Source organism: Kocuria varians (genome assembly GCF_006539885.1).
Lineage (GTDB): Bacteria > Actinomycetota > Actinomycetes > Actinomycetales > Micrococcaceae > Kocuria > Kocuria varians.
On sequence record NZ_BJNW01000001.1, the window covers coordinates 169,145 to 252,000 of the forward strand.

Annotated in this window: 72 protein-coding genes, 4 tRNA genes, 1 pseudogene and 1 riboswitch; of the genes and pseudogenes, 23 read left to right on the forward strand and 54 right to left on the reverse strand. The window is 71.5% G+C overall.

From position 1 onward, the window contains the following. Positions 1 to 167 precede the first annotated feature (167 nt). The 19 genes and pseudogenes from KVA01_RS00830 to KVA01_RS00915 all read right to left on the reverse strand — a co-directional run bounded on the left by KVA01_RS00830 (position 168) and on the right by KVA01_RS00915 (position 24,965). A complete protein-coding gene (locus tag KVA01_RS00830) occupies positions 168 to 566 on the reverse strand; it encodes a carboxymuconolactone decarboxylase family protein (protein ID WP_068468018.1) in 399 nt (132 codons plus the stop codon). A gap of 149 nt (positions 567 to 715) precedes the next feature. Beyond that, positions 716 to 1,504, reverse strand: a complete 789-nt coding sequence (locus KVA01_RS00835; protein WP_141268536.1) for an alpha/beta fold hydrolase — start codon at positions 1,502 to 1,504, stop codon at positions 716 to 718. Continuing rightward, positions 1,501 to 2,940 carry a lyase family protein gene (locus tag KVA01_RS00840; protein ID WP_141268538.1) on the reverse strand — a complete coding sequence of 480 codons (1,440 nt, stop codon included), beginning with the start codon at positions 2,938 to 2,940 and terminating at the stop codon, positions 1,501 to 1,503. Before KVA01_RS00840 ends, KVA01_RS00835 begins: the two co-directional genes overlap by 4 nt. Then, positions 2,937 to 3,512 carry a protocatechuate 3,4-dioxygenase subunit alpha gene (gene pcaG, locus KVA01_RS00845; RefSeq protein WP_141268540.1) on the reverse strand — a complete coding sequence of 192 codons (576 nt, stop codon included), beginning with the start codon at positions 3,510 to 3,512 and terminating at the stop codon, positions 2,937 to 2,939. Before pcaG ends, KVA01_RS00840 begins: the two co-directional genes overlap by 4 nt. Further along, on the reverse strand, positions 3,505 to 4,317 hold the full coding sequence (pcaH, locus tag KVA01_RS00850) for a protocatechuate 3,4-dioxygenase subunit beta (protein WP_141268542.1): 813 nt from the start codon (positions 4,315 to 4,317) through the stop codon (positions 3,505 to 3,507). The genes pcaG and pcaH overlap by 8 nt, the downstream gene beginning before the upstream one ends. Positions 4,318 to 4,362: 45 nt before the next feature. Next, a pseudogene (locus tag KVA01_RS00855) lies at positions 4,363 to 5,555 on the reverse strand (4-hydroxybenzoate 3-monooxygenase). 135 nt (positions 5,556 to 5,690) lie between these two features. Next, positions 5,691 to 6,371: an IclR family transcriptional regulator gene (locus tag KVA01_RS00860; protein ID WP_371858561.1), complete on the reverse strand. Its 681-nt coding sequence runs from the start codon at positions 6,369 to 6,371 to the stop codon at positions 5,691 to 5,693. Beyond that, a complete protein-coding gene (locus KVA01_RS12790; RefSeq protein ID WP_233438718.1) occupies positions 6,314 to 6,469 on the reverse strand; it encodes a hypothetical protein in 156 nt (51 codons plus the stop codon). The genes KVA01_RS00860 and KVA01_RS12790 overlap by 58 nt, the downstream gene beginning before the upstream one ends. A gap of 182 nt (positions 6,470 to 6,651) precedes the next feature. Then, positions 6,652 to 10,542, reverse strand: a complete 3,891-nt coding sequence (locus KVA01_RS00865; protein WP_068468030.1) for a DNA-directed RNA polymerase subunit beta' — start codon at positions 10,540 to 10,542, stop codon at positions 6,652 to 6,654. 65 nt (positions 10,543 to 10,607) lie between these two features. Next, a complete protein-coding gene (gene rpoB / locus KVA01_RS00870) occupies positions 10,608 to 14,117 on the reverse strand; it encodes a DNA-directed RNA polymerase subunit beta (protein WP_141268546.1) in 3,510 nt (1,169 codons plus the stop codon). Between the two features lie 227 nt (positions 14,118 to 14,344). Further along, positions 14,345 to 15,088 carry an MBL fold metallo-hydrolase gene (locus KVA01_RS00875; protein WP_068468034.1) on the reverse strand — a complete coding sequence of 248 codons (744 nt, stop codon included), beginning with the start codon at positions 15,086 to 15,088 and terminating at the stop codon, positions 14,345 to 14,347. 157 nt (positions 15,089 to 15,245) lie between these two features. Continuing rightward, positions 15,246 to 16,391: a glycine cleavage system aminomethyltransferase GcvT gene (gene gcvT, locus KVA01_RS00880; protein ID WP_141268548.1), complete on the reverse strand. Its 1,146-nt coding sequence runs from the start codon at positions 16,389 to 16,391 to the stop codon at positions 15,246 to 15,248. Then, the gene (gene gcvP, locus KVA01_RS00885; RefSeq protein WP_141268550.1) at positions 16,391 to 19,285 is read right to left on the reverse strand and encodes an aminomethyl-transferring glycine dehydrogenase; all 2,895 of its coding nucleotides are present in this window, start codon (positions 19,283 to 19,285) and stop codon (positions 16,391 to 16,393) included. The genes gcvT and gcvP overlap by 1 nt, the downstream gene beginning before the upstream one ends. A gap of 163 nt (positions 19,286 to 19,448) precedes the next feature. Continuing rightward, positions 19,449 to 19,560, reverse strand: a riboswitch (glycine riboswitch). Between the two features lie 191 nt (positions 19,561 to 19,751). Next, a complete protein-coding gene (gene rplL, locus KVA01_RS00890; protein WP_068468040.1) occupies positions 19,752 to 20,138 on the reverse strand; it encodes a 50S ribosomal protein L7/L12 in 387 nt (128 codons plus the stop codon). 122 nt (positions 20,139 to 20,260) lie between these two features. Continuing rightward, positions 20,261 to 20,794, reverse strand: coding sequence for a 50S ribosomal protein L10 (rplJ, locus tag KVA01_RS00895; RefSeq protein WP_055085305.1), 534 nt, complete (start codon positions 20,792 to 20,794; stop codon positions 20,261 to 20,263). A gap of 266 nt (positions 20,795 to 21,060) precedes the next feature. Beyond that, the gene (fdhD, locus tag KVA01_RS00900; protein ID WP_068468042.1) at positions 21,061 to 21,903 is read right to left on the reverse strand and encodes a formate dehydrogenase accessory sulfurtransferase FdhD; all 843 of its coding nucleotides are present in this window, start codon (positions 21,901 to 21,903) and stop codon (positions 21,061 to 21,063) included. A gap of 1 nt (position 21,904) precedes the next feature. Then, the gene (locus tag KVA01_RS00905; RefSeq protein WP_141268552.1) at positions 21,905 to 22,957 is read right to left on the reverse strand and encodes a molybdenum cofactor biosynthesis protein MoaE; all 1,053 of its coding nucleotides are present in this window, start codon (positions 22,955 to 22,957) and stop codon (positions 21,905 to 21,907) included. Next, positions 22,954 to 23,457, reverse strand: a complete 504-nt coding sequence (moaC, locus tag KVA01_RS00910) for a cyclic pyranopterin monophosphate synthase MoaC (protein WP_068468145.1) — start codon at positions 23,455 to 23,457, stop codon at positions 22,954 to 22,956. Before moaC ends, KVA01_RS00905 begins: the two co-directional genes overlap by 4 nt. A gap of 38 nt (positions 23,458 to 23,495) precedes the next feature. Next, on the reverse strand, positions 23,496 to 24,965 hold the full coding sequence (locus KVA01_RS00915; RefSeq protein WP_141268554.1) for a molybdopterin molybdotransferase MoeA: 1,470 nt from the start codon (positions 24,963 to 24,965) through the stop codon (positions 23,496 to 23,498). Positions 24,966 to 25,031: 66 nt separating this feature from the next. Here KVA01_RS00915 and moaA point away from each other — a divergent pair, with 66 nt between their 5' ends. The 3 genes from moaA to KVA01_RS00930 all read left to right on the forward strand — a co-directional run bounded on the left by moaA (position 25,032) and on the right by KVA01_RS00930 (position 27,817). After that, the gene (gene moaA, locus KVA01_RS00920) at positions 25,032 to 26,108 is read left to right on the forward strand and encodes a GTP 3',8-cyclase MoaA (protein ID WP_068468046.1); all 1,077 of its coding nucleotides are present in this window, start codon (positions 25,032 to 25,034) and stop codon (positions 26,106 to 26,108) included. Between the two features lie 4 nt (positions 26,109 to 26,112). Beyond that, positions 26,113 to 26,376 (forward strand): MoaD/ThiS family protein, encoded by a 264-nt coding sequence (locus KVA01_RS00925; RefSeq protein WP_068468048.1) that lies wholly within the window; start codon positions 26,113 to 26,115, stop codon positions 26,374 to 26,376. Positions 26,377 to 26,566: 190 nt separating this feature from the next. Then, complete coding sequence (locus KVA01_RS00930) at positions 26,567 to 27,817, forward strand: molybdopterin-binding protein (RefSeq protein WP_082810255.1); 1,251 nt, start codon at positions 26,567 to 26,569, stop codon at positions 27,815 to 27,817. Between the two features lie 45 nt (positions 27,818 to 27,862). Here the strand turns inward: KVA01_RS00930 and KVA01_RS00935 are convergent, their stop codons facing one another. The 6 genes from KVA01_RS00935 to KVA01_RS00960 all read right to left on the reverse strand — a co-directional run bounded on the left by KVA01_RS00935 (position 27,863) and on the right by KVA01_RS00960 (position 31,929). After that, positions 27,863 to 29,020 carry a GNAT family N-acetyltransferase gene (locus KVA01_RS00935; protein WP_141268556.1) on the reverse strand — a complete coding sequence of 386 codons (1,158 nt, stop codon included), beginning with the start codon at positions 29,018 to 29,020 and terminating at the stop codon, positions 27,863 to 27,865. Between the two features lie 199 nt (positions 29,021 to 29,219). Then, positions 29,220 to 29,930, reverse strand: a complete 711-nt coding sequence (gene rplA / locus KVA01_RS00940; RefSeq protein ID WP_068468052.1) for a 50S ribosomal protein L1 — start codon at positions 29,928 to 29,930, stop codon at positions 29,220 to 29,222. Between the two features lie 86 nt (positions 29,931 to 30,016). Continuing rightward, positions 30,017 to 30,448 (reverse strand): 50S ribosomal protein L11, encoded by a 432-nt coding sequence (rplK, locus tag KVA01_RS00945; protein WP_068468054.1) that lies wholly within the window; start codon positions 30,446 to 30,448, stop codon positions 30,017 to 30,019. 134 nt (positions 30,449 to 30,582) lie between these two features. After that, a complete protein-coding gene (gene nusG, locus KVA01_RS00950; RefSeq protein ID WP_068468056.1) occupies positions 30,583 to 31,479 on the reverse strand; it encodes a transcription termination/antitermination protein NusG in 897 nt (298 codons plus the stop codon). Between the two features lie 46 nt (positions 31,480 to 31,525). Then, positions 31,526 to 31,792 carry a preprotein translocase subunit SecE gene (gene secE, locus KVA01_RS00955; protein WP_068468058.1) on the reverse strand — a complete coding sequence of 89 codons (267 nt, stop codon included), beginning with the start codon at positions 31,790 to 31,792 and terminating at the stop codon, positions 31,526 to 31,528. 64 nt (positions 31,793 to 31,856) lie between these two features. Further along, positions 31,857 to 31,929: transfer RNA gene (locus KVA01_RS00960), tRNA-Trp, on the reverse strand. Positions 31,930 to 32,171: 242 nt separating this feature from the next. Here KVA01_RS00960 and KVA01_RS00965 point away from each other — a divergent pair. Next, on the forward strand, positions 32,172 to 33,383 hold the full coding sequence (locus KVA01_RS00965; RefSeq protein ID WP_141268558.1) for a pyridoxal phosphate-dependent aminotransferase: 1,212 nt from the start codon (positions 32,172 to 32,174) through the stop codon (positions 33,381 to 33,383). Position 33,384: 1 nt separating this feature from the next. After that, complete coding sequence (locus tag KVA01_RS00970; protein ID WP_068468062.1) at positions 33,385 to 33,753, forward strand: hypothetical protein; 369 nt, start codon at positions 33,385 to 33,387, stop codon at positions 33,751 to 33,753. Between the two features lie 96 nt (positions 33,754 to 33,849). Here the strand turns inward: KVA01_RS00970 and KVA01_RS00975 are convergent, their stop codons facing one another. From KVA01_RS00975 to ppk2, 3 genes are all read right to left on the reverse strand, one after another. Next, the gene (locus KVA01_RS00975; RefSeq protein WP_141268560.1) at positions 33,850 to 35,289 is read right to left on the reverse strand and encodes a PepSY-associated TM helix domain-containing protein; all 1,440 of its coding nucleotides are present in this window, start codon (positions 35,287 to 35,289) and stop codon (positions 33,850 to 33,852) included. Between the two features lie 73 nt (positions 35,290 to 35,362). Beyond that, a complete protein-coding gene (locus KVA01_RS00980; protein ID WP_082810256.1) occupies positions 35,363 to 35,998 on the reverse strand; it encodes a hypothetical protein in 636 nt (211 codons plus the stop codon). Positions 35,999 to 36,044: 46 nt separating this feature from the next. Then, positions 36,045 to 36,956, reverse strand: a complete 912-nt coding sequence (gene ppk2 / locus KVA01_RS00985; RefSeq protein ID WP_174805689.1) for a polyphosphate kinase 2 — start codon at positions 36,954 to 36,956, stop codon at positions 36,045 to 36,047. Positions 36,957 to 37,253: 297 nt separating this feature from the next. Between ppk2 and KVA01_RS00990 the strand changes: the two genes are divergently transcribed. Continuing rightward, positions 37,254 to 38,285, forward strand: a complete 1,032-nt coding sequence (locus KVA01_RS00990; RefSeq protein WP_068468067.1) for a 6-phosphofructokinase — start codon at positions 37,254 to 37,256, stop codon at positions 38,283 to 38,285. 87 nt (positions 38,286 to 38,372) lie between these two features. Here the strand turns inward: KVA01_RS00990 and ygfZ are convergent, their stop codons facing one another. The 3 genes from ygfZ to KVA01_RS01005 form a co-directional block, all read right to left on the reverse strand. Next, positions 38,373 to 39,602: a CAF17-like 4Fe-4S cluster assembly/insertion protein YgfZ gene (gene ygfZ, locus KVA01_RS00995; protein ID WP_068468070.1), complete on the reverse strand. Its 1,230-nt coding sequence runs from the start codon at positions 39,600 to 39,602 to the stop codon at positions 38,373 to 38,375. Continuing rightward, complete coding sequence (locus KVA01_RS01000; RefSeq protein ID WP_141268562.1) at positions 39,599 to 40,216, reverse strand: nitrobindin family protein; 618 nt, start codon at positions 40,214 to 40,216, stop codon at positions 39,599 to 39,601. The genes ygfZ and KVA01_RS01000 overlap by 4 nt, the downstream gene beginning before the upstream one ends. A gap of 115 nt (positions 40,217 to 40,331) precedes the next feature. After that, positions 40,332 to 40,940: a hypothetical protein gene (locus KVA01_RS01005; protein ID WP_068468073.1), complete on the reverse strand. Its 609-nt coding sequence runs from the start codon at positions 40,938 to 40,940 to the stop codon at positions 40,332 to 40,334. A 151-nt stretch (positions 40,941 to 41,091) separates the two neighbouring features. Here KVA01_RS01005 and KVA01_RS01010 point away from each other — a divergent pair, with 151 nt between their 5' ends. The 7 genes from KVA01_RS01010 (at position 41,092) to asd (ending at position 46,917) form a co-directional block, all read left to right on the forward strand. Then, complete coding sequence (locus tag KVA01_RS01010; protein WP_068468076.1) at positions 41,092 to 41,781, forward strand: response regulator transcription factor; 690 nt, start codon at positions 41,092 to 41,094, stop codon at positions 41,779 to 41,781. 31 nt (positions 41,782 to 41,812) lie between these two features. After that, a complete protein-coding gene (mshD, locus tag KVA01_RS01015) occupies positions 41,813 to 42,724 on the forward strand; it encodes a mycothiol synthase (protein WP_141268564.1) in 912 nt (303 codons plus the stop codon). Between the two features lie 79 nt (positions 42,725 to 42,803). After that, entirely contained in the window at positions 42,804 to 43,754 is a 951-nt protein-coding gene (locus tag KVA01_RS01020; protein ID WP_068468080.1) for an NUDIX hydrolase, read from the forward strand. Between the two features lie 55 nt (positions 43,755 to 43,809). Next, complete coding sequence (locus KVA01_RS01025; protein ID WP_068468082.1) at positions 43,810 to 44,631, forward strand: thymidylate synthase; 822 nt, start codon at positions 43,810 to 43,812, stop codon at positions 44,629 to 44,631. After that, positions 44,628 to 45,233 carry a dihydrofolate reductase gene (locus tag KVA01_RS01030; protein ID WP_269449169.1) on the forward strand — a complete coding sequence of 202 codons (606 nt, stop codon included), beginning with the start codon at positions 44,628 to 44,630 and terminating at the stop codon, positions 45,231 to 45,233. The genes KVA01_RS01025 and KVA01_RS01030 overlap by 4 nt, the downstream gene beginning before the upstream one ends. A gap of 114 nt (positions 45,234 to 45,347) precedes the next feature. Beyond that, positions 45,348 to 45,665, forward strand: a complete 318-nt coding sequence (locus KVA01_RS01035) for a GNAT family N-acetyltransferase (RefSeq protein WP_068468084.1) — start codon at positions 45,348 to 45,350, stop codon at positions 45,663 to 45,665. 115 nt (positions 45,666 to 45,780) lie between these two features. Further along, positions 45,781 to 46,917: an aspartate-semialdehyde dehydrogenase gene (gene asd / locus KVA01_RS01040; protein WP_141268566.1), complete on the forward strand. Its 1,137-nt coding sequence runs from the start codon at positions 45,781 to 45,783 to the stop codon at positions 46,915 to 46,917. 135 nt (positions 46,918 to 47,052) lie between these two features. Here asd and KVA01_RS01045 read toward each other — a convergent pair whose 3' ends face one another. The 8 genes from KVA01_RS01045 to KVA01_RS01080 form a co-directional block, all read right to left on the reverse strand. Continuing rightward, the gene (locus KVA01_RS01045; RefSeq protein ID WP_068468088.1) at positions 47,053 to 47,457 is read right to left on the reverse strand and encodes a PGPGW domain-containing protein; all 405 of its coding nucleotides are present in this window, start codon (positions 47,455 to 47,457) and stop codon (positions 47,053 to 47,055) included. A 16-nt stretch (positions 47,458 to 47,473) separates the two neighbouring features. Next, positions 47,474 to 48,589 (reverse strand): UDP-N-acetylmuramate dehydrogenase, encoded by a 1,116-nt coding sequence (locus tag KVA01_RS01050; RefSeq protein WP_068468154.1) that lies wholly within the window; start codon positions 48,587 to 48,589, stop codon positions 47,474 to 47,476. 10 nt (positions 48,590 to 48,599) lie between these two features. Continuing rightward, positions 48,600 to 49,082, reverse strand: coding sequence for a MaoC/PaaZ C-terminal domain-containing protein (locus KVA01_RS01055; protein ID WP_068468090.1), 483 nt, complete (start codon positions 49,080 to 49,082; stop codon positions 48,600 to 48,602). After that, positions 49,079 to 49,528: an FAS1-like dehydratase domain-containing protein gene (locus KVA01_RS01060; protein ID WP_068468092.1), complete on the reverse strand. Its 450-nt coding sequence runs from the start codon at positions 49,526 to 49,528 to the stop codon at positions 49,079 to 49,081. Before KVA01_RS01060 ends, KVA01_RS01055 begins: the two co-directional genes overlap by 4 nt. Positions 49,529 to 49,648: 120 nt before the next feature. After that, positions 49,649 to 49,722: transfer RNA gene (locus tag KVA01_RS01065), tRNA-Met, on the reverse strand. A gap of 53 nt (positions 49,723 to 49,775) precedes the next feature. Next, a tRNA-Thr gene (locus tag KVA01_RS01070) sits at positions 49,776 to 49,847 on the reverse strand. A gap of 331 nt (positions 49,848 to 50,178) precedes the next feature. Further along, positions 50,179 to 52,326: a DEAD/DEAH box helicase gene (locus KVA01_RS01075; RefSeq protein ID WP_068468094.1), complete on the reverse strand. Its 2,148-nt coding sequence runs from the start codon at positions 52,324 to 52,326 to the stop codon at positions 50,179 to 50,181. Positions 52,327 to 52,485: 159 nt separating this feature from the next. Then, the gene (locus KVA01_RS01080; RefSeq protein WP_082810257.1) at positions 52,486 to 54,198 is read right to left on the reverse strand and encodes a DUF2079 domain-containing protein; all 1,713 of its coding nucleotides are present in this window, start codon (positions 54,196 to 54,198) and stop codon (positions 52,486 to 52,488) included. A 156-nt stretch (positions 54,199 to 54,354) separates the two neighbouring features. Between KVA01_RS01080 and KVA01_RS01085 the strand changes: the two genes are divergently transcribed. Together KVA01_RS01085 and KVA01_RS01090 are read left to right on the forward strand one after the other, a co-directional pair. After that, on the forward strand, positions 54,355 to 55,365 hold the full coding sequence (locus KVA01_RS01085) for a DNA-3-methyladenine glycosylase family protein (protein WP_068468096.1): 1,011 nt from the start codon (positions 54,355 to 54,357) through the stop codon (positions 55,363 to 55,365). A gap of 97 nt (positions 55,366 to 55,462) precedes the next feature. Beyond that, a complete protein-coding gene (locus tag KVA01_RS01090; protein ID WP_068468098.1) occupies positions 55,463 to 56,176 on the forward strand; it encodes a VIT1/CCC1 transporter family protein in 714 nt (237 codons plus the stop codon). Between the two features lie 215 nt (positions 56,177 to 56,391). On the opposite strand, the gene KVA01_RS01095 is transcribed toward KVA01_RS01090, so the two are convergent. Continuing rightward, the gene (locus tag KVA01_RS01095) at positions 56,392 to 56,790 is read right to left on the reverse strand and encodes a thioredoxin family protein (protein WP_141268568.1); all 399 of its coding nucleotides are present in this window, start codon (positions 56,788 to 56,790) and stop codon (positions 56,392 to 56,394) included. A gap of 253 nt (positions 56,791 to 57,043) precedes the next feature. Then, a tRNA-Tyr gene (locus KVA01_RS01100) sits at positions 57,044 to 57,125 on the reverse strand. Positions 57,126 to 57,363: 238 nt separating this feature from the next. Between KVA01_RS01100 and KVA01_RS01105 the strand changes: the two genes are divergently transcribed. Continuing rightward, positions 57,364 to 57,855 carry a YajQ family cyclic di-GMP-binding protein gene (locus KVA01_RS01105; protein ID WP_068468102.1) on the forward strand — a complete coding sequence of 164 codons (492 nt, stop codon included), beginning with the start codon at positions 57,364 to 57,366 and terminating at the stop codon, positions 57,853 to 57,855. Between the two features lie 67 nt (positions 57,856 to 57,922). On the opposite strand, the gene htpX is transcribed toward KVA01_RS01105, so the two are convergent. Together htpX and KVA01_RS01115 are read right to left on the reverse strand one after the other, a co-directional pair. Beyond that, the gene (gene htpX, locus KVA01_RS01110) at positions 57,923 to 58,831 is read right to left on the reverse strand and encodes a zinc metalloprotease HtpX (protein ID WP_068468104.1); all 909 of its coding nucleotides are present in this window, start codon (positions 58,829 to 58,831) and stop codon (positions 57,923 to 57,925) included. An 82-nt stretch (positions 58,832 to 58,913) separates the two neighbouring features. Continuing rightward, on the reverse strand, positions 58,914 to 60,542 hold the full coding sequence (locus KVA01_RS01115; RefSeq protein WP_068468106.1) for a sigma-70 family RNA polymerase sigma factor: 1,629 nt from the start codon (positions 60,540 to 60,542) through the stop codon (positions 58,914 to 58,916). Between the two features lie 497 nt (positions 60,543 to 61,039). Here KVA01_RS01115 and KVA01_RS01120 point away from each other — a divergent pair, with 497 nt between their 5' ends. Together KVA01_RS01120 and KVA01_RS01125 are read left to right on the forward strand one after the other, a co-directional pair. Further along, entirely contained in the window at positions 61,040 to 61,507 is a 468-nt protein-coding gene (locus tag KVA01_RS01120; RefSeq protein WP_068468108.1) for a Fur family transcriptional regulator, read from the forward strand. A gap of 61 nt (positions 61,508 to 61,568) precedes the next feature. Next, the gene (locus KVA01_RS01125) at positions 61,569 to 63,092 is read left to right on the forward strand and encodes a catalase (RefSeq protein ID WP_068468111.1); all 1,524 of its coding nucleotides are present in this window, start codon (positions 61,569 to 61,571) and stop codon (positions 63,090 to 63,092) included. A 66-nt stretch (positions 63,093 to 63,158) separates the two neighbouring features. Here the strand turns inward: KVA01_RS01125 and KVA01_RS01130 are convergent, their stop codons facing one another. After that, positions 63,159 to 64,547, reverse strand: a complete 1,389-nt coding sequence (locus tag KVA01_RS01130; protein WP_068468112.1) for an SseB family protein — start codon at positions 64,545 to 64,547, stop codon at positions 63,159 to 63,161. A 209-nt stretch (positions 64,548 to 64,756) separates the two neighbouring features. Between KVA01_RS01130 and KVA01_RS01135 the strand changes: the two genes are divergently transcribed. Both KVA01_RS01135 and rarD read left to right on the forward strand, forming a co-directional pair. After that, positions 64,757 to 66,310, forward strand: coding sequence for a DUF6882 domain-containing protein (locus KVA01_RS01135; protein WP_068468114.1), 1,554 nt, complete (start codon positions 64,757 to 64,759; stop codon positions 66,308 to 66,310). A gap of 133 nt (positions 66,311 to 66,443) precedes the next feature. Further along, positions 66,444 to 67,400, forward strand: coding sequence for an EamA family transporter RarD (rarD, locus tag KVA01_RS01140; RefSeq protein ID WP_141268570.1), 957 nt, complete (start codon positions 66,444 to 66,446; stop codon positions 67,398 to 67,400). Between the two features lie 258 nt (positions 67,401 to 67,658). On the opposite strand, the gene KVA01_RS01145 is transcribed toward rarD, so the two are convergent. The 4 genes from KVA01_RS01145 to KVA01_RS01160 form a co-directional block, all read right to left on the reverse strand. Further along, entirely contained in the window at positions 67,659 to 67,892 is a 234-nt protein-coding gene (locus KVA01_RS01145) for a methionine/alanine import family NSS transporter small subunit (protein ID WP_068468118.1), read from the reverse strand. Next, the gene (locus tag KVA01_RS01150) at positions 67,889 to 69,670 is read right to left on the reverse strand and encodes a sodium-dependent transporter (RefSeq protein WP_068468120.1); all 1,782 of its coding nucleotides are present in this window, start codon (positions 69,668 to 69,670) and stop codon (positions 67,889 to 67,891) included. Before KVA01_RS01150 ends, KVA01_RS01145 begins: the two co-directional genes overlap by 4 nt. A 95-nt stretch (positions 69,671 to 69,765) precedes the next feature. Next, the gene (locus KVA01_RS01155; protein WP_371858559.1) at positions 69,766 to 70,815 is read right to left on the reverse strand and encodes a polyprenyl synthetase family protein; all 1,050 of its coding nucleotides are present in this window, start codon (positions 70,813 to 70,815) and stop codon (positions 69,766 to 69,768) included. A 22-nt stretch (positions 70,816 to 70,837) separates the two neighbouring features. After that, positions 70,838 to 72,109: an NAD(P)/FAD-dependent oxidoreductase gene (locus KVA01_RS01160; RefSeq protein WP_068468123.1), complete on the reverse strand. Its 1,272-nt coding sequence runs from the start codon at positions 72,107 to 72,109 to the stop codon at positions 70,838 to 70,840. 365 nt (positions 72,110 to 72,474) lie between these two features. On the opposite strand from KVA01_RS01160, the gene KVA01_RS01165 reads away from it, so the two are divergent. The 3 genes from KVA01_RS01165 to KVA01_RS01175 all read left to right on the forward strand — a co-directional run bounded on the left by KVA01_RS01165 (position 72,475) and on the right by KVA01_RS01175 (position 75,030). After that, complete coding sequence (locus KVA01_RS01165) at positions 72,475 to 73,245, forward strand: ABC transporter substrate-binding protein (protein ID WP_068468125.1); 771 nt, start codon at positions 72,475 to 72,477, stop codon at positions 73,243 to 73,245. A 106-nt stretch (positions 73,246 to 73,351) separates the two neighbouring features. Further along, positions 73,352 to 74,146, forward strand: a complete 795-nt coding sequence (locus tag KVA01_RS01170) for an amino acid ABC transporter permease (protein ID WP_068468127.1) — start codon at positions 73,352 to 73,354, stop codon at positions 74,144 to 74,146. 89 nt (positions 74,147 to 74,235) lie between these two features. Further along, entirely contained in the window at positions 74,236 to 75,030 is a 795-nt protein-coding gene (locus KVA01_RS01175; protein ID WP_068468156.1) for an amino acid ABC transporter ATP-binding protein, read from the forward strand. A gap of 13 nt (positions 75,031 to 75,043) precedes the next feature. On the opposite strand, the gene KVA01_RS01180 is transcribed toward KVA01_RS01175, so the two are convergent. From KVA01_RS01180 to KVA01_RS01205, 6 genes are all read right to left on the reverse strand, one after another. Then, positions 75,044 to 75,781: an SDR family oxidoreductase gene (locus tag KVA01_RS01180; protein WP_068468129.1), complete on the reverse strand. Its 738-nt coding sequence runs from the start codon at positions 75,779 to 75,781 to the stop codon at positions 75,044 to 75,046. A gap of 28 nt (positions 75,782 to 75,809) precedes the next feature. After that, positions 75,810 to 77,621 carry a 2-succinyl-5-enolpyruvyl-6-hydroxy-3-cyclohexene-1-carboxylic-acid synthase gene (menD, locus tag KVA01_RS01185; RefSeq protein ID WP_141268572.1) on the reverse strand — a complete coding sequence of 604 codons (1,812 nt, stop codon included), beginning with the start codon at positions 77,619 to 77,621 and terminating at the stop codon, positions 75,810 to 75,812. 98 nt (positions 77,622 to 77,719) lie between these two features. Further along, on the reverse strand, positions 77,720 to 79,060 hold the full coding sequence (locus tag KVA01_RS01190) for a sulfate adenylyltransferase subunit 1 (protein WP_068468133.1): 1,341 nt from the start codon (positions 79,058 to 79,060) through the stop codon (positions 77,720 to 77,722). A 2-nt stretch (positions 79,061 to 79,062) separates the two neighbouring features. Further along, on the reverse strand, positions 79,063 to 79,968 hold the full coding sequence (gene cysD / locus KVA01_RS01195; protein WP_371858560.1) for a sulfate adenylyltransferase subunit CysD: 906 nt from the start codon (positions 79,966 to 79,968) through the stop codon (positions 79,063 to 79,065). After that, entirely contained in the window at positions 79,965 to 80,840 is an 876-nt protein-coding gene (locus tag KVA01_RS01200; RefSeq protein WP_231860572.1) for a phosphoadenylyl-sulfate reductase, read from the reverse strand. Before KVA01_RS01200 ends, cysD begins: the two co-directional genes overlap by 4 nt. Next, positions 80,837 to 82,549 carry a nitrite/sulfite reductase gene (locus KVA01_RS01205; protein ID WP_068468137.1) on the reverse strand — a complete coding sequence of 571 codons (1,713 nt, stop codon included), beginning with the start codon at positions 82,547 to 82,549 and terminating at the stop codon, positions 80,837 to 80,839. The genes KVA01_RS01200 and KVA01_RS01205 overlap by 4 nt, the downstream gene beginning before the upstream one ends. Between the last annotated feature and the right edge of the window lie 307 nt (positions 82,550 to 82,856).

An 82,856-nucleotide genomic window follows, 5' to 3' on the forward strand; every position in this document is an offset into this window, starting at 1 on the left:
GTTGCCTTTCGTCGTTTCTTGGGTGCGGGCTCAGTCCCGCGCGACCTGGTTCTCAAGCACGACGGCGAGAGACTCCGGCGTGGAGCCCGGCGGCTGGTCTCGTCGCAGGTGAGCTCCACGCCCTTCTTCGCGCCGGGTGGGACGGCCGGGTGAACACGTAACAGGGGTCACTCCGTCAGCTCGTCCAGCGCCTTCTGGGCGTGCTTGAAGGCGTTGTTCGCGGAGGGCACGGAGAGGTAGATCGCGGACTGCAGCACAACCTCCTTGATCTCCTCGACCGTGAGCCCGTTGCGCAGCGCCGCCTTGACGTGCATCTCGAACTCGTCCCAGTGGGAGCCGGCGATCAGCGCCGTGAGCACGCACGCGCTGCGCATCCGCCGGTCGAGCCCGGGGCGGGTCCAGACCTCGCCCCACGCGTAGCGCGAGATGAAGTCCTGGAAGTCCTCGGTGAACTCGGTCGTGCCGGCCTCCGCGCGGTCCACGTGGGCGTCCGTGAGGACTTCGCGCCGCACGGTCGTGCCGTCCTCGTGGGCCTGGCTCTCGGTGCGTTCGGGGTGGGGGTTCACGGGTCCTCTGCTCTCTGCGGTCTCTGTCGGCGGGTGCCGCGCCGCGGTTCTTCCGGCGGTGCCGCCGGGATGGTGCTGGACGGGTTCTCGGTGGAGGGAGCGGGCCGGGCCGACGCACGCAGCGGCTGCCCGGTGCCGAGCCGGGGCCCTCAGCCCGCCGCGGTGACCAGGTCGGTGACGACCCGCTCCAGCAGCTCTGGGGCCTCGACCGGGACCAGGTGGGCGGCGGCGTCGGCGATCTCGCAGCGGGCCCCGAGCCCGTCCGCGAGGCGGCGGGCGACGTCCGGACCCGTCATGGCGTCCTCGGTCCCCGCGACGACGGCGCACGGCACCTCGGTGGGCCGGGTCGCCGCGCGCAGGTCGTATCCGCCGAGCGCACGGCACGCCGCCGCGTAGCTGAAGCGGTCCGTGCCCTGCAGGTCGTGCAGCAGCGGGGTGGCCGGCTCGGAGTGCGCGCCCAGGAAGTCCCCGCCGAACCAGGCCTTGGCGCAGCCGATCACCTGCGTGGGCGTGCCCGCGCTCGCCACGAGCTCCGCTCGCTCGGCCCACCCTGCGGGGTCCGGGAACCAGTCGGTCGTGGCGACCAGGGTGGCCGAAGCCACGCGCTCGGAGCCTGCGGCGAGCTGCTCCTGGACCACCGCCCCGCCGATCGACGTGCCCACGGCGTGCCACGCACCGGCACCGAGGCGTCCCGTGACCGCCCGTTCCACGCCCTCGGCGAGTTCCGCCATCGTGAATTCGTTCGCCGGGGCGCTCACGCCGTGGCCGGGCAGGTCCCAGCCCACCACGTGGAAGCGCGCCGCGAGCCGCGGGGCGAGCAGCGCGTACAGGTGTGTCACGGACGTGCCCAGCGCGGGGCCCAGCACCACGAGCGGCGCGTCCTGCGCCACGTCGTCGGAACGGGTGAACTCCACGAGTCCCAGGTCGGGGACGGTCATGATCTCTTCCTCTCCTCGTGCCGGGCCGCGGCCCGGTCGCACAGGTGCGGTGCCGCACCCAGGTATCCGCGGGGGTCCAGCAGGGACCGGATCCACCCCGCGACGTCCGCGGGGTCGACGCCGCGGGGCAGCGCCTCGGGCCCGGCCGCCTCGACCCGCGCGGCGAGCGCGCGCGCCACGGCGTCGGGATCCTGCGGTGCGGCGCGCACGGCCTCCTGCACAGCCTCTTTGGCGCCGGGGCCCTCGCCGTGGGCCAGCACGGGTGCGAGCTGCGCGGTGAGGCGTTCGGCCATCACGCCGGTCCCGGCGTCCGCGAGGTTGCGGGCCATGCGGTCCTCCCGCACGGTGAGCCCCGCGGCGAGTTCTGCCGCGTGCGACGACGCCGCCGCGGCCAGCACCGCCAGCTCGCGCAGGGGCGGCCACTCGGCGTGCCACCCGCCGTCCGGGCGCTCGTCGTCCGCGGCGGCCGCGCCCGCGAGCACCTGCGCCGTCAGCCCGGGGGCGGCGAGACCCGTGCGCTTGAGCAGCACGCTCAGCACGGGGTTCTGCTTCTGCGGCATGGCCGAGGAGACCCCGCGGCCCTCCGCGGCGGGTTCGCGCAGCTCCCCGACCTCGGGCCGGGACATCGTGAGGACGTCGTTCGCCATGCGCGCCAGCGCCGCGGCGGTCTCCCCGAGGCTGCCCACGACCCGCAGCACGGGGACGCGGTTCGTGTGCCAGACCCCGTCCGGCAGGTCCAGGCCGAGCTCCTCGGCCCAGTGGCCGAGCAGCTCGTCCACGCGGGCCAGTGCCTCCCGCTCGGAGTCACCGGGTCGGGTGCACCGGGCCACGGTGGCCGCGAGGGTCCCCGCCGCACCGCCGAACGAGACGGGCAGGACCGCCCGCGCGGCGACGTCGTCCGCGGCGTCGTCCACGCCCGCGAGCCACGACGCCGCCTTGAGGCCGAAGGAGGTGGGCAGCGCGTGCTGCGTGAGGGTGCGCCCGACCATGACCGTGGCGCGGTGCTGCGAGACCAGTCGGGCGAGGGCGTCCCCCGTGCGGCCGAGCCCATCCAGCACCGCGGCGCGGACGTCCCGGAGCACCAGCGCCAGTGCGGTGTCCATGACGTCCTGGCTCGTGAGCGAGGCGTGCACGGCGCCCAGCGGCTGGCCGTACTCCCGCGTGACCGCGCGCCGGTAGGCGGCGAGCAGCGGGATCACGAGGTTGCCGCCCCCCTCCGAGGCCACGGCCAGCTCGGTGAGCGCCGCGTCGTCGAGGGGCACGCGGTCCACCGCGGCGTGCGCCGCGGCCGCCGCCCCGTCCGGGGCGAGCCCGGCGCGGGACTGCGCCGCGACCCACGCCGCCTCCACGCGCAGGGCGGCGCGGGCCACGGCGCGGTCGTCGGTGAGCGCCGCGGCACGGTGGCTCCCCGGCAGGAGCAGACCCGTCGCGATCACTCGAGACCCGGGTAGGAGAGGAACACGGTCTCGTCCTCGCCCTGCAGGCGCACGTCGAAGCGCAGCGAGCCGTCCTCGAGGCGCTCGGCGATCATCGAGGAGCGCTCCTGCTCGGACAGGGAGCTCAGCAGCGGGTCGTTCGCAAGCGCCTCGGTGTCCTCCGGGAGGTAGATCCGCGTGAAGAGCCGGTTGAGCAGCCCGCGGCCGAAGACCGTCATCAGGATGAACGGCGCCTTGCCCGGCTCCGTGGGCCCGGGGTTGACCGTGGTGAAGTCGTAGTGGCCCGCGTTGTCCACGGCCACGCGGCCGAAGCCGGTGAACGTGTAGCCGTCCCGCTTCAGCGAACCGGGCTCCTGCGAGACCTTCCCGTTCTCGTCCGCCTGCCAGATCTCCAGCATCGCGTCCGGGATCGTGGCGCCGTGACCGTCGTAGACCGTGCCGTGCAGCCGCACCGCGCCCGGGTGCGAGAGCGGCACCAGGAACTCCCCGCCCTCGTAGGGCAGCGCGTAGCCGTAGAAGGGTCCAATGGTCTGTCCCGGTGTGGACACCAGCCGCTGCGTGTTCTCACTCATCGCCCTCATCCTCCGTCCAGGTGCGGTTCGAGCCGCTCAGGACGATGTCCCAGCGGTAGCCGAGCAGCCATTCGCGCTCGGAGACGTCGTGGTCGTACGTGGCCACGAGCCGTTCGCGGGCCTTCGGGTCCACGATCGACTGGTAGATCGGGTCCAGCGCGAACAGCGGATCGCCCGGGAAGTACATCTGGGTGACCATCCGCTGCGTGGAGTCCGTCCCGAACAGGGAGAAGTGCACGTGCGCCGGGCGCCACGCGTTGAGGTGGTTCTTCCACGGGTACGGCCCGGGCTTGATGGTCACGAACGAGTACGAGCCGTCGTCACCGGTCAGGCACCGGCCCACCCCCGTGAAGTTCGGGTCGATGGGCGCCGGGTGCTGGTCCCGCTTGTGGATGTAGCGCCCGGCCGCGTTCGCCTGCCAGACCTCCACGAGCTGGTTGCGCACCGGGCGGCCGTCCCCGTCCAGGACCCGGCCGAAGATCCGGATGCGCTCGCCGATGGGCTCACCGCCGTCCTGGATGGTGAGGTCCGACTCCAGCGCGTGCACGTCCCGCTGCCCGAACGCCGGGGCGTAGAGCTCGATGGTCTCCGGGTCCGTGTGGCGAGGGTCCTTGGTGGGGTGGCGCAGGATCGAGCTGCGGTACGGGGCGTAGTCCCGGCGGGGCTGGTTCTCGACCGAGCCGGAGGCCTCGTAGTCCTCGCCTTTCCGCGCCATCTCGGCGTCGAGCTGGGACTGGGCGTCAGCGGCGTCGTCGGCGCCCTTGACGTACGGCGGGTCGAAGGTGTCGTCGTTCCCGGCGGTCATGGTCATCTCCTCGGGTGGTGAGTGGCAGGAGTGGGGCGTGGCCGGTCAGGCCCGGTCCTGCCACCCGGTGTAGGACTCGGCGAAGTAGGCCGCGCCGTGGACCGAGCCGGTGAGCGCCTGAACTCGCCGCGGCGGCGCTTCACGGCGAACGGGTTCTCGTCCGGGGCCACGTGCATCAGGTTCGTGACCCAGTACGAGAAGTTCTGGGCCTTCCAGATCCGCTCCAAGGCCTTGGCGGAGTAGCCCGCCAGGCCTGAGTCGTCCCCGTGGCGAAGAAGTCGACGATCGCCGGGGCGAGCACCCGCACGTCGCAGAACGCGAGGTTCAGGCCCTTGGCCCCGGTGGGCGGCACGGTGTGCCCGGCGTCCCCCACCAGGAACATGTTCCCGTGGCGCAGCGGCTCGCACACGTACGAGCGGAACGGCAGGACCGTCCTGTCGAAGATCCGCCCCCGCTGCAGGGTGAGCCCGTCCGGTCCCGTCCACGCGGCGCTGCAGCTCGTCCCAGATCCGCTCGTCGTCCCAGTCCGCGACGTCCGTGGCCGGGTCGCACTGGAAGTACATGCGCTGCACGGTGTCGCTGCGCTGGGAGATCAGCGCGAAGCCGTGGCGCGAGTGCGCGTAGATCAGCTCCGGGGCCGACGGCGGCGCTTCGCACAGGATCCCGAACCACGCGAAGGGGTACTCGGTGAAGTTGTCGGTGCGCACGTCCGCGGGGATCTGGCGCCGGCACACGCCCCTGGAACCGTCCGCACCCACGAGCAGGCGCGCGCGGATCTCGAGCTGCCGCCCGTCCGCGGTGGTGCACCGCACGCCCGGGTGCTCCGTGGTCAGGTCCTGCACCGCGGTGTCCGTGACCTCCCAGTGGACGACGCCGCCGTCCCGCTCGCGCGCGGCGGCCAGGTCCGTGAAGACCTCGTTCTGCGGGTACAGCCACACGGACTCGCCCACGAGTTCCTGGAAGTCGATGCGACGACTCTCGCCCTCGAAGCGCAGCACCGTGCCCTCGTGGCCGTGGCTCAGCACCCGGCCGTCCACACCGGACCCGGTGAGCATCGCCACGGTCCCTGCCTCGAGGATGCCGGCCCGGTGGGTGTTCGCGATCTCCTCGCGGGAGCGCTTCTCCACCACCACGGTGTCGATCCCGGCCCGCGACAGCAGGTGGGAGAGCATCAGCCCGGCGGGGCCGGCCCCCACGATCACCACACCGGTCTCCACGACCGTTCGCTCCTCGAGCATGTGTCCTCCTAGCGCACGTTTCCCCCAGTATGTGCGCAAGCCATGGCGCGCATCACATCTGTTCCGTTGAACGGAACGTGCGGGAATGCCAAGGTTGCCTTCCCATCGCCGACACAGAACAACCCGGCGCGGTTGTCAGAGGGCTCCGAGGGCCCGCGAGATGCCGTGGCCCGCAACCCGAAGCGTTTGCATGATGGCCGGAACGTCCGCGTCGCGCATCTCCTCCAGGGGCAGCACCGTCCCCAGTGCCACCGCCCGGTGCCCCGCGGGCGCCCTCAGGGGCACCGCCACTCCCCCGGTTCCGTGGTCGATCCGCTCGCGCTGGATCGCGTAGCCGCGCTGGGCGAAGACCGCGAGGTCCGCGGCAAAGCGCTCCGCGGTGACCGTCAGCGCGGCAGGGCCCCCGGCGGCGTCGGGCGTGGCCGCGGCACGGTGGTACTGCGCCACGGTCCTCGGCGGGCACTGGCTCAGCAGGGCGAGGCCCGTGGCGGAGCGGCGCAGGGGCAGGCGCCCGGCCACGTTCGAGCGCAGCGGCACGGTGGACCCGCTCGCGGCGATCCGTTCGGCGAACAGGACGTCGTGCCCTTCCACGACACCCACATGCACGTGCTGGCGCAGCACCGTGTGGACGTCCGACATGAACGGGATGGCCGCCGCGGCCAGGCTCTCCGCGGAGGAGGAGCGGGAGGCCAGCTCCCACAGCCGCGTGCCCACCCGGTAGCTACCGGCCGCGCCGGTCTCGAGCCAGCCAGCGCGCTTCACGTCCCCCAGGATCCGGTGGGCGGTGGACGGTGGGAGGCCGGTCGAGCGGCAGATCTCCCGGAGAACCCCAGCTCCGGCGAGTCCGGGCCGAAGGCGCTCAGGACACGGTCGAAGCGTTCGATCAGGGACTCCCCCGAGGACGAGTTCGCCACGCCGCACCCCCTTCGTCCCGCCGCACCCCGGGCTGGACCGCGCACGCCCCGGTCTAGGGGCCCCGGGTACGACGAAGCCCGGGTGGCCCCCTCGTGAGAAGGGTCCACCCGGGCTGGGTCAGCGCTTCATCCGCGGGTCACGCACACCATGCGCGCCGCGGACGCCCGGCGTCCGACTCGGCTCAGTTGCCGCCGAAGTCGTAGTCGTCCAGCGGGATCGCCTGGAACTCGGAACCCAGGCCACCGGAGTTCTCCTCCGCGTAGCTGAAGTCCGAGAACGCGGAGGGATCCGTGAACATCGAAGCCTTGGCCTCCTCGGTGGGCTCCACGTCCACGCTGTTGTACCGGTCCAGACCGGTGCCGGCGGGGATGAGCTTGCCGATGATCACGTTCTCCTTCAGACCCAGCAGCGGATCCGACTTGCCCTCCATGGCGGCCTGCGTGAGGACACGCGTGGTCTCCTGGAAGGACGCAGCGGAGAGCCACGAGTCGGTCGCGAGCGAGGCCTTGGTGATGCCCATGAGCTCGGGACGCCCGGCGGCGGGACGCTTGCCCTCGGCCACCGCACCGCGGTTGGCCTCGAGGAAGCGCACGTTGTCCACCAGCTCACCCGGCAGCAGCGCGGTGTCGCCGGACTCGATGATGGTCACGCGACGCAGCATCTGCCGGACGATGACCTCCACGTGCTTGTCGTGGATGCCCACACCCTGCGAGCGGTACACGCCCTGGACCTCGTCCACGAGGTGCTTCTGCGCCTCGCGGGGACCGCGGATGCGCAGCACCTCCTTGGGATCCACCGCACCGGTCACGAGCTGCTGGCCCACGGCCACGTGGTCGCCGTCGGCAACCAGCAGCTTGGCGCGGCGCAGCACCGGGTAGGCGAACTCCTCGTCGCCGTTGTCCGGGACCACCACGATCTTCAGGGACTTGTCCGTGTCCTCGATGCGGATCCGGCCGGCCACCTCGGAGATCGGGGCCACACCCTTGGGGGTGCGGGCCTCGAAGAGCTCCTGGATACGGGGCAGACCCTGCGTGATGTCACCGTCCGAGGACGCCACACCACCGGTGTGGAACGTACGCATGGTCAGCTGGGTACCCGGCTCGCCGATGGACTGTGCGGCGACGATGCCCACGGCCTCGCCGATGTCCACCAGCTGGTTGGTCGCCAGCGAGCGGCCGTAGCACGCCGCGCAGACGCCCACCGCGGACTCGCACGTGAGCACCGAGCGCACGCGCACCTGGTCCACACCCGCGTTGTAGAGGGTGTTGATCATGGCGTCCGACATGTCGGCACCGGCCTCCGCCAGCACCTCGCCGTTCTCGTCCGCCACGGCGCTGGCCAGCACGCGGCCGTGCACCGTGTTCTCGATGTCCTCGTGCAGGGTGCGCACACCGGTCTCGGTGACGTCCGCGAGCGGCAGGGTGAGACCGCGCACGGTCTGGCAGTCCGACTCGCGCACGATCACGTCCTGCGACACGTCCACCAGACGACGGGTCAGGTAGCCCGAGTTGGCGGTGCGCAGCGCGGTGTCCGCGAGGCCCTTGCGGGCACCGTGGGTCGCGATGAAGTACTCCAGCACCGACAGACCCTCACGGTAGGAGGACTTGATCGGGCGGGGCATGATCTCGCCCTTCGGGTTCGCCACGAGACCGCGGATGCCCGCGATCTGTCGGACCTGCATCCAGTTACCACGGGCGCCCGAGGACACCATGCGGTTGATGGTGTTCGTGGGCTCGAGGTTGTCGCGCATGGCCTGCGCGACCTCGTCCGTGGCCTTGGACCAGATGTCGATGAGCTCCGAACGGCGCTCGTCGTCGTCGATCAGGCCCTTGTCGTACTGGCCCTGAATGCGCGCGGCCTGCGCCTCGTAGCCCTCCATGATGGCGGGCTTCTCCGGCGGGGTCGCGATGTCCGAGATCGCCACCGTGACACCCGAACGGGACGCCCAGTGGAAGCCCGCGTTCTTCAGGTTGTCCAGCGTGCGCGCCACCCGGGTCATCGGGTAGCGCTCGGCGAGGTCGTTCACGAGCGCGGACAGGTGCTTCTTGTCCGCGACGTTCTCGTCGTACGGGTAGTCCTCGGGCAGCGTCTCGTTGAAGAGCACACGCCCCAGCGTGGTCTCGACGACGGCGGGCTGGCCCGGCTCCCAGCCCTCGGGAGCCTCCCAGCCGGCGTACGGCACGAAGTCGTCCAGCTCGATCTTGCACTTCGCGTTGAGGTGCAGCTCGCCGGAGTCGTTGGCCATGATCGCCTCGGCCACCGAGGAGTAGCTGTTGCCCTCCCCGGCCCAGCCCTCACGCACGGTGGTGAGGTGGTACAGGCCGATGATCATGTCCTGCGAGGGCAGGGCGATCGGCTTGCCGTCCGAGGGCTTGAGGATGTTGTTCGAGGACAGCATCAGCACGCGCGCCTCGGCCTGCGCCTCCGGGGAGAGCGGCAGGTGGACGGCCATCTGGTCACCGTCGAAGTCCGCGTTGAACGCACCGCACACGAGCGGGTGCAGCTGGATGGCCTTGCCCTCCACGAGCTGCGGCTCGAACGCCTGGATGCCCAGACGGTGCAGGGTGGGCGCACGGTTGAGCAGCACCGGGTGCTCGGTGATGACCTCTTCCAGCACGTCCCAGACCTGCGGCCGGTAGCGCTCGACCATGCGCTTGGCGGACTTGATGTTCTGCGCGTGGTTCAGGTCCACCAGGCGCTTCATCACGAACGGCTTGAACAGCTCCAGCGCCATCTGCTTGGGCAGACCGCACTGGTGCAGCTTCAGCTGCGGACCGACCACGATCACGGAACGACCGGAGTAGTCCACGCGCTTGCCGAGCAGGTTCTGGCGGAAGCGGCCCTGCTTGCCCTTGAGCATGTCGGACAGCGACTTCAGCGCACGGTTGCCGGGGCCCGTGACCGGGCGGCCGCGACGGCCGTTGTCGAACAGCGAGTCCACGGCCTCCTGCAGCATGCGCTTCTCGTTGTTCACGATGATCTCGGGGGCACCGAGGTCCAGCAGCCGCTTGAGGCGGTTGTTGCGGTTGATCACACGACGGTAGAGGTCGTTGAGGTCCGAGGTCGCGAAGCGGCCACCGTCCAGCTGCACCATGGGGCGCAGCTCCGGCGGGATCACCGGCACGGCGTCGAGCACCATGCCCAGCGGCGAGTTGTCGGTGGTCAGGAACGCGTTGACCACCTTCAGGCGCTTCAGCGCACGGGTCTTGCGCTGGCCCTTGCCCGTGGCAATGGTCTCGCGCAGCGACTCGGCCTCGGCCTCCAGGTCGAAGCTCTCGAGGCGCTTCTTGATGGACTCGGCGCCCATGGAGCCCTCGAAGTACATGCCGTAGCGGTCCACCATCTGGCGGTACAGGGCCTCGTCACCCTCGAGGTCGTTGACCTTGAGGTTCTTGAAGCGGTCCCAGACCTTCTCCAGGTAGTCGATCTCGCGGTCCGCGCGCTTGCGCACGTTCGCCATCTGACGGTCGGCGGAGTCGCGCAGCTTGCGCTTCTCGGCGGCCTTGCCTCCCTCCTCCTCGACGCGCGCGAGATCGTTCTCCAGGTCACGGGCGATCGCGTTGATGTCCGCGTCCCGGGTGTCCTCCAGCTGCTTCTTCTCGCGGTCGATCGCGGCCTGCAGGTTGGGCAGGTCGTCGTGACGCGCCTGCTCGTCCACGGACGTGATCATGTACGCGGCGAAGTAGATGACCTTCTCGAGGTCCTTCGGCGCGAGGTCCAGCAGGTAGCCCAAGCGCGAGGGGACGCCCTTGAAGTACCAGATGTGGGTCACGGGAGCGGCGAGCTCGATGTGGCCCATCCGCTCACGGCGCACCTTGGCGCGCGTGACCTCCACGCCGCAGCGCTCGCAGATGATGCCCTTGTAGCGCACGCGCTTGTACTTGCCGCAGTAGCACTCCCAGTCCCGGGTGGGACCGAAGATCTTCTCGCAGAACAAGCCGTCCTTCTCGGGCTTGAGCGTGCGGTAGTTGATGGTTTCCGGCTTCTTGACCTCGCCGTAGGACCAGCCGCGGATCTGATCCGCGGTGGCGAGGCCGATACGCATGAGGCCCAGTGAAGAATCGTTGGACATAAGGTCCTGTCCCTCTTTCTAAAAATCCTGAAGTGAATCGGGCTGAAGCTGTGGACGGAAGGGTCTCAGACCTCTTCGACCGAGCTGGGCTCGGAGTGGGAGAGGTCGATGCCGAGCTCGTCCGCGGCCCGGAAGCTGTCGTCCTCGGAGTCGCGCATCTCCACCGTGTTGCCGTCCGCGGAGAGGACCTCCACGTTCAGGCACAGCGACTGCATCTCCTTGATGAGGACCTTGAAGGATTCGGGCACACCCGGTTCCGGGATGTTCTCCCCCTTGACGATGGCCTCGTACACCTTCACGCGGCCGTGGACGTCGTCGGACTTCACGGTGAGCAGCTCCTGCAGGGTGTAGGCGGCGCCGTACGCCTCGAGCGCCCACACCTCCATCTCGCCGAAACGCTGACCGCCGAACTGCGCCTTACCGCCCAGCGGCTGCTGGGTGATCATGGAGTACGGACCCGTGGAGCGGGCGTGGATCTTGTCGTCCACCAGGTGGTGGAGCTTCAAGATGTACTGGTAGCCCACGGACACGGGGTCCGGGAACGGCTGACCGGAGCGGCCGTCGTACAGCTTGGCCTTGCCGGAGCGCCCGATCAGGCGCTGGCCGTCACGCGTGGGGTTGGTGTGGTCGAGCAGGTCGAAGATCTCGTCCTCGCGGGCGCCGTCGAACACCGGGGTGGCCACGTTGGTGGGACCCGTGCTCTTCGGGAAGTTGCTCAGTCCCTTGAGCCACTCGGGGTCGCCCTCGATGTTCCAGCCCTGCTTGGCGAGCCAGCCGGTGTGGACCTCGAGCACCTGGCCCAGGTTCATGCGACCGGGCACGCCCAGCGGGTTCAGGATGACGTCCACCGGGGTGCCGTCCTCCATGAACGGCATGTCCTCGATGGGCAGGATCTTGGAGATGACGCCCTTGTTGCCGTGGCGTCCGGCGAGCTTGTCGCCGTCCGTGATCTTGCGCTTCTGCGCCACGTAGACGCGCACCACCTGGTTGACGCCGGCGGGGAGGTCGTCGTCCTCGTCCTCGCGGTCGAAGACGCGCACGCCGATGACCGTGCCGGACTCGCCGTGGGGCACCTTCAGGGAGGTGTCGCGCACCTCGCGGGACTTCTCGCCGAAGATCGCGCGCAGCAGCCGCTCCTCCGGGGTCAGCTCGGTCTCGCCCTTGGGCGTCACCTTGCCCACCAGGATGTCGCCGGCCTGCACCTCGGCACCGATGTGGATGATGCCGCGCTCGTCCAGCGCCGAGAGCACCTCCTCCGACACGTTCGGGATGTCACGGGTGATCTCCTCGGCACCGAGCTTGGTGTCGCGGGCGTCGATCTCGTGCTCCTCGATGTGGATGGACGTCAGGACGTCCTCGGAGACCATGCGCTGGGAGAGGATGATGGCGTCCTCGTAGTTGAGGCCCTCCCAGGACATGTACGCGATCAGCAGGTTCTTGCCCAGGGCCAGCTCGCCGTGGTCGGTCGAGGGACCGTCCGCGATCACCGTGCGGGGCTCCACGCGCTGCCCCTCGGAGACGATCACGCGCTGGTTGTACGTGTTGCCCGGGTTCGAGCGCACGAACTTGTTGATCGGGTAGAGCTTGGTGGTGCCGTCGTCGTTGAGCACGGTCACGAGGTCCGCGGAGACCTCCTCGACCACGCCCGGCTTGGTCGCGAGCACGGAGTCGCCGGCGTCGAGCGCGGAGTAGCGCTCCATGCCGGTGCCCACGAGCGGCGCCTCGGAGGTCAGCAGCGGCACGGCCTGACGCTGCATGTTGGCACCCATGAGAGCGCGGTTGGCGTCGTCGTGCTCGAGGTACGGGATCAGGGCCGTGGCCACCGACACCATCTGGCGCGGGGAGACGTCCATGAACTCTATGTCCTCGGGGGCCACGAGCACGGCCTCGCCGGAGCCGTCGGAGGCACGCGAGAGCACGGCGTCCTCGGCGAAGTGGCCGTCCTCGGTCAGCGGCGCGTTGGCCTGCGCAATGGTCAGACCGCGCTCGTCGTCCGCGGTGAGGTAGACGACGTCGTCCGTGACGGTGCCGTCCACGACCTTGCGGTACGGGGTCTCGATGAACCCGAACGGGTTGATCCGCGCGTAGGTCGCGAGCGAGCCGATCAGACCGATGTTGGAGCCCTCGGGGGTCTCGATCGGGCACATGCGGCCGTAGTGCGAGGGGTGGACGTCACGGACCTCCATGCCCGCGCGGTCGCGCGAGAGGCCACCGGGGCCCAGCGCGGACAGGCGGCGCTTGTGGGTCAGACCCGCGAGCGGGTTGTTCTGGTCCATGAACTGCGAGAGCTGCGAGGTCCCGAAGAACTCCTTGATCGCGGCCACCACGGGGCGGATGTTGATCAGGGTCTGGGGGGTGATCGCCTCGACGTCCTGCGTGGTCATGCGCTCGCGCACCACGCGCTCCATGCGGGAGAGACCCGTGCGGATCTGGTTCTCGATCAGCTCGCCCACCGCGCGGATGCGACGGTTGCCGAAGTGGTCGATGTCGTCGACGTCCACGTGGATCTCGCGGGCCTCGCCGTCACGCGTTCCGGGCATGGTGGAGCGCCCGTCGTGCAGGGTCACGAGGTAGCGGATCATGGCGACGATGTCGTCGAGGGACAGCACGGAGGCGTCCGGGTCCGTGAAGGGCTTGTCGAGACCGAGCTTGCGGTTGAGCTTGTAGCGGCCCACCTTGGCGAGGTCGTAGCGCTTCGGGTTGAAGTACATGTTGTCGAGCAGCGACTGGGCGGCGTCGACCGTGGGCGGCTCCCCCGGACGCAGCTTGCGGTAGATGTCGAGCAGCGCCTCCTCGCGGGTCTCCGTGGCGTCCTTCTCGAGGGTCGCGCGGATGGAGTCGAACTCGCCGAACTCCTCGAGGATCTTGGCCTCGCTCCAGCCGAGCGCCTTGAGCAGCACGGTCACGGACTGCTTGCGCTTGCGGTCCAGACGAACGCCCACCTGGTCGCGCTTGTCGATCTCGAGCTCGAACCACGCACCGCGGGAGGGGATGATCTTCGCCGAGTAGATGTCCTTGTCGGAGGTGCGGTCCTGGCCCTTCTCGAAGTAGGCGCCGGGAGAACGGACCAGCTGGGAGACGACGACGCGTTCGGACCCGTTGATCACGAACGTGCCCTTGTCGGTCATGAGCGGGAAGTCGCCCATGAACACGGTCTGCTGCTTGATCTCGCCCGTGTTGTTGTTCATGAACTCGGCCTTGACGTACAGCGGCGCCGAGTAGGTGGCGTCACGGTCCTTGCACTCGTCCGTGGTGTACTTCGGGTCGTAGAACTCCGGCTCCGAGAACGAGAGGGACATGGTGCCCTGGAAGTCCTCGATCGGGGAGATCTCCTCGAAGATGTCCGAGAGCCCGGACGTGGTGGACACGCTGGTGTCACCGGTTTCCTGGGCCTCGACCACGCGGGCCTGCCAGCGCTCGTTGCCCACCAGGCGGTCGAAGCTGTCGGTCTGCAGCGCGAGCAGGTTGGGGACGTCCAGTGGTTCGTGGATCTTCGCGAAGGAGACCCGGCGAGGAATGTTGTCGCTCGTGGGGTGGTTGGCGGAGACGTTCGTATCGGTGCTCGAGGCGACCAAGATGTGATCCTTCCACAGACATGCAGTGAATACGCGAGGTTCCCGGGGAGAGAAAAAGGGGCCGGTGACGAGGACTGTCGACAACCGCCCCTGCGGCGCCCACCGCTATATGAAGGCACGCATGCATAAGGGACAACGCAAAGTACTAGCTTAGGGCACTCCCGGCGTGTTGTCCACACCCGTGCTGGACGAATGCCCGCCCGGGCCGTAAGATGCCCGGCCGCCGCTCAGGCGACGCCGTTGGCGCGGGCCTGGTACGCCGCGCGCTGCGCCCCAAGGCGCCAGGGGTCGCCGTGTCCGGGCAGCACGACCGTGGCCCGGGTGGCCGCGATCGCGTCCAGGGACGTGAGAGCCATCTGCGCATCTGCGGTGGCCGCGCCGGCCACGACCCGGGGCCCGGTGAGCCCGGTGTAGGGGTCGAGGGTCACCAGCGCGTCCCCGGAGAGCACGGCGTCCGCGTCGGGGACGTGCAGGGCGCAGTGCCCGTAGGTGTGGCCCGCGGTGAGGACGACCCGTGGACTGCCTGGAACGGGAACCGTCTGGCCCACGGCGAGGGACCGGGTGACGGTCACTCCCTTCACACCCGCTGCTCCCCCGGCGAGCATCGACACCAGCACCGGAATGGCCCGGGGGTGCCTCAGTGGGTACAGAGCCGTGGGGCTCTCGTGCGCGTAGCTGTAGGGGTGCGCCGCGAGGTGGCGCTCCCTCTGGTGGGCGAACACGGGGACGCCGAGCCGCTCCACGAGTCTGGCGGCGACACCCACGTGGTCGAAGTGTGCATGGGTGAGGACGAGGGCCCTGATCTGCTGCGGTGAGTGCCCGAGCTCGCGCACCGCGTGGCCGAGCTCGTTCCAGACGCGCGGCAGCCCCGCGTCCACGAGTGTCAGACCGCTGGAGTCCTCCAGCAGGTAGCAGTTGACGTGGTGGTTCTGGATCATGTGGATCCCTGGGGCGACGTCTCGTACGAACACGGCGTTCTCCTTCTCCCTGCGTCCGCGACGACGCACGGATGTTCTCCGCGGCCCGCAGGCCAGCCCCGGACGGGCCGGCACGTGACAGCGGGTCTACCGGAAGGCTACTCCCGGCAGACCCGCTCCTGGCACACCCCTGGGGGTCCGTTCCCTGCGCTCAGCCCCGCTTGTAGAACGGCAGCGGGGTCTGCTCCACGTCCACCGCCCGGCCGCGGACGTCCACGACGCCCACTGTTCCGGCCGCGATCTCCTCGAGCGCGTCGGTGGCAACCAGCGCCATGGCCACCGGCCTGCCGAGGGTAGGCGAAGGCAGTCCGCTGGTGACCTCGCCCACGGTGCGCTCCCCCACCACCACGGTGTAGCCGGCGCGCACGGGCTTGCGTCCTAGGCCCTGCAGCCCAATCAGGGTGCGCTGAGGTGTGGTCCCGAGCATGGCGGTGAGCGCATCCCCGCCCACCGTGACGGTGCCCGCCTCGCCCTTCTTCCGCAGAGCAACCTCCACGAGCTTGCCGAGCCCGGCCTCCACCGGGGAGATCTCCGTGGAGAGCTCGTGGCCGTAGAGGGGCATCCCCGCCTCGAGCCGCAGGGAGTCCCGCGCGGCGAGACCCGCGGGACCGATGGGGGCGTCCTCGGTGCCCAGCCGCTCCGCGGTGGCCAGCAGCGCGCTCCACAGCTGCGGGGCGTGCTCGTTGTCGCAGTAGAGCTCGAAGCCGTCCTCACCGGTGTACCCGGTACGGGCGGCGAGCGCAGGCACCCCCGCGCACTCGGCCGGGACGCACGCGTAGTACTTCAGCCCAGCGACGTCCTGTGCGGGGGTCAGCTCGGTGGCCTCGAGCACCTCCAGAGCGCGCGGGCCCTGGACCGCGATCAGGGAGGTCCCTGGACCGCGGTCAGTGACGACGACGTCGAAGCCCTCGGCGCGCTCCTGCAGAGCCCGCACCACGGTCTCCTGGTTCCCGGCGTTCGGCACCACGAGGTACCGCTCCTCCCCCAGCCGGTAGGTGATCAGGTCGTCCAGGATCCTGCCCTGCTCGTCCACGATCAGGGAGTACTTGGCCCGGCCGGTCCCGATGCCCGAGAGCACCCCCACGAGCGCGTGGTCCAGGAACTCCCCCGTCTGGGGACCGGTGACCTCCACCTCCCCCATGTGGGAGAGGTCGAAGATCCCGGCCCCGCGGCGCACGGCGTGGTGCTCGGCGGTGTCGCTCGCGTAGCGCACGGGCATCGACCAGCCGCCGAAGTCGGTGAACCTGGCCCCCAGCTCCTCGTGGGCCTCATGCAGTGCGGTGTGTCGCTCGCTCATCACTTCTCCTGTTCCGCTGCCTCGCTGTAGGCGGCGTCGAAGGCCTCGATGGGCGGGCACTCGCACACGAGGTTGCGGTCACCGGCGGCGTTGTCCACGCGGCCCACCGGAGGCCAGTACTTGACCCGGCGCAGGGACGGGACCGGGTAGGCGGCCTGCGAGCGCGGGTAGGCGCGCTCCCACTCGTCCGCCGTGAGCACCTGAGCGGTGTGCGGGGCGTGGCGGACTGCGGAGTCCTCGAGGGCGATCTCCCCGTCCGCGATCTGCTGCATCTCCGCGTGGATGGTGCGCATGGCCGTGATGAAACGATCCAGCTCCGCGAGGCCCTCCGACTCGGTGGGCTCCACCATGAGCGTGCCCGCCACCGGGAACGCCAGGGTGGGGGCGTGGAAGCCGAAGTCGACGAGCCGCTTGCAGACGTCCTCGGCGGTGACGCCCGAGGCCTTGGTCATGGGACGCAGGTCCAGGATGCACTCGTGGGCCACGAACCCGCCGTCCCCGGTGTAGAGGGTGGGGAAGACGTCCGAGAGCTGCCGTGAGATGTAGTTGGCGCCCAGCACGGCGGTGCGCGAGGACTCGGTGAGCCCCTGCGCCCCGGTCATGGCGATGTACATCCAGGTGATGGGCAGCACGCCCGCCGAACCGTGGGGTGCCTCGGCCACGGGGAAGCCTGCACCGCGCTCGTCCAGGTCCGCGTCCGCCGGGTTGCCGGGGAGATAGGGCACCAGGTGCTCGGCCACGGCCACGGGGCCCACTCCGGGTCCGCCGCCGCCGTGGGGGATGCAGAACGTCTTGTGCAGGTTCAGATGGGAGACGTCCCCGCCGAAGCGCCCGGGGCGCGCGAGGCCCATCAGCGCGTTCAGGTTGGCGCCGTCCACGTAGACCTGACCGCCGGCGTCGTGCACCGCCGCGCACACCTGCGTGATGTCCGTGTCGTACACGCCGTGGGTGGAGGGGTAGGTGACCATGATGCCCGCGAGCTCGTCCCCCACGGACTCGATCTTGGCCGCGAGGTCCTCCTGGTCGATCGTGCCGTCCGCCGCGGTGGCGACCACCACGACCTTCAGGTCCGCGAGCACCGCGGAGGCCGCGTTGGTGCCGTGCGCCGAGGACGGGATCAGGATGGTCTTGCGCTGCTCCTCACCGCGGTCCACCTGGTAGCGGCGGATCGCGAGCAGGCCCGCGAGCTCGCCCTGGGACCCGGCGTTGGGCTGGACGGAGACCGCGGCGTAGCCGGTGATCTCCGCGAGCCAGCCCTGCAGCTGCTCGATCAGCTCGCTCCAGCCGCGGGTCTGCTCCTCGGGCGCGAGGGGGTGGATGCTCGCGAACTCGGGCCACGAGATGGGCTCCATCTCCGCGGCCGCGTTGAGCTTCATGGTGCACGAGCCCAGCGGGATCATGGTGCGGTCCAGCGCGAGGTCCTTGTCCGAGAGCTCGCGCAGCCAGCGCATCAGTGAGGTCTCGGAGCGGTGCGTGTGGAACACCGGGTGGGTCATGTACTCGTCCGTGCGCAGCCACTTGGCCGGAAGGTCGTAGGTCGAGACGTCCTCGGTCGCGGCGGCATCGGCCGCGCCGCAGGCCTCGGAGACCGCAGTCAGGACGTCCTCGACGTCGCGCTCGGTGTGGGGCTCGCCGAAGCTCGCACCCACGGTGTCCTGGTCCACGCGGCGCAGGTTGATGCCGCGGTCCGCGGCGGCGGCGACCACGCCGTCCGCGCGCCCGGGTACCGAGAAGGTGACGGTGTCGAAGAAGCGGTCGTGGACGACGTCGATCCCCCGCGCCCGCAGCCCGGCGGCCAGGCTCGCGGCGAGGCCGTGCAGCCGCAGCGCGAGGGCGCGCAGGGCGTCCGGGCCGTGGTGCACTGCGTACGCGGCGGCCACGATGGCCAGCAGCGCCTGGGCGGTGCAGATGTTGGAGGTGGCCTTCTCGCGTCGGATGTGCTGCTCACGGGTCTGCAGCGCGAGCCGGTAGGCGGGAGCGCCCGCGGAGTCCGTGGAGACGCCCACGATGCGCCCGGGCATCGAGCGCTCGGTGCCCTTGCGGGAGGCCATGAACGCCGCGTGCGGACCGCCGAAGAACAGGGGCACCCCGAAGCGCTGGGCGGAGCCGACCGCGATGTCCGCGCCGACCTCCCCCGGGCTGCGCAGCAGCGTCAGGGCGAGCAGGTCCGTGCTCACGGTCACGAGCGCGCCGGCCTCGTGCGCGGCGGCCACGACGTCCGTGGGGTCCACGACGTCCCCGTCCGCCCCGATCTGCGCGACGACCACACCGAAGTACTCGCCGTCCGCCAGCGCACGGGCGATCTCCTGGGGATCACCCAGGTCCGCGGTGACCAGCTCGATCCCCGCGGCGCGCGTGCGCCCGGTGACCACGGCCAGGGTCTGCGGCAGGGAGCGGGAGTCCACCAGGACCCGGGTGCTCTTGGAACGGCGGTTCGCGCGGCGCATCATGAGCACAGCCTCGGCCACGGCGGAGGACTCGTCGAGCAGGGAGGCGTTCGCCACGTCCATGCCGGTGAGGTCGATGACCGCGTTCTGGAACGTGAGCAGCAGCTCCAGGCGACCCTGGGAGATCTCCGGCTGGTACGGGGTGTACGAGGTGTAGAAGCCGGGGTTCTCCAGGATGTTGCGGCGGATCGCGGCCGGAGTCACGGTCTCGTGGTAGCCCTGCCCGATCATCTGGCGCATCACCGTGTTGCGTGCGGCAATCCGGCGCAGTGACGCGAGCGCCTCCGGCTCGTCGAGCGGTTCCGGCAGGTCCAGGGTGTCCCGGAAGCGGATGCTCTCCGGCACGGCGCGGTCGATCAGCTGGTCGAGGCTCTCCGCACCCACGGCGCGGAGCATGGTGGCGAGGTCATCGGCGTCCGGGCCGATGTGGCGTGACAGGAAGGACATACGAGGGTCTCCTGGGCTGCTCGTGGGCACGCGGTGGCCCGGTGTGTCCTCCCCGCTCTGTTCCACAACCTGAGAGTTTTCGCCGGTGGACGCCGCGCTGCGCGTCCACCGACCTGCCCCGACGGCGTCCGCCACCACGGGGGCGGCGGACTCTCCAGAGTGGCCTGGTGCGGCGGTACGGGTGCCTGAGAGGTTCCCGGGGAGGGTTTGCTCCTTCGGCGACGACGCGCCCGCGGCCGAGGCCCCGAACCGTCGTGCTCTCCCGCCGCACTGTGACGGCCAGATGGTCAGGGCCAGTTTCGCACATCACACCGACGACCTGAACGTCCCTCCGTCACGTCGGTTGCGGGGCACGCGGCTGCGGGTACGACAGAACCCCGCACCGTACGGTGCGGGGTTCTGCGTGGTGCGCCGTGGCCATCCAGGGACGGTCACGCTGCGCGGGCGGCGCCGGTGGCGCCGGGATTCACTTGACCGTGACGGTGGCGCCGGCGCCCTCGAGGGACTCCTTGGCCTTGTCGGCGGCTTCCTTGGTCGCGCCTTCCAGCACAGCCTTGGGGGCGGAGTCCACGAGGTCCTTCGCCTCCTTCAGGCCGAGGGAGGTCAGGCCGCGAACTTCCTTGATGACCTGGATCTTCTTGTCACCGGCGGACTCGAGGATGACGTCGAACTCGGTCTTCTCCTCCTCGGCGGCACCGGCATCGCCGGCGGCGGGAGCGGCACCGGCCACGGCCACGGGGGCGGCAGCGGTGACGTCGAAGGTCTCCTCGAACGCCTTCACGAACTCGGAGAGCTCGATGAGGGACAGTTCCTTGAAGGCCTCGATCAGTTCTTCGGTGGTCAGCTTAGCCATGGTGTTGGCTCCTTACTTGTACGTGGTGCCGGCGCTGGTGGCCCCGGCGAGGTGTGCGTGGTGAGAAGAACACGGGTGCTTCCCGGGCGGGGTGCCCGGGACCCGATGGATCCCCGGAGGGATCAGGCGGCGTTCTCGCCCTGTTCGTCCAGCTTGGCGCGCAGCGCGTCCGCGGTGCGGACGGTCTTGGACAGCGGGGCCTGGAACAGCGCGGCAGCCTTGGACAGTGATGCCTTGGCGGCACCGGCGACCTTGGCGAGCAGGACCTCGCGGGACTCGAGGTCCGCGAGCTTCTCGATCTCGGTCTCGTCCATCGCGACGCCGTCCAGGTAACCGCCCTTGACGACCAGCTGGGGGTTGTCCTTGGCGAAGTCACGCAGGCTCTTGGCTGCCTCGACGGCGTCACCGGAGACGAACGCGATGGCCGAGGGGCCGATGAGCTGGCCCTCGAACGCGTCGATCCCGGATTCGCGCGCCGCGATGGCGGTGAGCGTGTTCTTCACCACGGCGTATTCGGCGTTCTCACCGAGAGAGCGACGCAGCGTCTTCAGCTGAGCCACGGTGAGCCCGCGGTACTCCGTCAGGACAGCAGCGTGCGAGTTGGAGAACAGCGTCTTCAACTCTGCAACCGCGGCAGCCTTTTCAGGATTCGCCATGGTGCTCCTTCCTTACATGTGGATGCCGGCTCCGCGCGCCCCGAGGGGTGGCACGACAAAAGCCCCGCGCAGATGCCCGGGGCTCGACCACGTCCGACCGTCCACGCGTGAGCATGGTGGGTCCGGATGAAGGATTCGTGCTGGTTCACCTGCGCTGGACGGTCCCCGTTCCCGGGAACCTCTTCGACCACGCGTACCGAGGCACGCATGATGACCGGCGGTCTTTGGTGATCCCACCGTACCCCAGGCCACGAGCGTGCGCCAAATCAGGCCTCGGGGGAACTGATCCGCCCCGGGTGCGTGTAGACGTTGCACGTGCCCCGCCGGTTGAAGCCGATGACGGTCACCCCTCGTTCCCGCCCGTGGGAGACCGCGAGCGCCGAGGGCGCGCTGACGGCCGAGAGCACGGGGATCCCTGCCATGGCGGCCTTGCCCACGAGTTCGAAGGAGGCCCGCGCGGAGACCTGCAGCAGGACGTCGTGCAGGGGCAGCAGCTCCCGCTGCAGCGCCCACCCGATCACCTTGTCCACGGCGTTGTGCCGCCCCACGTCCTCGCGAGCGACGAGCGCGTCACCGCCGGACGCAGGGAACAGTGCCGCCGCGTGGACGCCGCCCGTGGCGTCGAAGACCCGCTGGTGCCTGCGCAGCTCGTCCGGCAGCGACACCACGCGGGCGGCGCTCACCAGCGGATGCGGCAGGGCCACCGGGTAGGCCGAGGGCTTGAGGACGCTGTCCAGGGACGGTGTGCCGCAGACCCCGCACGAGGACGACGTGAACACCTGCCGCTGCGCGCCCCGCCGCGGCCCGGGGGCGTCAGGCGCCAGGCGCACGTCCACCACGTTGTACGTGCGGTGCCCGTCCTGGTCCACGCCGGAGCGGTAGTCCATCTTCACCACGTGCGAGATCCGCGTGATCACGGCCTCGCTGAGCAGCAGTCCCGCGACGAGCTCGAAGTCGTCCCCGGGCGTGCGCATGGTCACGGTGAACTGCTCGCCGTCCAGCCGGATCTCCAGGGGCTCCTCCCCCGCGAGCCGGTCCGGCCCCGCGGAGACCTCGCCGTGCGCGTCGAAGCTGCGGACCCGGGCGGGCACGATTCTGCGAGCGGCCATCTCAGGCGTCCAGTCCCACCCACGCGTGCCCGCCGTCCCGGAAGGCCTCGCGCTTCCAGATGGGCACCGCCTCCTTGATGCGGTCCACGACGTCCGCGCACGCGGCGAAGGCCTCGCGGCGGTGCGCGGCGGCCACGGCCACCTCCAGGGCACTGTCCCCCACCGCGAGCGCCCCGGTCCGGTGCGCCGCCCACACGCGCGTGCCCGGGTGATCGGCAGCGGCCCGGGCGACGACGTCGCACAGCACCTCGTGCGCCGAGGGGTGCGCCGTGTACTCCAGGCCCGTGACGCCCGTGCGGCCGCCGTCGTGGTCGCGGATCACGCCGCTGAAGCCCACCACGGCCCCGCACGAGGGATCGGCGACGGCTCGGCGCGCGGTCCCGGGGTCCAGCGGGTCCTCGGTGAGTTCCGCGTGCAGGACCAGCCCGGCAGGGGCGTCGTCACCCGGCTGAGCGGGAACCACCTCGTCCGCAGTGCGGGTGACCGAGCGGTCCTCCCCGTGGCCGTGGACGTCCTCCAGCTGCGCGCTGATGTGGTCCAGCAGGGGGTCCAGCACGGCCATGCCGTCCTTCACGCCACCGCGGGAGCCGGGGAGGTTCACCACGAACGTGCAGCCCACCTGGCCCGCCACTCCCCTGCTCATCACGGCGGTGGGGGTTTTCTCGAGCCCCTTGGCCCACAGGGCGTGCATCATCCCGGGGGCCTCCCGCTCGACCACCTGCGCGGTGGCCTCCGGGGTGACGTCGTCCGAGTTGAGACCGGTGCCGCCGGAGGTGATCACGAACCGCGGACCGTCCACCCCGTGGGACCCCGCGGTGAGCTCGCGCAGCAGCGAGAGCACCTGCGGTCCGTCCGGGACGGTCCGCACCGAGACCGTCATCCCCCGGCGCTCGAGCCACGAGCGCAGCAGCGGTCCGCAGCGGTCCTCGGCGGTGCCGTTCGCGGCGGAGGTCGAGACGATCACGACCACGGCGCGGCGGCCCTCCAGGTGGAAGTCGCTGTCCTCGTGCTGGTGCGGCGGGCGCTTCGCCCCCACGTGCTCGCGCTCGCTCACTGCCTGCTCCAATCCCCGCTCTTGCCGCCGGACTTGGCGAGCACACGGGTCTCCTCGATGGTGGCCGCCTTGTCCACGGCCTTGATCATGTCGTAGAGGGTCAGGGCCGCCACGCTCGCCGCGGTCAGCGCCTCCATCTCCACGCCGGTCACGCCGCGCGTGCGCACGGTCGCGCGGATCGTGACCCGGTCGCGCTCGGGAGCGAGATCCACGCTGACCTTGCTGATCGGCAGCGGGTGGCACAGCGGCACGAGGTCCGGGGTGCGCTTGGCGGCCATGATTCCGGCCACCCGCGCCACGGCAAGCGCGTCCCCCTTGGGCAGGTCGCCGGAGCTGAGGAGGTCGACGACGTCCGGGCGGGTCACGAGCACAGCCTGCGCCGTGGCCTCGCGGGACGTCACGGCCTTCTCGCTCACGTCCACCATGTGGGCCGTGCCGTCCTCACGGACGTGGGTCAGCCGGGGCTCCCGTGCGGGAATCGGGGTCTGTGTTTCGGACACCGCGGCCGTCCCGGGCCGCTCGTCGGGTCGGTGCTGGGTCACGCTGTCGCTCCTGGTGCGTCGTCGGTGGGGGCATTATGGGGTGGGGCGTCGAGGGCGGTGGTGCCGAGGGTCCGTGTCCCGTTCGTGGACGGGACGACGGCGACCGGGTCGCCGCTTGGAGCCCGGTCCGTGGCCGTGCCGGCCGTGGGCGGGCGCTGCGTCGGCGCACCGTCCGAACGGTGGAGCGGGGGCAGCACGCCGCCAACCACGGGCAGCACGGCCACGGTGGCCCCCGACGGCAGCCGCGGACCCCCGTGGGGGATCTGCACGAGCACGTCCGCGCGGGCGGCCGCCGTCAGGAGGTGCGACGATGCCCCGCCCACGAGCGCCACCTGCGGGACGCCGGCGTCGTCGTACCCGGTGATGCTGCCGCGGCGCAGCTGCGTCCGCGCCTCCAGCGGCACCACGGGTTCGTCCAGCACCGCCGTGCCCCAGCGCGGCGGTGCGCACGCACCCCACGCCGCGGCCAGCGCAGGGCGCACCAGCACTTCACACGACACCCATGTGCTCACGGGGTTGCCGGGGACGCACACCACCGGCACGCCGTGGAAGACCGCGGTGCCCTGGGGCCCGCCCGGCTGCATGGCCACGTGACCGAACCAGGAGTCGTCGGCGTGGGCCTCGAGACCCTGGCGCACGACTTCGAAGGCCCCGGCGCTGATGCCGCCACTGGTGATCACGAGGTCCGGCCGTTCGGCGTCGACGGCGGCGGCCAGGGCCGCGACGAAGGCAGCCGGGTCGTCGCGGACGGCCATGCGGATGACGTGCTCGGCACCCGCCTCGCGCAGCCAGGCCGCGAGCAGCGGTCCGTTGGCGTCGTAGAGCGCGCCGGGCCGCAGCTCTGTCCCGGCCGGGATGACCTCGTCGCCGCCGGTGACCACGAGCACGCGGGGTCCTCGGCGCACGCGCACCGTGGCGGTGTCCGTGAGCCCGAGCGCGGCGCAGGCCCCCAGGGCGGCGGCACCCAGGAGGGTTCCGGCGGGCAGGGCCACGGCACCGCGGGCGACGTCGCTGCCCACCGGGCGCACGAACGTCCCCTCCGGGGTGGTGCGGGCCAGCTCGGCGTCCACCGTGATGCTGGGCGTGTCGAAGCGCGACGGCGAGACGCGTTCCACGGCGAGCACGGCGTCCGCGCCGTCGGGGATCACGGCGCCGGTCATCACGGCGGTCGCGGTGCCCGGGGCATGGTGCGCGGGGACGGCACCCGCGGCGCGCGTGCCCCGGACGGGCAGGGTCACGGCCTCGCCGGTCTCCCGCGCCCTCGCGAGGTCCGCCACGCGCACCGCGAAGCCGTCCATCTGGGAGTTGGTGTGCGGGGGCAGGTCCAGGGGCGCCACGAGGTCCGCCGCGAGCACCCGACCCGCCGCACGCGCCAGGGGCAGCGCCACGGCGTCGTCCGCCGGGCCGCGCCGCCGGCAGAGCAGTACCGCCAGGGCGCGACGGTGCGATGCGATGCTGCGGGACATGACTCCAGGGTAGCCACCGTGCCGGGGGCGCCGGGGCGCGTCGGAGCCGAGACCTAGACTGGGGCCATGTCCGTCTTCCTCGGCAATCCCCAGGTCCTCCCCACGCGCGGGGTGCCTACGCAGGGGCCGCTCACGGACCGTTTCGGGCGCACCGCCACGGACCTGCGGATCTCCCTGACCGACAAGTGCAACCTGCGCTGCACCTACTGCATGCCCGCGGAGGGGATGCAGTGGCTCTCCCGCGACGCCCTGCTCACGGCCCCGGAGGTCGTGCGGCTCGCGCGGATCGCGGTGCGGGATTTCGGGGTGCGGGAGATCCGCCTCACCGGCGGCGAGCCGCTGATCCGCCCGGACCTCGAGGAGCTCGTGGGATCGCTGCACGAGCGGCTACCCGGGATCCCGGTGTCCATGACGACCAACGGCATCGGCCTCGAAGCACGCGCCCAGGGACTCGCGGACGCCGGGATGAGCCGCGTGAACGTCTCCCTGGACACCCTGTGCGCGGACACGTACCGCCGGCTCGCACGCCGCGGCAAGCTCGCGGAGGCACTGGCCGGCGTGGCCGGGGCCCAGCGCGCGGGGATGCGCCCGGTGAAGCTCAACGCCGTGCTCATGCGCGGCGTCAACGACCACGAGGCCCCCGAGCTGCTGCGCTGGGCGCTCGAGAACTCGTGCGACCTGCGGTTCATCGAGCAGATGCCCCTGGACGCGGACCACGGCTGGACCCGCACGAACATGGTCACCGCGGCGCAGATCCGTGAGGCGCTGTCCCAGGAGTTCGAGCTCTCCCCGGACACCGTTCCCCGCGCCGGGGCGCCGGCGGAGAAGTACCTCGTGCGGGCCCATAGGGGCGGTCCCGTGCTGGGCACGGTGGGAATCATCGCCTCGGTCACGGAGCCGTTCTGCGAGGACTGCACCCGCACCAGGATCACCGCGGAGGGCCACGTGCGCTCGTGCCTGTTCTCCCACCACGAGACCGACCTCATGCAGCTGCTGCGCGACGGCGCGTCCGACGACGCCGTGGCCCAGCGGTGGCGCGAGGCCATGTGGATCAAGCCCCGGGCCCACGGCATGGACCACACCGGGCTGGACTCCGGGGACTACGTCCAGCCGGACCGCAGCATGAGCGCGATCGGGGGCTGAGGGGATGCTCGTCCGCTACTTCGCCGCCGCAGCCGCCGCAGCCGGCGTGCCGGAGGAGGAGATCTCCACGCACACCGGCATCACCCGCGAGGACCTCCAGCAGCTGCTCGTGTCCCGCCACCCGGTGCCGCCCCCGGGGGAGCCCTCGCTCGCGCAGGTGCTCCCGCGCTGCTCGTGGCTCGTGGACGCCGTCGCCGCCCGTGACCCGCGGGCGCCCATCTCCCCCGCCGCGACCGTGGACGTGCTGCCGCCCTTCGCGGGAGGCTGAGCCGTGGTGCGCGCCCACGCGTCCCACCCGGCGGGTCCTGCCGTGCGGCACGTCCGGGGCGGGACAGCGACCACGGAGACAGCGCCTCACCGCAACGCCCGCCACCTCCGCAACGGGGCGGGGCGTCCCGGAACGGACGCCCCCGACCGCCACGACCTCCACGACCTCCACGACGAAGGGACACCGCACCATGAGCGCCGCGAACGATCCTGACTGGGCCCGGGCCCTGCAGACCCTGCGGCACGCGACGCGGGAGGACGCCTCCGGCCTGGCGCACGGCGCCGGTGCGGCGCTCGCGACGGCCCGCGGCGCGGCGTCGAGCACGGACGTGGCCCTGGAGGACGCCCCCGGCCGCGTGCTGGCGCGGGACGTCCGCGCCCTGTGCCCCGTGCCGCACTACGCGTCGAGCGCGATGGACGGCTACGCGGTGAACGGTCCCGGCCCGTGGCGCCTCGTGAACGCGGAGGACCCCGCGCGGGACACCCTGCCGAGCGCGGCGTCGGACCTGGCTCTGGCCCCCGGTACCGGCGTCGTCGTCGTGACCGGCGGCGTGATCCCCGAGGGCACCACCACCGTGGTCCGGGACGAGTACGCGCTGCGCCGCGGGGACGCCGTGGAGCTCGCGCCGGAGGCCCCGCGCTCGGAGCTCGCCGGGCGGCACGTCCGGCCCACCGGGACGGAGTGCGCGGCCGGGGAGATCCTGCTCGAGGCCGGCGCCGTTGTCTCCCCCGCCCATGCGGCCTTCGCGGCCGTCGCGGGCGTGGACGCCCTGCCGGTGCGCACCGCACCCCGGGTGGCGCTCGTGCTCACGGGCTCCGAGGTGGTCACCGAGGGCTTGCCCGGTCCCGGCCGCGTGCGGGACGCGTTCGGCATGTCCCTGCCGCACGTGGTCACCGGGATGGGCGCAGTGGTGGGCGAGATCCGCCGCGTCGCCGACGACGCCGCGACCCTCCGGGACGCCGTCCGCGCCGTGAGCGCCACGCACGACCTCGTGGTCACCACCGGCGGCACCGCACGCTCCCGCGCGGACCTCGTGAGGCCCCTGCTGGAACGGGACGCACGGCTGCTCGTGGACCAGCTGGACATGCAGCCCGGGCACCCGGCCGTCCTGGCCGCGGCCGACGACGCCGCCGTGCTCGCGCTGCCGGGAAACCCCCTGGGTGCGGTGGTCGCCCTGCTCGTGCTGGGCGGCGCCTTCGTCACCGGGTTCCTCGGGCGGCCGCCCGCCGCACCCCGCCGCGCCGTGGCGGGGGCGGAGATCTCCGGTGGACGCGCCGAACGTCTGGTTCCCGCACGCCTGGAGGACGGCGCCTGGTACCCGTGCCGCGCGGTGGGCTCCAACATGCTGCGGGGCCTCAGCGCGGCGGACGGTCTGCTGAGCGTCCCACGCGGCGGTCTGCACGCCGGGCAGCCGACGACGGCGCTCCCCCTGCCCTGGTAGCGCGCGGCGTCGTCGTCCCTGACACCCCGAGCCGGGAGGAACCGCTCAGACGACGCTGAAGTCCTGCTCCCAGATGGCCGACTGGCCGGCGTCCCGGAAACCCAGGCGCGCGTTGACCCAGTTCATGCGGTCGTTGCCGCTGTGGGTCCACGAGTAGACCGTGGTGACCTCCGGGGCCACCGCGGCGAGCTGCTCGAGGTTGGCGAGCTTCAGCCGCATGCCCAGCCGGTGCCCGCGGTGCTCGCGCACCACCAGGGTCTCGTCCTGCAGGGCCAGCGTGGGCCGGTGCTGGGCCAGGATCAGCTCGGTCATGCCCACGAGCTCCCCCGTGCGGAGGTCCTCGACCACGGCCATGAGGGAGCGGTCACCGTCCTCCTGGCGCAGCTGCTCGGTGCGGCGCACGCGCTGCCCGTCCCATGGGTCCGGATCCGCCACGAGCGGGCGCACGAACGAGTCCGTGGGGATCTTGGCGTGCAGCTGGGCGAGCGGCTCCAGCAGCTCCTCCGGAGCCTCGCCCACCCACGTGTGCATGCGGTAGTGGTCCGCGAACGGGGCCGCGGCCAGGGAGTCGTGCAGGCGCCGCAACCGCTCCGCCGAGAGCGGGACCTGCAGCAGCGCGAAGCTGCTCACGGTGCGCAGCTCGTAGCCGGCGTGCTGGGCGAAGCGCGTCTGGCGGTGGCTCGCGGGCAGCCGCCCTGAACCGTCCGCGGCCTCGAGCCACTGGACGGGCCCCGCGGTTCCCTCGGTGCTCCCGTCCGCACTGCCGTCGCCCGGCCCCTCGGGGTCGCGCGCCTCTGAGGCGGGGTGCTCGGTCACGAGCCGGATGAAACGGCGGGACTCGCCGTGCGCGAGCTGCTCGGCCGCGCCCAGCAGACCCCGGCCGATCCCCTCGGCCGTGTCCTCCGGGTCCACGTGCACCACGATCTGCGCCATGTCCGTGTCCGAGAGCAGCGGCATCCGCACCTCCGCCCGGCCCACCAGGCGCTCGTCCTGGGAGGCGCAGAGGATGTTGACCCGCTCGTAGGGGTCCTTGAGGTCCCGGAAGATGTCGTGGGCATCGTTGCTGAGCAGACCCGTCCCCCACACGTACTCCCGGCAGGACTGGACGAGGTCCGCCACCTCACCGAGGCTGCGGCGGGCGTCGTCGTCGAAGTCCTCGGGGATGCGCAACAGCTCGATGCGGATCGGTGACGGCTGTGTCACAGTGCTCTCCTTCACTGCCGTTCTCGGCCCGAACGGCACCGCGGCAACGGAACCCCACGGGCTCCGGCCTCCAGTACATCATGTCAGCCCGAGGGGGTGCCGGGCCCCGGACATGACAGTGGGGTCCGGCCTGCGACGGCACGGACCCCACTGCTCACGACCGGTGATGCGGGCCTGGGCCCGCACCGTCACCGGATGATCACGCCTGAGCGGTCACCTCGGTGGCGTTCGGGTCCACGGGCACGCCCGGGCCGAACGTGGTGGCCACGGTGGCCTTGGTGATGTAACGGCCCTTGGAGGCGGAGGGCTTCAGACGAAGCACCTCCTCCAGCGCGGCACCGTAGTTCTCGGCGAGCTTCTCCGTGGAAAAGGAGGCCTTGCCGATGATGAAGTGCAGGTTGGAGTGCTTGTCGACGCGGAAGTCGATCTTGCCGCCCTTGATGTCGTTGACGGCCTTCGCGACGTCCATGGTCACGGTGCCCGTCTTCGGGTTCGGCATGAGGTTGCGGGGACCCAGGATCTTGCCCAGGCGGCCCACCTTGCCCATCATGTCCGGGGTGGCCACGGCGGCGTCGAAGTCGGTCCAGCCGCCCTGCACCTTGGCGATGAGGTCGTCGGAGCCCACGAAGTCCGCACCGGCGGCCTCGGCCGCGGCGGCCTTGTCACCGGTCGCGAAGACGACCACGCGGGCCGTCTTGCCGGTGCCGTTGGGCAGGTTCACCGTGCCGCGGACCATCTGGTCCGCCTTGCGGGGATCCACGCCCAGGCGCATGGCCACCTCGACGGTGGGGTCGGACTTGCGGCCTTCGGCCAGTTCCTTGGCCAGGGCGACCGCCTCGAGGGGCGAGTAGAGCTTGCCCGCCTCGATCTTCTCGGCAGCTGCCCGGTATGCCTTGCTGCGCTGTGCCATCTGCTTCTTCTCCTTGTGCAGTTGTGGTCTGCGGACCGCGCTCGGCCCTGCCACGTGTGTCGTCTTGCGGGTGAGTCCGGAAGGACTCAGTTGACCTCGATGCCCATGGAACGGGCGGTGCCGGCGATGATCTTCGCGGCGGCGTCGATGTCGTTGGCGTTGAGGTCTTCCTTCTTGGTCTCGGCGATCTCACGGACCTGGTCCATGGTGATCTTGCCGACCTTGTTCGTGTGGGGAACACCCGAGCCCTTGGGCACGCCGGCGGCCTTCTTGATCAGCTGCGCGGCGGGCGGGGTCTTGGTGACGAAGGAGAACGAGCGGTCCTCGTAGACGGTGATCTCCACCGGCACGATGTTGCCGCGCTGGGATTCCGTGGCCGCGTTGTAGGCCTTGCAGAACTCCATGATGTTGACGCCGTGCTGACCGAGCGCGGGACCCACGGGAGGAGCCGGGTTGGCGGCACCTGCCTGGATCTGCAGCTTGATCAGGCCTGCGACCTTCTTCTTCTTGGGAGCCATGAGATGGTCCTTCTTCCAGCTGTGCGTACCGCCGCACAGGAGCGCACGACGGCGGGTGGCCGCCGTGGCGCGGCGACCGGACGGAAACGCACCGGACCAAAGCTCATCCGGGGGCCTCCGAAGTGTGTGGGCGACTAGATCTTGGTGACCTGGTCGAAGCCGAGGGTCACGGGGGTCTCGCGCTCGAAGATGGAGACCAGCACCACGAGCTGCTGGGATTCCACCTTGATCTCCGAGATCGTGGCGGGCAGCGTCTCGAACGGGCCCTCCTTCACGATCACGGACTCGCCGACCTCGAAGTCCACGGTGATCTGCTGCGCGGCAGCACCCTGCCCGCCGCCCGCGGAGCCGGCGGACTCGCCGAGGCCCTTGGCCTTCTCCGGGGTCTCGAACGTGGGGGCCAGCATGTCGAAGACCTCGTCCAGGCGCAGCGGCGCCGGGTTGTAGGCGTCCTGGCCCACGAAGCCGGTGACGCCCGGAGTGTGGCGGACCGCACCCCAGGAGGCGTCCGTGAGGTTCATGCGCACGAGCACGTAGCCGGGGATCCGCACGCGGCGCACGGTCTTGCGCTGCGAGTTCTTGATCTCCACGACCTCTTCCATGGGCACCTCGATCTGGAAGATGTCCTCTTCCATGTTGAGGGACTGGATGCGGGTCTCGAGGTTGGTCTTCACGCGGTTCTCGTAGCCGGCGTAGGTGTGGATGACGAACCAGTCGCCCTCCTGGCGGCGCAGCTTGGCCTTGAACTCGGCCACGGGGTCCACGTCCTCCTCGACGCCCTCCTCGGTGACCTCGACCTCCACCGCGGGCACCGCCGTGGCGTCCTCGCCGCCCTCGGCGACCGCGAGATCCGCCTCCTGGACGGAGTGCTCGTCGGTGACGCCCTGATCCCCGGAGGCGGGCTCCCCGACCTCGACGGTCTCGGCAGTCTCCGCCACGCTCTCCGCCGACTCGTCCTGCGCGGCCTGGTCCGACAGGGTGTCGGCCTGGGCGGGCTGAGTGTCGTCGTTCTCGAGCTCGTGATCGGTCACGGGGGATTCCTGCTTTCTGTGGACGGCTGTGAAGGGCTGGTTGGAGCTACTGGGCCTGGGTGCCGTTGCCGAAGAGCCAGACGGCCACCTGGCCGAAGCCCAGGTCCAGCAGGGAGATCAGCACCATCATGAACGCCACGAACACCAGCACGACCAGGACGTAGTTGACCAGTTCACGCCGGGTGGGCGTGACGACCTTCTTGAGCTCCCCGACGACCTGGCGGAAGAACAGCCAGATCCGGCCGAAGAATCCGAGCTTGCGGTCCGACTCCGTGGGCTGGCCAGGGGTCTGTCCTGTGACGGTGTGCGACATCGGCTCTCCCCTGCGTGAAGCAACTTCTCGGCGGTGGTCTTCGTGCCGTGTTGAGGTCGTGAAGCAGGGCAGACAGGACTCGAACCTGCAACCTGCGGTTTTGGAGACCGCTGCGCTACCAATTGCGCCACTGCCCTTCACTGCCCGCACCGCGGCCGGGCCGCGGATCTCGAGCACGGTGCCTGAGCCTATCACCGGGGACCGCTCCCCCTGCGACTCTCGCCGCGCAGGAACGACCGCTCGGGTGGCGGCACCACCAAGACAGCGTACGCGTACGCCACGATCCGTGCAAAGCGTGTGGTGGGCGACCTACAGTGGAAGCAGCGTCCGGGCCCCGGACGGCGCTCCGGCATCCAGCGAACCAGGAGAGTTCATCACCATGTCACCATCGCAGCAGCGGATCTCACGCCGCATCGGGGCGATCGCGGAGTCCGCGACCCTCGCCGTGGACGCCAAGGCCAAGGCGCTGAAGGCCCAGGGACGTCCCGTGATCGGCTTCGGGGCCGGCGAGCCGGACTTCCCGACCCCGGACTACATCGTGGCCGCGGCGGCCGAGGCCCTCGAGAACCCCGCGAACTTCCGCTACTCCCCCGCCGCCGGTCAGCCGAAGCTGCGCGCGGCGATCGCGCGCGCCACTGCACGGGACAGCGGCTGGGAGGTCGCGGACTCGCAGGTGCTGGTGACCAACGGCGGCAAGCAGGCCGTGTACCAGGCGTTCCAGACCGTCGTCGACGACGGCGACGACGTCCTGCTCCCGGCTCCCTACTGGACCACCTACCCCGAGGCCATCCGGCTCGCCGGCGGCAACCCCGTGGAGGTCTTCGCCGGCGCGGAGGACGACTACAAGGTCACCCCCGAGAAGCTCGAGGCGGCGTGGACGCCGCGCACCAGGGCCCTGCTGTTCTGCTCGCCGTCCAACCCCACCGGTGCCGTGTACACCGCGGAGGAGACCCGGGCCATCGGCGAGTGGGCCGCCGCCAAGGGGATCTTCGTCATCAGCGACGAGATCTACCAGCACCTCACCTACGACGGCGTGGAGTTCGTCTCCATGGCCCAGGCGGTGCCCGAGCTGCACGAGAACCTGATCCTGGTCAACGGCGTGGCCAAGACCTACGCCATGACCGGCTGGCGCGTGGGCTGGCTCGTGGGCCCGCAGGACGTGGTGAAGGCCGCGACCAACCTGCAGTCCCACCTGTCCTCCAACGTGAACAACGTGGCGCAGGCCGCCGCACTGGCCGCCCTGGAGGGCCCGCTGGACCAGGTGGACGCCATGCGGGAGGCCTTCGACCGGCGCCGCCGCACCATCGTGGAGGGGCTCAACGCCATCGACGGCGTGAACTGCCCCGTGCCCACCGGCGCGTTCTACGCGTACCCGGACGTCACCGGGCTGCTCGGACGCGAGTTCGACGGCGTCCGGCCCGAGACCTCCGCCGAGCTCGCGGAGCTGATCCTCGAGAAGGCGGAAGTGGCCGTGGTTCCCGGGGAGGCCTTCGGGCCCTCGGGCTACCTCCGACTCTCCTACGCCCTGGGCGACGACGACCTCGCCGAGGGCCTCGCCCGACTGCAGAAGTTCCTGGGAGGAAAGAACTGACATGAGCATCACCAACACCCTGAAGGACCTCGACGCCCAGCTGCCCTCGCCCGTGGCCGTGCCCAGCGCCGCTCTCGTGAGCGCCGGGCTGGTCGGCGGCTACGGCGTGGCGCGGCTGACCAAGGTCCGCGCTCTGGGCGGCGTGGCACTGCTCGCGTGCGGCGTGGCCGCGGGCCGGACCTGGCTCGCCTCCGCCGGACCCGCGACCACCGCGGGACTCTCGACCCTGTACGTCGCGGGTTTCGGACTCTCGCACCCGCTGGCCAAGAAGATGGGCCCCTGGCCGTCCGTGCTCGCCGTGACCGCGGTCAACGCCGCGGCCTCGTGGGCGCTCGTGGACCGGCACAACTTCGGCGCCGACGCCGCATAGCCCGCCGCTGCGCGGAAGGTCGCCCTCCGCTCGCGGCACGCACAACGGCCGGTCCCCTCGAGCGAGGGGACCGGCCGTTGTGCGTGGACGGCTGCCTCAGGAGTGAGGGGTGATGCCGCGGCGTCGTGCCCGGATCCCCAGCAGCAGGTCCACCACGAGGAAGCCCAGCAGCGAGACCCCGAGCACCGGCATGAACAGCCCGACCGCGACGGTCCCGAGCACCAGGAGCGGCCACACCCACACCGGCACTGCGCGCAGGGCACCGCGTGGCGGGAGCGGACCGAAGTGCACCCCCGTGGCGCGCGTGGGCCGGCGGCGCCACCACATGGCGTAGCCGCTCACCACGAGGACCACGATCGCCGCGGCGAGGACCAGCAGCACGAGCTGGTTGGCGAGCCCGAAGAGCAGGCCCATGTGCGCGGCGATGGCCCACGAGGACAGCCGGGCGGGCAGCGACCAGTCGGAGAAGCGTAGCTGGTCCGTCACCGTGAGGTGCTGCGGGTCCACCGCCACGCTGTCGAGCTGGACGGGCCACCTCCGCTCGTTCTCCGCCACGGTCCAGGCACTGCCCGGGGCGGCGGCGGGCTTGATCTCGATGGTGCCCGCGTCCAGGCCCGCGTCCCTGGCCGTGGCGAGCACGGCGTCGTAGGAGCCCGGGCCGGACACGGCCATGTGGTGGCCGTGGTGGTGCTCCGCGTGCTCGTCGGCGGACATGGAGCCCGAGCCTGCGCCGAGGTCCGTGGAGACCTTCGGCGTGGTCCAGTTCAGCGCGGTGCGCAGCTCGGAGACGTTCTGCCCCGCATAGGCGGACCACGTGAGCCCGGACGCGGAGAGGAAGAGGAACCCCACGGCGAGCCACACCCCGGTGGCGGTGTGCCACGAGCGGGTGCGCCGGTACGGGTTGGCCTCCCCCGGCCGCGGCACCAGGGCGACCCGGGCGCGCCGACCGTGGGCGACGCGGCGTCGGTGCAGGACCACGAGCACCACGCCGATCAGGGCGAGGACCCAGAGCCAGGACGCGGCGAGCTCGCTGTAGAGCCGCCCGGGCTCCCCCAGCAGCAGGTCGCGGTGCAGCCGGTCCACGGTCGTGCGCAGCGGCAGCGCACCGCTCGCCCCGTAGACGGTCATGTCCCCCGTCACGCGGCCCGTGCCGGGGTCCACGAAGACGGCGCGGGACTCCCCCGGGCCCAGGGCGGGGTCCGCGAACATCACGCGCGTGGTCCCGCCCTCCGGGGCCGGGCGCACGGTCACGGGGGCCTCGGACGTGCCGACGACGCCGCGGGCCACCTCGACCTGCCGGTCCAGGCTCAGGGGCTGGGCGGACACGGTGTCCGTCAGGGCCTGCGCGTGCACCACCCGCTCGAGCTGCGGGGTGAAGACGTACAGGGCGCCGGTGACCGCGGCGACCACCAGGAAGGGCCCCACGAACAGGGCGACGTAGAAGTGCAGCCGGCGCAGCAGCGGCAGCAGCCAGGGGGACGGGCGCGCACCCGTGCGGGCGCGCTCGGACGACGATGCGTCCAGTGCTGTGGGCATGGTGAAGTACCTCTCGATCAGATGACAGACCGACGGCGCCCCGGATGGGCCGGGGTGGTCGGGAAGGAACCGCTCAGATCGAGAGGAGGGGCGGTCCGCGTCGTGAGATGACGCGCACGGGTGACCACGTGCGCGGCGGCAGCAGGTATGCCAGGGGCACCGGGCGCGGGGCGCGGCACGGCACCAGGGCCGCGCGCAGCAGGAGAACGGCGGTGAAGAGCAGCCGCGAGGTGGCCTCCGCGAGGCGCCACCAGCCGTCCTCCGCGTGCCGCAGCAGCACGAAGGTCACCGCGGCCGCAACGAGGTGCGCCCAGAGCATGGCCCCCTGCGGCATGGCGGCGTGGCCTGCCACGGCATCCCCGGGCGCCGCCACGGCCTGGACCAGCTCCGCGTGGCCGTGGTGCGCGTGAGCCGGGTCCGCGGCGTCGTACCCGCCACCGGCAGCAGCGGCGCCGCCCGAGAAGACCAGGTGGAACGGCAGCTGGCTCGCCAGCACGGCGCAGCCCGTGCGCAGCGCACCCATGCGCCGTCCGGCGAGCGCCACGCACACCACGCCCGCGAGCGCGAACGCGACGGCGAGCAGCAGGGGGCTGGGCGGGTCCGGGTGCACCGAGTAGTGGGAGGTCGCCGCGCACAGGATGCAGACGGCAGCGGCCGCCCAGCCCCGGAAGAACCGGGCCGGGCGGCTCACGGGCGCGCTCAGGTGCATGCGGGAGACCTCGGGTGGATGCGGGTGCAGGTCCCGGAGGGCGGGCTCAGTCGTCCACGGCGTCGCGGCCGCGGCGCACGATCAGGGGGTCCGGCGGGTAGACCACCGAGGTGTCCTTGTCCTCGTAGTCGAACTGGTTGAGGAAGAAGCGCATGGCGTTCAGGCGCGCCCGCTTCTTGTCGTTGGACTTGATGGTGATCCACGGGGCGTGCTCCGTGTCCGTGCGGCGGAAGGTCTCCTCCTTGGCCACGGTGTAGTCCTCCCAGCGGTCCAGGGAGGCCAGGTCCATGGGCGAGAGCTTCCAGCGCCGCACGGGGTCGATCTGGCGGATCGCGAAGCGCGTGCGCTGCTCGTGCTGCGTCACCGAGAACCAGAACTTGGTCAGGTGGATCCCGGCATCCACGAGCATCTTCTCGAACAGGGGCGCCTGCAGCATGAAGTTCTCGTACTGCTCGTCCGTGCAGAAGCCCATGACGCGCTCCACGTTGCCGCGGTTGTACCAGGAGCGGTCGAAGAGCACGATCTCCCCGTTGGTGGGCAGGTGCTGGATGTAGCGCTGGAAGTACCACTGGCCCTGCTCGCGGTCCGAGGGCTTGTTCAGGGCGACCACGCGCGCGGCACGGGGGTTCAGGTGCTCCGTGAAGCGCTTGATGGTGCCGCCCTTGCCCGCGGCGTCACGGCCCTCGAAGACGATCACGTGCTTGAGGTCGTTGTCCTGGCCCCAGTACTGGAACTTCAGCAGCTCGATCTGCAGCTGGTACTTCTCGAGCTCGTAGTCCTCGCGGGACATCCGCTCGTCGTAGGGGTAGCCCTCGCGCCACGTCTCGACGGCGCTTCCCCCCGGGTCGATGAGGTCCGGGTCCGGGGACTGCCCGTCCCGCACGGTGTATCCCTGGTCCACGAGCTTGTCGATGAACTCGCGCAGGTTCTCCCGCGCCGGTTCCTGCTGGGCGACCATGGCGTCCTCCTCGTGACCTGGGGTGGCGGACACGTCGTCCACCGTTCTCGGTCTCGATCCTAGTTGCCCGCGCGCGCGGAAGCCGGACCGTGTGACAGCCGCGAGTCTCCCCCGCCCCGGTCCGGTGCACGGGTGTGCTGTCCCGGGCCGCCCGGTGCAGCTCGGTGCGGCCCGGTGGAGAAATGCCACCGGAAACACCCTCCGAACACCCCCCGGCAACCGCCCCGGGGACCCCGGCGTCACTAGGATGGGAAGGGCCAGGTACCACCCGCAAAGACACAGGAGCACTGAGTAGACATGCGAATCGGGCTTATGACCAGCGGCGGGGACTGCCCCGGACTCAACGCGGTGATCCGCGGCGCGGTGCTGCACGGCATCAAGTCCTTCGGCCACGAGTTCGTCGGCTTCCGTGACGGCTGGCGCGGTGTGGTGGAGGGCGACATCATGGAGCTGCCCCGCCAGAGCGTGCGCGGTCTCGCGCGCCAGGGCGGCACGATCCTGGGCACCTCCCGCACCAACCCCTTCGACGGGCCCAACGGCGGCCCCGAGAACATCGCGAAGGTGCTCGAGAAGCACCACATCGACGCCGTGGTCGCCATCGGCGGCGAGGGCACCCTGGCCGGGGCCAAGCGGCTCGCGGACGCCGGTCTGCCCGTCGTGGGCGTGCCGAAAACCATCGACAACGACCTCCAGGCCACGGACTACACGTTCGGCTTCGACACCGCCGTGTCCATCGCCACGGACGCCATGGACCGGCTGCGCACCACCGGCGAGTCCCACCACCGCTGCATGGTCGCGGAGGTCATGGGCCGCCACGTGGGCTGGATCGCGCTGCACTCCGGCATGGCCGCCGGCGCCCACGCGATCCTGATCCCCGAGTTCCGGGTCCATATGGACCAGGTGACCGAGTGGGTCAACGAGGTGCACGACCGCGGCCGCTCGCCCCTGGTGGTCGTGGCCGAGGGCTTCATCCCGGACGACCGCAAGGCGGCCATCGCGGGCAAGGGCACCGAGGCCTCCGGACGCCCCCGCCTGGGCGGCATCGGCGAGTTCGTGACCCAGGAGATCGAGCACCTCACGGGCATCGAGACCCGCAACACGATCCTCGGCCACATCCAGCGCGGCGGCGCCCCCACGGGCTTCGACCGTGTGCTGGCCACGCGCCTCGGCATCGGGGCCGTCAACATGGCGAACGACCGGCAGTGGGGCAAGATGTGCGCCCTGCGCGGCACGGACCTGGTGCGCGTGGACTTCTCGGAGGCCCTGGACGGCCTCAAGGCCGTCCCGCAGGACCGCTACGACGAGGCCAAGGTCCTCTTCGGCCGCTGACACCCGGCCACGGCCCGCGCGCGGACCGGTTCTCCCGCGGGAGGGCCGGTCCGCGGTGCATTCCGGGGACGACGCCGCGGCGCTGGGTCAGAGGCGCATTCCGCCGCCGCGCGGACCCCGCATGAGGCCCTGCGCGCGGCCCACCACGGAGCCGGCGTCCGGCGGGACGACCACCGTCTGGGAGGCCGCCCACTCCTCGCGGGCGAGCTCTGCCGCGGCGGAGTCGTCGGGGGCGGTGGCCCCGCCGGTCTCCTCACCGGCGCGGACGACGTCGCGCACGGTGAGCACGGCGGAAGGGTCCACGGAGCGCTTGAGCACGGCCAGGGCCACCGGCCCGGCCTCGTGGTGCAGCTGGGCGGCGGTCACGCGGCCCACGACCTTGCCCCCGAGCTCCACGGTGGCGCCGGCCTCGGGCAGCGTGTGCTGGGAGCCGTCCAGGTCCAGCAGCGTGAGCCGGCGCGGCGGGTGCCCTAGGTTGTGCACGCGCGCCACGGTCTCCTGGCCCTTGTAGCAGCCCTTGGACAGGTGCACGGCCGTGCGCATCCAGTCAAGCTCGTGCGGGATGGTCTTCTCGTCCGTCTCCATGCCCCACCGGGGGCGCCAGGCCTCGATCCGCAGGGCCTCCGCGGCCCAGGACCCGGCCAGGGAGATGCCGCGCTCCCCCAGCGCGGAGACCGCGGTCTCCAGCGCGTCCACGGGGACCAGGTGCTCGTACCAGGAGCGCTCCCGGCCGGGGTGCTCCTCCGGCGCGCCGTAGGCGTGACCGCCCGCGGAGACCTCGGGCCAGGGATCGTGCCACACGAGCACGGGGCGGTTCTCGTCACCGGCCGCGGCGCTCAGAGCGTCGGTGAGGATGGGGCCCAGGTCACGCGTGGCGGCGAGCACGGCCCACTGTGCACTGACGTCGCGGACCTCCACGCGCAGGGCGAAGCGCATCGAGTCCAGCCAGCCCGCCAGACCGGGGGCCTCCTCGGCCTCCGCGATCAGCCACGTGGTCTCGCCGTCGTCGAGCACGTGCGGCGCGTACTCCACGCGCCCCTGCACGCTCAGGAAGAGGGTCTCGCTGCTCTGTCCGGGACTCAGTCCCGTGAGCACCTGCGAGGAGAGGGTGGTCAACCAGCTCAGGCGGTCCGGACCGCTCACGGTCACGACGCCGCGCTGGGACTCGTCCACGACCGCCCGGCCGCGCGCCAGGGCACGCTGCTCGTGGACGGGATCGCCGTAGTGGGCCGCCACGCCCGCGTCCGGTCCGTGCCCCGCCACGGCACCGTGGTGCCGCAGGAGCACGGAGGAGTAGAGGGGCGCCGCGTCCGTCATTGCTGGGATTCGGCGGGGTCGATCTTGGTGAGCTCGGCCGAGGCGTGGGTGGCCAGCTCGTGGCCCTCCGCGGCCATGTCCCAGGCCCACATCAGGTGGTTGTTGACCAGGCCGTAGAGGCGGGTGCCGGAGACATATTCCTTGGCACCCTGCGCGCGGATCACGGCGTCCGTGGTCAGCTCCACGCGCGGGCCCTTGATCTGCCCCAGGTACAGCTCGGCGACGCCGCCGGGCTGCGTGATGGAGACGGAGATGTCGAAGCCGCCGTCCGCGTTGCGCAGCTTCTCGACGTCCTCCGCGGAGGCGACCACGGGGACGGGATCCGGGGGAAGCATCCCGGGGCCGATGTCACCGTCCTCGCGGGGACGTGCGAGTTCCCATAAGCCCTGCTCGTAGGTGGCCTCGCGCTGCGGCTCGCCCTCGTCGTCGAGGAGCGTGGTCCACGCGCGGTAGACCAGGAACGGCAGGCCCGTCTGCTCGAACGTGACCCGCTGGCGGAAGGCGCGCTGCTCGGCGTCGCCGTAGCCCATGAAGCCGTTGCCCTCCCACGTGCCCAGAAGCCACGCGAAGGGGACGAGCTCGGGTGTCAGGTCCGAGGGGATCTCGATGGGCACGGCTTACATCTGCCCCTTGAAGAGGCTGAACACGACCTTGAGGGAGATGCCGAGGATGGCCAGTCCCGCGAGACCGAGGAGGACGAGGTAGAAGATTTCGAGTCCAAGCATGGCCTCACGCTACCACGGAGGCGAGCACCTGACCGGTGAAAACGGCGACCATCCCGAGCAGCGCCACGGGGGTCACGCCGAGCGTGATCATGCCCCGCCGCGGCAGGTTCGGCGGCGCTGCGGAGATCACCCGGGCACCGGCCACCACGAGGATCGCCGTGAGGGGTGCGCCCACCCCGGCCACGGTGAGCCACCCGCTGAGGTCCTGCTCATGGGCCACCCCGGAGAACGCGATCCACCCGGAGGCGGCCACGGCGGCGAGCACCCCCGTGACGGAGGCCAGGGCGGACTCCAGCCGGTACGTGGCGCCCTCCCCGCGCACGAGCTCCGCGGCGCACGCGGCCATGAAGGAGACCCCGATGATGGCGGGCAGCCACACGAGCCGCTGGGACGGGTAGAGCTGCACGAGCACGCACGCCAGGGTGCCCGCCACGGCGATCAGCACGTTGTGACGACGTCTCGCCCGGATCCCCGCCGCGGCGGGCCAGCCGACGCCGATCATCACGGCCATCCCCACGGAGACCACCAGCGGGGCCCACGAGCCGACGAGCGCCGCGGTCAGGGCGAGGACGAGTGCCACCAGCGCGGCGACGATGATGCGCGCGTACGTCATGTGCGGTGTCCTTCGGAAGCCGGTGGCAGGGATCGTTGCTGTCCTCAGCGTAACGGTCCCGGCCGGGGACGCTGACCCCCGGTCCTATACTGGAGCGGTCATCGGCCGAGCCCATCCGGGCGGCTCCTCCCCCGTCCGAGCGGATCCCACCGTGTCCCACATCGCGCTTCTGATCACCTCCGCCGGTGCCGTGGAGACCGCTCTTCCGGCGCTGGAGCTGCTCTCCCACCGCGTGGACGTGCACCCCATCGAGGCCACCGGCGGCCTCACGGGAGCCCGCCGCCCGGACGTCGTCGTGCTGGACGGGACCCAGAACCTCGTGGCCGCGCGCAACGCGGCCCTCGCGCTGTCCGCGCTCGACCGCCCGCTGCCCGTGCTGCTCGCGGTGACCGAGGGCGGGATGGCTGCCGTGGCGGCGTCGTGGTGCGTGGACGACGTCGTGCTCAGCACCGCCGGTCCCGCCGAGGTGGAGGCGCGGCTGCGGCTCGCGAGCGCGGCCCAGGGCGCGGGCGCCCCGGCCCAGGACGAGAGCGTGATCCGCGCCGGCTCCGTGGTGATCGACGAGGACACCTACACCGTGAAGGTCGGCGGGCGCGCCCTGAACCTCACGTTCAAGGAGTTCGAGCTGCTGAAGTTCCTCGCCCAGCACATGGGCCGGGTGTTCACGCGCCAGCAGCTGCTCTCGGAGGTCTGGGGCTACGACTATTACGGGGGAACGCGCACCGTGGACGTCCACATCCGTCGGCTGCGAGCCAAACTGGGCTCCGACCACGAGCATCTGATCACCACGGTGCGTAACGTGGGATACAGCTTCGCCGGGGGCCGGGACCAGACCCCCTGACCGCGCGAACCCACCACAACGAGGAGGCACCATGGCCGTCACAGTGACCCCGTACGAGAACGTCCCCGATCCGGAGGCGCTCGTCGCCCTCGCCCAGCGCGCCGAGCAGGCGGACGGAGAGCCGCCGTTCTCCGACCAGACGGTCGTGGACATCCGCTCCGGGCGCGCCGGCGTCACGGCCGTGACCGCCACGGACGGCGAATCGCTGGTGGGCGCCGCCGTCGTCGTGCCGCAGCCGGACGCCGCGTCCACCTTCACCGTGGAGCTCGTGGTGGACCCCGAGCACCGCAACCGGGGTGTCGCCACCGCAATCGGCGGGCAGCTGCGCGCCATGGTGGACGGCACCGTGGAGGCGTGGGCGCACGGCAACACGCCCGCCGCGCAGCGCCTCGCGGAGCTCTACAGCCTCACGCCGGTGCGCGACCTCTACCGCTACAAGCGCTCCGTGAAGGGCGCGCAGGACGTCCCGTTGGACGTCTCCCTGCCGGACGGCGTGACGATCCGCGCGTTCGAGGTGGGCCGGGACGAGCAGGCGTGGCTGCGGATCAACTCGCAGGCCTTCGCGCAGCACCCGGAGCAGGGGCGGCTGAGCCTCTCGGACCTGCAGGAGCGCGAGAACGCCCCGTGGTTCGACCCCGCCGGCTTCCTGCTGGCCGTGTCCTCCGAGGACCCCGACACCGTGCTCGGCTTCCACTGGACCAAGGTGCACCCGGCCGTCGGGGAGACCCCCGAGATGGGCGAGGTCTACGCCGTGGGTGTGGCACCGGAGCAGCAGGGCTCGGGCCTGGGTCGCGCGCTGACCGCGGCGGGCATCAACCACCTGGCCGAGCAGGGCCTGGGCGAGGTCATGCTCTACGTGGACGCGGAGAACACCGCGGCCGTGGCGCTCTACGAGTCCCTGGGCTTCGAGCGCTGGCACACGGACGTCATGTACCGCAGCTGAGCGCGGCTAGCATCATTACCGGACTCCCCGCCCTCCTCACCCGGGCGGGGCACGCGCCTCGGACGACGGAGAACGGATCATGGCAAAGAACTCCACCCCGGGCAGGTACGGCATCCTCGCGGCGGGCTGCCTCTGCTGGCGGGTCGTGGACGACGAGCTGCAGGTGCTCGTCATCCACCGTCCGCGCTACGACGACTGGTCCTGGCCCAAGGGCAAGCAGGACGACGGCGAGACCCTCCCGGAGACGGCGGTGCGCGAGCTGCGCGAGGAGACGGGGCTGCGGATCACGCTGGGCGTGCACCTCGCGGACACCGTCTACAAGGTGCGCGGCCACGACAAGCTCGTGCGCTACTGGGCCGCGGAGGTCTCCCCGCTCGTGAAGCCCGCCCCGGAGGACGACGAGGTGGACCGCATGGAGTGGGTCACCCCGAGCAGGGCCCGGAAGATGCTGACCAACAAGGACGACGTCGCCCCGCTGGAGGAGCTCGTGCGCCGGCACTCGCGCGGGGAGCTGGCCACGCGGCCGGTGATCGTGATCCGCCACGCCAAGGCCAAGCCGCGCTCCTCGTGGCAGCGCGCGGAGGGCGACCGTCCGCTCGCCGCCACGGGCAAGCGCCAGGCCCTTGCCGTGACCCGGCTGCTCGCCGCGTGGCAGCCCCGGCGCGTGGTGACCTCCCCGTGGCTGCGCTGCATGTCCACCGTGGTGCCCTACGCCAAGAAGTACAACGTGAAGGTCAAGGAGCGCCCGCAGCTCACCGAGGACACGCACAAGCGCCACCCCAAGCGCGCCGCGAACGTCACCGAGCAGCTCTTCGAGACGGAGCGGCCCGTGGTGCTGTGCACCCACCGCCCGGTGCTGCCCACCGTCCTGAAGGTGCTCGCCCGGCACATGCCCCCGGAGCTCGCGGAGAACCTCCCGGCCACGGACCCATACCTGAGCCCCGGCCAGATGATCGTGCTCCACATGCCTCGCACCGGCCAGCGCTCCCAAGCCGTGGCCTTCGAGCTCATCTCGCCGTTCGACGACTGAGCGCGGGCCGCGGCACCGAGCGCTGCACCGAGAACGGCGTCGAGAGAGGAAACCCATGGCCACCATCCCCACCCCCTACGAGGACCTCCTGCGGGACGTGCTCGAGCACGGCACCGCCAAGACGGACCGCACCGGCACGGGAACCCTGTCCGTGTTCGGCCGCCAGATCCGCTACGAGCTGGGCGAGTCCTTCCCCCTGCTGACCACCAAGCGCGTGCACTTCAAGTCCGTGGCACTGGAGCTGCTGTGGTTCCTCTCCGGCTCCTCCAACGTGCGCTGGCTGCAGGAGCGCGGCGTGAGCATCTGGGACGAGTGGGCGGACGAGGACGGCGAGCTGGGCCCCGTCTACGGCGTGCAGTGGCGCAGCTGGCCGGCCGGGCACGGCGAGACCATCGACCAGATCGAGCGTGTGGTGGAGTCCATCCGCACGAACCCGGACTCCCGCCGTCACCTGGTGACCGCGTGGAACCCCGCGGAGGTGGACCGCATGGCCCTGCCGCCGTGCCACGCCCTGTTCCAGTTCTACGTGCAGCCGCGCGAGGACGGCCCGGACGCCCTGAGCTGCCAGCTCTACCAGCGCTCCGCTGACCTCTTCCTGGGGGTGCCGTTCAACATCGCGTCCTACGCCCTGCTCACCGTGATGGTCGCGCAGCAGTGCGACCTGGTGCCCGGTGAGTTCGTGTGGACCGGCGGCGACTGCCACATCTACACCAACCACATGGAGCAGGTGGCCACGCAGCTCTCCCGCGAGCCGTACCCGTACCCGAGGCTCCGCCTGACCCGGCGGCCGAAGTCGATCTTCGACTACGAGTACGAGGACTTCGAGGTGCTCGACTACAAGCACCACCCCGGCATCAAGGCCCCGGTGGCGGTGTGAGCGCCCGCGGCACCTCCGCCCCCGTGGTCGGCGGGATCTGGGCGCAGTCCCCGGACGGGGTGATCGGCGTGGACGGTGGCATCCCGTGGCACCTGCCCGAGGACCTGAAGTTCTTCGCCCGCACCACGATCGGCCACCCCGTGGTCATGGGTCGGCGCACGTGGGAGTCGTTCCCCGAGCGCTTCCGCCCGCTGCCCGGACGGGCGAACATCGTGATCACCTCCCGCCCGGAGAGCATCCCCGCGGACGGCGAGCGGGTGTGGGCCGTGGACTCCTACGACGCCGCCCTCCGCCTCGCCGTGAAGCTCGCCGCGCATCCCGGGCACGTGACCGGGGCAGACAACGACGGCGGCTCCGTCGTCCCCGCGCCCACGGAACCCGTCCGGGAGGTCTGGGTGATCGGCGGGCCCGGCGTGTGGCGCGAGGCCGCCGAGCACGCCGAGCTGCCGCTGACGCGCGTGCTCGTGACCACCGTGGACCTGGACGTCGCCGGGGATACCCGGGCCCCGGCCCTCGACGGCACGTGGACCCGCCACGAGGTCCGGGACTGGGAGCGCTCTGCGAAGGGCACGCGCTTCAGGATCGACGAGTACGTGCGCTGACGCCCGAGACCTCCCGCGCACGCCGTGACGGCCCGTGCGCGGGGGCGCCCCGTGGGCTAGCGTGATCCACCACACACGTGCGGCCACGCACCCGAGGATCCGGAGGTCCCCACCGTGACGAGCGAGAACACCCCGCAGCTCCACGAGAGCTCCACCCTGCGCGTGGTCCCCAACCACGACGCCTCCCGCTACGAACTCTGGGACGGGGACCAGTACATCGGCTTCCTGGGCGTGGAACGGCTTCCGGACGGCACCGTGGACCTGCAGCACACGATCATCTCCGAGAAGTTCGCGCGCCGCGGCTACGCGCGCACGCTCGTGACCCGCGTGCTGGACGAGTACCGCGAGCAGGGCGTCAAGGTCCACCCCACGTGCAGCTACATCCGGAACTACATGGACCGCTTCCCCGCCTACCGGGACCTGCTGGCGTAGCCCTCCGCCCCCGGGGCGCGCGGCTGAGACACCTTCGCGACCCCCGCGGCGGCGAAGGGGGCGTCTCCTCCCCGGCGCACGCGGCTGAGACGGCCCCCGCCGGTAGACTCGGGGCATGACTTCACAACCCACGGCTGTAGGTTTCATCGGGTGGCGCGGCATGGTGGGCTCGGTGCTCATGGACCGGCTGCGCGCGGAGGGCGACTTCGCGGGGCTGGACCCCGTCTTCTTCTCCACGTCCAACGTCGGCGGTGCCGCACCCGAGATCGAGGGCGCCGGGGACACCGGCACGCTGCAAGACGCGTACGACCTCGACGCCCTATCCCGGCTGCCCGTGATCGTGACCACCCAGGGTGGCGACTACACCAAGGCCGTGCACGGAGACCTGCGCGCCCGCGGCTGGGACGGCCTGTGGATCGACGCCGCCTCCACGCTGCGCATGAACGACAACGCCGTCATCGTGCTCGACCCCGTCAACCGGGACGTCATCGACTCCGCCCTGGAACGCGGCGTCAAGGACTTCGTGGGCGGCAACTGCACGGTCTCGTGCATGCTCATGGGCCTGGGCGGGCTGTTCCGCAACGACCTCGTGGAGTGGGCCACGTCCATGACCTACCAGGCGGCCTCCGGCGGCGGTGCGCGCCACATGCGCGAGGTGCTCACCCAGTTCGGGGACCTGTACGGCGCGGTCGCGGACGAGCTCGCGGACCCGGCGTCGGCGATCCTGGAGATCGACCGCGCGGTGCTCGCGAAGCAGCGCAGCGGTGAGCTGGACACCACCCAGTTCGGGGTGCCGCTCTCCGGATCGCTCATCCCCTGGATCGACGCGGACCTGGGCAACGGGCAGTCCCGCGAGGAGTGGAAGGCGCAGGCCGAGACCAACAAGATCCTGGGCCGCGGTGGGGACAGCCCCGTGCCCGTGGACGGACTGTGCGTGCGGATCGCCGCCATGCGCTCCCACTCCCAGGCCCTCACCCTCAAGCTGCGGGACGAGATTCCCGTGGCGGAGATCGAGCGGATCCTCGACGCGGACAACGAGTGGGCCACCGTGGTGCCCAACACCAAGGAGGACTCCGTGCGGGAGCTGACGCCCGTGGCCGCCTCCGGTTCCCTGCAGATCCCCGTGGGCCGCATCCGGCCCATGAGCATGGGCCCGCAGTACATCTCCGCGTTCACCGTGGGAGACCAGCTGCTGTGGGGTGCCGCGGAGCCGGTGCGGCGCATGCTGAAGATTGCCACCGGCACGTTGTGACCGCGGACGTGGCCTGAGGAGGCGGGCCGCAGGCGTCGTCGTCCGGCTCTGAGCCACGGGCCGCTCGGCAGCACCGCAGGCCCTGCCTCACGGCCCGTCGGGAGCGCACGACGCCGCCCGGTACCGGCCGGGCGGCTAGGAGACCTCGGGGGCCTCGGCACGCAGGTGCCGGGGCCCCTGCGTCTGCCGGCACGGGCGCTCACTGGCCCTGCGGTAGCGGCGCTCGGCCACGAGGTTCGACCACCAGCGCCACACGCGCAGCGCGAGCCGTTTGAGGCGCTGGGTGAGCCGGTGCGCCCACTCGAACTCGGTGCTCCAGATCCCGAGCCCCAGGAAGATGGACAGCCAGCCCGGGCCGGGGGTCACGAGCATCACGATCCCGGCGAGGACGAAGAATCCCCCGAGCACGATCACCGTGCCCTTGTGCAGGATCCGCAGCACGGGGTGTCGCTCGGACAGCGCCCGCAGCCGCAGCACGGCCTGGTGCACCCTGCCACCCTGCTCGCCGCGCTCGATCTCCTCGTGCAGCTCGGAGCTCATGCGTGTCCCGCGCGGCTCACAGGGACAGTCCCACGAGCACGGGTTCCGGCACGAGCACGACCCCGGAGACCTCGGCCACGCCGCGCTGCACGGTGCGGGCCACCGCGGCGACGTCCTCGCCGGAGGCCCCGCCCCTGTTGGTCATGGCGAGCGTGTGCTTCGTGGACAGGGACGCCCGGCCCCCGGCCACGGACTCACCGTCCAGGTCCAGGAGCTCGTTGCGCGTACCGGGCAGGCCGAAGCCCTTGCCGAACCCGGCGTGGTCGATCAGCCAGGCGGCGGAGAACTTCACGGCACCCGGCAGCTCGTGGCCCCGCGCGTCGAGCACCGGGTAGCGCGGGGCGTCCGCGGGGATGCGGTCGGTCAGCTCCTCGTGGGAGACCACGGGGTTCGTGAAGAACGAGCCAGTGCTGCAGGTGTCCCGGTCCGCGGGGTCCAGGACCATGCCCTTGCTCGCACGCAGCCGCAGCACGGTCTCCCGCACGAGCGCGGCGGGGGCGGTCTCTCCCACCTCCACGCCGAGCGCGGTGGCGAGCTGTGCGTAGCGCACCGGCAGGGACTCCTCCTGCCGCAGCAGCCGGAAGGTCACCGCCAGCACGACGTGGCGTGGGGAGCCCGCGGTCATGCTTCGCTTCAGGGCGGAGTCCCGGTAGGAGAATGCGAGCTCCCCCGCGGTGAAGGTGCACTCGCGCCGCTCGGTGCGGTCCCACGTGCGCACGCTCTCGATCGTCTGGGAGACCTCGGCCCCGTAGGCGCCCACGTTCTGCACGGGCGTGGCCCCGGCGGTGCCCGGGATCCCCGCGAGGGTCTCCAGCCCGGCCAGCCCCCGCGCCACGGTCTCGCGCACGGCGTCGTCCCACGGATGGCCCGCGGCCACCTCCACGAGCACCGCGCCGTCCTCGGCCTCCGCGACGACGACGCCGCGCGAGGCCACGTGCACGACCGTTCCCTCGTAGGGTGCGTCCGAGGCGAGGATGTTGGAACCGCCACCCACGAGCAGCACGTGCTCGCCGGCGTCGTCCGCGGCGGTGACCGCGGCCAGCAGCTCCTCCTCAGTCTCGGCCCGCACGACCTTCGCGGCGGGGCCCCCCACGGCGGTGGTCGTGAGCTCGGACAGGCGCAGGGCATTCATGAGCGCCACTCTAGCCGCGGAACCTCACGACCGCCTGGGCCTTGACGAGCACCTTGAGGGCCTTCGCCTCGGCGGGATCCGTGTCCGGCTCGGAGAGGTCCGGGGCGGTGACGGTCAGGTCCACGCGCGCGGTGCGTGCCTCGGGGTCCACGGCACCCACCACGCCGCTCACGGAGAGCGTGGTGCTGGGCGTGGCGGCGGTGTCGAAGGTGTTCGGAACCACCACGGGCTTCGTGAAGCGGGTCTGGTAGTCCACGACCGCTCCCGGATCGCCGACCCACTCGGTGACGAGCCCCACGGCCGCCCCCATGGTGAACATGCCGTGCGCGATTACGTTGGGCAGGCCCACCGACCGCGCGAACGGCTCGTTCCAGTGGATCGGGTTCATGTCCCCGGACGCCCCCGCGTAGGCCACGAGGTCCGCACGGGAGACCTCCACGGTGCGCTCCCCCACGGGCTGGCCCTTCTCGACGGTCTCGAACTCCACGGTCACTGCTCCTCACCTCGCACCAGCAGCGACGACACGGTGGTCGCCACCTTCTCGCCGTCCACCGTGGTGATCTCCACGCGAGAGGTCACCATGGCGCCGCCGCCCAGGGGACGCACCGCGTCCACCGTGACGGCCGCGGTCAGCTCGTCCCCCGCCACGATCGGGCGGTGGTGCGTGAACCGCTGGTCCGCGTGCACCACGCGGGAGAAGTCGATGCCGGCCTCGGGGTCGTTGACCAGGGCGGCGTCCGCGCGCTGGGAGACCACGATGGCGAACGTGGGCGGCGCCACGAGGTCCGCGTACCCGGCGGTCCGGGCGGCGTCGACGCGGTGGTGTGCGGGATCCGTGGCCTTCACGGCGGCGGCGAACTCGCGGATCTTCTCGCGGCCCACCTGGTACGGGGCGATGGACGGGTAGGTCCTGCCCACCACGTCTGCGGATACGGACATGCTCTCCTCGATTCCTCACGGGGCGTTCGCAGGTCAGCCTATCGGGTGGGCGCCCGCCGGGAGGGCGGGTCCGGGCAACGGAAAAGGCGCCGCTCCCCGAGGGGAACGGCGCCTGAACGGTAGCGGTGGACGGGCTCGATCCGTCGACCTCACGATTATGAGTCGTGCGCTCTAACCAGCTGAGCTACACCGCCACATCAATGATGAAACCCACGATTCACGAGGAATCGCAGGTGGTCATCATGAGAGCCCCGACCGGGAATCGATCCCGGGACCTCCATCTTACCAAGATGGCGCTCTACCACTGAGCTATCGGGGCAACGCGGGATACTCTAACAGCATCCCGCCGCCTCGCACAAAACAGGCGGGCGGGGCCGTGGCCGAGGGCCGCCGCGGACGACCGGGAGCGGCGTCGTCGACGGCGCGTGCCCGGTTGCACCGAGGCCACCGCCGCCCGATCGGGCCGCCCCCCCCACGCGGCGCGGCTGATGCTGCCCAGTGGAGTGAATGCAGCCCAGGGCCCCGGAATCTGCAACAACGGAGCAAACGCAGCAGGTTTCGGGACGCACGTGCCGTCACCCCAGCCCCGGAGACGCGAGCGGCCCCTCGCCCCGCGCTCGGGGTGAGGGGCCGCTCAGGCGTGGGCCGGATCAGCGGCCGGAGTAGCCGCCGTTGTTCTTGCCGTAGCTCTTCTTGCGCGGACGGTCCTGGTAGGAGGAGCCGCCGCCGCGGGGACGTCCGCCGCGGTCGTCGCGGTAGCCGCCACGATCGCCACGGTCATCGCGGTAGCCACCACGGTCACCGCGGTCGGAGCGCGGCCGGTCGTTGCGCGGGCCGCGGTCGTCGCGGAAACGGTTGCCGCCGCGCGAGCCGCCGGGGCCGCGGTCCTCCTGGATGCGGATGGGGGTGCCGTTGATCTGGGTGCGGGAGAGCTTGTCCAGCGTGCCGGCGGGCAGGTTCTCGGGCAGGCCCACCAGGGTGAAGGTCGGGCGGATGTCGATCGCACCGATCTGCGAGCCGTTCAGCCCGCCCTCGTGCGTGAGGGCGCCCACCACGGAACCGGGCTGCACGCGGTCGCGGTGACCCACGGCCAGCTTGTAGGTTCGCATGCCGGACTCCTCGCCCGGGGCGCGCCGGTTGCGGGGCCCACCGGTCTCCTTGCGGTCGCGGTCGCGCTTGCGCTGCGGCAGCTCGGGAAGGTCCTCCACGAGGAACGGACGCCCGTTCTGCGCGATCACGGCGAGCGCCGCGGCGATCTCCACGGCGTCGACGTCGTGCTCGGACTCGTAGCGCTCCACAAGGTCGCGGAACAGGGTGAGGTCCTCCGACTCGATGGTCTCCTCGATCTGCTGCGCGAAGTTGTCCTTGCGGGTCTGGTTGACCTCGTCCGTGGACGGCACGCGCATCTGCTCGACGGGCTGGCGGGTTGCTTTCTCGATGGCGCGCAGCAGGTACTTCTCGCGCGGCGTCATGAACAGGATCGCCTCGCCCTTGCGACCGGCGCGGCCCGTGCGGCCGATGCGGTGCACGTAGGACTCGGTGTCGTGGGGAATGTCGTAGTTGACCACCAGGGAGATGCGCTCCACGTCCAGGCCGCGGGCGGCGACGTCCGTGGCCACGAGGATGTCGATCTTGCCGTCGCGCAGGGAGTCGACGGTGCGCTCACGCAGGTTCTGGGGGATGTCGCCGTTGATCGCGGCCGCGGTGTAGCCGCGGGCCTTGAGCTTGTCCGCGATCTCCTCGGTGGCGGCCTTGGTGCGCACGAAGACGATCACGCCGTCGTAGTCCTCGACCTCCAGCACGCGGGTCATGGCGTCCAGCTTGTGGGGGCCCATGACCTGCATGTACCGCTGGCGGGTGTTGGTTCCCGTGGTGGTCTTGGCCTTGACCGTGATCTCCTGCGGGTCGCGCAGGTACTGCTGGGCGATCCGGCGGATGGCCTTGGGCATGGTCGCGGAGAACAGCGCGACCTGCTTCTCGGTGGGGGTCTGCGCGAGGATCTTCTCGACGTCCTCGGAGAAGCCCATGCGCAGCATCTCGTCCGCCTCGTCGAGCACCACGTAGGCGATGTCGTCGAGCTTCAGAGAGCCCTTGCTGAGGTGGTCGATCACACGGCCGGGCGTGCCCACGACCACCTGAGCGCCGCGCTTGAGGCCGGCGAGCTGGGGACCGTAGGAGGAACCGCCGTAGACGGGCAGCACGGTGAAGTCGTCCAGGTGGGTTGCGTAGGAGCCGAAGGCCTCCGCCACCTGCAGCGCGAGCTCGCGGGTGGGGGCCAGCACGAGCACGCGGGTGCTGCGCTGCGGGCCGTGCAGGTCCGAGAGCTCCGCGAGCTTGGACAGCGCCGGCACCGCGAACGCGGCGGTCTTGCCGGTTCCGGTCTGGGCGAGGCCGACGACGTCGCGGCCGCTGAGCAGCGCGGGGATCGTCGCCGCCTGGATGGGCGAGGGGTACTCGTAGCCGACCTCGTCCAGGGCGGCCAGCACACGCCCGTCCACGCCGAGCTCGGCGAAGGTGGGCAGGTTCGGCTCGTCCGAGGAGCCCGAGGACTTCTCGGCGGACGCGCCAGTGGTGGCCTCCGGCTCGGAGCGCGTCTTGCGCTGCACGGGGGCCTCGGCCTTCTCAGCGGCCGGGGCCGGAGTGGTCTCGTCCGCGACGGCGGCGGGCTCGGCAGCCGGCGCGTCCTGCGCGGCGGCGGGAGCGGCGTCGACGTCGACGACCGTGGTCTCGCCGGGCTCGCTCGCGGGAGCCACGGTGTGGGTGGTCGTGCTGGCTTCGGGGATGTTGTCAGTGGGCATGGAAGAACCTCGCTTCGGTGGAATGGAATGACTGGCACCGGTGCGAGCGGAACGTTCCGCTGAATGTCCAGGACCGACGTGCCGGTGACGGCGAAACGGTGACGTATGGACAGAGAACCGGGATGATTAGCCTCCATCCTAGCGCACCGCGACCCCGGTTCAGGGCGTTTTCCGGGCCACCGCGATGTTCGCCTCGTCACTGACCACCGTGTAGTCGTGCCCGTAGACCTCGCGCGCGTAGTCGGCGACATCCGTGGGAGGGGCACCGCCCCACGTGGCCCCGGCGCGGTCCACGACCACGTACTCCGGGGCGGGATCCTCCCCGTTGCCGATCCATTGCACGTCCGTCCGGCTCACGAGCGCGTTCATGAGGGTGAGGTCCGTGGCCACGCTCGCCCCGCGGGGGATCCGCTCCACCGCGGCGGTCTTGGCCTGGGCGCGCGGATCCGGCTGCCACGCCTGCGCGGTGGCCAGCTGCGCGAGCGGCTGCTGGGTGCCGAGCACCAGCGCGATGACGAGTGCCGCCCACGGCGCACCGGCCGCGAGCCTGCCCAGCACCGGGGCGTCCCAGCCGGAGGCGCGGCCGCCGGGCCGGCCCGCCACGGCGCGGCGTCGTGCCCGGGCGGCGTCCCCGCGCAGCCGCACGAGCGCGTCCACCAGGGCCACGAAGACCACCGGCATCAGCACGGCGCTGTAGTGCCAGCCGGGGCCCCAGTAGCCGTCGTTGGGCGAGAGCATGCGCCAGGCGAGCGTGGGCAGCGCCACGAGCGCGATCGGTGAGCGCACCGCCACCACGGCACCGGCCAGCAGCAGGAGCAGCCACGTGACCAGCTTCGCGGCGGGCACCACGAGCAGGACCACCGCCGCGGCGGGGTCCCGCACGAACCCGCCGAGGTCCAGCTTGTCCGCGTAGGCGAACTCTCCCGCCGGGTTCAGCGCCGGCAGCACCACACCCACCGCGAGCGCGGTGACCAGCAGCCCCCACAGCACGAGACCCGCACCGCACCACAGCTCGCGGGTGCGGCGCAGGGTGCGCAGGTCGCTGCGCCACTGCGCGCGGTCGAGGACGACGACGCCGCCCGCTCCCCCGGCGGGGGCGGGGGTTGCGTCGCGGGCTGCGGCGGTACAGCGGAGCGCCGGGCGCCGGTACGAGGCCACGAACCCGGCCAGGCGGCGTCGTGCCACAGGCCACCAGCGCCGCACGAACGGCAGCGCCGCGCGGCCGAGCATCAGCACCCCGATCATCGCGACCGTGACGCCCAGGTCCTCCTTGACCAGCGCGACCGGTGCGGCCCACACCGTGGCGGCCGTGACCCGCCGCTCCCGCCACGCGGTCAGGGACAGCGCGAGCAGGGGCACCGCCAGCGCGATCTCGTGGAACTGCACCGATACGGCGTTCTGCAGCCCGAAGCTTAACGCGTATGCAAGCCCCACGGCCAGCGCCGCACCCGGTCGCAGCGCCCGCACGGCGCACCCGGTCACCACGGCGGCCGAGATGCCGAACAGCACGTCCTGCGCGAGCATCAGCGTCAGGGCGGACGGGAAGAGCGTGTACAGGGGTGTCAGCAGGATCAGCAGCGGGTGGAAGTGGTCTCCCAGCAGGTTGAAGCCGTGCCCCTTGAGGTCCACCACGGGACCGTGGCCGGAGGCGTAGGAGCAGAGCAGCTGGGTGAAGATCGCGTCGTCCCACGAGGGCACCTCCCAGCGGATCCACTGGCTCCACGAGAACGAGCAGTACAGGGCGGTGGCGAGCAGACCCACGAGGAGGGGCAGGAGCCGGGCGGCCCGCCGTGCGCGGAGGTCATCCGGGCCGGTGCTGCCGTGGGGCTCGGGCGCGGCTACCGGGTGGGGGGTCGTGTGCTGCGGTGCCACCGGTTCTCCGTCCGGGATCGATGCGGGCCGTCAGGTGGTGGGGGCGACGCCGGGGGGACGTCGAGGAGCACGGTCCTTGCGGGCCGGCGCTCCAGGAGTCAAGGTACCGCGCGCGGCCCCGTTGTGCGTGTCGGTGCGCGGTGCGACTCTGAACGCATGACCAGCCAGGTGATGCCCCGGGCGACCCCGGGGATGCGCACGCCGCCCGGGGGCTCCCCCGTGCGGCTGCGCTGGACGCCACCCTTTCCCGTGCACCTGGGGCAGACCCTGCGCGTGCTCGCGCGGGGCGCGGAGGATCCCACCGTCCGCGTGCTCTCCCCGGACCGTGTGTGGATCGCCACCCGGTGGGAGGGACTGCCCGTGAGCGCGTGCTTCTCCCGAGAGGCCGTGGCGGAGGGCGTGAACCCGCTGGAGCGCGACGTCATGGTGGAGGCCTGGGGCCCCGGCGCACCGGGCTGGCTGCCCACCGCACCCCGGTGGGTCGGCGCCGCGGACGACTGGAAACCTTTCGAGACCTCGGACGGCTACCACCTGCTCCCCGCTTCTCTCACCCGGGCACGGCACCAGCACCCCGGGCTCCGGCTTCCCGCCACGGGCACGGTGCTGGACCGCGCCGTCGTCTCCGTCCTGGAGCAGCGGGTCACGGCCCTCGAGGCGGTGCGCGCCCACCGGGCACTGCTGCGCTGGGCCGGCGAGGATGCCCCGGGCCCCGCGCCCAGTGGCATGCGCGTCCCACCCACCGCCGAGCAGTGGCGGCGCGTCCCCTCCTGGCAGTGGCACCGCGCCGGGGTGGACCCGGCCCGCTCCGCCACCGTGATGCGCGTGGTGCACCGGGCCTCCGCGCTGCAGCGCCTCGCCCGCCAGGAGGACCCCGCACAGGTCCGGCGGGCCCTGCAGTCCATCGGCGGGATCGGGCCCTGGACGGCCGCGGAGATCACGCAGTGCACCCACGCGGACCCGGACGGCGTCAGCGTGTACGACTACCACCTGGCGGACTACGTGTGCTGGTTCTTCGACGGCGCCCCCGGCTCGGACGCCCGCATGCTCGAGCTGCTGGAGCCGTGGCGTGGCCACCGCCAGCGCGTCGTGCGGCTCATCAAGGCCAGCGGGCACCGCAAGCCCGCGTTCGGACCACGGCTGAGCCCGGCGGACCACAGGCACCACTGACCGACCAGCACGGCCATCTGTGTCGAGGGGCGAGCCCGCGCTCAGGTGTGCCTCCCCTGGCTGGCAGCGCCCCCGGATATGCCGCAGACTACGGTGCATGTCCCAGCACACGATTCCCGAACCCCACGCCGACACCTCCGGCGACAAACTCAACAAGCTGCGCGCCAGCGTGCTCGGCGCGAACGACGGCATCGTGTCCGTGGCCGCCACCGTGGTGGGCGTGGCCGGTGCCACCGCCTCCACCGGGCCCATCCTCGTGGCCGGTACCGCCGCCGTGATCGGTGGCGCCCTCTCCATGGCCCTCGGCGAGTACGTCTCCGTCTCGAGCCAGAAGGACTCGGAGGAGGCGCTGATCGAGAAGGAGAAGTGGGAGCTGCGGGAGATGCCCGAGGCCGAGCTGCAGGAGCTCGAGGACCTCTACCGTGAACGCGGGCTCAGCCAGGCCACCGCGCACCAGGTGGCCCTCGAGCTCACCGCGAAGGACCCCCTCAAGGCGCATCTGGATGCCGAGCTCGGCATCAACGCGGAGGACATCGCGAACCCCTGGGCCGCCGCGATCTCCTCGGCTCTCGCGTTCTTCGTGGGATCCCTGCTGCCGGTCCTCGCGATCCTGCTGCCGCCGCCGGAGTGGCGGATTCCCGTGACGTTCGCGGCCGTGCTCATCGCGCTGGCCCTGACCGGCACGCTCGGCGCCCGGCTCGGTGGCACGCCCCATGTGGGGCGGGCTGCGCTGCGCGTGGTCGTGGGTGGCGCGATCGCCCTGGCGGTCACGTTCGCGATCGGCTCGCTGCTGGGGGTCTCCGCGGCCTGAGCCGCCCGGGTATCGGGCGCGTGCCTGGCGGTGGCACGGAGCACCGGTGCAGGGGGCAGACCGTTCCACGAAGAACTCCCGCGGACGGCAGCGGCACCGCAGACCCCACCGGCACACGACAGCACGAGGGCGGTTCCCCCTCAGGGGAACCGCCCTCGTGCTGTCGTGCCGGGTCCCAGGACCGCAGTGGCGCTGCCGCCCGGCCCGGGACCGGATCAGTTCTGGGGTGCCTGCTCGCCGTCGGCGCCGCCCTCGGCGGCCTGCTTGGCGACCTCGGCACGGACCTCGTCCATGTCCAGGTTCTTCACGGCTCCGATGACCTCCTCCAGCGCGGACGCGGGAAGCGCACCGGGCTGCGAGAAGACAAGGATGCCCTCGCGGAACGCCATGAGGGTGGGGATCGAGGAGATCTGCGCGGCGGCGGCGAGACCCTGCTCGGCCTCGGTGTCCACCTTGCCGAACACGATGTCCGGGTTGGTCTCGGAGGCCGCCTCGTAGGTGGGCGCGAACTGCTTGCACGGTCCGCACCAGTCGGCCCACCAGTCCAGCAACACGATGTCGTTGTCGGAAATGGTCTGGCCCAGGGTGTCCTGGGTGATGTCAACAGTAGCCATGCGTCCCACCCTAGGGGCCCGCCCGGGAACCGTTCCAGGCCGTTCACTGCTGGCTCAAGGACCCCGCACGCGGTCACCGACAGCATCTCGGCCCAGAGCATGGCGGCGAGGGACGCGCGCACGGAGCGTGCGGGGGAAGGGCCGCCCCGTGGGAGTCCCCACACGGGTGGACACGCAGAAAGGGCCTCCCCGGACCGTGTGGTCCTGGAAGGCCCCTTCGTGGTGCCCCGGTGCAATGAGCACCGGATGTCCGTGGCAGGTGAGGGATTCGAACCCCCGTAGGCGTAGCCAGCTGATTTACAGTCAGCCCCCTTTGGCCGCTCGGGTAACCTGCCGGAACGTCCAACGCGCAGAGAACTTCTTCGCGACGAAGCACCTCAACAATACACAACGGGACCCGGCCGCCCAAAACCCGCAGGTCACGGCAGGGAACCGGGCGCCGCGGCGCCGTCGGTTTCGGGCTCCGGCCCCGGTCCTCGTCCGCGCGGGCGTGACGCCCGGCCGCACCGGCGCGTGCGGCGTCGACTACCCTCGTGTCGACACGGACTCACGCAAGCGCACAAGGAGAAGCACATGGCATCGGAATCGTCGTTCGACGTGGTCAGCAAGGTCGACAAGCAGGAGGTCTCCAACGCCCTGAACCAGGCCCAGAAGGAGGTGTCCCAACGCTACGACTTCCGCGGCGTGGGCGCTGACATCGACTTCTCCGGGGAGAAGATCCTCATCAAGGCCAACTCGCAGGAGCGCGCCGAGGCCGTGCTGGACGTCTTCCAGTCGAAGCTCGTCAAGCGCGGCATCTCGCTGAAGTCGCTGGACTCCGGTGAGCCGTACGCCTCCGGCAAGGAGTACCGGATCGAGTCCTCCATCAAGGAGGGCATCGCGCAGGACCAGGCGAAGAAGATCACCAAGCTGATCCGCGACGAGGGCCCCAAGGGCGTGAAGGCCACCATCCAGGGTGACGAGCTGCGCGTCTCCTCCAAGTCCCGCGACGACCTGCAGGAGATCATCTCCCTGCTCAAGGGCTCGGACCTGGAGGTCGACCTCCAGTTCGTCAACTACCGCTGAGTCCGCGGGAGCCGGGGACGACGCCGCCCGCGCGCCGCGGCATCGTCCCCGGACCTCGCCGCGCGCCTCAGCCGCGGCGGTAGAAGTCCCCCGTGCGCGCCATGTTCTCCAGCCGGGCCACGCGGTCGTCGGTGCTGGGGTGCGTGCGGAACAGCCCGGAGACCGCGCCGCCGCGGAACGGGTTGGCGATCATCAGGTGCGAGGTGTTGACGAGCCTCTGGTCCTCGGGGTTCATGGGGCGCTGGTTCGCCCCGCCCTCGATCTTGCGCAGCGCGGACGCCAGCGCGAGCGGGTCGCCGGTGAGCGTGGAGCCGTCCTCGTCCGCGTCGTACTCGCGGGTGCGGGAGATGGCCAGCTGGATTACGGACGCGGCCACGGGCGCCAGGAACGCCATGAGCAGCCCCACGAGCAGGTTGCCCCCGCCGCCCCCGCGCTCGTCGTTGCCGCGGCCACCGAAGAACGCCGCGAACTGCAGCATCTGCGCGGCTGAGGTGATCAGCCCGGCCACGGCCGCCGCGACCGAAGACGTGAGGATGTCCCGGTTGTAGACGTGCATCAGCTCGTGGCCCAGGACGGCGCGCAGCTCCCGCTCGTCCAGCAGCTGCAGGATCCCCTCGGTGCAGCACACCGCGGCGTGCTCGGGGTTGCGCCCGGTGGCGAACGCGTTGGGGCTCATGGTGGGCGCGATGTAGAGCCGCGGCATGGGCTGACCCGCCGCCTGCGAGAGCTCGTGCACGATCCGGTACATGGCCGGGGCCTGCTGCGGGGTCACCGCGACCGCCCGCATGGACGCCAGGGCGAGCTTGTCCGAGTTCCAGTAGCTGTAGGCGGTGCCCGCGAGTCCGACCACCCCGAAGAGCAGGATGAAGAACGAGCTGCGCGTGGCGTTGGCGATCACCCACCCGATCCCCAGCAGCACGACCCACATCCCGCCGAGCAGCAGGGCGGTCTTGAGTCCGTTGTAGTGGCGGTGCATTGCGTGTTCTCCTCCGCGGCTCACGCCGGTGTATTTCTGGTCCTCGCGCCTCGGGTCGGCGCCTTCATGGCCCCGGGGTCGCTCACAGGCAGATCGTGACCCCGCCGATCCCGATCGACGCGCTGCAGGGGCTGGGGGTGACGTGTCCTCCGGGATCAACCGGGGTGGGAACGCTGGTGGGCTCCTGGGTGACGGTGGGCCGTGAGGTGGGAACGGGCGGCGTCGTCGGCTCCGGGGTGGGATCCACCGCCGGTGGCACGGGGTCGCCGGTCTGCACGGGATCCACCGCCGGGTCCGTGGCCGGGCCGGGGACCGGGGGAAGCAGCGGCACCCGGGTGTCCTGCTGACCTGTCCCCTCCTCCACCGGGCCGACGGTGATCGGCAGGGAGGGCACCGCGCTGGGCTGCGCCGGACGGACGTCCTGCTCCCGCTGCCCCTGCGGCAGGGCGGTGAAAGCGGGCCCGTCCGCGAGTGCCGCTCCACTGGCGGATGCGCGCGGACCCGCGAGGGCCGACGTCGCGCCCGCCGACCCGTGCGCCGGAGTCCCGGTGGGCTCCACGGCGGAGGACACCGAGGTGTCCTCCGAGGTGTTGGTCGCCACCACCACACCCGCGGCGGCGACCGCGGCCACGAGGACGGCCGCGGCGGCGATGGCGAACCCGGTGCCCGACGTCGTCGCGGCCACCGCACCGCCCGAGGCGGCGGTAGCGCCCGTGCCCGAGGCGCCGGAGCCTGCCACACCGGCGGCGGTCGCATCGGCCGAGGCTGCTCCGGCCGACGTCGCGCCCGCCGAGCCTGCGCCCACCGAACCCGCGCCGACGGACGACTCCGCCGCGACCACCGCGGCCCCGCCGGTCCCCACGAGCGGGGTACCCGCGAGCGCGGTGGCCAGGTGCGTGCCCTCACCGCCCCACAGGGGAAGGCCCGCGAGCACGGGGAGCACCCAGCCGCGCAGACCGAGACCGAGGTCCTGCAGCTGCAGGTACTCGGCGGTGCAGCGGCGACACTCGTCCAGGTGGCCCTGGACCACCTTGGTGCGCGACGGCGTGAGCGAGCCACGCGCGAACGCGCCCAGCTGGGAGGAGAACTCGCTGCAGTTCGCGAGCGCCTGCGCGGAGACGTGCTCCTGCATGTAGGCGGCACGCAACCCCTCGCGGGCCCGCTTGCCCAGTGCCGAGACCGCGTTGGGCTGGGCGCCGACGACGCTCGCGACCTGGCGCGGCCTGCGCCCCTCGACCTCGAGGTACCAGAGGATCTCCTGCCAGCGCTCGGGCAGGGAGGCGAAAGCGCGTGCCACCACGGCGGAGTCCACCTGGCGCACCACGGTGTCGTCGAAGAGCTCCACGCGGTCCAGGACGCCGTAGGGCTGGGGGTCCTCGGGACGGGTGCGGCTGAGCTCGTTGGCGCGGTCCGCGGCGAGCCGGGACACGGCGGTGACCAGGTAGGCGCGCAGGAACTCGCGCGGACCCCTGCCCTCCTGGAGCAGACCGAGCACGCGTATGAAGGCCTCGGAGACGAGGTCCTGGGCGTCCGACTCGTTGCGGGAGTGCATGCGGGCAACGGCCAGTGCCGCGCCGCGGTGGCGCTCGTAGAGCTCCGCGAACGCGCTGGAGTCGCCCTGGCGGACGGCGGTGAGCAGCGTCTCGTCACTGGCCGGGAGATCGTCGGGGCCCGTGGGACGTCCGCTGCGGGGGGCTGCGCTGTGTGTCATGACGCCCTCTGGCAGGAGAAGTGGATCGTGGTGTCCCCATTGTGTCAGCCCCGGCCCGGAAGTGTCAGCGCGTCGCGGGACGCCCCCCCGGCACCCGCGGGGAGACGGTCGGGGGTGGGACCGGCGCCCCTCCGCCGGTCCCACCCCCGTCTCCTAGTACCGCTCTCTCCCCCCTTGCCGGGCAGCCCACCCGGCCGAGAGACGCTCTCGCCCACCGTGTGCCACGCGATGTGTCCCCGTACGTGATGTGGCACCGGTTCGTCGGCCCCAGAGCGATCGGGCCGTCCGGGATCCCGTGCAGCCCGCGCGGGATCCACCATGTAGACAGGCGGGGAGGGAAATCGTGACGCGGAATCCGAAAACTTTTTTCCGGGCCCCCGTCACGGCCCAGCGACACGCGGCAGCACCCCGCGAAAACCCCGGAACCACGCGACGTCCGGGGATTTTGGTCACACTAACTATTGTGAATGGCTCAGAATAAGACTAGGGTTGGACCCATGGAGACCACTGCTGCGGCCGTCGCGCGCCCCTCACGGGATGCGTGGACCTCGCACCTGCGCTCGCACGGGCGCAGGGTCACCAAGCAGCGTCTCGCGGTGCTCGACGCCGTGGACGCCGTCCCCCACGCAACCGCCGAGGACACGGTGCGGCAGGTCCGTTCGGTCCTGCCCAACATCTCGGTCCAGTCGGTCTACGTGGTCCTCGCGGACCTCACGAGCATCGGCATGGTGTCGAAGCTCGAACCGCCCGGGTCCCCGGCGCGGTACGAGATCCGCACGGGGGACAACCACCACCACGTGTACTGCATCTCCTGCGGAAGCATCCAGGACGTGCCGTGCGCGGTGGGACACGCACCGTGTCTCACGCCCTCGGAGGACCACGGCTTCCAGCTGCTGTCCGCCGAGGTGGTGTTCCGGGGCATCTGCCCGCGCTGCCAGAACGGAGGCGCGGCGGCTGTCCCCTAGGCCCAGCAGCAGTACCCGTCCAACACTATCGTCGGCTCCCATCCATCACCCAGGAGGAACCATGTCTGACACCACTCCCCACGAGCACGGACTGCGCAAGACCGGCTCGTTCACCACGAACCAGGAGGGCCTGCCCCTCCCCACCAACGCGGACGCACACTCGCTGAGCGTCGGCGCGGACGGCCCGATCGTCCTGCACGACTCCTACGTGGTCGAGAAGCTCGCCGCGTTCGACCGCGAGCGCGTCCCCGAGCGCGTGGTGCACGCCAAGGGCGCCGGCGCCTTCGGTGAGCTCGAGATCACCGAGGACGTCTCGCAGTACACCAAGGCCGCCGTGTTCCAGCCGGGCACCAAGACCCCCATGCTGGCCCGCTTCTCCACCGTGGCCGGCGAGCAGGGCTCCCCGGACACCTGGCGCGACCCCCGCGGGTTCGCCCTGAAGTTCTACACGACCGAGGGCAACCTGGACATCGTGGGCAACAACACCCCGGTCTTCTTCGTGCGCGACGGCATCAAGTTCCCGGACTTCATCCACTCGCAGAAGCGTCTGCCGGGCTCCGGCATGCGTGACAACACCATGCAGTGGGACTTCTGGACGCAGTCGCCCGAGTCCGCCCACCAGGTCACCTACCTCATGGGCCCCCGCGGCATCCCGAAGACCTACCGCCACATGAACGGCTACGGCTCGCACACCTACCAGTGGAGCAACGAGTCCGGCGAGCGCTTCTGGGTCAAGTACCACTTCATCTCCGACCAGGGCGTCGAGGGCCTGACCGGCCCCGAGGCCGAGGAGATCGCCGGCAAGGACGCCGATGCGCACCGCCGCGACCTCTTCGACTCGATCGAGAAGGGCGACTTCCCCTCCTGGACCGTCTACGTGCAGGTCATGCCGTACGAGGACGCCAAGACGTACCGGTTCAACCCGTTCGACGTCACCAAGATCATCTCCCAGAAGGACTACCCCCGCATCAAGGTGGGCAAGTTCACGCTGAACCAGAACCCGCTGAACTACTTCGCCCAGATCGAGCAGGCGGCGTTCTCCCCGAGCAACACCGTGCCGGGTGTGGAGATCTCCCCGGACAAGATGCTCATGACCCGCGTGTTCTCCTACCCGGACACGCACCGTCACCGCATCGGGGCGAACTTCGCGGATCTCCCCGTGAACTTCCCCTACCGTTCCGAGCAGAACTCGTACTCGCAGGACGGCCCCATGCGGTACTCGTTCAAGCACCCGAACCAGCCGGTCTACGCGCCCAACACCCAGGGCGGCCCCGTCGCCGGTGCCGGTGCGGCCAAGGCCGACGAGCTGCGCTGGGAGTCGGACGGGGACCTGCTGCGCACCGCCGCGACCCTGCACTCCGAGGACGACGACTTCGGCCAGGCCGGCACCCTCTACCGCGAGGTCTTCAACGACGAGGAGAAGGCTGAGACGGTCGAGAACATCGCCGGGCACGTGGGCGACGTGACGGATCCGACGATCAAGGAGGCCGCCTTCCAGTACTGGGAGAAGGTCGACGCCGATCTCGGTCGCCGCGTCCGCGAGGCCGAGGCCCGCAACGCCGGTTCGGACGCCTACGGCATCTGAGCCACGGTGAGCCGAGAAGGCCCCCGCACCCCCGTCGAGGGGTGCGGGGGCCTTCTTCGTGGGCCCCTACTGCTGCGGGGCGTCGTCCTGCGAGGAGCCCTGCTCGGCCGCGAGGTCCTTCTCGTGCTGCGTGACGAGCTCGAGCATCTCGCGCAGCTGCGTGGTGGGCAGGGTGGTGACCGGGGCGATCGCGTTGATGCAGATGGCCTCGGCGTCCGAGTCCAGGACGAAGTCGAGGATCCGGCGTGTGGGGGCGGAGCGCACCGTGAGACCCGGGTCCAGGGCCGCGACCTCCGCCGCGGACGTGAACACGAGCAGGGTGTCCGGAGCGGCACCCTCCTCGGAGGGCTTGACCATGACCGGCACCGCGTTGTCCCCCTCTTCGCGCGTGCCGAGCAGCAGGTGGCCACCGGGGTTGAACAGGGCGCCGAGCACCCCGGACATGTTGTCGTCGAGCAGCGCCTGCTTTAGGGCCTCGTTGTGCGGCGAGCGGGAGACCCACTCAATCTGCTGGCGCGGCATCCGCAGCGCGTGCTCGGAGGCCGGGTCCACCACGATCTCGCCGTACTGCGAATCCTTGGCGACCATCTCCAGGGTCGCGCTCGCGCGCTGGCGCAGCAGCACCGGCTGGGTGAGGTCAGGGTTCTTGTTGCTGCGCTCGAACATCTCCCGCGCCTGGTCCGCGGTGGTGTAGACGGCCAGGGCGCGCGTGCCGTCCGGCTGGTTCACGGTCTGCACGCGGATGTGCGACTCCGGACCCACGGGCTGGCCGTCCTCGCCGGGCACCAGGTCCGAGCCGGAGACGTCCAGCAGCACGGTCCCGGCCAGTGCCTCGCGCAGGGCGGCCGCCATGGCGCGCTCCCCGGGATCCTGGAGGTAGGCCTCGGCGGCAGCGCGCAGCCGGGGATGCACGTCTCCGTCCGAGGCGTCCTGCGAGTCCTCGGCGAACGGCAGCGCCACACCGGCTTCCTCCGCGAGCGCCACGGCCCACTGCGGGGTCCGCCGCCGGGTGCGGGGGAACGCCTCCAGCTGGGCCAGGACGTCCTGGGCCGTGTACGGGCCCTCCTGGGCGTAGACGTGCGGCTGGTCGTGGAAGTGGTAGGACGCCGTGGTGCCGAAGCTGGGCTCGGGCCAGCCCGTGGCGGTGATCGTCACGGACGCCGAGAACCAGCTGCCGCGCCCGGGCACGTAGCAGCTGCGCTGCAGCTCGGCCAGGGTCTCGAGCACGGCGCTGTCCTGCTTGATGGGCCCCGCCGCGCCGGGCGTGGCGACGCCGCCGCGGTCCTCTACCACCCGCAGGTGGACGCGTCCGCCCTGCGGCTTGAACTCCACGAGCATGGCGTCCCACCCCGGCTCGCTGCGCAGGACGGACATCACCCACTCCCCCACACGGGTGACGAGTTCGCGTTCCCCGCGCACGGCGGAGGTGGTGTCGGGCTGCGGCTCAGAGGTCATTCGTGTCAGTCCCTTCGACCCGCTCGTGCCGGGTCAGGTCGTCCGAGGGTGCGGGAAGTCCCCGGGAGGTCCCGGGCCGCGCGCCGTTCCAGCCTAACCAACGGGCCCCGGCGCCGTCGGCAGCGCAGTGCCGCAGAGCTTGCCCCGAACCGGCGCTGACCCGCCACGACGGCGCTGTGCGAGTCCGCCCCAGTTGTTAGCCTGGGACCATGACAAAAACTTTGCAGGAGCTGATCGACGCATCGATCTTCATCTCCACCGAGTACCAGGCAGTGCTGGCCGAGCTGTCCCAGGGTGCGGAATGGGACGTGGACTTCTCCGCGCCGTCGTTCACCCTGCAAACCACGCCGCCCGTGACCCTCACCCCCTACCTGCTGGGCACCGAGTCCGCCTCCCGCGGCTCCTTCGTGTGGTCGTGGCGCGAGCTCGGGCACTTCAACCCGCGCGTGGTCTCCGCCGCCGTGCAGGCCGAGCAGGCCGGTAAACGTCAGGACGTTGCCGAGCTCGTCACGGACGAGCTGCCGCTGCAGGAGGGCCTCGCCCGCCGCCTGACGCTGGCCGCGAAGGCCGTCACCGGTCTCTACGCCCACTACCCCGCGCGCGCCGGCGGCAACATCACCGCGTGGCTGCTGCTGGACGGCCCGCAGTTCGAGCTGCCCCGCCTCACCGAGCAGCGCATGATGCAGGTCATCGGCGAGTCCCTCACCACGGACACCGCCGTGGACCACAACCTGGCCGTGGCCAGCTACGCCGCGCTGCGCGGCGCACACGTGGAGTGGGACACGGACGCCACCTGCGTGGTCACCGTGCACGACGGCGCCCAGCGCTTCTGGTTCGACGACCACCAGATCACCGGTGTGGAGCCCGCCGAACCCAGCGTGGGCGAGGACGAGCTGCGCGAGCTCGAGCGCCAGGCCCGCACCCGCCGCGAGGCCCTGCTCGAGGACCGCCGGGCCGCCGAGGTCCGCGCCGAGCAGCTGGGCCACGAGCAGCGCGAGGCCGCCGCCGAGCGCAAGCGCCGTGAGCGCGAGGAGGCTGCCGCCGCCGCGGCGTCGGCACCCGTTGCGGAGACCGTGTCGGAGGACGCCGAGCCGCTGCCCAGCGAGCTGAGCCCCGAGGAGATCGAGGCGCCGGAGCCCGAGCAGCCCGCGGACGACGTCGCCGTGCCCGCCAGCACCCTGCGCGAGACGGACCAGCCCTTCGACCAGGAGCCCACCCACGAGCCCGCCGCGCCGGGCCGCGTGGAGACCCGGGTGCTGCCCGGTCCGCAGAGCGACTCCCTCACGGCCGGTCCCGCCGCGTCCCCGAACCCGGACACGACCGCCATGTCCCGCATCCCGGACCCGGAGTTCGCCGCCGGCCAGCCCAGCACCCAGGACGCCGACCGCGTGGACACCGCCGCCCGGGACACCGTGCCCGCCCGCGGCGAGGAGCGCGTGGAGCGCGAAACCGTGGTCGAGGAAGAAGTGGTGGTCCGCGAGGACACCACCCGCACCCCCGAGCGCGAGCGCCCCGTGGCCGCGGACCGTGCCCGCGCCCAGGACCGCTTCGGCCGTGACGAGCGCGTGGCCCGCGAGGAGCGCCTCCCCTACGAGGCTCACGAGGAGGTCGTGGAGCGCGAGACCGTGGCCGGTCCGGGCGCCCCGGAGGACGACCTCTCCGCCCCCGCCGTCGTGGACGGCGAAGAGGTGGAGACCAACGAGCAGGCCGAGCGCAAGGGCAAGAAGAAGCGCGGCTTCCTCAGCCGGTTCTTCGACCTCTGATCCCCGGCCGGTCACCGGCACCAGCGGAGCACCCGTCCCTCGCGGCAGGTGCTCCGTCGTCTCCCATGCCGGTCGCTCGCCGTGGGCCGTCACGCGCGGGAGGCGGCCCGGCGGACGACGGTAGGATCGATCGGTGACTTCCACCGCGAACCCCGGCCCGGACCCCGACCAGCACCGTCGGGTCCGGGCCGGAGTCGGTTTCGGCTTCGGCGCGTACGCGATCTGGGGGCTGCTGCCCCTGTACTTCGTGCTGCTCGCGCCCGCCGGACCCTACGAGATCGTGGCCCTGCGGGTGCTGTTCTCCCTCGTGTTCTGCCTGCTGATCCTCGCGATCACGCGCGGGCTGCGGCAGTTGCTCCGCGTCTTCCGGGACGGTCACACCCTGGCGGCGCTGTCCGTGGCCGGTGTGCTGATCGCCGCCAACTGGCTGCTGTACACCGTGGCCACCACCACCGGGCACACGCTCGAGGCGTCCCTGGGGTACTTCATCAACCCGCTCGTGGCCATCCTGCTGGGGGTGGTCGTGCTGCACGAGAAGCTGCGGGCGCTGCAGTGGGCCGCCCTGGGAGTGGGGGTCCTCGCCGTGCTGGTGATGGCCGTGTTCTACGGTTCCGTGCCGTGGCTGTCCCTGGGGCTCGCGTTCTCGTTCGGCTTCTACGGCCTCGTGAAGTCGCGGATCGGCTCCCGCTACCCAGCGCTGGTCACCCTGACCGCGGAGACCGCCACGATCACCCCGCTGGCCCTCGTGGCCATGGCCCTGCTCGGTGTCCGCGGGGAGGTCACGCTGACCTCCGAGGGCCCCGGACACTTCCTGCTGCTGCTCGCCGCCGGCGTCATCACGGCGGTGCCGCTGCTGCTCTTCGGCGCGGCGGCCTCGCGGCTGCCCCTGAGCACCCTGGGGATGATCCAGTACGTCGCGCCCATCGGACAGTTCGTCCTGGCCGTGGCCCTGTTCCACGAGGCCATGCCCCCGGAGCGCTGGGTGGGCTTCGGCCTCGTGTGGATCGCGGTGGTGCTGCTCGTGCTCGACGCCGTCCGCGCACCCCGGGTGCCGCGCCTCCCGAAGCGCCCGCGCGCCACCCGCGCCTGACCCGGCGCCGTCGAACGCCCCTCCCCCGCCACGGGCACACCGCCGGGCTGCGGATGACGACGCTGAGGTGCAGAAGTGCCACGGATGCGTGCCGCCGTGAGGGCACTTCTACACCCCGGAGTGCGCCACCCGAGGGCAGAGCAGAAACGAGCCCGCCCCCGGACCGCGTGGTTCGGGGGCGGGCTGCGCTGTCTGCGCCGGGGATGCCCCGACGCCGTGCGGCGGGCGCGGATCACCGGGACCCGCGTCCGACGACGGTCAGCCTCGGGGCTCGGGGGCGACGCCGTCCGCGGGCTCCGGGACGACGGCGCCGCGCGGCGTCGTCGTCGCCTCCGAGGGCTCGCGGTGCGGCTGGGTGTCCTGGGTCTGCTCGGGATCGTCCAGCTCGTCCACCAGCTCTGGGGAGCGCTTGATGTTGATCAGGGCGAGGAGCAGGCCGCCCCACACCAGGACAATGGCGACGATCATCATGACGATGGCGGCACCGCTCATGAGAGGTCCCCTTCCGACTGGCGGGACGCCGTGCCCGCGGTTGAGGTGGTGCCGACGCTCTCGCCGGAACCCGTGACGGAGGTCCCCGCGTGCGACCACGGGGCGGTGCGCTGCACCACGGTGCCGCGGTCGATGGCGCGCAGGGAGAAGTCCTGGTCCAGGGCCGCGGTGCGCACCTCGGTACCCGTGTAGTGGGTCAGACGGTCCTGCTCCGCGATGGCCCTGCGGTCCAGGTACGCGTCCTGGATGGCCGGTGCCGGGCTGGTGAAGGCCTCGGCGGTGCGTCGGCTCCAGGGCAGGCGCGAGAGCAGGTACGCGATCACGATGATCCCGGCCGCCATGCCCCAGCCGAACGTGTTCACGAACCACTGCGGCATGTCGTTGTAGCCCTCGGACACGGTCTTGGTGAGCTGGTCGATCAGGATGTAGCCCAGGATGATCGGGGTGATGCCACCGGCCATGATCATCCAGGTGCGGCCCAGCTTGAACGAGGACACCGAGTTGATGTGGTCGCGCAGCGTGGGCAGCGCGGTGAACCCGGCCGTCAGCAGCATCACGGAGACGAGGGCCGCCGCGACGATGCCGAAGTTGTTCACGAACGCGTCCACCACGTCCAGCAGGTTCAGGCCCGTGGTCGTGGGGAAGAACAGCAGGGAGATCGCGGCCAGCGGCAGCACCACGGTGGCAACCGCCGCGGGGCGGGACAGGCCCAGCTTGTCGCGCACGCCGGCCACGATGACCTCCACGATGGAGATCAGGGACGTGAAGCCCGCGAAGGCCAGCGCACCGAAGAACAGCACACCGATCAGGGTGCCGAACGGCGCCTGGGAGATGATCGCCGGGAACGCGATGAACGCGAGCCCGATCCCGGAGGTCGCGACGTCCGAGACGGACGTGCCGGACGCGTTCGCCATGAAGCCCAGTGCGGCGAACACCCCGATGCCCGCGAGGATCTCGAAGGACGAGTTGGCGAAGCCCACCACGAGCGCGGAACCGCTGAGGTCAGAACGAGGCTTGAGGTAGGACGCGTAGGTGACCATGATGCCGAAGCCCACGGACAGCGAGAAGAAGATCTGGCCGTACGCGGCCACCCACACGGAGGAGTCCCCGAGGGCCTCCCACGACGGCGTGAACAGCGCGTTCAGACCCGCGCCCGCACCGGGCAGGGTCAGGGCCATGCCCACCATGATCAGGAACATCACCACGAGCAGCGGGATCAGTACCACGTTGAGCTTGCCGATGCCGTTCTGCACGCCCAGCATCAGCACCACGAGCAGCACGAGCCACGCGATGGCGGTGGCGATGAACACGGGCCAGATGAAGTCGAAGCCGATGGTCACCTGGTCCGAGACGTGCATGTAGTCCTTCATGAAGAAGGTCGCGGGATCGGAGCCCCACGCCTTGCTGAAGGAGAAGACGGTGTACTGCATGGCCCAGCCGATGATCAGCGCGTAGTAGATGGCGATGACCACGCAGATCATCAGCTGCCACCACCCGATGGTCTCGAGCTTGGGGTGCAGCCGGCGGAAGGACAGCGGTGCGGAGCCGCGGTAGCGGTGCCCGATCGCGTAGTCGAGCATGAGCAGCGGGATGCCCGCGGTCAGCAGCGCGACCAGGTAGGGGATGATGAAGGCGCCGCCGCCGTTGTCGAACGCGACGTACGGGAAGCGCCAGATGTTGCCGAGACCGACGGCGGAGCCGATCGCGGCGAAGATGAACATGGTGCGCCCGGAAAATGCTTCCTTGGCGGCGCCACCACGCGTCTTGTCTGTGGACATGGATGAACCTCACACGGAACGGGACGTCCCCCGCGCGTGGTGCGGCGACCTCGCCGGCGGGAGTGACTGGTGAACGGGTCAAGCCTACTAAGAGCTCAGCCCCTGCGGTGGACCACCGCGTGCGCGAAGTCGATCAGCGCGGCCTTGGCGACGGAGTCCTGCAGGGGCTCCAGCGCCGCAATGGCTTCGTCGGCCCACCGGTTGGCGATCTGCCAGGCCTCGGCGGCGGCGGGTTGGGCGGAGACGGCCGCCACGGCGGTGGCCAGGGCGTCGTCGTCCGTGAGGTCACCGTCGATCAGACGGAGCACTTCCTGTGCGGACGCCGCGGCGGCGGGGTCCGTGCCGGCGGCGTCGCGGCGCAGCAGCAGGACGGGCAGGGTGTCCACGCCCTCGCGCAGGTCCGTGCCGCGGGTCTTGCCGGAGACGTCCGGGTGGCCGGTGAGGTCGATGATGTCGTCCGCGAGCTGGAACGCGAGGCCCACCTTCTCGCCGTAGACGACCATGAGGTCGACGACGTCACGGGGCGCGCCGCCGAGCAGCGCACCGTACTGCCCGCTCGCGGCGATCAGGGAGCCGGTCTTGCCGGAGAGCACGCGGAGGTAGTGGTCCACGGGGTCCTCGCCGTCGGCGGGGCCGGTGGTCTCCTGCAGCTGCCCGATCACGAGCCGCTCGAACGTGGTGGCCTGGATCATCAGGGGTTCCTGGCCGAGTGCGGAGACCATGGCGGAGGCCCGGGCGAAGATCATGTCCCCGGTGAGGATGGCCACGGTGTTGCCCCACACGGTGTGCGCGGTCTCCACACCGCGGCGCATGGGGGCGGAGTCCATGACGTCGTCGTGGTAGAGGGAGGCCAGGTGCGTGAGCTCCACGACCACGGCGGCCTCGATGACCTCGTCCGTGACGTGGCCTGCGACCTCCGCCGCGAGCAGTGTGAGCAGGGGGCGGACCCGTTTGCCACCGGCGTCCAGCAGGTGGCGGGCGGTGATGTTCGCGAGCTGGTCGGTGGCCTGGACGGCCTCAGCGAGACGCTGCTCCACGCGCTCGAGCGAACGCAGCATGAGAGGACCCAGGTGCGGGTCCTGGGCGATGAGCTCGAAGCCTGCGGGCAGGCGCAAGGAGCCGTCGGTGCTGCTGGGATCGGTCACGGTCCACCACTCTAGCGACAATTCAGCTCGCGGGGGTCAGCGCATCCAGCACGGTAATGGCGCGATCCGTCACAGTCCTGGCCGGGCGGTCGGAGAGCTCCGTCATGAGCTGCACCGCGAAGCGCATCAGGGCGGGCACGCGCATGCCCGAGCGCACGGCCGCGGAGAGGATCGCGGGGTGGCCGATGAGTTCGGCGAGCGCCCTGCCCTGGGTGAAGTGGGCGCCCCACTCGTCGCGCACGAGCCGCGGGTAGCGGGCCAGCGCGTTCTCCCTCTGCTGGGGTCCGTTGGCCCCGGCGGCGTCCACGATGCACGAGGCCGCAAACAGCGCGGACTCCATGGCGTTGGAGATGCCCTCGCCGTTGAACGGGGAGACGAGCCCGGCGGAGTCGCCGAGCAGCATCAGCCCCGGAACGTAGTGGGGGGTGCGGTTTCCGGCCATGGGCAGTGCCGCCGAGCCGATCCGGCCCACCTGGTGCTCGGGGTCGAAGGTCCACTCGGCGGGCATGGACGCGGCCCAGTCCCGCAGCACCGCGCGGTAGTCCAGCGTGCCGAAGGCGGGTGAGGTGTCCAGGATGCCGAGGCCCACGTTCGCGGTGCCGTCCCCCACGCCGAAGACCCACCCGTAGCCGGGCAGCAGCGAGCCGTGCGGGTCCGTGCCGTCCGCGAGCTCCAGCCAGCCCTCCATCCAGTCCAGCTCCGAGCGCGGCGAGCGGTAGTAGGTGCGCACGGCCACGCCCATGGGCCGGTCCTGGCGCCGGTGCAGTCCGGCGGCCACGGCGGTGCGCGTGGAGTTGCCGTCCGCGGCGAGCACCACGTCCGCCGTGTGCTCCTCGATCTGCTGGGTGCGCCGCCCGGTCTGCGGGTCCACCACGGCGGCGCGCAGCCCCACGATCCGCCCGGTGTCGTCCCGCAGGACGTCCTGCACGGAACGGTTCTCCACGATCTGCGCCCCGGCGGTGCGCGCGTGGCGGGCGAGGTCCTCGTCGAAGCCGGAGCGCGTGCGCACCAGCCCGTAGGACGGGAAGTCGGTGAGCTCCGGCCACGGGAACTCCACGGTGCGACCACCGGCCACGAGCCGCAGCCCGCGGTTCTCGCGGTAGCCCTGCTCCGGCCCATGCGGCAGGCCCATGAGCTGCATCTGACGGACCGCGCGCGGCGTGAGACCGTCCCCGCACACCTTCTCGCGCGGGTAGGAGGTCTTCTCGAGCACCGTCACGGGAATCCCCTGGCTCGCGAGCCAGTACGCCGCCGTGGCACCCGCGGGGCCACCCCCGCTGATCAGAACCTTCACTGCGCCGCAGACCTCCGCCTACTCGGGTCGGGCACCGTTCCGGCACCCCGCGCCCCGCGGTTCTCCCGCCGGACGTTCGTGCGCCATTGTGTCACTGCCCGACGACGCCGCGGCGCACCCGCCGCGCGCGGCCGGCCCCGCGGCGGCGTCGTGGACGTGGAACCGGGCGGCGGTCCTGTCAGGCGGCCGACGGGCGCTCGCCGCCTTCTCTCCCGGCCCATCGCGCCCGGGCGAGGGACCGCGCGGACCGGCGCCGCGGCGTCGTCGTCCCACGGGCCCGGACCGCGGCTCGCGACCGCCCGGGGCCCACATAGTAAAATCGCCACCAGCTCCGCCCGGAGCGCACCCTTCACCGAGGAGAAACCATGTCCCACCTGCGCCGACTCGTTCCCGCGCTCGCCGTCCTCTCCGCCGCGGCCCTGGCGCTGACCGGTTGCGAATCGACCTCGGGCGGTGACGCGCAGGCCAGCGGCGGCTCCGGAACGTTCACCGTGTGCGCGAACTCCCCCTACCCGCCGTTCGAGTTCGAGAAGGACGGCAAAGTCGTGGGCTTCGACATGTCCCTGGGGGACGAGATCGCCAAGGACCTGGGCAAGGAGAAGCAGTTCGTGCAGGCGAACTTCGAGACCCTCGAGTCCGGTGCCGCCCTGGACACCGGCCAGTGCGACGCCGCCATCTCCGGGATCTCCATCACGGACGCGCGCAAGAAGTCCGTGGACTTCTCCAAGCCGTACTTCAACGACCAGATCGCGCTGCTGACCAAGAAGGACTCCGGGATCAAGGGCTTCGACAGCGTGGGCGACAAGACCGTGGGCGTGCAGCAGGCCACCTCCGGCGAGGACTACGCCAAGGACAAGAAGCTGAACACGCAGCAGTTCGAGGACGTGGAGCTGATGTTCCAGTCCCTGGAGTCCGGCGGCGTGCAGGCCGTGTCCGGCAACATCTCCACGCTGTCCAAGCGCGCCGAGTCCAACCCGGACCTGGAGGTCGTGCAGACCGTGGACACCAACGAGAACCTGGGCGTGGCCGTGAAGAAGGGCAACAAGGAGCTGCTCGACTCCGTCAACAAGACCCTGGACCGCATCACCAGCGACGGCACCATGGACAAGATGAAGAAGGAGTGGATGGGCCTCTAGGCCCTCCCCCCTCCGCGGCAGCACGACACACGGTGCCGGGCGGTGACCCACCGCCCGGCACCCACATGTGGGCCACCGGCGCCCACCCACAGACAGGGAGAAACCCATGGCCATGACCACCCGGCAGCGCGCCAGGCTGTCGCGGGGCATCCAGTACGCCGTCCTCGCGGTCGTGCTCGTCGCGCTCGTGCTCCTCGCGGACTGGGACATCCTCTTCCAGCGGGTCCTCAACCCGCAGGTGGCGATGGACCAGTTCCCCGGGATCATCACGGTGGCCCTGAAGAACACCCTGATCTACACGGTCCTGGGCTTCGTGGTGGGCCTCACCCTGGGCGTGGTGCTCGCGCTCATGAAGCTCTCCTCCGTGGCGCCCTACCGCTGGCTCGCCACGCTCTACATCGAGTTCTTCCGCGGCGTCCCCGCCCTGCTCGTCTTCCTGGCCCTGGGCTACGGCATCCCGCTGGCCTTCGGGTTCCGCTTCAACCACTACGTGACCGTGATGATCGCCCTCGGCGTGGTGGCCGCGGCGTACATCGCGGAGTCGCTGCGCGCCGGGCTGCAGGCCGTGCCCCCGGGCCAGTACGAGGCCGCCCGGTCCCTGGGCATGTCCCACACGCGCGCCATGGTCACCATCGTGATCCCGCAGGCGCTGCGGATCGTGCTGCCGCCCCTGACCAACGAGGTCATCCTGCTCACCAAGGACTCCTCCCTGGTCTACCTGCTGGGCATGGGCGTGCAGCAGTACGATCTCACCAAGTTCGGCCGCGAGGGCATCTCCAGCGCCGGCGCCGGGCTGACCCCGCTCATGGTCGCGGGCGTCTGCTACCTCATCATCACCGTGCCGCTGGGAATCCTCTCCCGCCACTTCGAGAACAAGACCGACCGGGTCAAGAAGTCCTAGGAGCTCCCGTGTCCACTTCCGCAGCATCCCCCACGCCGTCCACCGGCGAATCCCACCACTCCGACGCACACGGGGCCTCCGAGAGCGCCGTGCACGTCCAGGACCTGCACAAGTGCTACGGCGACCTCGAGGTCCTGCGCGGCATCGACCTGGATGTGGCCCCCGGCGAGGTCGTGTGCCTCATCGGGCCGTCCGGGTCCGGCAAGTCCACCCTGCTGCGCTGCCTCAACCTGCTGGAGACGCCCCAGCGCGGCACCATCTCCGTGGGCGGCTACACGGTGACCGACCCGGAGCTGGACGTGGACGCCATGCGCCGCCGCGTGGGCATGGTCTTCCAGCAGTTCAACCTCTTCCCGCACCTGAGCGTGCTGGAGAACTGCACGGTCGCCCAGGTCAAGGTGCTCAAGCGCCCCGCGGCGGAGGCGAAGCGGGTCGCGCTCGCCAACCTCGAGCGCGTGGGGCTCAACGAAAAGGCCTCCCAGCGCCCCGCCCAGCTCTCCGGCGGTCAGCAGCAGCGCGTGGCGATCGCCCGTGCCCTGTCCATGGACCCGGAGCTGATGCTCTTCGACGAGCCCACCTCCGCGCTGGACCCGGAGACCGTGGGGGACGTCCTCGCGATCATGCGCGGGCTCGCCGCGGACGGCATGACGATGCTCGTGGTGACCCACGAGATGTCCTTCGCGCGCGACGTCGCCGACCGCGTGGTCTTCATGGACGGCGGCGTGGTCGTGGAGCAGGGCCCCGCGCGCGACGTGATCGGCGCACCGCAGCACCACCGCACCCGCGCGTTCCTCTCGCGCGTGCTGGACCCCACCGCCGTGGCTGCGCCCGAGCAGGCCGACGACGCCGACGCGGCGCCCCCGGCGGGCGACCTCACGGACTGAGCGGACGGGCCCCTCAGACCATCCCGGAGGGCCGCACGGTGACGACCTCGACCTCCGCGTCCCGCGTGGCGTCGACGGCCAGCCGGACCGCCGCGGCGATCTGCTCGGGCCGGATCCACTCCTCCGCGCGGTACTCGCGGCCCATGTAGTCGTGCAGCTCGCGCTGCATGTCCGTGGCCACGCGGCCCGGGTGCACGGACGTGACCCGCACGCCGTTGCCGCGCTCCTCCTCGCGCAGGGCGTCCGTCAGCGCCCGTAGCGCGAACTTGGAGCCCGAGTACAGCGCGCCGGACGGGTTCGCGGTGAACCCGGAACCCGAGTTCACGGCCACCACGTCACCGCCCGCGGCGCGCAGCTGCGGCAGGACGAGGCGGGTCAGCTGGGCCACGGAGATCACGTTGACGTCGAAGATCTTCTCCCACATCTCCCGTGGTGCGTCCGCGACCGGGGACTGCGGGGCGATGCCCGCCGAGTGGACGAGCACGTTCAGCTCCGGGAACTCCTCGCGCAGGGGTGCCCACGCGGCGGCCACCTGCTCGTCCGAGCTGACGTCCGCCACGAACGGCCGGGTGCCGGGCCCGACGCCCGCCAGTTCGGCGCGGACCCGCTCGACGTCCTCGGCGGAGCGCCCGCCGATGAAGACGACGTGGTCCTTCGCGAGGTCCTGGGCAACGGCCCGACCGATGCCGCGGGTGGCACCGGTGACGAGTGCGGTGCGGACGGCTGCTTCCTGGGTGCTCTGATCGCTCATGCGGCCATGCTATCGAGCGGGCCGGACCTCACTGCCCCGCCAAGAATTCCTCCACGGCCCGCGCCCCGACCTCGTGCGCGGCGAGGTTGAACTCCCGCAGGGTCTCCCGCTCCAGCGGCACCTCCACCACGCGGCGGCCCACCACGGGTGCGGCGAGCGCCGCGGTCAGTTCGATCGCGCTGTCCGCCCGGCCGTACTCGAGACCGTAGGCCGCGCACAGCTCCGCGATGGACGCCTCGTGCGGGGTGCCGAAGAACCGTTCGACGGCGGCCGCGTACCGCTGGTCCTGGCCCACCGCCCCGTGCTCGAGCGTCTGGAAGATGCCGCCACCGGCGTCGTTGACGACCACGACGTGCACGTCCGGGACCTGCTCGCCCGTGCCGAGCAGCAGTCCCCCGGCGTCGTGCAGGAAGGTGAGGTCGCCCATGACGGCGCGCACGGGCCGCCCGGTGCCGAGCGCCACGCCGTGCGCGGTGGCGATCGTGCCGTCGATCCCGGCCACGCCGCGGTTCGCGACCACGGGCAGGGGGTCCTGCGCGCGGGCCACGAGGTCCAGGTCCCGCACGATGTTGGACGAGCCCACCACGAGCGCGGAGCCGTCCTGGCAGCTCGCGTCCCACACGGCGCGGGCCACGTGCAGCCGCGTGAGGCCGGAGTGGGCGTCCGCGTGGCGCAGCACCGCGGCGTCCGCCACCGCACCGGACTCCTGCCACGTGGGCAGCCACTCGGCATCGGGCGTGCCGACGACGGCCAGCGCCTCTGCGAAGCTCCGCACCTCGGTCTCGCTGCCCCGGCCCGGGTCGAGCCACGGCACCGGATCGGGCCGCACCGCGACCACGCGCACGTCCGGGCGGCGCAGCAGCGCCGAGACCCGGCGGCTCAGCGTGGGGCGACCCACCAGGATCACGGCGTCCACGCGAGCGCCCAACGACGACGCCAGCAGGCTCTCGTAGGACGCGATCGCCACCTCGCCGGTGCGGGCGTTGGAGGACGGCTCGGCGAGCAGCGGCAGGCCGTGCTCGTGGGCGAAGCGCGCGGTGACGGCCCCGGCGCCGTCGCCGGCGAGCACCACGGGGTGGGCGGTGCCGGGCCGAGGGGAGACGGGGCGGGCCTCGGGAGGACGGTGTGCCGCGGCGTCTTCTGGCAGCAGCGGCTCGTCGGCCACCGACCACGGGTGCGCCCGGGGCCACACGAGCTGACCGGATGCGGCGTCCTCCGCGTCCCGCACGAGGGCGTCGGCCCACGAGCGCAGGTGGCGGTGGTCGTCGTCGGAGGCGGGGTAGAGGGGGTCGCGCAGGGCGACGTTCACGTGCACCGGGCCGGAGGGGGTCTCATCGGTGCCGTGCAGGGCATCCAGCACGGGGGTGAGGAAGGACTCGATCTCCTCGCGCTGCGCGTCCTCCCCCAGGCCGGGGTCCGCGACGGGCAGCAGGTCCACGGCGGAGCGCACGAAGTTGGCGAAGATCCCCGGCTGGCGGGTGGTCTGGTTGGCCCCGGTGCCGCGCAGCTCCGGGGGCCGGTCCGCACTGAGCACCACCACGGGGGCGCCCGTGTGGGAGGCCTCCATCACGGCGGGCACGAGCTCGCCCACGGCCGTGCCGCTCGTGGTGACCACGGCCGTCGGGGCCCCGGTGGAGCGGGCGATGCCGAGGGCGGTGAAGGCGGCGTCGCGCTCGTCGATCCGCACGTGCACGCTCAGCGCACCGCTCGCGTGCGCGGCGGCCGCGGCGTAGGCGAGCGGCGCGGAGCGCGAACCGGGTGCCACCACCAGGTGCCGCATCCCGCGCCGCACCAGGGCGCGCAGGACCGTGGTGGCCGAGAGAAGGCTGGGGGAGGTCATCCCTGAGAGCGTACCCACTCGCGGCGACACGGTGCGCACCACCGGGTGCCGTTCGACCCCCGGGGGGACGCGCGCGGTGCGCTCCCCCGGGCGCGGTCTCAGATGGCCCACTCCCCCGCGTCCGCGCGCAGGTTGCCGAGCACGCCGGGGGTGGCCACGCTGTCGTCCTGGATCATCCCGGCGGCCTGGGTGCGCCCGGACTGGGGGTCGATCAGCAGGAACGAGCCGAGCGCGTGCGAACGCGTGTACGCGGCGGTGAACAACGGCTCCGCGACGCGCACCGTCACGCGGCCGATGTCGTTGAGCTCGAACGCGTCCACCGACTCCGCGGCGAGGCTCTCCAGGTTCAGCCGCCCGTCCAGGGAGCCGACGATCCCGCGGACCACCCGCGTGGTGTGCTTGAGCAGCACGCGCTGGCCCTCGCGCAGGGGCTTCTCGTCGTCGAGCCAGCAGACCACGGCCTCCACGGTCTTGCTGCCCGACGGCGCCCCGGCGGGTGCCGCGATCAGGTCCCCGCGCGTGATGTCGATCTGGTCCGCGAGACTCACCGTCACGGACTGGCCGGCGACGGCGCGCTCGGCCGGTTCCCCGGCGACGTCGATTCGCTCCACCGTGGTGCGCCGGCCCGCCGGCTGCACGAGGATCTCGTCGCCCACCGCGAGGCTGCCGGAGGCCACTTGGCCCGCGTAGCCGCGGTAGTCCACGAACTCGGGCGAGACCGCCGCGGACTGCGGCCGGATGACGGTCTGCACGGGCAGGGCGAAGCGCTCGTCCCGGGTGAGCTGGGAGGAGTCCGGAAGGCTCTCCAGCCAGCCCAGCAGGGACGGCCCGCCGTACCAGGGGGTGTGCTCGGACGGCTCCACCACGTTGTCCCCGCGCAGCGCGGAGACGGGGATGGTGCGCAGGTCCAGCACGCCCAGCTCGTCCGCGAGGGCGTGCAGGTCCCGGTCCAGGTCCTCGAAGGCCTGGCGGGCGTCCGGCACGAGGTCGATCTTGTTGACCGCCACGATCAGGTGCGGGACACCCAGCAGCGCGGCCACGGCCAGGTGGCGCCGGGTCTGCTCCACGATCCCGTGCACCACGTCCACGAGCACGATCAGCGCGTCCGCGGTGGAGGCGCCGGTGACCGTGTTGCGCGTGTACTGCACGTGGCCCGGGCAGTCCGCGAGGATGAAGCTGCGCGCGGGGGTCGCGAAGTAGCGGTAGGCCACGTCGATCGTGATGCCCTGCTCGCGCTCGGCCCGCAGACCGTCCGTGAGCAGCGCGAGGTCCGCGGAGTCCAGGCCGCGGGACTGGCTGACCCGCTCGATGGCCTCCAGCTGGTCCACCAGGATGTTCTTGGTGTCGTGCAGCAGCCGCCCCACCAGGGTGGACTTGCCGTCGTCCACGCTGCCGGCCGTGGCGATCCGCAGCAGGCTTGCCGTGTTCTCGGTGCTCATCTCTAGAAGTAGCCCTCTCGTTTGCGGTCCTCCATGGCGGCCTCGGACACGCGGTCGTCCGCGCGGGTGGCGCCGCGCTCGGTGAGCGTGCTGGTCATGACCTCGGCCAGGACCTCCTGCGCGGTGGCCGCCGGGGACTCCACGGCCCCCGTGCAGCTCATGTCCCCCACGGTGCGGTAGCGCACGGTGCGCCGCTCCACGCTCTCGCCCTCGCGCGGGCTCACGTGCTCGCCCACGGCCAACCACATGCCGTCGCGGCTGATGACCTCCCGCTCGTGCGCGTAGTACAGGGCGGGCAGGTCGATGCCCTTCTCCGTGATGTAGGACCAGATGTCCAGCTCGGTCCAGTTGGACAGCGGGAACACCCGCACGTGCTCGCCGGGGCGGTGGCGCGTGTTGTACAGGCTCCACAGCTCAGGTCGCTGGTTGCGCGGGTCCCACTGGCCGAACTCGTCCCGCAGGCTGATGATGCGCTCCTTGGCGCGGGCCTTCTCCTCGTCGCGCCGGGCGCCGCCGTAGACGACGTCGTGGCGGCCCTCGGTGATCGCGTCCAGCAGGGGCACGGTCTGCAGCTGGTTGCGGGTGCCGTCCGGGCGCTCGGCCAGGCGGCCGTCGTCGATGTAGTCCTGGACGGAGGCCACCTCCAGGCGAATGTGGAGGTCCCTCACCGTGCGGTCCCGGAACTCCAGGACCTCCGGGAAGTTGTGCCCGGTGTCCACGTGCAGCACGGGGAACGGGATGGGGGCCGGCCAGAAGGCCTTGGCGGCCAGGTGCAGCATGACCACCGAGTCCTTGCCGCCGGAGAACAGCAGCACGGGGCGCTCGCCCTCGGACGCCGTCTCGCGGAAGATGTGGATGGACTCGGCCTCCAGGCGCTGCAGCTGGGTCAGTGCTGTGGGGGTGCTCATAGATGGATTCCGCATTCTGTCTTGCCCACGCCCGACCAGCGGCCGGCGCGGGGATCTTCTCCGGGGGCGACCTTGCGCGTGCACGGGGCGCACCCGATGGACGGGTAGCCCTGGCTCAGCAGCGGGTTCACCACCACGAGGTTCTGTTCGGCGTACTCGACCACGTGGTCGAAGCTCCAGTCCACGATGGCGTTGATCTTCACCATCTGGTGGTGCTCGTCCCACTCCACGGGCGCGGCGTTGGCCCGGTGCGGCGTCTCCTCGCGGCGCAACCCGGTGACCCAGGCCTCGTAGCCGGCCAGGGCGTTGTCGAGCGGTGCGACCTTGCGGATCCCGCAGCACAGCCCGGGGTCGCGGTCGTGCAGCTTGGCGCCGTACTTCTCGTCCTGCTCGGTCACGGTGAGCTCCGGCAGCAGGGTGCGCACGTTCACGGGCCAGTCGCTCGCGAACTGGTCGCGGGTCTCCAGCGTCTCCGGAAAGTGGTAGCCGGTCTCCAGGAACAGGACGTCCACGCCCTTCAGGTGCGTGCTCACGAGCGCGGGCACCACGGTGTCCGAGGCCATCGAGCACGCCACGGCCAGCTTTTTGCCGAAGGTCTCGGCGGCCCACGCGAGCACCTCGTCCGGGTCCGCGTCCCGCAGCCCGAAGCGCTGCTGCGCTTCCTCCACGAGGGCCTTCAGCTCCTCGGTGGAGCGCTCGCGGCCCGGGGCGGCGACGTCGCCCACGGAGCCTGCGGGCGGCGTCGTACCCGTGGCCCCGGCGGTGGGCGCGGACGACGACGCCGCGCGCGCCACCTCCGCGCGCCCGTCCGGCGCCGTAATGGCGTCCCCGGCGGGACGGCCGGGGGTGATCGTCACATCGGTGGTGCTCATCGCAGCGAATCCTCCTCTGCACTCAGGGCCCACTCGGCGAAGCTCTGGTCGCTCTCGCGCTCGGCCAGGAAGGTGCGGGTGACACGCTCCACGTAGTCGGACAGATCGTCCGAGGTGACCTTCAGGCCGCGCACGGTGCGGCCCAGACCGCCCTCCTCGCGGTCCGGGGAGGCGAGTCCGCCGCCCAGGTGCACCTGGAACACGTACTCCTCGCCGATGTACTGGCCCTTGAGCCCGATGTCCGCGGTCTGGATGCGGGCGCACGAGTTGGGGCAGCCGTTGACGTGCAGCGAGATGGGTGTGGGGATCTCCACGTCCGCCAGGCGCTGCTCCATGTCGTCGATCACGCGCGCGGCGAGACCCTTGGTCTCCACGAACGCGAGCTTGCAGAACTCGATGCCCGTGCACGCGATGGTCGAGCGGCGGAAGGGGCTGGGCTTGGCGTCCATGCCGTACGGGGCCAGTGCCTCGATCAGCCCGTCCACGTTCTCCTCGGGGACGTCCAGGACCAGGACCTTCTGGTGCGGGGTGAGCCGGATCCGCGAGGAACCGGCGGCCTCCGCGGCGTCCGCGAGCGCCAGCAGGGCGTCGCCGCTGAGGCGGCCGGCGGTGAGCGCGAAGCCCACGAAGCGCTTGCCGTCCACCTGCTCGTGGACGCCCACGTGGTCCGAATGGCCCACCGCGCGCTCGGGTGCGGGGCCGTCGGGCAGCTCGAAGCCCAGGTACTCGTCCTGCAGCACCTGGCGGAACTTTTCGGTGCCCCACTCCGCGAGCAGGAACTTCAGGCGGGCCTTGGTGCGCTGCTTGCGGTAGCCGTAGTCGCGGAAGATCCCGCAGACCCCGGCCCACACCGGGACCACGTTCTCGCGGGAGACGAAGGCACCGAGCCGCTCCCCCAGGCGCGGGGACACGGACAGTGCACCGCCCACCCACAGGTCGTAGCCGGGGCCGAGCTCCGGGTGGTTGACACCCACGAAGCTGACGTCGTTGATCTCGTGCACCACGTCCAGCGTGGGGCTGCCGGTGATCGCGGTCTTGAACTTGCGCGGGAGGTTCACGTACTCGGGGTTGCCGATGAACTCCTCGCGCAGTGCGGCGAGGTCCTCGCTGGGGTCGATGATCGCGTTCTTCTCCACGCCGGCCACGGGGCTGCCCAGGAACACGCGGGGGGTGTCGCCGCACGCCTCCAGGGTGGTCAGACCCGCCCGGTCCAGGCGGTCCCACATTTCGGGGACGTCCTCGATGCGCAGCCAGTGCAGCTGGATGTTCTGCCGGTCCGAGACGTCCGCGGTCCCGCGGGCGAAGTCGTTGGAGATCCCGCCCAGCACGCGCGCCTGCTCGGTGCTCAGCTGCCCGCCGTCCAGGCGGATGCGCTGCATGAAGTACTCGTCCGAGAGGGACTCGGCGTCCAGCTTGGAGGTGTTCGCGCCCGCCACGCCCTGCTTGCGCTGCGTGTAGAGGCCCAGCCAGCGGAAGCGGCCGTGGACGTCGTCCGTGGGGATCGAGGCGTAGCCCGTCTTCGAGTACGTGTCGATGATCCGCTGCCGGACGTCCAGGGAGTTCTCCTCCGCCTTGAACTCCTCGTTGTGGTTCAGGGGGGCCCGGCCGCTGACCTTCCACTGGCCCAGATCGGTGCCCTTGCGGGGTCCGCGCACGCGCCCGGAAGCGGCCTGCGGCGGCGCTTTCTCGGTGTCTGCGGAGGTGGTCATGGCTGCTCCTTGGGTGAGAGGGAGGCGAGTCGCTCTAACGTACCGACCGCCCCGCCGCGCCCCCTATTCACCGTCACATTCACGTCACACAGCCGGTGTCCTCCCACGTCACAGCCGGGTGCCCACCGACGAGGACGCCGCGACGCCCGGGTTCCCCGAGCACCGCTCGGATCCGCTCGGGGCGGCCCCGGGCCGCTACGCGCGCACGCGGACGGAGGCACCCGGGTGCGCGGGCGGCGTCGTCGTCACCCGGCCCTCCCCCGGCACGACGAAGCGGGCGGGAGCGCGACGAACCGCGCTCCCGCCC

Bases quoted from the DNA above. Each gene is read 5' to 3' on its own strand.
- KVA01_RS01170 (WP_068468127.1), top strand. From the start codon at position 73,352: ATGGCCATGACCACCCGGCAGCGCGCCAGGCTGTCGCGGGGCATCCAG.
- pcaG (WP_141268540.1), bottom strand. From the start codon at position 3,512: ATGAGTGAGAACACGCAGCGGCTGGTGTCCACACCGGGACAGACCATT.
- KVA01_RS01200 (WP_231860572.1), bottom strand. From the start codon at position 80,840: ATGAGCACCACCGATGTGACGATCACCCCCGGCCGTCCCGCCGGGGAC.
- KVA01_RS01205 (WP_068468137.1), bottom strand. From the start codon at position 82,549: ATGACCACCTCCGCAGACACCGAGAAAGCGCCGCCGCAGGCCGCTTCC.
- KVA01_RS00925 (WP_068468048.1), top strand. From the start codon at position 26,113: ATGCTCGTCCGCTACTTCGCCGCCGCAGCCGCCGCAGCCGGCGTGCCG.
- rplA (WP_068468052.1), bottom strand. From the start codon at position 29,930: ATGGCACAGCGCAGCAAGGCATACCGGGCAGCTGCCGAGAAGATCGAG.
- ppk2 (WP_174805689.1), bottom strand. From the start codon at position 36,956: ATGGTCGCCCAGCAGGAACCGGCGCGGGAGAACCTGCGCGAGTTCATC.
- KVA01_RS01130 (WP_068468112.1), bottom strand. From the start codon at position 64,547: ATGACCTCTGAGCCGCAGCCCGACACCACCTCCGCCGTGCGCGGGGAA.
- KVA01_RS00990 (WP_068468067.1), top strand. From the start codon at position 37,254: ATGCGAATCGGGCTTATGACCAGCGGCGGGGACTGCCCCGGACTCAAC.
- KVA01_RS00980 (WP_082810256.1), bottom strand. From the start codon at position 35,998: ATGCACCTGAGCGCGCCCGTGAGCCGCCCGGCCCGGTTCTTCCGGGGC.
- KVA01_RS00965 (WP_141268558.1), top strand. From the start codon at position 32,172: ATGTCACCATCGCAGCAGCGGATCTCACGCCGCATCGGGGCGATCGCG.
- rplL (WP_068468040.1), bottom strand. From the start codon at position 20,138: ATGGCTAAGCTGACCACCGAAGAACTGATCGAGGCCTTCAAGGAACTG.
- KVA01_RS01020 (WP_068468080.1), top strand. From the start codon at position 42,804: ATGGCAAAGAACTCCACCCCGGGCAGGTACGGCATCCTCGCGGCGGGC.
- KVA01_RS01005 (WP_068468073.1), bottom strand. From the start codon at position 40,940: ATGACGTACGCGCGCATCATCGTCGCCGCGCTGGTGGCACTCGTCCTC.
- gcvP (WP_141268550.1), bottom strand. From the start codon at position 19,285: ATGTCCTTCCTGTCACGCCACATCGGCCCGGACGCCGATGACCTCGCC.
- KVA01_RS01180 (WP_068468129.1), bottom strand. From the start codon at position 75,781: ATGAGCGATCAGAGCACCCAGGAAGCAGCCGTCCGCACCGCACTCGTC.
- KVA01_RS01115 (WP_068468106.1), bottom strand. From the start codon at position 60,542: ATGACACACAGCGCAGCCCCCCGCAGCGGACGTCCCACGGGCCCCGAC.
- KVA01_RS01025 (WP_068468082.1), top strand. From the start codon at position 43,810: ATGGCCACCATCCCCACCCCCTACGAGGACCTCCTGCGGGACGTGCTC.
- KVA01_RS01135 (WP_068468114.1), top strand. From the start codon at position 64,757: ATGACAAAAACTTTGCAGGAGCTGATCGACGCATCGATCTTCATCTCC.
- KVA01_RS01090 (WP_068468098.1), top strand. From the start codon at position 55,463: ATGTCCCAGCACACGATTCCCGAACCCCACGCCGACACCTCCGGCGAC.
- KVA01_RS00975 (WP_141268560.1), bottom strand. From the start codon at position 35,289: ATGCCCACAGCACTGGACGCATCGTCGTCCGAGCGCGCCCGCACGGGT.
- KVA01_RS01145 (WP_068468118.1), bottom strand. From the start codon at position 67,892: ATGAGCGGTGCCGCCATCGTCATGATGATCGTCGCCATTGTCCTGGTG.
- fdhD (WP_068468042.1), bottom strand. From the start codon at position 21,903: ATGGCCGCTCGCAGAATCGTGCCCGCCCGGGTCCGCAGCTTCGACGCG.
- rplJ (WP_055085305.1), bottom strand. From the start codon at position 20,794: ATGGCGAATCCTGAAAAGGCTGCCGCGGTTGCAGAGTTGAAGACGCTG.
- KVA01_RS01120 (WP_068468108.1), top strand. From the start codon at position 61,040: ATGGAGACCACTGCTGCGGCCGTCGCGCGCCCCTCACGGGATGCGTGG.
- KVA01_RS01095 (WP_141268568.1), bottom strand. From the start codon at position 56,790: ATGGCTACTGTTGACATCACCCAGGACACCCTGGGCCAGACCATTTCC.
- asd (WP_141268566.1), top strand. From the start codon at position 45,781: ATGACTTCACAACCCACGGCTGTAGGTTTCATCGGGTGGCGCGGCATG.
- htpX (WP_068468104.1), bottom strand. From the start codon at position 58,831: ATGCACCGCCACTACAACGGACTCAAGACCGCCCTGCTGCTCGGCGGG.
- KVA01_RS01165 (WP_068468125.1), top strand. From the start codon at position 72,475: ATGTCCCACCTGCGCCGACTCGTTCCCGCGCTCGCCGTCCTCTCCGCC.
- KVA01_RS01060 (WP_068468092.1), bottom strand. From the start codon at position 49,528: ATGTCCGTATCCGCAGACGTGGTGGGCAGGACCTACCCGTCCATCGCC.
- pcaH (WP_141268542.1), bottom strand. From the start codon at position 4,317: ATGACCGCCGGGAACGACGACACCTTCGACCCGCCGTACGTCAAGGGC.
- ygfZ (WP_068468070.1), bottom strand. From the start codon at position 39,602: ATGACGGACGCGGCGCCCCTCTACTCCTCCGTGCTCCTGCGGCACCAC.
- rplK (WP_068468054.1), bottom strand. From the start codon at position 30,448: ATGGCTCCCAAGAAGAAGAAGGTCGCAGGCCTGATCAAGCTGCAGATC.
- KVA01_RS01190 (WP_068468133.1), bottom strand. From the start codon at position 79,060: ATGAGCACCGAGAACACGGCAAGCCTGCTGCGGATCGCCACGGCCGGC.
- KVA01_RS01050 (WP_068468154.1), bottom strand. From the start codon at position 48,589: ATGAATGCCCTGCGCCTGTCCGAGCTCACGACCACCGCCGTGGGGGGC.
- KVA01_RS01125 (WP_068468111.1), top strand. From the start codon at position 61,569: ATGTCTGACACCACTCCCCACGAGCACGGACTGCGCAAGACCGGCTCG.
- moaA (WP_068468046.1), top strand. From the start codon at position 25,032: ATGTCCGTCTTCCTCGGCAATCCCCAGGTCCTCCCCACGCGCGGGGTG.
- cysD (WP_371858560.1), bottom strand. From the start codon at position 79,968: ATGAGCACCCCCACAGCACTGACCCAGCTGCAGCGCCTGGAGGCCGAG.
- KVA01_RS00835 (WP_141268536.1), bottom strand. From the start codon at position 1,504: ATGACCGTCCCCGACCTGGGACTCGTGGAGTTCACCCGTTCCGACGAC.
- KVA01_RS00915 (WP_141268554.1), bottom strand. From the start codon at position 24,965: ATGTCCCGCAGCATCGCATCGCACCGTCGCGCCCTGGCGGTACTGCTC.
- KVA01_RS01105 (WP_068468102.1), top strand. From the start codon at position 57,364: ATGGCATCGGAATCGTCGTTCGACGTGGTCAGCAAGGTCGACAAGCAG.
- gcvT (WP_141268548.1), bottom strand. From the start codon at position 16,391: ATGAGCGAGCGACACACCGCACTGCATGAGGCCCACGAGGAGCTGGGG.
- KVA01_RS01085 (WP_068468096.1), top strand. From the start codon at position 54,355: ATGACCAGCCAGGTGATGCCCCGGGCGACCCCGGGGATGCGCACGCCG.
- KVA01_RS00930 (WP_082810255.1), top strand. From the start codon at position 26,567: ATGAGCGCCGCGAACGATCCTGACTGGGCCCGGGCCCTGCAGACCCTG.
- secE (WP_068468058.1), bottom strand. From the start codon at position 31,792: ATGTCGCACACCGTCACAGGACAGACCCCTGGCCAGCCCACGGAGTCG.
- KVA01_RS01045 (WP_068468088.1), bottom strand. From the start codon at position 47,457: ATGAGCTCCGAGCTGCACGAGGAGATCGAGCGCGGCGAGCAGGGTGGC.
- KVA01_RS01150 (WP_068468120.1), bottom strand. From the start codon at position 69,670: ATGTCCACAGACAAGACGCGTGGTGGCGCCGCCAAGGAAGCATTTTCC.
- KVA01_RS01075 (WP_068468094.1), bottom strand. From the start codon at position 52,326: ATGCCCACTGACAACATCCCCGAAGCCAGCACGACCACCCACACCGTG.
- KVA01_RS00970 (WP_068468062.1), top strand. From the start codon at position 33,385: ATGAGCATCACCAACACCCTGAAGGACCTCGACGCCCAGCTGCCCTCG.
- mshD (WP_141268564.1), top strand. From the start codon at position 41,813: ATGGCCGTCACAGTGACCCCGTACGAGAACGTCCCCGATCCGGAGGCG.
- menD (WP_141268572.1), bottom strand. From the start codon at position 77,621: ATGACCTCCCCCAGCCTTCTCTCGGCCACCACGGTCCTGCGCGCCCTG.
- KVA01_RS00865 (WP_068468030.1), bottom strand. From the start codon at position 10,542: ATGTCCAACGATTCTTCACTGGGCCTCATGCGTATCGGCCTCGCCACC.